We start from the raw sequence: 115,343 nt of genomic DNA, 5'->3' as shown, positions 1-115,343 counted from the left end.
TAAAGAAGGAAAAGAAAAAAATCCACGACTTTTCGATTTGACCGGACTTCAGGTAGAAGCCAATAAAAAATACGGTTATTCGGCGGAAAATACGTTGAATTATGTGCAAAGTCTGTATGAAAAGAAGCACGTAACTTATCCGCGTGTTGATACCACCTACTTATCAGACAGTTTATATCCGAAAATTGCAGGAATTCTTCAGAAAATGTATCCTTATCAGGATCTGATTGCCCCGTTGCTGGAAGCTCCGATTCCAAAATCAAAGGCAGTTTTTGACGATACAAAAGTAACGGATCACCACGCCATCATTCCTACGGAAATTCCACCTTCTCAGAATCTGAGCAGGGAAGAAAAACTGATTTATGATCTGATTGCAAAACGTTTTATAGCAGTATTCTATCCGGAATGTAAAATTTCCAATACTTTGGTAGAAGGAAAAGTAGGAACCATTCCTTTCAAAACCAGTGGAAGACAGGTTCTTGAAGCAGGATGGAGAGCCGTTTACGCCAAAGAACCGAAAGAGGAAACCACCGATAAGGAAAAAGAAAAAGAGGAAGAACAAACCATCCCTGAATTTACTGTAGGAGAAACCGGACCCCACGATCCGATGATTCACCAGGGAAAAACGACGCCTCCAAAACCTTACACCGAAGCAACACTGCTGAGAGCGATGGAAACTGCCGGAAAACAGGTAGAAGATGAAGAATTGCGTGAAATGCTGAAAAACAACGGGATCGGAAGACCATCCACGCGTGCCAATATCATAGAAACCCTTTTCAAAAGAAAATACATCGAGAAGAAAAGAAAAAATCTGATCGCTACCCAAACCGGAATCCAGCTGATCGATACCATCGAAGACGAACTGTTAAAAAGCCCGGAACTGACCGGAGAATGGGAATCCAAACTTCGTAAAATTGAAAAAGGAGAGTATGAAGCCAATCTTTTCAAAGAAGAACTGATTCAGATGGTGACAGAACTCACTGAAAAAGTGGTGTATGGAAAAGGGAAAGTAATTACCCTCCAGGAAGAAGAAAAGGAAGAAGTGAAAGAGAAGAAAAAAAGAGAACCTGCTCAGAAAAAAGAATTGCAGTCCTGGGAAGAAACGGAATGCCCGAAATGTAAAGAACACAATCTGATCAAAGGAAAAACCGCTGTAGGCTGCTCCGATTTCAAAAATTGTGGTTTTAAAATTACGTTCGAAATCTTCGGCAAGAAACTATCCGATAAACAACTTTTAGATTTGGTATTAAAAGGAAAAACCTCAAAATTAAAAGGCTTTTCCACGCATCCGGAAGCAATCACAGAAGGTGTTTTGACTTTAAGTGATGATTTCCAGGTACAATTGAGCTAATCAATAGTATACTTAATCTAAATTATCAACTACCATTTGGAAACAATAAACTAACTGGAATTATCAGGTGGAGAATACGGGATTCGAACCCGTGATTTTTCAATACCTGATTAAGCGTATCGGTTATTTTATATCGGGATTCCTAGGGCATGACTAGGTGTACGGATAAACTAAGCGTTGTATTTGTCGTTCTGAAAGAATCCAACCTTACCCTTTTTCTATCCAATCTGTGTACCAATACCCTAACTGAATACGTAAAAATTCCCATCTTCCCGAGCCTGGCAAAAATTCAAAGAATTTTTGCCAGGCTGGTTTTACAGTTTCTTGAATAACCTGTCATCATTAAATGCCAACATTCTCCCTTTTCTGTTTGATAAACTGAAAAACAGATCCAACAATAAAAAGCAGAAGAATAATAAGAAGAGTCTGCCCGATGATCGGATCTTTGATGTCTTTGGCCAAAGGATGTCCAATCGGAACCCGTGTAAATGTTTCATTAACAGTTGGGACAAGCGACAGGAAAAAGCTGAGTGACAACAGGAAATTCTCAAAATACCGGGCTTTCTTACTTTCTTTTTTATTGGCAAAAAGAAAATAGGCCACAGTGATCAAAACAAGGATAAATAATGAGAACACATGTCCTGCATTAAAACCTCCGTTTTTGGAGATACCTAATGCTGTAAGTGAAGTGACGGCCGTCGCATAAAAATAGACTTTTCCTGACGGCTGAGTCAGATTGATTTTACCATATCTGATAAATCCTATCACTGCGCCAACAAGAGCTGTTACGCCAATAATAGTGTGAAAAATTCCTAAACCTGATAGATTCATATTGATTGTATTTTAAATTGATACTTATAAGCTGCAGGTATATTACTGTTCCCTGTAACTGACAGTACAAATTTGCGATAGAAATACAGAAATGATTTTGTGATTTAGTTCAAGAATTTGGGATTTTGGTTCAAAAAAGAACTCCTTATCAAAACAGGAAATGCATTTATAATCTTTAAAAAGGTACGATTATCATCCTTTCCGTTCCTGGCGGTAATTGGAGGGCGTTATATGAAATTTATCGCTGAAGTTTTTGGTAAAAGTGGCCAGATCATTGAATCCGCATTCGAACGCGATATCGGTAATGCGTTCATCGGATATTAAAAGTAATTCGGCGGCTTTTTCCAGTTTTTTGTTTCTTATATAATTGGCAGGGGTATCGTTGTAAAGTTTTGCAAATTCTCTTTTGAAAGATGATACACTTAAATTGCTTTGCTCAGCAAGCTGTTCGATTGTTAGCTGTGAAAATAAATTCGCTTCAATGATTTGCTTAAAAGAATAAGTGGTGGGAGAGAAAAGCTGTGACAGGATCAGCTGAACGGCCTTAGCATTCTGTGACTGAGCCAACAGCAAAATGATTTCCTTGAGTTTTAGAACCAATATATCTTCATTAACGAGGGAAGGGTTTTCAAAATAAAAAAGCAGCCCTTCTACATACTTCTGAATCAGAAAGTCATTGTTTATTTTCTCATTGGATTTATTCGAAACGATATCGGAAGGTTTTTGCAGTAATAAAGGCAATTCTCTGTCATAGATTTTTTTCAGGATGTCAGGATAGAACGTAACGATCACAATCTCACAATGATCTTCTGACACTGAGTTCTGAATATGTTTTCCGGAGCTGATACAGTTCAGAAAAAGAGAATAATTTGCAGAAACATCAAACTCCTGTTCCTCTGTTTTGTACTGAAAATCACCTTTAAGCACATACAGAAAGCAGGCTTGCTCCGAAACCGGAAAATCATACCTGAAGGACCCTGATATATCAATTTTCTGTATCAGGGTTTTCCCAAACAATTCGTGTTTTTTGTAATCATTCAGCATAATGGAGTACGTGAGTTTTTGAATTCAACAATCAGGAAAAGTTAAATAAATTTTCATTGTAAATGTAAAGCAATAATTGACTTTATCGGAGATAAAATCTTTGCGCCTTAAGAACATATAGTTTGGTAACAATCTGCGACTTTGCGTTTTTCAGCCAAAATATGCAGAGATTCCTGTGGCATGACATTGTGATGAATAAGACTAAACTTTGTATTTGGCATTCAATAGGAATGCCACTTTACACTTTTTTTGACTGGTGATTTACCGGAACAACTTCTCGTACCAGGCGCCAACATCACTTTTAATCTCCTCATGATGCTTACATAAAATCACAGCCAGCTCCAGTTCAGACCTGTCAGACTGATAAGGATTCAAAGTAAGAAACCCGAAGAAATTTCCATCCTGATCAACAATCGACGGAGGATAAGAAGCATAAGCATTCCATGGTGAATAGGGGCCATATGTACTACCATAGTTTCCATACGTATTCCAGATAGATTTTGAGCTGAAAACATTTCCGTAATCACCAAACTTATTCCATATCGAATTTTTATCAAAATTATCACAGTTTAAGCATCCCAGATATTCTTTTTGATCTGTACCGCCATATAAATGCAGGGTTTGCGCATAAAAGATACAGCATAAGAGAAGACTTACAACAATAAACACTTTTTTACAGTACATAAGATGATTACTTTATTAAATAATGATAACTGCCAGAAACGAAAAGTCCAATATTAACCTCTATCTTCCTTTCTTCCATCTTCTGGCCCTTATCAATCTACCTTAAACTTCTTCGGAGACTTTCCGGTGATCTGGGTAAATTTTCTGTAAAAATACTCCAATGTATTAAAACCTGATTCAAAACATATATTTTTAATCCCGATTTCAGGATTGCTGATCAGCAATTGCTTGGCATGTTCTATTCTCAGTTGAATAATATATTCTACCGGAGTACAGCTGTAGGAATGCTTAAACTTTTTAAACAGATTGGCTTCGCTCATTCCTGCAAGCGCAGCAAGTCTCCTGATGGTAATTGGTTCTCTGTAATTGTTTTTGATGAAATGAACCACTTCCTGAAGTCCGTTCTGTATATTTTCTGCCTTTCCGGAATGGAGGAGGATATGCTTTGCATTGGTTTTCATCAGCTCATAAATCAGTTCTTTCAGACTTAAGCTTAAAAGAAAATCCGAGGTATTATGAAGATTTCCGTCAATTCTTCTGTTATAAAGATTGGTAAGGCTTCTCCATAAAGACTCATCCGAGCTGATGAACTTTTTCACAGTGTTTTCTTTCATCATAATTCCTGTTCTGTCCCAGTCCGGATGCCAGTTTTCAATCACTTCGGAGAATACACTGTCAATATATTCCTGCTCAATATTCAATACCAGACATTTCGTAGGTTCTTTAAAAATGGGATGAATATCGATACTCAGCTCTTTGTTACATGGCGGAATAAATACACTTCTCTCCTTGAACTCAAAAGTCTCATCATCACTGCGAATAATCTTATTGCCACTCAGCATAAGCGTGATAACAGGCTCTTCAAAAAAGAAAGGAAAATCATGACAAATTACATTCGTTTCAAATACATTCAATTCACCGAAAGGAATGCTGAAAACAGTTCTTTCTTCGATCTTTTCCATGATAGTTAGAGTTTAGGTTAAAAAATATAGAGAATAAGTAAATGATTTATGCCATGTTATTGCCATTTTCGGATTACGTAAAATACAAAATAATTTAAAACAATGGAAAATACATCAGCAGCCAAACAAACCCATACCCCAGATACTCAGTTTTTATCCGTAAATCCTTCTACCTTAGAGGTTATAGGTGAAGTTACCAATACTTCCAGAGAGGAGATTGATGCTAAAATTGAGAAAGCAAAAAAAGCCCGGAAACTATGGGCAGCAAGGCCGGATGCAGAAAGAAAACAGATTTTATTAAAAGTAGCGGAAGCGTTGCAGCAAAATTCAAAACACCTTGCAGAATGGATCACCCGCGAGCAGGGAAAACCGTTGAATGGTCCTGGAGCTAATTTCGAAATGCAGGCTTGTGTAGGCTGGACACAGGTTCCAGCATCACTGGATTTACCCGAAGAAATTGTTTTCGAAGACGACACCCGAAAAGATGTTGTATACAGAAACCCGATTGGAGTAGTAGCAGCCATTGCTCCCTGGAACTGGCCTCTGATGATTGCTATCTGGCAGATTATTCCTTCATTGAGAATGGGAAATGCTGTCATCATCAAACCTTCGGAATATACCACTTTCTGCAGTCTGGAAATAATAAAAGTGATCAACAGTGTCCTTCCTGAGGATATTTTGCAAGTAGTTACCGGTAGAGGTGAAGTGGGAAGTTACCTTACCTCACATCCGGAAATTGGGAAAATTATGTTCACAGGCTCTATCGCGACGGGGAAGAAAGTCATTGAAGCTTCTGCTAAAAATATGGCCAGATTAACCCTTGAATGTGGAGGAAATGATGCAGGAATTATTTTACCCGGACTTGATGTTTCTAAGTATATTGATGGAATTTTCTGGGGAGCGTTTCTGAATATGGGGCAAACCTGCGCCTGTTTAAAGAGGTTATACGTTCATGAAAACGATTACGAAAAAGTTGTTAAAGCATTGGCAGACTATTCTTCCAATATTCCGATGGGGAACGGAGCGGATGAAACCAGTGTTCTGGGACCTATCCAGAATAAAATGCAGTACGATAAGATTCAGGATCTGATTCATGATTCCGAAAACATCGGGGCGGACTTTATTTTCAAAGGAAAGAAGCCCGATCTGGAAGGATATTTTATTCCTGTAACACTTATCGGAAATGTAGATAACGGAGACAGAATTGTAGACGAAGAACAGTTTGGTCCTGTGCTTCCAATTATTAAGTATAAAACGTTGGAAGAAGCGATCAATAAAGCCAATGATTCAGAAAACGGACTGGGAGCTTCCGTTTGGAGTGATGATCTTGACGAAGCTCAGAAAGTAGCTGCACAACTGGAAGCAGGAACCGTATGGATCAATCAGCACGGTGCTATTCACCCGTTTGTTCCCTTCGGAGGGGCAAAACAATCCGGTTATGGAGTAGAGTTCGGAATTGAAGGATTAAAAGCAGTTACAGTTCCTAAAGTTATCAGCATTAAAAAATAAAGTTAGAACTCATGAAATACGATTTTATAATTGTCGGATCCGGTTCGGCAGGCGCTGTAATCGCTAACAGATTAAGTGAAAATGAAAATATAAATGTTCTTCTGCTGGAGGCAGGTCCTGATGATAAAGTTACTGAAGTGGAAGAACAGGCCGGCTGGCCCGCTATCTGGAATACCGAAAGAGACTGGGCTTATCATACCGTTGCGCAGGAATATGCAGGAGGAAATACAAGATACTGGCCTCGCGGTAAAACATTAGGTGGTTCAAGTTCCATCAATGGAATGATCTACATCAGAGGTCATCAGCAGGATTATGATAGTTGGGCTTATAAAGGATGTGTGGGCTGGGATTGGAAAAGTGTTTTACCTTACTTTAAAAAATCAGAAACCCATGAAGAAGGTGAAGATGACATTCATGGAGGGGAAGGACCGCTTTTTGTAAGCCGTATCAAGCGCCCGAATGCCATTTCAGTTAGTGCTGTTGAAGCATGTAAGGAACTTGGTTATCCTTTGACGGATGATTTTAACAAAGAAATCTGGGGTGCAGGTCTTAACCACCTCAGTGTAGGAAAAGACGGTAAAAGATGTTCTGCAGCGAAAGCATTCTTAGATCCTGTGAAATCGAGGCCCAATCTGCATATTCATACCAATGCACTGGCTCAGAAACTGATTTTTGAAGAAAACGAGTGCATGGGAGTTCAGTATTTGAAAGACGGTGAATTATTAGAAGTGGTGGCAGAAAAAGAAGTGATTGTATCTTGCGGAACTATAGAATCTGCCAAACTTCTGATGCTTTCCGGAATTGGTGATCAACATGAACTGGAGTCAGTAGGAATTCCAGTAGTAAAAGATTTGAAAGGAGTTGGAAAAAACCTTCAGGATCACCTTTTGACAAGTGTTATTTTTAAAGCTAAAAAAGAAATTCCTGCTCCGGAAGCCAATCTGCTGGAAGCCCAGTTATTCTGGAAGAGCAAAGAAGAAATGGCTTTCCCGGATCTTCAGCCTCTGTTTATGGGACTTCCTTACTACAGCCCCGGGTTTACCGGGCCGCAAAACGCATTTACATTCTGCGCCGGATTTATCAGACCTGCCAGTAAAGGGTATATTAAACTGACGTCTTCCGATCCTTCCGCTTCTCCGGAAATTAACCCGATGTATCTTTCTGAAGAATCCGATCTGGAAGCCCTTTATCAATGCGTTGAAATATGCCGCGAAATGGGAAAAACAGAAGCCATGAAAGAATGGAATGACGGTGAAATCTATCCCGGAGAAGGAAAAACAAAAGAGGAAGTGATAGATTATATCAAAAAATCATGTTCCACCTATCATCATATGACCGGAACCTGTAAAATGGGAATCGACAGCCATTCTGTAGTAGATCCGAGACTGAAAGTATATGGAATAAAAGGATTAAGGGTAGCAGATGCATCCATTATGCCGGATGTGGTTTCCGGAAATACCAATGCGCCTACCATTATGATTGGTGAAAAAGCAGCCGATATGATCAAAGAAGATCATCATCTGAAAGCGTCAGGTTCATCTGAAAAGTTATCGTTTGTTGTGTAAGAAGGGTTAAAATCCTTGAAAAGAAGCCGTTTCATATTTATGAAGCGGCTTTTTAATGAAAAATTGAAAGATCATTGAGATAAAAAAGCCTGTAGCACTTACCTTTGTTTAAAATAAAATTCATGACACCAGAAAAAAAGAAACTCATTACAGATAGCTTCAGCCGCTCGGAAACCTTGAAATTCTATAAAGCAGAACTGCTGGAAGTAGAAACTGATTTTATATCCATGAAGATCCCTAAGATGGAAATGATGACCCGAAAAGCAGGAATGTTCAATGGCGCAATGATCGCCTCTCTGGTGGATGTTTCTTCAGGATATGCCGCTGTGAGCCACTATCCGGAAGACTGTTATGTAGTGACCGTTGAGCTGAAAGTGAACTACCTTCGTCCGGCAATGGGTGATGCTTTGATTTCAAAATCCTATGTTATCAAAGGGGGAGGGAAAATTGTTGTGGTGAGAACGGAAATCTATGTCCAGACCGAAGGTTCTGAATCTGAAAGTCATGTAGCCACTTCATTAGTCACCATGATGAAAATAAAATAAAAGACAAAATATTCCTTCAATAAAGGGTTTTAAAGCATTTTTTTTCCCGGAATGGAATAGCTTTTGCTCAACAAACCCATAAACATTAAAAAATATCACAATGAACTTAATTATCCGACTTTTTATTACAGCAATTGTTGCTTATCTTTTAACTAAAATTTTACCGGGAGTGCAGTTTGAGGGATTTTCTTCAGCCATCATCTTTGCGATTGTGCTTGGGGTTCTTAACATATTTGTAAAGCCAATTTTAAGTCTGTTTGGCCTTCCGTTGACCATTCTTACCTTAGGATTCTTTGCCCTGGTAATTAATGCCGCAATTGTCCTGATTGCAGACTATTTCATCGACAGTATGGTCGTAGATGGGTTCTGGTGGGCATTTATCTTCAGTATCTTATTATCAATCGTAACTTCTCTAGCGAACTCTATGTTCTCAGATGGAGAATAGAATACCAATAATGATCTTATACAATAGGCTGCCCAAACGGACAGCCTATTCTTTTTTTTAACAGTTCTTTTTAATCCACTTAATACAGTCTTCATAAGTCAGTTTCTGGTTGTCTTTCTTCATGTAAGGGGCATTAATCGGTTCGTTTTCTGCAATATTTGCCATGATCTGTTCAAGAGTCCTTCCTGCAAAATTGACTCTCGTTTCCTTTATAGATCCATACTTGAAATGGCCTTCATGGACGTGCCAAAGATTGGGTGCGCCTGCGTCTACACGCGTTGCTTTAAAATCGCCTGTGTCTGGTGTACTCATAATGTAAAATTTTAATTAGGTTGTTATTGATGATATCGGACGTCTGATATTGTAAATTTCACTATTTGAGACAGGCAGAGTAACAGAGAAAATCCCCATATTTAAAAAGTAGGTGTTTTCCCCGAAAAGAGCTTATCTATGAAAAAAGAATTTTAATGTTAATTCTTTCGTCCATTTTTATTTTAAATATTAACTTTGGCAATCTTTGAATTTAATAAAAGGATGTAGGAAATCAGCTGATTTTGTACATCCGTTAAAAATGAATATCAACATATGAAACTTAAGTACAGTCTGCTGGCTTTGGCAGCTCCGCTTTTAATGAATGCACAACAAGTAATGACGCCTGAAATTCTTTGGACTTTGAAAAAAGTTGGAGTACAGGCAGTTTCACCGGATCAGGGCTCCCTTATCTATAAAGTAGGGCAGGTAGACCTGAAAACAGAGAAGACGAAAAATGAAAACTATTTTCTGAATGTTCTTAATCATCAGTCTTCCAAAATTGATTTCGGGAAAAAAGCCCTTATTCAGTGGGATAAAAACGGAATCTATGCTCAGGAAGGAGATAAAATCTATCTTTCTAAAGATGCCGGAAAAACCTGGACAGAATTTTATACCATTGGTGAAGCAGATAATATCGTAATTTCTCCTGACGGAAAGAAAATTGCTTTCAGTAAGCAGGTATTGGTGGAGAAAGTAATGGGGAAAGATAAATTCAGCGATACTCCTAAAACGACGGCACAGGTATACACAGACCTGAACCACAGACACTGGGATTATTTCAATGAAGGAAAATATAACCATGTATTTGTAGTGAATACTTCTGATAAGGTAGAAGGAGCTAAAGATCTTCTGGAAGGAAAAACCTGGGATTCTCCGCAAAGACCTTTCGGTGGAGCTGAAGATTTTATCTGGAGCCCGGATTCTGCCCAGCTTTTATATGTTACCAAACCTAAAAGTGGTAAAGAATATGTTACAAGTACCAATACCGATATCTTTGCTTACGATCTGGCATCTGGTACTACCAAAAACCTTACGGAATCCAACAAAGGATATGATGTAAACCCAAAATTCAGCCCGGACGGAAAATCTCTGATCTGGCAGAGTATGGCCAGAGATGGATATGAAGCAGATAAAAATGATGTGAAAATCCTGGATTGGAAGTCAGGGAAGACCACTAACCTTACCTCAGGCTGGGATGAAAGTGTTTCAGGAGACGTTCTTTGGGGAGCAGATTCAAAAACGATCTACTTCACAGCAGCATTCAGAGGTACAAAACAGCTTTTCTCGCTGGATTCAAAATCAGCAAAAGTACAGCAGATCACCAAAGGAGATTTTGACGTAAACGAAATCTTTACAGACAATAAAACTTCACTTTTAGTAGGAAGAACAGACGTAAACCATGCTACAGAATTATTCTCTGTAAACGTTAAAAACGGAGAAATGAAGCAGGTAACTGAAGCGAACAAGGAAACGTATGCTAAGCTGGCTCAGGGGAAATCTGAACTTAAAATGGTGAAAACTTCAGACGGTAAGGAAATGGGAGTTTGGTTCCATTATCCACCGAATTTTGATCCGAACAAAAAATACCCAACGCTGGTATACTGCCAGGGAGGGCCACAGTCTGCGCTTACTCAATATTTCAGTGTAAGATGGAACTTTGCTCTTATGACAGCCAACGATTATATCGTAGTGGCTCCAAACAGACGAGGGATGCCAGGCTGGGGAACAAAATGGAATGAAGACATTTCAAAAGACTGGGGCGGGCAGCCAATGAGAGATTATCTGGCAGCCACAGACTTTGCGAAAACTTTACCTTACGTGGATGGTGACAGAGTAGCAGCTGTAGGAGCTAGTTATGGAGGATACAGCGTATTTATGTTAGCTGGAATCCATGAGAACAGATTCAAAACTTTCATCGCTCACGATGGTTTATTTGATATGAAATCATGGTATCTGACTACCGAAGAACTATGGTTTGCCAACTGGGATCTTGGTTCTCCATGGGAAAAACCACTTCCAAAAGCATACACAGAATTTAATCCAAGCAACTTCGTAGAAAAATGGAACAAACCCATCATGATTGTTCAGGGAGGAATTGATTTCCGTGTTCCTTACGAGCAAGGTCAGGAAGCTTTCCAGGCTGCAAAATTAAGAGGATTAAAATCTAAACTGGTGTACTTCCCGAACGAAAACCACTGGGTACTTCATCCTCAAAACGGATTGGTATGGCAGAGAGAATTCTTCGACTGGCTGAAGGAAACTTTATAAGATAAACAATATAAGATATCAATAGAAACGGGCTTTAGCCCGTTTTTTTATAATTAAAAAATCCAATGGCTTTAGCCAAAACCTAAATAAACTACGTTGGGTTTAGCAAATTAAATTCAGGCTATTGGAAGCTGGAAGTTGCTGTTAATCTTAACATTTATAGAGGTTTTCATAAATTAATGATATCACTATTAAAAAGATGAAAATACAGATAACCAGTTTTTCATAACCTTCAATAGCTTCCTTCTTCAAGCTCCCGGCTTCCAGCCTAATTAAAAGTTAAAATAAATTAAATCTTTATATTTGAATATGCAAAGCCGTATTTCTTCATTTCCACCCATTATTAACGCTCAGTCTGAAATTCTGATTTTAGGATCAATTCCCGGAGTGAAATCACTGGAAAAACAGCAGTATTATGCCCATCCTCAAAACAAATTCTGGAAAATCATTTTTGAATTGCTGAACGAAGAATTTACTGATGATTACAAACAAAGAATTGAAACGATAAAGAAACATCATATTGCCCTTTGGGATGTTATCGATTCCTGCGAGAGAAAAGGAAGTCTGGATTCTGAAATCAGGAATGAAGAAGCCAATCAGATCGCAGCATTGTTAGAAAAACACCCAAATATCAAAGCCATTTTCTGCAACGGCGGAAAATCATACAAGAACTTACAGAAACTGCTCGGGAAAGATTATAAGCTGCCCGTTTTTTTATTGCCTTCTACCAGCCCGCTTCATACGGTTTCCTTTGAAAAGAAGCTGGAAGAGTGGAAGAGAATATTGGAATTTTTGGTTTGAGAGTTTGAGGGTTTATGAATCAGAGTACTTAAATTGTAAACGTATAGATTCCTGCGGAATGGACAACGGGGAAGCTTTATTTCCATATACTTTGTCATTCAGTAGGAATCTATATACTTTATAAACCAGCCCTTAAATCCTCAAACTCTCCGATCCTCCACCAGCTCCCAAGTATTCTCTCAATCCTTTCACAAGTTCCAATTGGTTTTTAGTTCTGTCCAGATTGTGTTCAGGATGCGCGATAGAATAATAGGTGCTCCCATTCAGATAATCGGTTAAGAAACGAAGTTCCTGAATATAAATGGCGACCTGTGCTGCATAATCGAGATTCTCAGCTTCCAGCGGTGTCAGTTTTTCTTTTAAATGAAATAAAAATCCTTCTTTTACGACTTTATACATTTCAGGGTTGAAATTGTCTATGGCGCTTCCATCATCTTCCTGGGTGGTATTGGTGTAAGACTGAATCATGGTTCCAAAATCATACAGGATAGTGGAAATCATCATGGTATCCAGATCAATCACCGCTAAAGGTTGATGATTCTGATCAAAGAGAATATTACTGATCTTTACATCTGCATGAATAATTCTTTTTGGGATCTGATTGTTTTTCTCCATTTCAATCCATCGGTCCGGCAAGGATAAAAGCTGGTTGGTGATTTCAATTTCAGCTTTAGCATTTTCTTTTAACTGAGGAGCCGCATCTTTGAGTGCATTTTTATAATCTATAATCCTCTTCTCAAAATTCAGGAAATTGGGAAGAGAATCTTCAATGGCAGGCAGTTTTTCAGTATTTACCGTATTGAGAAAATAACTGAAGGTTTTAGCAGCATCAAAAGCCGTCTGCAAAGTGGGAGCAGTAAGGAATGTTATACTGTTTTCTACAAAACTGAGCATACGCCATGGCTGACCATTTTTATCTTTTACCAGAATTTTACCGGTAAGAGAAGGAACAGGTTCTATAATTTCAAATTGATAATGATTTGACCTGAGAACTTCATTAATCATTAAATGGTTATTAACGACCACTTCCGGCTTTTTAAAAACATGATTGTTGATTTTCTGCAGAATAAACTTTTTCCCCTGGCCTTTATCCTCCAGAAGATAGGTGGTATTGATCAACCCGTCAGTAATAGGAGTAAGGTCATAACTATCCGTACCGATAAATTCAGCAACAATATCATTTAGCTCCATAAATTTTCCGGGTATCTGTTGTTTTTAATCTCTGAAATCAGAAAATCTTTAACTTCCTTTTTATCATCAGCATACGTAACTCCCATCCATGGGCAAGGAGATACTTTTACCTTTACCTTTACTCTGTTTTCATCCATCATTCTTTGTACTGCAGAAGGAATATAAAATTCCTGATCAGGCAGTGGATCAGATTCTATGAAATCATAAAAATAGGTGTCCAGATAACAGAAAATGTGTGGGTGGAAAATAAAAAAATTCATGGATACCAGGGTGTCAGGATCCAGTTGTATACTTTCTCCGTTCTCAATGTAAACAATTGAGTTATTTATTCTTTGAATGGATGTTTGTTCCACTACTTTGATCAGGTAGTTTTCAGCATCCAGCGTACATATTCCTCTGGCTACAGTACCATTTCCACTCAATGTTGTACCTACAGGATAAGCAATCATTCCTAATTGTGTATCTGATATATGATGATGGTTAATTTCATGTGCAGCAAGCTGATACACTTCTTTTCCGTAGAAATCATCCGCGTTGATCATCACAAAAGGTTCCTGTATTGAATATTTGGCGCACAGTACGGCATGAGCGGTTCCCCATGGCTTATTACGATCGGGATAATCAAAACCTTCCAGTGAAATAGGAATGCTGTCTATCTCCTGATATACCCAGATCAATTCAAAATTTTTAGCTTTTGAAATGCCGTTGAGCCTTTCAATATAACTTTCAGGAATCAGTTTGTTGACAATAATAACGACTTTTTGGAAACCGGCTTCCAGTGCATCAAAGATGGAATACTCAAGAATTGGCGAACCGTTATCGAGTATTCCGTCTACCTGTTTAAGCCCCTTGTATCTGCTTCCTAATCCGCCTGCCAGTATAAGTAATGTTTTCTTAGAACTCATCGGTCATTCCAAATACAGGTTTACGGGTTTTCCATTTTCCATTGGTGAAATCAGGAATATCAACTACCTGACCGCCTTTGGCAATAGACTCTTCGCTTAATGGTGTAATTGAATACCACAATGCAAGATCATACACATCCATCGGGAACTCTATATTCCGTTTGATACATTCAATAAAAGTATTCATCACAAAGAAATCCATTCCGCCATGTCCGGCACCTGCAGCAGTAGCTTCAAACTTTTTCCACATCGGATGATCGTGTTCTTTCATCCATTTTTCAGTATTGTCCCAACGGTGGGTATGGTTCATGGTCTTTTCAAAATAAATATGTCCCTGGTTGAAATCTCCCCATCCGAAATCCTGCCACAACCCTTCGGTTCCCTGAACTCTGAAACCAAGATCATAAGGTCTTTGTAAGCTTGTATCATGAGTAAGAAGAATGGTTTCTCCATTGGCACAGGCAATCTGAGTGGTTACAATATCTCCCTGGTTGAATTTTACTTTGGCATTAGGATGGTTTTCTCCCCCTTTGGGATGCTCAACAATATATTTATGAAGCCCTACAGATTTTGAAGAGAATGAAGAAAGCCTTGTTAAACGGTTCCCTCTGTTGATATCCATCATCATTGCAACTGGACCTAATCCATGAGTAGGATAAAGCTCGCCGTTACGCTTTACATAATGTTCAGTTCTCCATTTTGCCTCACTGAAGCCTTTTTCTCCAAACTCAGCACCGGAATTGTATGGAGTAACTCCGTCATTGAAAAGAACACCTCTCAGATCATGCTGATAACCGCCTCTTCCATGTACCAGTTCTCCGAACATTCCTTTACGGACCATATTCAGGATGGCCATAATATCTCTTCGATAGCATACGTTTTCCATCATAAAGATAGGAACTTTCGTCTCCTCATATACCTTTACAAATTCCCAGCAGTCCTGAAGCTTTATCGCCCCGGAAACTTCCATGCCTACAATTTTTTTAGCACGCATAGCTTCCACACCCTGGGTAAGATGCCATTCCCATGGAGTAGCGATCACAACAGCATCTATTGTTTTTAATTTCAACAGATTTCTATAATCGTATTCTCCGTTGGAAAACTCCTGAGCTGCCGGTTTATTGTTGTCTTTTAAGATTTTTTGAGACGCGGCAAGCATTCTTTTTTCCGGATCTGCAAATGCAACAATCTCTACATCATTACGTTTTGCCAGTAATTTCACATGTTCCTGACCACGAAGACCGACGCCGATAAAACCTACACGGACTTTTTTATCTGTTTTAAAATCATTGGAATAAGCAAATAAAGAATTGGGTAAAACCAATGCCCCAAAGCTTGCTAAAGCGGCAGTCTTAAGAAAGTTTCTGCGGGAGTTACTATTGTCCATCTATTTTTTTTTTTTTTAAATATATTAAAACTTTTGTAAATCCCGTGAAGGTGATAGATAATAAGAGAATGAAGTGATGAAGGTGGTTTGTAAGAATTTGAGGCTTATTGGATTTTAAAATTGAACAGTTTTGTAGTTATTAAAATATAGATTATTAATTTTCACTTTTTTATTGGTTTTGCTCATTTATATTTTTTTTAAAATATTTGTTATATGCGTGAAAATTTATTGATTGATCCAGGCTTTTCTTAATGCAATTTGTTTTGAATCAGGATAAGTCATTTTTGTAATCTCACCAAAAAGTTCATTATCATTAAAGTATGTACACTAAATCTCTTCAAAATTTGTCTCTTTTATTTTTCCATATAATATACCTCTTCATAAGGCTGAATCAGTACCCATCCGTGACCTGAGAATTTCATCTGAAACTCTTCGCCGCTTCCTCTGCCGATAAGGCTTTTGAAAGAAACATTGGTTTTCAGTTCCGGGCTGAGGTTTCCGGACCATGCCACAGTAGCATTCGGATCTGTAAATACAGGTGTATCAGGAGTTACAAGTAAAGTTAAAGGATCTCCGTGAGTCGTAATAGCAATATGTCCCGTTCCTGAAAGTTTGGCCTGGAAAAGACCTCCGGACATCATTCCAGCGATGCTTTTCAGCATAGTAATATCACTTTTTACACTTTGTTCATGGGCAAGAATATCATTTCCGTTTACACAAACAGATTCATTGTTCAGATAGAGAATACGGACTTTCTTCCCGGAATCAGCAACATATAATTTTCCGGTTCCTTCTGCTTTCATCAACCTTGCACCTTCACCGCTGATCGCTTTCTTCAAAAGATTTCCAAGTCCTCCGGAAAGCATTCCCTGCCTTTCAAAATTGATATTTCCCACATAACTTACCATACTTCCTCTTTTGGTCCATACCGCCTGATTATTAAGGTTGATTTCCAGAAGATGCTTTGTTTCCAGCTCAAAATAATCTCTTTGTTGTGGATTTTCTTTTGTTTCGTTGATAAATGCTTCTATTGAATATTTGCTCATAATGATAATTTTATCGGTTGATGTATAGTGTTATTATTTTAGTTTGTCGAGTTTATACTCCCTTTTGTTACTTTTAGGATTCAGATCCACAAATTCATACGCTTCAAAACCGGCAAGTCTGGCTTTGAACATCTCAGTTGCCTTTTCCAGTGACCAGGTTTTAGGATAATGAAAGCCTTCAAATTGCGCATTGAAAATTTCTGCTTTGAAATCATGTGAAAACTCATAATCGCCTGCGTAGGTCAATGCTATTTTGCCTGTCCATATAATATCATACCGGTGATTCTCTTTTTTTGAAAACCGGATCTGATGTCCGGCACAGCTGTCATGCCCCAGCAGGTAGATGTTGAAAGCAAGATCGTCATCATCAGAATGGTGTTCAGACGGAAGATCATTACTGAAAAGATCATTTTGAACAACAACATCGAAATCTAATTTTTCATCAAGATTATTAATTCTGATTCCTCTCTGTTCACCCCAATAGTTGGATGAGAGTGTACAGGCATGATAGTTTCTCCATACGATTTTGGAGTCCCAGTCGGACAGATCTTCGTCTTCTTCTTCATTGTTTTCATTGTCATTGGCATAATATTTTTCAGTTTTTAAATGAAAATCAAACCAGATAAATCCAGATTCATCAATTCTTCCACTCCAGCTGAAATTTTCAATTGTATGACCGTCAGGATACGGATTATCAATGAAGTATATTTTACTTACAGGTTCCATATTGAATTTTAATTTTTCCAAAAATACTCTTTTTATATCTTGAAACTCCCCGTAAAATCACGGTTTTATGTTTGATTGTAAATAATACTTGACAAAGGGGTGTTCAATGTCGTATATTTGCACTCCGAAAATTACACCTTGTAATTTCAATAATTTTTAAACCGTAATTTAAAAAATGAAAACATCAGATTTTAATTTTGATCTTCCTGCGGAATTATTAGCAGAACACCCATCAGAGCACAGAGACGAAGCGAGATTAATGGTACTTGATAGAAAAACACAGACTATCGAGCACAAATTATTCAAGGACGTTGTGGATTATTTTGATGAAGAAGATTTGTTCATCTTCAACAATACAAAAGTTTTCCCTGCACGTCTTTACGGAAATAAAGAAAAAACAGGTGCTAAAATTGAAGTTTTCTTATTAAGAGAGCTTGATAAAGAAACCAGAGTTTGGGATGTTTTGGTAGATCCTGCAAGAAAAATCAGAATTGGTAACAAATTATTCTTCACTGAAGATGAGTCTTTGGTAGCTGAGGTTATTGATAACACAACTTCAAGAGGAAGAACATTAAGATTCTTATTCGACGGATCTTACGACGAATTCAGAACAAAACTAAAAGAATTGGGAGAAACTCCACTTCCAAAATATATCAAAAGAGCTGTAGAACCTGAAGATGCAGAAAGATATCAGACAATCTATGCAAAAGTAGAAGGAGCAGTAGCTGCCCCTACAGCAGGTCTTCACTTCTCTAAGCATTTGATGAAGAGATTGGAGATCAAAGGGATCAATTTTGCTGAAGTTACCCTTCACGTGGGATTGGGAACATTCAACCCGATTGAGGTAGAAGATCTTTCCAAACATAAAATGGAGTCTGAAGAAATCATTATCGATGAGAAAAATGCTGCCATCATTAACAAAGCGGTAGAATCTCACAGAAGAGTATGTGCAGTAGGTACTACTACCATGAGAGCATTGGAAACTTCTGTTTCTTCAAACAAAAAAATCTCTGCTTTCAACGGATGGACAAACAAATTCATTTATCCTCCTCACGATTTCGGAGTAGCGAACTCAATGATTACGAACTTCCACACACCGAAGTCTACTTTAATCATGATGATTGCTGCATTTGCCGGAAGAGATTTTGTAATGCATGCTTATGAAGAAGCCGTAAAAGAAAAGTATAAATTCTATTCTTACGGTGATGCAATGTTAATTCTATAAAAAAGATAATAGGTAAAAGGTTGCAGGTAATAGTATCTGCAACCTGCCACCTAAAATCTACAACCTTACAATGAAAGATATCCGTACATTATCACTAGACCAGCTTAAAGACTACTTTGTGTCTTTAGGAGAAAAGCCGTTTCGTGCGAAACAGGTCTATGACTGGCTATGGAGTAAAAACCTCCATTCGATTGACGAAATGACGAATCTTTCAAAATCACTTCGTGAGAGAATTTCGGAAGAATATACCATTAATCCTGTTTCCGTAGACCTTCTTCAAAAAAGCTCTGACGGAACCATCAAAAACGGAGTGAAACTTCATGACGGGCTGATGGTGGAATCTGTTCTTATTCCTACAGAAACAAGAACAACAGCCTGTGTATCTTCGCAGGTAGGATGCTCATTAAACTGCGAATTCTGTGCTACAGCAAGACTGAAAAGGATGAGAAACCTTGAAGTTGCTGAAATTGTGGATCAGGTAGCCCTGATTGACAGCCAGAGCAGAATGTATTTCGACAGACCGCTTTCCAATATCGTATTTATGGGAATGGGAGAGCCGATGATGAATTACAAAAACGTAGTGGAAGCCATCAAAAAAATTACCCAGCCGGAAGGATTGGGAATGTCTCCAAGAAGAATTACCGTTTCTACATCCGGTATCCCTAAGATGATCAAAATGCTTGCAGATGATGAACTGCGCGTGAAACTGGCTTTATCCCTTCATTCTGCTATCGAATCCAAGCGCAATGAAATTATGCCTTTCTCTGATAAGTTCCCATTGACGGATATTATGGATGCTCTTCAGTATTGGTATCAAAAAACAGGTTCTGTGATTACTTTTGAATACTGCGTATGGAAAGGAATCAATGACGGTGATGAAGACATTAAAGCTTTAATCAAATACTGCAAACAGGTTCCTTCAAAAGTAAACCTGATTCAATACAATCCGATCGGGGACGGAAAATATGACCAGTGTAACAAGCAGGCAGAAGAAAATTACATCCGTCAGCTTGAAAATGCAGGGATTACTGTAATGGTAAGAAGAAGCCGTGGAGGTGATATTGATGCCGCTTGCGGACAGTTGGCCAACAAAACAACAGATTAAAATTTCCTTAAAAAAAGCCTAAAACTTTCTTAAAAAATAGCTTAAAACCCTACCTTTGCACAAATTATTTTGTGATGATGGATTTTCTTATGAGCGAGGACGGGCTGGAAAATGTGTATGCATGGGCTATCCCATTGCATGCCACTGTCATTTTAGCTGAAATGATTTACAGCCACGTTTCAGAAGTTAAGTTATATAGCGGGAAAGATCTTGCCACCAATGTTTATCTTGCATTGATGAACTTTGGTCTTGACCTTATCATGAAGGCATTTGCCATGGGCGTAATGTTTTTCTTTTATCATCACAGGATTTTCTCATGGGATCTTAGTATCTGGTATCTGCTGGCTTGTTTTATCATCACAGATTTTGCCTATTATGTGCTGCATTATGTGGACCACCGTTCCAGAGCATTCTGGGCAGTTCATATTACGCACCATAGCTCAGAATATTTTAATCTGACAACAGGATTCAGAAGTCCTGTATTACAGCCGCTTTACAGATATTTATATTTTTCACCGCTGGCGTTTTTAGGATTCAACCCGTGGCATATTATGGTGGCATACGCTATCGGACAGGTGTATGGGACATGGGTACACACGCAAACAGTGAAGAGTATGGGATTCCTGGAATATATTCTGGTAACACCGTCTCATCACCGTGTACACCATGCTTGTAACGTAAAATACCTGGATAAAAACATGGGAATGTGTCTCATTATCTGGGATAAAATATTTGGAACCTTCCAAAAAGAAGATCCGAATATACCTGTGAAATATGGAATCTATCCAAAAATGCCGGATAACAGACCGGATACGGTATTATTTTATGAATGGAGAAAAATCTGGAAAGATCTGAAGCAGCCTGGATTAAAATTTACAGACAGAATCAATTATATTTTCAATTCACCGGGATGGAGACATGATGGAACGGGAAAAACGGTAAGGCAATATCAGAAAGAGTATTTTGCAAAACAGGCACAAAAGAAAGAACAACAGCAAAATCAGAAAGAGCAGAAAACGGCTTAACTTCTGATTTAAATCAATAGAAATCTAAGGGAAAAGCGGACTATTTTAGTCCGTTTTTCTATTTTTAGAATGGGCATTTTCAAAGGCTATACAGTATTTATATTACACAGGAATCCACACTCTCCCCTCAAACCTGCATCCCGAAACCCGTATCTCGCATCACTTGCAAACGCTTTTAGCTCAAACCCTCCAACTCTCTAACTCACAATAAAACCTTATTTTTGTCTTATGAAAAAACTCCTTCTGATTGTTGCTCTTTTCGTTGGCCAATCTGCATTTTCCCAGCGGACTGATTTTCTGAAAATAAAAAAAAACAGAATAAACTACCTTGATGATAAAATTCAGGAAACTTCAGGACTGAATATTTTAAACGGAAGATTGTATACATTCAATGACAGTGGAAATCCTGCCGAACTTTTTGAATTGGATAAAAAAAGTGGGGAAATTATCAGGATACTGAAAACCAATTTAATCAATACAGATTGGGAAGCGTTAGCCAATGACGGAGAAAATTTTTATATCGGGGATTTCGGAAACAATACCGGAACAAGAAAGGATCTGACGATTTACAAAGTTCCATACGAACGTCTCGATGAGTCTAATGCCATTAAAATTCCAGGTTCGGAAAGGGCCTTAGATGGAACGAAAATTTTGTTTTATTATCCTGAACAGACCGAATTTATTGCTAAAAACACAAAGAACGATTTCGATGCAGAAGCTATGATTTATCTGAATGGAAAGCTGCATATATTTACCAAAGAGTGGGCTTCAAAAGCAACCTCACATTATATCGTAGATCCTGAACTATCAGAACTGCAAAAAGCAGAAAAAATAGAAACCTATAAAACAGGTTTTATAGTTACAGATGCCTCTTATTTTGATAAAAAGCTTTATTTGATAGGATATACCAAGAAAACAGAAGTCTTTTTAGATATTTTTACAGAAACAGAACACGGAATATTTTTTAAAGAAAAACCAAAGCACTATTACCTCGGGACTGCGCTTTCATTAGCACAGATTGAGGGAATAAGTGCAGATGAAACGGGAATTTATATTTCAGGGGAAAAGTTCAGATCTCCGTTGGGAACTACAAAACCTTCATTTTATTTTATCCCGAAAGAACAACTCAAAGATTAATTTGTCTTAAAATTGAGCGAAAAAAATTATCTTTGTGAGAATTAATAATTATTCACCCAGCATCGCAGATTGTGGCAAACATTGTAGAAGAGATTAAACGACCGATCAATGATGAAATGAAACTTTTTGAACAGAAGTTTTATGAGTCAATGCAGAGTAAAGTAGCTTTATTGGATAAAGTAACCCGTTTTATTGTTACCACCAAAGGAAAGCAGATGCGTCCTATGTTTGTGTTTCTTTGTGCCAAACTGGTGGGTGAGGTGACGGAAAAAACATACCGCGGTGCTTCTATGATCGAACTGATCCACACCGCTACTCTGGTACATGATGATGTGGTGGATGAAAGTTTTAAACGTCGTAATTTCTTTTCAATCAATGCATTGTGGAAAAATAAAATTGCGGTTTTGGTGGGGGATTACCTTTTATCAAAATCAGTTTTACTATCTACAGACCACAAAGATTATGATCTGCTTGGGGTTATTTCCAGAACCATCCGTGAAATGTCTGAAGGAGAACTTCTGCAGCTTGAAAAAGCAAGAAAACTGGATATCACAGAAGAGGTTTACTATGAAATTATCCGGCAGAAAACAGCTACTCTGATTGCAGCATGTTGTGAAATAGGAGTTCTTTCCAACAATGCTGATGAAGCTCTTGCCAAGAAGATGATGGATTTCGGTACTTTTACCGGTATGGCATTTCAGATTAAAGATGACCTTTTCGACTATTTGAGTTCAAACGTCATAGGAAAGCCTGTAGGAATTGATATTAAAGAACAGAAAATGACACTGCCTTTGATTCATACCTTAAAGATCGCCAGTGAAAAAGACAGAAAGTACTATTTCGATACCATAAAACGATATAATAACAATCCTAAGCGTGTAAAAGAGCTTATAGAATTTGTTAAAAGTTCAGGTGGATTGGATTATGCCATTACAGTGATGAAAGAATTTCAGCAGAAAGCAAAAGATATTCTGAATGAGTTTCCGGATTCTGAAGCAAGAAAATCGCTGCATATTATGCTGGATTATGTCATTGAAAGAAAATTCTGATAGTAACACTTTTTGGTCAGTTTTAATTTTTTTATTCTCCTTTTTCCTGTAATCCCGCATGGTGTAACGGATCCTCATTATTGAAAGAAAAATAATCGTATCTTCCAATAATTCAATGAGTTGTGATTAGTTTGCTTTTTTATAAGATTAAATTACTGTAAATTAATATTTTGCATTACTTAAGCAAAATAATTACTAATAATTCATTGATTTTCAATATAATTTTTGTTTATTTGTGGTTAGAAAAAAACAACAAATAATGAGAAAAATTCAAACAATGATGATAGCGTGTGCTATCAGTTCAAGCTTCATCGCGTACGCACAAGTGGGAATAGGTACTCAAAATCCCCAGACAACTTTTCATATTGACGGTTCTAAAGACAATCCTGCAACAGGAATTCCTTCTGTGGCTCAACAGGATAATGATTTCAGTGTAACTTCAGGTGCTAAAGTAGGGATTGGTACGGTTTCACCCACTGAAAAATTAGATGTTGCGTCTGGAAATGCCCGTATCCGTAATATTAATTCGAATATTGGTATCGGAGGAACCGACAGGGTAGTTGTAGCTGATGCTACCGGAATTCTGAAGACCATAGATTTTACTGCTTATTCACTGTTTCATGCGCGTTTAGCAGCGAATCAGAACATCAGTTCTTCTACGATCACGACTTTATTATTCGCAGCACCGATAGCGACTTCCCCTTTCTATTCTTATAATACCGGAACTGGGGTGATGACTTTTAACCAGCCTGGAAATTATCTGGTAACGCTGCAGGCAAGTTTTACCAATATGCCCGCAGGAACACAGCTGCTCATCGGTATCAGACCTGTACCGGATGCGAATTATCTGGGAAGAGGAAGCCATTATAACGCAGTTGCTGCTTCGGGAACTGTAGGTGAACTGATGAATTATACAACCGTGGTTGTTGCGCCTACAGCTGGGTATCAGATCCGTTTTACGGCAGCGCCGAATCAAAATTCTACGATTATTTCGACAGAAACCGGATCTACAGGAAGTGGAAATGTTACCAATGTAACTGTTCAGAAGATCTGATTCTATTTTTACTTTAATTAAACTAAAGTGCTGTATATAGATTTTCGGGAAACTGAAAATGTATATACAGCACTTTTCTTATTAGATTCAGAATCTGATAGTGATTCAGTGTAAAAAATAAGAAAAGAACTGCTTAATGAATTCTTGTATTTTCATATAATTATCCTTATTTATTACCTTCGATTGCTTAATTAAGCGAAAAATTTAAATTAAATAATTTTCAGGGTTACAATGATAACGGCTAGAACTATACAAAATAAAGCGATTAAAAATAAATAATCCGCAATGTTCTCAAACGTGTATTCCCGCTTACTATTTTTTGTTCTGATTGCCAGAAAGGAAAAGAAACAGCTGCAGGCAAAAAGAATACAGGCAAATCCTGCAAATTCGTCCAAATAGGTATGCTGACTGATTTTAGAGATTTTCAATGAGGTGATAATGAGTAGGGAAAATCCTAAAAGATTGCTGGAAGCATTCAATATATGTGGCGATTTTTTTTCCATCTTTTACATTTTTTTTCAAAATAAAGCACAATTTTTTTTATTATCAAATTTTTAAAAAAGATTATTAAAAATTAAAATTAATTTAAAAAGTGTATATTAGCAAAATACTTGAAGATTAAAAACTTTTTTACTTAGCTATGCAAACAACCTATATTGAAACACAGCAAATATCCTTTCAAGATTTTAAAAATCAGATACTTGAAGACTACAGGTTAGGAAGGATCTCTCGTGAAATGTCTTATCTCGGAAGGAGAGAAGTACTCACTGGAAAAGCTAAATTTGGAATTTTTGGGGATGGAAAAGAACTTCCTCAGCTTGCAATGGCGAAAGTTTTCAGAAATGGAGACTTCCGTTCAGGATATTACAGGGATCAGACTTTTGCATTGGCAATAGATGCCTTGACGGTAGAAAGTTTCTTTGCGCAGATGTATGCAGATACCAGCGTGGAAAGAGAACCTGCTTCAGCCGGAAGACAAATGAACGGGCATTTCGCAACAAGAAGTTTACATGAAGATGGAAGCTGGAAAGATCTGACAGCTCAGAAAAATATTTCTTCCGATATTTCTCCTACAGCAGGGCAGATGCCAAGATTATTGGGATTGGCTCAGGCTTCAACTATTTATAAAAGCGTAAAATTTGACGGTTCAGAAAAATTCTCAAGAGAAGGGAACGAAATTGCTTTCGGAACCATTGGGGATGCTTCTACAGCAGAAGGACACTTCTGGGAAACCTTGAATGCTGCATGTGCTCTTCAGGTTCCAATGATTGTTTCTATCTGGGATGATGGGTATGGTATTTCAGTTCCTACAAAAAACCAGAGAGCAAAAGCGGATATCAGTGAAATGCTAAGTGGTTTCCAGAGAAAAGAGGGAGAAAACCAGGGATGTGAAATTATCCAGGTGAGAGCCTGGGATTATCCTGCATTATTAGATGCATACGCTAAGGCAGAACATTTTGCAAGAACAGAAAGTGTACCGGTGGTAGTGCACGTGGTTGATGTTACTCAGCCACAGGGACATTCTACATCCGGATCTCACGAAAGATATAAAAACGAAGAGCGTCTTGCATGGGAAGCTGAGTATGACGGTCTGGCGAAATTCAAAGAATGGATCCTGAACTATTCTATCGAAATTGATGGGAAAGAAGAAGTGATTGCTACAGCTGAAGAACTGGAGGCTATTGATGAAGAAGCGAAAAAAGCAGCAAAAGCCGGACAGAAAGCAGCCTGGGAAAATTATCAGAAAGCCATTTCAGAACTTATTCAGTCTGTTTTACCTTTAGTAGAAAACCTTAAAGGGCAGAATGCTGAAGTTGAAAATTATATCGCTCATTTCAACAAATTGGTTTCAAAAGCTAAAAAAGACATCTTCCATCTGGTAAGACAGACTTTACTGGCGACAAGAGGAACAAATTCTGCTGAAAGAAATCAATTGATGCAGAAATACAATGAAGTATCTGCTGTTGAAAAAGATAACTATTCTTCTCACTTATATTCTCAGTCCCAATGGAAAGCTGAGAATGTTCAGGAAATCAAACCTGTATACTCTGACAGTTCCGAAGAGGTAGATGGAAGAGTAGTGATCAGAAACAATTTTGACAAAATTTTCGAAAAATATCCTGAAACTTTAATCTTTGGAGAAGATACCGGAAACATCGGTGACGTCAACCAGGGATTGGAAGGAATGCAGGAAAAATATGGTGCTTTACGTATCGCTGATACAGGAATCCGTGAAGCAACGATCCTTGGACAGGGAATTGGTATGGCGATGAGAGGTTTAAGACCCATTGCTGAAATCCAGTACTTAGACTATGTTCTTTACTGTTTACAGGGAATGAGTGATGATCTGGCAACGGTACATTACAGAACAAAAGGAGGCCAGAAAGCTCCGTTGATTATCAGAACAAGAGGTCACAGATTAGAAGGAATCTGGCACTCAGGTTCTCCAATGGCTGGTATTCTGAATCTTTCAAAAGGTATTTTGGTATTGGTTCCTAGAAACCTTACGAAAGCAGCAGGATTCTACAACACAATGCTTCAGGCTGACGAACCTGCAATCATCGTAGAATGTCTGAACGGATACAGATTAAAAGAAAAACAACCGGATAACCTGGGTGAATTTACTGTTCCTGTAGGGAAAATTGAAGTAACAAAAGAAGGAAAAGATGTTACTTTGGTCACTTACGGTTCTACATGGAGAATTGTAACGGAAGCTGCTAACGAATTGGAAAAATTAGGAATTTCTGCAGAAGTGATTGATATTCAGTCATTGATTCCTTTCGATTTATCTCACGAAATTGCTGAAAGTGTTAAGAAAACCAACAGATTAGTAGTGATTGACGAAGATGTGGAAGGGGGAACTACAGGATTCATCCTGCAGCAGATCCTTGAAAAGCAGAAAGCTTTCAGATATCTGGATTCAGATCCGTTGACGATCTCTGCCAATGATCACAGACCAGCATATGCAAGTGATGGTGACTACTTTAGCAAGCCATCTACAGACGATATGGTAGAAAAAATCTACGCCATGTTTAATGAAACAAATCCTCAGAAATATCCAGCGATATTCTAATTGGGATTTTAAATAAATATGAAACCGCTTCCTTTGGGGAGCGGTTTTTGTTGCTAATCCTCTTCCGCCAACGCAATCCTTAGTGTATTCAAAGTATTCATCAGCGTTACACTTGCCGTAAGTTCTACAATTTCCCGATCTGTGAATTGCTTTGCAAGTTTTGCTTTAATTTCCAGCCAGTCATCTTTACCATAAGTGAGAGCTTCAGCCCAGCTTAAAACAAGCTTTTGTTGATCATTGAAGCTATTGGTATGTTTCCAGCCCGGAAGTCTGTTGATGAGATCCTGTTCAAAGCCAAAATCAGAGAGTTCTTTAGCGTGATAACTGCAGCAATAGGCACATCCATTGATTTGAGAAACACGCAGTTCCACCAAGGCAATTAGTTTTTCATCAATTCCGGATTTTCTAATGCTGTTGTGGGCTCTGTAGAGATTTCCAATGGTTTCTTTTGCAATTTCTTTGTAATTCATAATGAACATTTTTCTGCAAATTTGCATCAGAAACACTTTAGAAACTATATACTTACACTTTGGTGATATACTTACCTTTTTGAAAGTGTTATCCAAGATAAAAGGCTATCAAACATTGACAGCCTTTTTATTTTTTACATCTTCATTCAGAAAAGCACAATCTTTATCTTCATGCTGTCCTTTCACCTGATATTTTGCTTCCCACTCTTCCAGCAAATATAAAATCGGCAGCAGAGCCAATCCTTTTTCTGTAAGAGAATATTCCACTCTTGGAGGAAGTTCTTTAAACTCTTCACGAATAACCAATCCATCGGTTTCCATTTCTCTAAGCTGATCAGTTAATACCTTCCTGGAAATGACATTAATGCGTACTGCCAGTTCTCCAAAACGTAATTTTCTGTCTTTAATCACCAGAACAATAATAGGCTTCCATTTGCTTCCCAAAGCGGCCATGGCCTTACCCAGAGGGCAGCTGTATTGCATTAATTCATTCTTTTTCATAGAGAGATCTTTATTTTAATATCATATGAAACTGCAGTTTCATATGTTACTTTGATGTTACTAATGTAAGTTACTGCGAAGTTACCACTATTTTTTTAATAAAAGATACAAAAATGAACTATTATTAGTTACTTTGTGTAACAATTATAAAGTATAAATTTAAATATGAGCACATCATCATTATTTAAACCGTTTCAATATAAGAATTTACAGCTTAAAAATAGGATTGTAATGGCTCCAATGACCAGAGCACAGTCTGACAATGGAGTTCCCACTCAGAATATTGCAGATTATTATGGAAGAAGAGCTGCTTCAGAAGTAGGATTGATTCTTTCCGAAGGAACTGTGATCAACAGACCTGGATCAAAAAATATGCAGAATATCCCGGATTTTTATGGAACAGAAGCTTTGAATGGCTGGAAAAACGTCATTGATACTGTACATCAGAATGGAGGTAAAATGGGTCCTCAGATCTGGCACGTTGGAGATACAAGAATGTCAGAGGACTATCCGTTAGTTCCAATGGAAAAAGCTTCTACGACGACTATTGAAGATATCCAGGATACGATTGCTCAGTTTGCAGCCTCTGCAAAATCAGCAAAAGATCTTGGTTTCGACTGTATTGAAATTCATGGCGCTCACGGATACCTTATCGACCAGTTTTTCTGGGAAGTAACCAATACCAGAACTGACGAATACGGGGGCAAAACATTGAAAGAAAGAAGCAGATTTGCTGTAGAAGTAGTAAAAGCAATCAGAGCAGCAGTAGGAGAGGACTTTACCATTATTATCCGCCTTTCCCAATGGAAACAGCAGGATTATAAAACCAGACTGGCATTTACTCCTAATGAAATGGAAGAATGGTTATTACCATTAAAAGAAGCAGGGGTGGATATTTTCCACTGTTCACAACGTCGTTTCTGGGAGCCTGAATTTGAAGGTTCTGACTTAAACTTTGCAGGCTGGGCTAAAAAAATTAACCGGACAGCCAACCATTACCGTAGGTTCTGTAGGTTTAAACGGAGACTTCCTGAATGCTTTTGCAGGACAGGGAACAGAAAAAAGAGACCTTACAGAATTGATCAGAAGACTTGACAATGAGGAATTTGACCTTGTTGCGGTAGGTAGAGCTATTCTTCAGGATTACCAGTGGGTACAGAAGATCAAAGACGGCAATACAGAAGCTCTTCTGGATTTTTCAGCAGAAAGCATGGGCGTTTTATTTTAATATCAACAAGGAATGGTGAATTCGTTTCGCAGTGTTTTTTTAACAGCATAATTTATTCATTTGTGAAAAGGAATTGACGATTCAATCTGGTATTAAATCAGCATAAATTCACTTTATTTTATATTTAATTTTCACCTATTTATTAAAGAACCGGCTTTCAGGATTTCCTGAAAGCCGGTTTTGTAAATTTATGGACACCCAACTGAATCCAGGACACATTTCCAGCGGGGAGGGATTCCATTGCTGCCAGGAATGTAGCAGGCTGTAGTCCCTTCCGGACAATCAGGAGCATTTCCACCATTGATTTTTTTTAGATCTGATTTTAATAATTTTCTTAGATTTTTCATAGGTAATAATTTGTTGATTTACACAAATATAATATTTTTTGAAAATGCAACAACATTTTGCGGATAATAATGTGAAATACATTATTTAAGATAAAATAAACCCACTCACAGAATTTTCATGAGCGGGTTTTAACAGATTTAAATATCTAAAACTGCCTTTAAATTGGCAGGAATGATTTCCTTATAAACCGATATTCTTGGTCGGTTTCAATTGTTTTAAGATGCTTTTCGGGATGGCATTTTTGTGAACAAGAATTGCTGTTGATTTGTATTCAACATAAGGTCTTGTTACATAAATATATCCGGCAAAATCATTGGTTACTCCCCATGAATTTTTTACCATATAATATTCTTTACCAGTCTGATCTTTTGCGAGTCCTACGATATGCATACCGTGGTCATCCGTTGTAGAAAGGTTATTAAGTGCTTTCTGACGCATGTCTTCAGTGATTGTTTTATCTTTTTTAGGCTCTGTAAACAAAGTCTGCTTGTTCTCTGCAGTAATTTGGTCAAGATCCATATCCGGAACATAAGCTACACCATTTTTGTAAGAAAAATAAGGCTCAGAAACGTCAGTTGCCCAACCCACAGAATATCCTTTATTTACAGCGTTATCAATAATTGCAGTAAGATCTTTCATCGGAACATTCCAGTCAGAATCGTGGCTCCAGTTATCAGGAATCGGAACTACAAATTTTTGAAAATATGGATAATCCTTATAAGAAGATAATTCTACATAATCTTCAGGATTGATTCCTACAACTTCTTTAGCAAATGTTTTCGGAGTATAGTTTTTTCCTTCATAAGTGAAGTTAGCAGGTACTTTGCCTAAATATTCATCAAGAATAGCATCTACAGAATCCATCCAGTTGTCTGTAAGCTTTCCTTTTGAAGAAGCCTGAACAAGGCTGTCAAGAACCGGTTTCAGTTTTCCCTGCATTTCCTTGAAGTTATTGGTAGTCTGTCCTGCTTTTAATCCTGTGTAAACATCCTGCGGAACTGCTCCGTACTTTTTGTACATATTGATTACGTCGTGAAGTTCTCCTCCGTCACCCCAGCTGATAGCGCCATTATTCAAAACATATAATTTGGCTTTATCGTGGTAAGAATTTCTTGCGGTAAAGATCTCAGCAAGATCTACAGGTTTTTTGCCCATTCTCTGCATTTCAGATTCAAGGAAAGAGTTTCCGGAGTAGCTCCAGCAAGTTCCTGATGAACCCTGGTTCTTTACAGAAGTCGCACCTACGTCCTTTAACGTTGTGAACTGAAAATTAGCATTTTGTGATTGGTTGTTTTTTAACTTGTTGATTAAGTCATCTTGGGCAAACATCATACTTCCTGCAGACAAAACAAAAAGTAATGATGCAATTTTGGCATTTTTCATTACTATAAAAAGATTATTTGTATTAATAGTCGTTGATATTAGAGATTTGTTACACAAGGAAAAGTTAAATTTGAAATTAAAAAAAGACTCAAAAGAAGTAAGAAGTTGCTTTATAATTTTATTTTTTAATTATTTTCTTAAAAAAGTTGATCATGTTTCCAACCCTTTCAAAAGTTTCCTCATCTATCATAGTATAACTCCTGACTATGGAACAAGAATTATTATTGGAATGCCAGCGTAACAACCGCAATGCCCAGCGGAAAGTTTACGAGAAAATGGTGGGCAGACTCTACGCAGTCTGCAGACGCTATTTGAAAAACGATGAAGATATAGAAGAAGTATTAGCGGATACATTCTACAAAATCTTCACGAAAATTACTCAGCTTCAGAATCCCGAAACTTTTGAAGCATGGGCAAGAAAAATAGCGGTAAACGAATGCCTGCAGAAACTAAGATCCAGCAAAGGACTGTTTATTTCCCTGGAAGAAAATTTCACCGATCATTCTGAAGGAATAACGGAAAACCTTTCCCTGGAAAAAGATATTCTGAGCTTACTGAATTTTCTCCCGGAAGGCTGCAGAGCTATCTTTAATCTTTTTGCTATTGAAGGATATCCTCATAAGGAAATAGCCACCATGCTTTCCATCAGCGAAGGAACATCAAAATCCCAGCTCAATTTTGCACGAAAAAAGCTGCAGGAACTTCTCGTAAATCAAAACATTTAAACTTTTACAACAATGGAAAATAATCATATAGATCAACAATTCAATGAAGCTTCCAGGCTTTCAGAAGAGCCAGCTGTTTTTCCTGGTTTTGAGAAGGTATGGGGGAAAATTGAAGAGAAATTAGATACAAAAGAAGATAAAAAGAAAACAAATCCACTTTGGCTGCCCTATGGTATTGCCGCAAGTTTGATGATTGGTCTTGGAGCTTTTTACTTTATGAATAAAAAAGAGACTGCAGAACCTTTACAACCTGTAATTGCAGAGAATACAAGTTCAAGGGGCCCGATTACCGAATCTGATATTGCAAAAATTGACCGTACCATCAAAGAAAATATAAGGAAAGAAGAATTGCCTGTAACTGTTCCTAATCCTGTAGCACATCAGTCTCCGCCTGTTGTAATAACAGATCCTTATAAGCCTTATCCTGCTTGCAGCTTACCAAGACCAATTGAAGCTCCGGATAGAATAGTTTCATCTGTACCCCAAATATATAAGGATACCTTACAGACAAAACAGATTGAAGAGGTTGTAGTGATGGGATATTCAAAAGGGATTAAAAGAAAAGAAGTATCAGCTTCCAATACAATTACAAGTACGGTCAGTAATGTACCACAGTCTGCAACGTATTCCTCATTGCAGGGATCTGTTGCGGGAGTTCGGATCAATGGATCGGGAAATCAGGGTATCAACATCGCTCCGGGATATATTAAAAATAATCAACTGATGATCAGAGGAGCTGCGTCTGTAAAATCGGAAAATAAAGCATTGTTTATTATTAATGGAGTCGTAAAATCAGAGGAGGAACTCAGAAAATTAGACCCTAATAAAATTGAAAGCATAAATGTCTTAAAAGGTTACTCTGCTATTGCTATCTATGGAAGTAAAGCAGCAAATGGAGTTATTGTTGTAACCACCAAAGATCTTTCAAGGAGAGAAAGGAAAAAATTGGAAAAACTGCAGGAGGAGATCAGTAAACAGCGGCAGATCAGTTCGGTTACTCAAAATAATGAAAGCTATGATGCTTTTGTTGAAAATCCTTTTGAACTGACCCGAAGCCAGCCGTTATCTACTTTCTCTATTGATGTTGATAACGCTTCTTATTCCAATGTCAGAAGGATGATCAATAATGGTCAGGCAGTCGATAAAAATGCTGTAAGAATTGAAGAAATGGTTAATTATTTTAAATATGATTACCCTCAGCCTAAAAATGGAGATCCTTTTTCAATCAATACAGAATATAGCGATTCCCCATGGAATCCTAAACATAAATTACTTAAAATAGGTCTTCAGGGAAAAAATATTCCAATAAACAAACTGCCTGCATCCAACCTTGTATTTCTTATTGACGTTTCAGGCTCAATGAATGAAGAAAATAAATTACCATTATTAAAATCTTCCTTTAAAATGCTGCTGAATCAGCTCAGACCAAAAGATAAAGTAGGAATTGTAGTCTATGCTGGAAGTGCAGGAATGGTTTTACCACCTACCTCAGCAGGAGAAAGAGATAAAATTATTGAGGCACTGGATCGTCTTCAGGCAGGAGGAAGCACTGCAGGAGGAGCAGGAATTGAGCTTGCTTATAAACTGGCGCAGGAAAGCTTTGTAAAAGAAGGAAATAATCGCATTATTATTGCAACTGACGGAGACTTCAATGTAGGGATGTCTTCCACCTCAGACCTTAAAACACTGATTGAAGATAAAAGAAAATCAGGAGTTTTCCTTACTTGTTTAGGATTTGGGATGGGCAATTATAAAGACAATACACTGGAAACCCTTGCTGATAAAGGAAATGGGAATTACGCTTATATTGATAATATACAGGAAGCGAATAAATTTCTGGGGAAAGAATTTGCAGGAAGTATGTATGCCATTGCCAAAGATGTAAAAATCCAGATTGAATTTAATCCTGAATATGTAAAATCATATCGCCTGATTGGTTACGAGAATAGAAAATTGAAAAATGAAGACTTTGCAAATGATAAAATCGATGCCGGAGAATTGGGAAGCGGACACACTGTTACTGCTTTGTATGAGGTGATTCCTGCAGATGTAAAATCGGATTTCGCTCCTAAAGAAAGTAGTATGAAATATACCCGGAATACTTCATCGAAAGAATTTGGAGAGGAACTTGCAACGATTAAATTCAGATATAAAAAGCCTGACGGAGATACCAGTCGTGAAATAAGTCAGATTGTTAAAAATACAGAGAACAGAATATCTTCTGCAAGTCCGGATTTTAAATTTGCATCTTCCGTAGCCTGGTTTGGGTTGGTATTAAGAAACTCGGAACTGATTACAAAAAAAGATCTTTCCGATATTGAAAACCTTGCTAAACAGGGAAAAAGTAAGGATGAAGAAGGCTATCGTTCAGAATTTATAAGGCTGATAGAGAGCTATAAAGCAATTCAAAAGTAATTCACGAAAAGAAATTTCTCCGGAAATTTCTTTTTTTATATTTTTAAGCATACTAATAACTGATGAAAAAGAATTATTTGTTGTTATTGCCATTTACAATTACCTTATTACAGGCACAAAATTCACAATTGTACTATTCTGGAAAATTTTTAACATCTAAGGATAAAGAACAGAACTTTTTAAAGGTTTGTAATAAAAACAGTGGTATTTATGAACTGACTGATGAAAAGGGATTTGCCATTATTGCAGCTAAGCCTTATGATACCCTAGTGTGGAACCAGGGGAAAAATACCCATGTTATTTCTTCTTATGAACTCAGGGAATTAAAAACGATTCTGGAAAATCAGACAGGAAATAAAAGTGTAGATAATATTTACAGTAAAGCCTATGACAGTCTTGTTTCAAAGGAGATTAAAGACGATTTCAGTATTGAAAAAACTAAAACCCAACTCAGTAAAAGATCACATTCTTATTTTGATAAAATAAGAAAATTAAAGCAAAAGAACGACAGTGTTTATGTTTTAAAAAGGATCAATAAGACAACATTGCTCTTTAACGGAAGCTTTACCACATCTTTTGATATTAAAAGCAGGAATGCTGTTCCGGGGACTCAAAATAAGTATGTCCAGGGAAGATCTGAAAATGGAAACCTTGTTTGGAAAGGCCCTGAAACGAATGAAATGTTTAGTTTTGGACCAGAGCTATCTACCCTTGGATTTAATGGATTACCTTATGAGTACGATCAGAATGGAAAACTGATTCCGTGGATTAATGGACTTCAGCGTGCAAAAGGATATGATAATAACCTCTTTAGAACAACGGTAGGTTATAATAACCGGTTGAATGTAAATGCTTTTATACAACAGGGTAACAATGAAAAACTCCGTCTTGCACTGAATCTGGGGCAGCAAAAGAACCAGATGTATTTTATTGATCAGTTTGATATTACCAATACCCTTAAAGCAAAGGTGAATGCAGATTTGGGTAGATATTCCATTAATCTTGCTTTTAACTACGAAGAAGATAAAGCTACGAATACCAATAGAATAGGGCTGTTCAACAGAGCTTACCAAAACTCATTGTTAACGCCGGTTTCTTTTTCAAATGAACAAAATACTTTCCTGAATAACGGTTCGCAGAGAAGCTACAGCAAATATGCAGACAATCCCTCTTTCCTTTTTGAGCAGGATAGCCAATACCGCTATAAGAATCGGGACAGACAGTTGAGTCTCAGCGTAGCGAAAGACTGGGATCAGTTTAAACTGAATATTACTCAGTCCTATGAAAGTATTACTACCTGGAATCAGGACCAATATAAACCTTCTACTTATGGTTTCATCAGCGGTGTATCGAATGAAAGGATTCAAAACAACAGCTCCTATCATTCCAATATACAGGGCTCTTATTCATTGGGAAACTATGACTTTAGAAATACTTTCAGCCTGAATTTTATTTTAAATGATAAAAAATCTGACATTTATAACAGCCTTACCCTTCAAAGATATCTCTATCAGAGAACTTCACAGGATCATATTTTTAATTATAATATGAACATCCGCGATTATGATTTCGAAGCAGGTCTTAATCTTGGAAATTCATTTTATATCTCTAATACTTCTATTAAAAATAATTATTGGCTTCCAAAGGCTAACTTTTATCTGAAGTTCAATGAGATCTTCAATTGGTATAATTACAATTTTAAATTGTTGGGAAGCTATACACAATTAAGCTCCGAGCCGGAAATTACAAGATCCTATGCTTCGTATTCTACTACTTTGCTTAATGCGGAAAATTACAATCAATACTTTCCGGTGCAGGAAGTAGAAAGCTTCCGGGGTTTATCTAATATTAATACTCAGGAATGGAAAATTGGAGCCAGGCTGAATCTTGGGTATAAAATAAGTGTAGATGGAGAATATTTTAATAAAAAGAATACTGACGATATTTTTCCTGTCTTTGAAAACAATCAGCTGAGGTTAAAGAATATAGCAGATCATACCTACAGCGGATATGAATTCAATTTTGCTTACGAACGATTACGTCTGGGATACGATATGTATACCACCCATAAAGTTTCCTTTTTCAAATATAAAGATATTGTAGACCGGATAGCTCCGGGATATCAGGATCTGGCGGTTTCAGGATTCAAAGATATTTATAAAACACTATCAGAAGGTCAGGTTTTGGGTGCTGTGATAGGCAGTTACTTTGAAAGAAATGCAGCCGGACAACTGATCATTGATGAGTTCGGTTTTCCTAAAAAAGCAGACGGAATGAAAATTATTGCAGATCCTACACCGGATTTTGTGATGAAATTCAATCACAGTTTTGCCTACAAAAACTGGTCTTTAGATATCAATTGGGAATGGAAAAAAGGAGGCCACCTTTGGAACGGGACACAGGCGGTTCTCGATTACTACGGTCGTTCTTACGGCTCAGGAGAAGAAAGGAACATCAAAAATTATATTTTCGAAGGTGTACAGGCCAATGGAACTGCCAACCAGATTCCTGTGGATTTCTATGATCCCAACCAGAATGTTATGGAAAACAGGTGGTCGAGGTATGGTTATTTAGGCGTGGCTGAAAATTATGTTCAAAAGGCAGATTATATAAGAATCAACAATATATCCGTTTCCTCAGATTTCCCGATTAACAACAGGAAACAGAATCTTAAACTGACTTTTTATGTAAACAATATCATGCTCTGGCAGGCTAATAATGGGGTAGATCCCAACCAGAATTTCTACGATATGAGCAATGGAAGAGGATTGGATTTTTTTAATCTTCCTTCCTTTAAAACATTTGGCTGTATTGTTTCACTTAAATTTTAACTCATGAATCTCAAGTTTATATCAACCTATATCATCCTGCTGTGCTTATTGTTTTCAGCCTTTTCTGTGAAAGGCCAGCAACCATTTCAGGACTTTGAAAAAGAAAAAACCTACATCCAGACCAATCATGTTTTTTATAAACCTTGGGAGCAAATGTATTTTAAAATATATGTGGTAAAAGGAAACAATAATTTACCGGTCGAAGAAAGCAGAGTCGTAAATTTCGAAATAACAGACCCTGCAGGAAGTGTTGTGAAAAAATTGAAATATGAAATTACCAATGGATACGCCCTGGGAGATTTCTATTTTGCTGAAGATATGAAGGGTGGTATCTATAAAATCAGAGCTTTTACCAACTGGATGCAGAATGAAGAAGGGAAAAATACCTTCGAAAAAGAAATTACCCTCCAGAAAATTGTATCACCAAGGATTTTAATGAAGCTTGATTTTCCTAAAAAAGGATATGGCCCGGGAGATGAGGTAAGTGCCGATTTTTCAATGAGAAGTCTTAGCAATCTTCCTATTCCTTTTTACGAAGCAGATTACACCGTAATGCACAACGGAGAAACCGTTTCAGAAGGAAAACTTATTACCGATAAAGAAGGTAGAAAACTGTTGACCTTTAAGCTTCCTGAAGTTTTGAAATCCTCTGATGCTCTTTTGAATATCAAGGTGAATTTTGACGGATTTACCGAATCCATCTCCAGAAATATTCCTGTTGTTCTGAATAATCTGGATGTGAAATTCTTACCAGAAGGCGGAACTTTTATCAATGGAATAGAACAGAATATCGCCTTTAAAATTCTGGATGAGTTTGAAAAGCCTGTAGATGCTGTTTTGGCTGTTTACAATCAGAATCATGAAAAAATAAAAGAAATTTCAGCCTATAATTTTGGAATGGGAAACTTCCGGGTTACGCCTAAAATAGGAGAAACTTATTATGCAAAAGTGCTGAAACCGGAAAATATTACCCAGACTTTTAATCTCCCGGCAGCAAAAAATGAAGGACTGGTTTTGAATATTCGGAATGAAAATAAAAACCTGAATGTTACCATCGTTTCTACCCAGGAAAAAACAATTACCCTGTTGGGAAGTTTCCGCGGAAAAGACGTTTACAGCAAAATCATTTCGCTGAAAAAAGGAATGAATTCTTTGGAAATTGCAGAAAAGAATTTCCCCACAGGAATCTGTAGGTTTACCATTCTGGAAAATAGTATGCCGCTTGCAGAAAGGATTGTTTTTACCAATAAAGTAAACCATCTGAATATAAAAGTTACCCCTGTAAAGCAGCATTATCTGCCGAGGGAAAAAGTAATGCTGAATATTGAAACTACCGATGAAAATAATAAACCTGTTCCCGCTAATCTTGGAATAAGTGTGGTAGATGATAAGCTATGGACTTATGCCGATGATAAACAAAATCATATTATTTCCTGGCTTTTGATGGATTCTGAGCTCAAAGGGAAAATTGAAAAACCTCAGTTTTATTTCGATAAAAAAGAAGAAAAAGCAGATAAAAGCTTAGATCTTGTGATGCTGACAAACGGTTACCGATATTTTGAGCCTATTCCGGAAATTGTGAAGAGCAATAAATACAAATACCTTCCTGAAAAGAAAAACACCATCTATGGCGTGGTAGAAGATGAAAACAAAAAGCCGGTGAAAGCAGATGTTTTTCTTTTGGATACCTATAATAAAAAGATCCTCAAACAGACTGTTGCTGAAAACGGGAAGTTCTATTTTTCGGATTTAAATGCAAATAATTCTTATAAAATTATTGCAAAGTCCTTTCAGCCTAAACATCAGCTGAAAATCAGAATTTTGTCTTATAATCTGGATATTAATCCTTTAGCAAAACAGAAACTTACCCATATAGACGTAGAAGAAATTGTAAAGGAAGCTGAAAGAAAAGAAGAAGTAAAAAAAGAAAACAGAAACAATACCAGTCAGCTGAATAATCCCGGCAGATCAAAAACCGATACCATCAGTAGAAATAAGAGTATTGAAGAAGTAATTGTTGTGGGGTACGGTGTAAAGAAAGATCAATTAACGGTTGCTTATACTACAGTATCTTCTTCTATGGAAATGCAGAATGCCAGCGTAACTTCTCTGTTGAGTGGAAAAGTTGCCGGATTAGTTATAACAGGTACCGGACAGTCAGGGACAGGAGAACAGATCAATATCAGAGGAACGGCCTCTATTACCAATAAGCACCCTCTATTCATTGTGGATGGTATTCCTGTCGAAAACTTTAATACGACGATTAATCCAAATGATATCAACAGTATTACCGTTTTGAAAGATGCTGCGGCTACCGCTATTTACGGAAGCAGAGCTGTGAATGGAGTAGTGATCGTCAACTCATCCAAAAATAGAAAATCAGAAATAAGTTTTGATATTACCCCGAAATCTTACCTTGCTATAGAAACCGTGCCTTATGGAAAACTAACAGCATATGAGGGGGCAAGAGAATTCGTTTATCCTGAGTATAAATCCACCAGTACCTCTTACCGTTTTGATTACAGAGAAGCGCTTTACTGGAATCCCGTAGTAGAAACCGATAAAAGCGGAAAAGCAAAAGTAGAGTTTTATAATTCAGATGCGAATTCCACTTTCAGAATTATGACAGAAGGAATTGCCGCATCAGGACTTTTGGGAAGAGATGAAACAACATATGCTGCCCAGAGTCTGATTTCGATAGATACTAAAATTCCTCAGTACCTGACGAGAACAGACCAGATGACAATTCCTGTGGTAATTAAAAATAATTCTTCTGAAACGCGTAAAATGACCATGGACGTTATTGTACCGAACCATGTGAAACTCATCAGTTCTGATAGTCTTATCACTCTGAAACCATTAGAATCAGGAAGATTATTTGTGAAAATACAGGCTGATGAGACTGTGAATTCTGATATTCAGTTTTCAGTGAGATCAGGAGATTTCAGAGAGACAATGATTCTTCCGTTTAAAGTAGAAGAAAAAGGATTTCTCCATCAGTTTTCCATCATTAATAATAAAACAGAAGATCTCAAAATCAATATTCCGGAGTATATCAACGGAAGTCTGTATTCATCCTATTATGTATTTGAAAATACGGCTTTGAAGATGTTTGGAGACATAGAGCAACTTAAAAAGGAACCTCATGGATGTTTTGAACAGCTTTCCTCAACAGTATATCCTAACATTTTTATTCTTGATTATTTAAAATCAAATAAAAAAATAGACACCGCGACTGAAAATCTGGTGATAAAAAACCTGAGAAAAGGCTTCCAGAAGTTGCTGAGTTATAAAAATAAAGACGGAGGTTTCGGATATTTCAGCTCCGGAGAATCAGATGTCGCCCTTTCAGCATTCGCATTACTGGAATTTACGGAGTTAAAGAAGTATGTGAACCCGGATACTAAGCTCATCCAGGGACTTTCCTCATTTATTTTGTCGAAAAAGAATGCAAACGGATTATTCGAAGTAAGAAAACCCTATGAATCCCAAAAAGACTTTTCTGAATTTTCCTGGTCGAGAAATATGTATGTTGTATATGCTTTATCCAAACTGGGCTTTAAAAATGAAATTGAAGATTCCTTTCAGATAATGCTGAAAAGAGCTTTGGCTACGAAAGATTCTTATCAATTGGCTTTACTTGCTAATGCAGCAGCATATCTGGGGAAACAAAAAGAATATGACGATATGATAGACATTCTGGACAAACAATATGAAACAAAGAAGGTAAAATCTGAAGTTACTTTTACGGGTTCATGGGGAATGTCTGCAGATGCAGAAACACTTTCGTTATATATAATGGCGCTTCAGAAAGATGAGAAACTCAATCAGTTGAAAATCGCTGAAGCAGTTGATCAGCTTATTGGTTTGAATGGCTATTTCGGATTCGGATCTACGCAGGCCACAACACTGGCAATCCAGGCATTATCTGATTTTTTCTCTAAAAATGATAAGTTGTATGGAACTGAAAAACCGCTGATTACCATTAATAAAGCACAAACCTTACCTATGATAAGTACTTCATCAGCTTTTAAAGCCGGAGAAAATACGATTAATATTCATTATCCAAATAAGAATGGACTGCCTTATAAGCTGGAATATCAATATTACACGCTTCAGGCTCCGGAAAGCAAGGATATTCCTCTTACCATGGAGACCAAATTAAAATCCGGAATGTCAAAAACAGGGGAGATCAGGAGAATGACCATTACTGTAAAAAACAAAATAAACGGTGAATTGCCGATGACCATAGCAAAGATTGGTATCCCGGCAGGACTGACGCTGCAAAATGCCTTATTGAAAGATATGGTTGATAAAAAACAGGTTTCTTACTATGAAATTTTCGATAACTATCTGGTTTTATACTGGGAACATTTCAATGCAGAGGAAACAAAGACTATTAATCTTGATCTCAAAGTAGAATTTGCCGGAACGTATACAGGAAAATCGAGTAACGTATATCTGTATTATATGCCGGAAGCAAAATATTGGAACCAAGGGATTACAATCAGTATTGAACCTTAATTTTGATAAACTGAAACAGACATCCATTGATCCTTGTCAGGGTTTTAAACCTTGACAAGGATCATTAAAAATCTTTTTAAAAGAAATAACCTTAAAGTAATTTTCAAAAATTATTGAAAATTCAAAAAATATAATTACATTTGTTACAGAAATTAAAAAAGGAAACAAGATGCAACTTTCAGAAGCCAAAGAAAAATACATTCAAACCTGGGGAACCTTTGCTACCAATTGGGGAATCAACCGTACGATGGCACAGGTGCATGCATTGCTTCTGGCGAGCGGAAAACCTCTTTCTACAGATGAAGTCATGGAACAGCTGGAGATTTCAAGAGGAAATGCCAATATGAATCTACGTGCTCTGATAGACTGGGGCATCGTAAAAAAGGAATTTGTAAAAGGCGACCGTAAAGAATATTTCGTAGCAGAAAAAGATGTCTGGTATCTGTTCAAGCAAATTACCAAAGAAAGAAGAAAAAGAGAGATTGAACCTGTCATTTCCTTTCTTGAAGAGTTAAAAAATATTGAGGATAAAGATTCGGAAGAAGCACAGGAATTTATCAAGCTGATGAATGATTTCAGTTCTGTCACTGGAAAAATCAACAATATCATGGATCTGGCGATAAAAAGTGATGACCACTGGCTGGTAGGGAAGATTACCAATCTGTTGAAATAAAAATAAAGAGGGTGAAAATCCTTTTTTATTTCAATGTGATTTTCAAAAATTACTGAAAATATAAAATTAATAATAATTATGAAAAATTTAATCATTCACTTATTCCTGATTATTTATTTCAGAAGAAAAGGATCACTTTAAAACCATTGCTGCCATGAAAACATTTGCAAAATATGATTATTACATTCAGTTATTCTTTATAATAATTGGACCTCAGGCTTTTATATTTGGTGGTTTGTCTGGATTTGTTCTGTTTTATTTTATAGTAGGAATTCCTCAATTGGTAAGTTTCCTGATCAAACTATTTTTCAAAACAAAAAAGTCAGCATTGTATATCGCGTATGGAATTGTAATAGTACCGGTCTGGATTATTGTAACCATCTTGTTTACAGAGAAACACATCAATGATTTTTTTGGATATGTTTTAATGGCTGCTCTTTTATATAGCCCTGTGATGGCAGCGGCGTATGTTTATGACTGTTACACTACTTATGAATCTTATCAATCACAATTATGAAAACGCTCAAAAACCACACATTAATCTACGACAATGAATGTCCTATGTGCAATCTCTACTCCAAAGGTTTTACTAAATGCGGAATGCTGGATGAAGATGGAAGAGAAGCCTTTACAGAAATCACATTGAGAAATAAAATCCTGATAGACTTCGACCGTGCGAAAAATGAAATTGCTCTGGTAGATCACAACAAAAATGAAGTCGTTTACGGATTAGACAGTCTGCTCCTCATCATTGGAAACTCTTTTCCATTGTTGGCAAAAATTGCACGGACAGAACCTCTGTATTGGTTTTTTCAAAAACTGTATTCTTTCGTTTCTTATAACAGGAAACAGATCATTCCTTCCTCAAAAGACTATACAGAACAATCCTGTGTTCCGGATTTTAATCTGAAATACAGAATGGCATACATCGGTTTTGTTGTTATTTTTTCAGCATATATCCTAAGTATATTTTCCGGTAAACTGAACTTGAATTTAGAGAGGAATTTCGTGAGAGAATTTGCCGTTTGCTTTGGCCAGATCCTTTGGCAGACTATCTTTTTAAAAGCTTATCTCAAAGATAAAATCTGGGATTATCTCGGAAATATGATGACTGTTTCTTTAATCGGAACTTTACTGTTAATTCCTGCGCTGATGACCAGTTTTACTCCTGTTTTTTATATGATATATTTTGGAATTGTAGTATTGATCATGTTTCTGGAACATATCAGAAGGTGCAGAATACTAAGGCTGAATTATCTTCCTACCATTTCCTGGATATTATTTAGAATAATAGCGCTAACAATCATTATTCTGACCACTTTTGGAATTAAAATATAACAAGCTAAAACGTTTTAAAAATGTCAACCATCTATTTAAATACAATCATCAAAGCAGATATTCAGTATGTTTTTGATCTGGCACGAAATATTGATCTTCATCAACAGTCAACCTCAAAGTCTCATGAAAAAGCCATTGCAGGACGTACCTCTGGATTGATTGAAGAAAACGAAACCGTAACCTGGCGGGCAAAACATCTGGGAGTTTATCAAAATCTCACCACGAAAATTATCAGCATGGAAAAACCGTTTCAGTTTATTGATGTCATGCAGAAAGGAGCCTTCAAATCCATGCGCCACCGACATATTTTTAAATCCGTAAATGGAAATACCCTGATGACAGATATTTTCGAATTTGAATCTCCGCTGGGTATTTTAGGGAAATTATTTAACTCAATTTTTCTTAAAGGATATCTAAGGAAATTTTTACTCAGAAGAAATGAAATGATCAAAACTATTGCAGAATCTTCTGTCCGTGATGGGATTGCGATTTTTTAACCTTAAAAACAGTGTTATGAACTTTTTAAAAGCAGAATGGCGAAAGCTGGCGATCATCAATTATGAAATCAATCCTGAAGTTTTGCTGCCCTATCTTCCAAAAGGAACAGAGCTCGATTTTTATAAAGGCAAATGCTATGTAAGCCTGGTGGGATTCATGTTTTTAAATACCAGACTGTTAGGCCTTCCTATCCCTTTTCACCGGAATTTTGAAGAAGTGAATCTAAGGTTTTATGTCAAGAAAAAAGAAAAAGGCATCTGGAAAAGAGGAGTGGTGTTTATCAAAGAAATTGTTCCCAAACCTGCATTAAGCATGGTCGCCAATGCTGTTTACAAGGAAAACTATCACACGATGAAGATGAAAAATCAAATGGAAAAAGGAGAGGATGAACTGCTGATCCGTTATTCATGGAAAGATAAAAACTGGCATTCTATTCAGATTAAGTCTGAAAATACAGCAAAACCAATGGAAGAGAACTCAGAATTTGAATTTATCACAGAACACTATTTTGGCTTTACAAAAAAGGAAAATACAACCTCCGAATACGAAGTATGTCATCCAAAATGGGACTGCTACACCGTAAAAGATCACCAGCTGAAAATCGATTTTCAAAAGATCTACGGAAATAATTTTGAATGCCTGAATCATCAGCTGCCTCTTTCCGTAATGCTGGCCGAAGGCTCCGAAATTCAGGTCAAAACCAGGAAATACATCAGCTGAAAAATGAAGAAATTAAAACATCTTGTTTATTCATAAACATCTGTGAAAATCTGTGTCATCTGTGGAAAAAAAACACTTTCCAATAATAGTTGCAACAATTTTAAACACAAATATCACCAATGTTTTCACAAATAAGCACAAGGAAAATACAACATAATCATCTGTGAAAATCTGCGAAATCTGTTGGAAAACCTTCAATATGAACTCAAAACTTTAAACTTCAAAACAATGAAAATAATCATAGCCGGAGGCACCGGATTTCTCGGTGAAAACTTAGAAAAATACTTTTCAGAAAAAGGATATCAGGTCTACATTTTGACCAGGAAGCCTCATCGTAAAAACGAAATCTATTGGGATGCCCGAACAATAGGAGAATGGAAAAACAGCCTTGAAAATGCCGATGTTCTGATCAATCTTACGGGGAAATCTGTTGATTGCCGGTATCATGAAAAAAATAAGCAGGAGATCTATTCTTCAAGAATCAACAGTACAAAAATATTACAGAAAGCAGTAGGTGAATGTTCTGAAAAACCAAAAATATGGCTGAATGCAAGTTCTGCAACCATTTATGTTCACTCTGAAAATAACTTAAATACAGAAGAAAACGGAATTATCGGAGACGATTTTTCTATGAATATCTGCAAAAGCTGGGAGAAAGAATTTTTTGCAGTTAAAAATGAAGAAATACGAAAAGTTGCCCTTCGTACTTCTATCGTCCTTGGAAATAATGGCGGTGCTTTCCCAAAACTGAAAATGATTACAAGGTTGGGCTTAGGAGGAAAACAGGGAAGAGGCAATCAAATGGTAAGCTGGATTCATATCGAAGATTTCTGTAAAGCAGTGGAATGGATTATTCAGCATGAAACTATCTCAGATGCAGTGAATATAACCGCTCCGGATCCTCTTTCCAATGAAAATATGATGAAAAAACTGAGAAATAAAATGAAAATACCTTTCGGACTTAACGCCCCGGTCTGGCAGCTGGAAATTGCTTCTGTATTCCTGAAAACAGAAACAGAACTGCTTTTAAAAAGCAGAAATGTATATCCTGAAAGGCTCACAGAATGCGGATTTCGATTTTCATATCCCACATTTGATGATGCCATTCGTAATTTGTTGGAATCCTAATGTTTGCGGGTTTCCCAAAGGATAATTAAATTAGCAGAAAACTATTCCTTATGCTGGTTATATCCAAAATAAAACCCTTTTTCCTTTCATCCCTTTTTGTAAGTTCAATTGCATTTTCACAGGCTCATAATGTATCAGAAGGTTATCAGAAGCCTACAGACCCATTGGTTGTCCAGAATCTTGAGCAGTGGCAGGATATGAAATTCGGATTGTTTATGCACTGGGGAACCTATAGCCAGTGGGGAATTGTTGAAAGCTGGAGCATATGCCCGGAAGACGAATCATGGACACAGAGAAAATCCGAACACGGGAAGTCATATTACGAATATGTAAAAAATTATGAAAATCTTCAGACTACCTTCAATCCAACCCGGTTCAATCCTCAGAAATGGGCAGACGCGGCGAAGAAGGCAGGAATGAAATATGTGGTTTTCACCACCAAGCATCACGATGGTTTTGCCATGTTTGATACCCGGCAGTCGGATTATAAAATTACTTCTCCCCAAACCCCTTTTTCAAAAAATCCAAAATCTGATGTGACGAAAGAAATTTTCAATACGTTCAGAAAAGCAGGATTTAAAATTGGTGCTTATTTTTCAAAACCTGATTGGCATTCCGATGATTATTGGTGGTCTTATTTTCCGCCCAAAGACAGAAATGTCAATTATGACCCAAAGAAATATCCGGAAAGATGGGAGAACTTTAAAAAGTTGACATTTAATCAGCTGAACGAAATTACTTCCAATTACGGGAAAGTTGATATTCTCTGGCTGGATGGAGGCTGGGTACGTCCTTTTCACACCATAGATCCAAAAGTAGAATGGCAGCGCACTATCAAAGTAGAGCAGGACATCGGTATGGACAAAATAGGCACGATGGCTAGAAAAAATCAGCCGGGAATCATTATTGTAGACCGCACCGTTCCCGGAAAATGGGAAAACTATGTTACTCCTGAGCAAGCTGTTCCGGAACACGCGCTTTCCATTCCCTGGGAAAGCTGCATAACTATTGGAGATTCCTTTTCTTATGTTCCCAATGACAACTATAAGACCTCCCAGAAGATCATTGAAACATTGGTTAAAATCATTTCAAGAGGAGGAAATTACCTTATGAATATTGCGCCCGGACCTAACGGAGATTATGATCCGATAGTTTATGAAAGATTACAGGAAATTTCAGGTTGGATGGATAAAAATCAGTCCGCTGTTTTTGCAACAAGAAGCATTGTGCCTTATCACGACGGAAATTTTTATTATACCCAAAGCAAAGATGGGAAAACAGTAAATATTTTTCACTTGGATGAAAAAACAAATTATGAGTCTCCATCAACATTAATTTTTACCATTCCGGAAAATTTTACACCAAAATCTTTGAAAATTTTAGGGCTTCCAAACAAAATTCAATGGAAAAAATCAGGGAATTCAATTGAAATTAATTTACCGAAAGAAAGAGCTCAGTTAAAATATTCGACTGTCATTCAAATACTGCAATAGTTGAATTTGTGACTCATTTTTATATTAAAGTGACATAGGAAATCGGAGCGTTAAGAGAATAAAGTCTGTGAACGTTAAGAAAATTCTACTGTTTGAGCGCGAGATAACTGTTGAAGAGAAAAACTAACATCAAATTCGCGCGAGTTTTAGAATTTTTAGAGAACAGATTTTATTTTTAGCGGAGAGTTCCAGGTCTTGAACTTTTGGTTCTTTTGCTTCAAGGTAAAAGAACAAATTTTAAACTAAATTATTCTTTAGATGTGTTTTAAACTTCGATTTGAAATTTTAGGAATTTTCTTGTTGAGCTCAGTATTTATCTCTGCTCAAAAACCTTTATATAAAGATCCCAAGCAGCCCGTTGAAGCCAGAGTTCAGGATCTGTTGAAAAGAATGACACCAGAAGAAAAATTCTGGCAGTGTTTCATGATTCCCGGAGATCTGGATAACGTTCCGAAAGGGCAGTATTCCCATGGAATTTTTGGATTGCAGGTAAGCGCAGGAAGTCAGGGAGGAGGAGAAGCAGGACAACTGCTGAAATACAATGCCAGTGAAGATGCAGAAATACTGGTGAAAAAGATCAATGCCATTCAGAAATATTTTGTGGAAGAATCACGATTGGGAATTCCAATCATCCCTTTTGATGAAGCTTTACACGGGCTGGTTCGGGAAGGTGCTACGGCTTTTCCTCAGGCTATTGGCCTGGCTTCTACTTTCAATCCTGAATTAATGACAAGGGTTTCAACAGCGATTGCAAAAGAATCAAAACTGAGAGGAATCCGCCAGATTCTGACACCTGTAGTAAATCTTGCCAATGACGTCAGATGGGGAAGAACAGAGGAAACCTATGGTGAAGATCCATTTTTGACATCCGTAATGGGCGTAAGTTTTGTCACTTCCTTTGAAAAGATGGGAATTATTACCACTCCCAAACACTTTTTGGCCAATGTAGGAGAAGGAGGAAGAGATTCATACCCGATTCACTGGAGCAAAAGATATTTGGAAGAAACCCATTTGATTCCTTTTAACAATGCTTTTACAAAAGGAAAAAGCCGTTCTGTGATGACTTCTTATAATTTGCTTGATGGAAGACCGTCAACAGCCAATCATTGGTTATTAAACGAAAAATTAAAAAAAGACTGGAATTTCAATGGCTTTGTCATCAGTGATGCCAGTGCAGTAGGAGGCGCCAATGTCCTGCATTTTACAGCAAAAGACTATGATGATGCTTCTGCACAGGCCATCAATGCAGGACTTGACGTGATTTTTCAAACCGACTATAAACATTATCAACTCTTTATGCCTCCGTTCCTGGATGGGAGGATTTCAAAAGACAGAATAGACGATGCTGTATCAAGAGTATTGAGAGCCAAATTTGAGCTTGGATTATTCGAAAATCCCTACGTTTCTGTTAAGGAAATTGAAGAATTAAAAAAACTCAATCACAAACCTTTGGCAGAAAAAGCAGCGGCAGAGTCTTTTGTTTTGCTTCAGAATAATAACCGGACGCTTCCTGTTCCGGCAAATGTTAAAAAGATTCTGGTGGTAGGAGCGGATGCTTTGGATGCAAGATTAGGCGGTTATTCAGGGCCCGGAAACAAAAAAATAAATATACTGGATGGCCTTAAAAACTATGTGAACAATACAGAGACTGAAATTATGTATTCAAAAGGAATTGACTGGAATGTAAAAGATTTTACCACAATTCCAAACAAATATCTGTCCTCTGAAAATAAAAAAGGATTAACAGGATACTATTTTGCCAATACTGATTTAAAAGGTAATCCGGCTTTTGGAAGGCAGGATGAAAACCTCAGTTTCAAATGGACTTTATATTCTCCTGATCCGGAAAAATTGAAGTCTGACAATTATAGTATCCGATGGACCGGAAAACTGGAAGCTCCCAATTCCGGAAAATATCAGATAGGCTTACGTGGGAATGATGGTTTCAGATTATACCTGGATGGAAAATTAGTGATTGATCAATGGGAAAAGCTGAGCTGTTCTACCAAAACAGTGGATGTAGATTTTGTAAAAGGGAGAAAATATGATATTAAGATCGAATTTCATGAAAATCGTGGCGAAGCCAATTTAGAATTGATCTGGAACTATGGTTTATATGATTATCAGAAAGATTTTAAGGAAGCTTTAGATCTTGCCCAAAAAGCAGACTATATTCTTGTTACGGCCGGAATTCATGAAGGTGAATTTCAGGACCGATCATCATTAAGTTTGCCTGGAAATCAGGAAGCGTTTATTCATGAGGTTTCAAAACTGAAGAAACCTGTAACAGTTCTTCTGGTAGGCGGCTCTGCCATAAAAACAACAGCGTGGAAAGATAAAGTAGGAGCCATCTTAGACATTTGGTATCCGGGAGAAGAAGGCGGAAATGCGGTGGCAAAAACACTTTTCGGAGCTGAAAATCCATCCGGAAAACTACCGGTCACATTTCCGGTTCATGAAGGGCAGTTACCTTTAACTTACAATCACCATCCAACAGGAAGAGGAAATGATTATTATGATCTGAGTGGAGAACCACTATATCCGTTTGGCTTCGGACTCAGTTATACCTCTTTTGAAATTTCTGACCTGCAATTGAGCAAAGCCCAATATTCAGAAAATGACACTGTGATTGCTAAAGTCAAAGTACAAAATACAGGTTCAAAAGCTGGGAGTGAAGTCGTTCAGCTATATGTAAGAGATGTATTGGCTTCAGTGTCAAGACCAATTATTGAACTCAAAGGCTTTCAGAAAGTCGAATTACAACCGGGAGAATCAAAAACGGTCACCATAGAAGTTCCGGTAAAACAACTACAGTTTTTAAATGAAAACATGGACTGGACTGTAGAAAAGGGAACGTACAGAATTATGATTGGTAATTCATCGAAGAACCTTCCTTTAAAACAAAATATTGAAGTTTTATAACCATAAAAAAGAGCAGAAAAGTCTGCTCTTTTTACATATTATATTGAAGATATTTAATACTTTCTTGCCAGCAGCACGTTCAGTAGGAATGTTCCTGCCCAGTTACTGTTATTGGTCGTGGCACCATTTGTACCGATAAAATCTACACGGGCTACAGATACAGTAAGTCTTGTTCTGCCGCCTGTACCGTTATTGGCAAGGCTTACAAATGATGCTGTAAATACGTCCGGGAAACTTGAGTTATTTCCTGCCGTAAGAATGGGATACATATTGGTGACATTGAAAGGGGTACCCTGATACTCATACACAAGGGTCATTCTGCTGGTATTGGAATAGGAAGCAGTATGGGCTCTGTCAACAGATGTTTTACTTACGATCCACCATCTGTCAGTCGTGGAACCTGAATCAAAGCTTGTATTAGTATGATTGGTCCAGTCAGCAAGGGCCGCTGTTCCAAGTGCATGAGGAGGAATGAAAAGCTGTGTACCATAAATTTCTACATTGCTTGGTTTTGGAAGAACTGTAAAAGATAAATCCCATGTTCCTCCGGAGGTATTGCTGTTGTTTACTACTTCGGCATATGCTCCTGTAGGGATTACAAAAGAAGCAACAGGCGTATTGTCAATTCTTAAAGTATTTCCACTGGAAGCCTGTAAAGTAATAGCGTTCGGAGAAATGTTCTTAATCTTATAAATTCTTCCTGTAAAACTGGTTGTCCCGGTTCCGATCACAGGAAGGGTAAAGGTGGCATCTGCAGTTCCGTTATAGGTAATATAATGATCAGTAGCCAGAATATTATACGTTGTAGCAGTAATCTGAGTATAGCCAGCCCTTAAAGAACCGTTTACAGCAAGTGTACTGTTAGGCGTTGTTGTATTAATGCCTACTTGTGCAGTTAATGGAACAGCAGCCAATAAAAGGATCGAAATGTATTTTCTCATATTGCATAATTTAATTAACACAAAAATATAAAAAAAAACATCTGAAAATTATTTGATAATGAATATTTTAAATGTTTTTTAAATAAATCATTAAGATTTTAATGTCAATAAATGTTCGGAAACAGACATTTCTCAATATACATTATTTTAAGCGGAATCATCTCCTGGAGATACATACTATGCTTTCTTAAAAAAAATCTTGGTATGATATATGTAAGATTTATCGTGAACCGGAATGAATTTCATTAAATGATATTGGTTTAATTGAAAACATTCAAAAATATGAACATTATGAAAAAGTTATTAATTTCAACAGTATTGTTATTAGGTTTATCCATGAATGTTGCTGCACAGAAACATCCGCCAGTACCTCCACACCCTTCAAAAAGTGAGTTGGTCAATATTAAAATGCAAGAGCTTACCAAAAAATACAATACTGAAAAAAAACTGATCCTTAATCACCCGCTTGCTACCAAAAAGATGAAGAGAGATCAGATGAAAGCTTTGAATGAAAGATATGCAGCTGAGAAACGATTACTTAGACAGGCAAAATAATACAGTATTTTTGCAGTTGTTAAAATAGTAAAACCAGTTTTTTATCCGTTAAGTTTTGAAAAGTTTTTAACATAAGGGAAGTTTATTGAAAGAGAATGCATCGTGTATTCTCTTTCTTTGTTGAAAATTCAATGAAAACAGCTTTATTGGTGCATTTTAAGATCAGTTTGAACAAACATAAAACATCCAATATTTTTCCTTAAATTCGCATAAAAATTTTTAAAGTAATGAATTACGATATTATTGTCATTGGAAGTGGTCCTGGTGGATATGTTACTGCGATCAGAGCAGCGCAATTAGGTTTCAAAACCGCAATTATCGAGAAAGAAAATTTAGGAGGAATCTGCCTTAACTGGGGATGTATTCCAACTAAAGCTTTATTGAAATCTGCTCAGGTTTTTCATTATATCAACCATGCTGAAGATTATGGTTTGAATAAAGTGGAGGCAAGCTTTGAATTCCCGAATGTAATTCAGAGAAGCCGTGGTGTTGCCAGCAAAATGAGCAAAGGAATCGAATTCTTGATGAAAAAGAATAAGATTGACGTAATTCTTGGTACTGCAAAAGTACAGAAAGGTAAAAAAGTTTCTGTTACAGATAAAGAAGGAAAAGTAACTGAATATACAGGAACTCATATCATTATCGCTACAGGAGCCCGTTCAAGAGAATTACCAAACTTACCACAGGATGGTAAAAAAGTAATCGGATACAGACAGGCATTATCTCTTCCTGAGCAGCCGAAATCTATGATCGTTGTAGGTTCCGGAGCTATCGGGGTAGAATTTGCTGATTTCTATAACACAATGGGAACTAAAGTAACCATTGTTGAATTTATGCCAAACATCGTACCGGTAGAGGATGAAGAAATCTCTAAACACTTGGAGAAATCTCTGAAGAAGACAGGAATCGAAATCATGACAAACGCTTCAGTGGAAAGTGTTGATACAAGTGGTGAAGGTGTAAAAGCTACCGTAAAAACAGCTAACGGAAACATCACCCTTGAAGCTGATATCTTATTATCTGCTGTAGGTATTGCTGCTAATATCGAGAACATTGGGCTGGAAGAAGTAGGAATCCAGACAGATAAAGGAAGAGTATTGGTAAATGAGTGGTATGAAACTTCAGTACCTGGTTACTATGCGATCGGAGATATTATCCCAACTCAGGCATTGGCTCACGTAGCTTCTGCAGAAGGAATTACTTGTGTGGAAAAAATCAAAGGAATGCATGTTGAGAAAATCGACTATGGTAATATCCCTGGATGTACTTACTGCCACCCTGAAGTAGCTTCTGTAGGTCTTACTGAAAAGCAGGCTAAAGAAAAAGGATACGAAATCAAAGTTGGTAAATTCCCTCTTTCTGCAAGTGGTAAAGCTACTGCAAACGGAAACACAGACGGATTTATCAAAGTAATTTTTGATGCTAAGTATGGTGAGTGGTTAGGATGCCACATGATCGGTGAAGGGGTAACTGATATGGTTGCTGAAGCGGTTGTAGCCAGAAAGCTGGAAACTACAGGTCATGAGATCATCAAGTCTATTCACCCGCACCCAACAGTTTCTGAAGCTATTATGGAAGCCGCTGCTGCTGCTTACGGTGAAGTGATTCACATTTAATCTGAAATACAGAATCTTATATATAATTAAAACCCGGATTTTCCGGGTTTTTTTAGTGAAAGTAATAATAACTTTGTAAATCTCTATTGCACATTAATAGCTTCGGACTGCATTTCTTCATTAAGTTTATAGCTATCCTCCAGAAAATGATATTTCACAATTTTACCATTCACTACTTTAAAAATCACAACAAATTCAGTAGTAAATATCTTGTTGAATTTTAAAATTTTTGAAGACAGATGTCCGGTAGCAGTGGCATTTTCACCATTAACAGCTATAAAGTCAATTTCAAATTTTTCCGGTTTGACATTTGAGTATAATTCTTTAAAAAACTCTTCTATTTCCTTCTTGGTTTGCCTTTTACCTGTCCACGGAAATTTTTGTTTATTTCCGGGTAAGTTCCAGTCTAAATGATCAGAAAATAAATCTAAAATATTTCCTTCCTTTTTTCCGGATTGTAAAGCGAAGAATTCATCTATCACCTCTTTTGTTGTTTTTAGAGATTCTTTGTTGATAGGCAACGATGGATTTTTAAAGATATTTACTCTATCTGCATCTTCTGAAGCAAAATCAGGATCCACATACACATGTACACGTTTGATAAATTCATCTTCGAATTCAAAAACATTGCAGAATTTACCATAAGAAATCTTATGATCAGGCCACTCCTTTCCGGATCTTGTAATTCCCCTTTCTGTCCCTTCTACCACAATACTATGGTCAGAAATTACATATTTAAAATTATCAATATCATGGCTGAGGCTTTGAAGATGAGCACCCATTACTTTTCCAAAATTTGTGATTCCATTTTTTCCCTTTTCAAACCCGAATTTAGGATAATATATTTCTACATCATCTGTATAGAGATTAAAATATTCTTCGTCAAATCGCCCTTCATCCACTTTTTTGAAATACGTTTTCACTTTGTTTTTGCGAAGTGTCGCAAGATCTGTATTGTTCATATTTTTTTGTTGTTGTATTGCTGGCCTGTCCTGAGCTTTCATATTGGTAATGTATATGAATATCAGAAGAGTAGCTGTTATTATGATATTGTTCTTCATTTTTTTATTTAAACCGATCGTTCCAGAATTTGATAAAAAAAATTATTTCTTAATTTGATCTATTAAAAAATCAACCATTTCCATTACTTCCTTTTTATTTTGGGTCAGGTTATAATGGCTCCAGAAACTGCTGAAAGAAGATAATATATAGCGGGCAATAATCTGAGCTGAAGTTGTACTTTTGATATTTCCACCTTCCTGAGCCTGTAATATTGCTTTTTCTAAAATAGCCAGTAAAGATTTGCCACTTTTTAAAATAAGCTGCCTGGCTTCCTGATCTTCCGGAACAATTTCGAAAATGGTTTTCACCGTAAGGCATGCTTTATTATCAGTTACAGTTTGTTCAACAACATCACGGATAATGTTTTCAAGCGCGGTTATACCTTCATTTTTTGCTTGTAATGACTGGTAATATTGATTTTCTTTGAAATCAGAATAATTGGATAAGCATTTTAAGAACAAATCATGTTTATTACCATAGGTATCATAAATACTGCTTCTGTTCAGATTCATAGCATCTACAATATCGTGCATTGAGGTAGCGTGATATCCCTTTTCCCAAAAGAGATTACGGGCTAGTTCCAGTTTTTCCGTATAGTCGAATTCTTTATTTCTTGGCATACTGCAAATATACAATTTAAACCAATCGTTCCAAATTGAATTTATTATTATTTAGATTCTTCAATAGCGTGTAAGGCTGGCAATTGATTCTTTAAAAGGTAAAAATAACCTGACAGGTTTCAAAAACCGGTTAAGTTTAACACACATACAACCAAAGATTTTTATCTGTGAAAGTATACTCATTAGTATTTTTCAGGATAAAAAGCTTAGTAAAAAACCTAGTAGTGCTCCTCCGATAACAACAAAAGCACTGTTTATTTTTTTAAATCCGAATACAACAGCTATACTTATACAGGCGATAAGAGTTGTTTTCCAGTCGGTAATGCTGTCAATTCCCATAGTGATGCATACAGACAGAATGAGAGCTACAGAAGCCATATTTACACCGTTAAGAAAAGAAGAAAATGTTGCAGAATTTCTCATTTTATTTATGAAAGGACCGGACAAAGCAACAAATATAAAAGAAGGAAGGAATATGGCTAAAGTAGATACCAAAGCCCCCGGAAGTCCATTGATCTGATATCCGATAAATGTCACTGAAGAAAACACTGGCCCCGGAGTAAACTGGCCTACGGCGACAGCATCTATAAGTTCCTGACGGGTAATAATCCCTCTGGAAACTAGCTCTGTATCCAGAAAGGCGAATAAAACATATCCGCTGCCGTATAATATGGCTCCGACTTTCAGAAAGATCCAGAATAATTTTAAATTGAGCAGGGAAGAAGTGTTGGATAGTAAAAACTGAAGTGGACTGATAAAAATAAAATTGTTCAGTTTTTTATTTCTTTGATACTCTATTAACAATATTAAAAATCCCGCTCCGAACATTAATACTATTTCATTGATTTGTAACAAAGAGCATAGGAGAACAATTCCTCCCACAGCCGCTAATGGGAAAGTTTTTACTGATTTTTTTGCCAGTGGGAATACAGCACCTATTATAATCGCTATAATGGCAGGTTTTATTCCATAAATAAAGGGAGATACTTCGGGAAGCCGGCCATATTCTTTGTATAGCCATGCAAAGATACCTGTAATAATAACCGCAGGAAATATAAAACAAAGCCCGGCAACTATCAGTCCTTTCCAACCTGCTCTTTCACGTCCTATATGGATTGCCATTTCAGTACTGTTAGGACCAGGAATAAGATTGGCAGCTCCAACAAGATCCAGAAATTCCTGATCTGTCAGCCACTTTTTTTCAGCCACTACTTCTTTTTGCATCATTGCGATATGGGCAGCAGGGCCTCCAAATCCAATGATTCCGAGCTTCAGAAATAATTTGGCAAGGTCTTTTAAGTCATTATTATTGTTCACTTTAAACGATGGATTTTACAAGGACCATTTTTAAAAAATAATTTGATAAAAGTAAAAAACTATAGGATATATTTTAATATCTGCATGATCATTTTTACATTAATTTTGAAAAGTATGGGTTTTAATATCAGATTATAACGTCAGGCCGCTTAAGGATTTAAAGCTGTTTGATTGAATTTTGATGTGATTACAGTAGTTTTTCTTAAAATAATTTTAAAATTAACATATTTATAAAAATTAACTTAATTATTTCAGACTGTTTTCTTACATTTATTCAATGAATTTTGAGAGAGTAGGACTTGTTTTATCAGGAGGCGGTACCAAAGGAATCGCTCATGCAGGAGTATTAAAATTCTTACAGGAAAAAGGTATTGAGATAGATATTCTTTCCTGCTGCAGCGCAGGATCTATTGTAGGATGTCTCCATGCTGTCGGAAAAACTCCGGAAGAAATCCTGGAATTCTTCAATTCTGTCTATTTTTTCAATTGGAAACACTTTACGTTCAATCAGCCGGGACTGGTTTCTTCAGTGATCTTCAGAAACTACCTGAAACCTATTTTCCACGAAATGAAATTAGGTGATCTTGATATTGAAGTGAAAATCGTAGCTACAGAGTTGGTTGCAGGTACCCAGAAAATTTTTGATAAAGATTTTGAAATTGTTGATGCCATTATTGCCTCTTGCTCCATTCCGGGAATCACAACTCCTTATATCATCGGTGATGAAATGTATTGTGATGGAGGAGTACTGAATAACTTTCCGGCAGATATCATCAGAGAAGACTGTGATAAGCTGATCGGTGTATTTGTATCTCCACCCAATGAAGCAAAGATTAAGGATCTAAACTCTATTAAAGCTATTGTTTCCCGCTCTTACGACCTTCTGTCCTACAGAATCGAAAAAATAAAATTTGATTACTGTGACTGGTTCATTTCTTCCCAAAAATTATCTTCCTACGGAACTTTCGAACGGAGAAAAGACAGGTTGGAAGAGATTTTCAATATCGGTTACAAAGCAGCAAAAGAAAGCTATGAAGAAAGTAGTTTTTTTACGGAATTAAGACAATCCGGAACATAAAAAAATCCTGTATCATACAGGATTTTTATTTTATAAAAGCTTAAAACGGTTTTGAGTTCTTAAAGAGAAGTTATAGAAAGACGATAACAACTTCCAGCTTCTCACCTCCATCTTCATCTTTAATTCTTCACTACATAGCCATCCTGGCGAACAATTTCACGATCATTCGCATCATTTACAACCAGCGTGTAAGGTGCTTTTTTTGGAGAATCTGTAAGGTAATTTCTCCAGATCTGATAGCTGTGTCCTTCATTGCTGAATTCGATATAATAATTTCCTCCTGTACCGTCAGGAATCAGTTCACCATCGCTGATGATCATGCTTGGCTTAGCGGTGATCTTTGCATTGGCATTCCAGGACTGGTAAAGGTATTTTCCATTCGGTTGTTTGTCGATTCTGATCTTGAACTTTTTGGTTTTAATAATAACAGTCTTCGGTACCTGCTGAAGGGCAGAAGAAGTTATAAAACCGTCTGTTTTCGGAGCGGGAACTTCTTTAGCCTGAACAAAAGAAAACTGGGCTAAACAGAAAGTCCCTAATAAAATATGCTTTATCATATTAAGTGGTTATTGGTTAACATTTCAGATTCTATCAAATATAGAGCCATTTTTCAGCTGAATGTTCTTTTTAGGAACAAGTGCGTAAAGTTTATTACAATGATTTTTTAATTATAATAAATTTGTATGAGCTAAAAATAGATTAAAAATAATTATTTAAATATTTCTATGAACTCATCTGTGTAAGATAACTTTTCATAACCTAAGTGCTTAAAATTTCCTTGAATGTAATTTTTTATCTGAAAATAATTTTTATGATAAAATTGTGATATTTTTACAACTTTATTTCCTTCTTTATACAAGTAAAGATATTCGTAAGTTCCTCCTTTACCTGCCAAATGGCTAAACTTCCAACCTTCAATTTCATGAGTTTTATAAGTTTTAGTTAGAAGTCCAAAAAATCTTCTCACAACAATAGTATCTTTATCGATTGTTATCTTGATACATTTTGTTCTTACTTCTCCAAAGAGTACTACAAACGAAAAAATAAGTATACTTGGGAGAAATATTCTTGGAAATACTGGAGTATTATAATTTTTTGTAATAAATATCCTGGGGATAATTGATATAATAATATATAAACAGGCAATCAACAATAAAGCTGGTAAAAAAGCTTTAAAAGTAAATTTTGTATTCATAATTACAAAATAGACCTCCTAATTTAATATTCAGGTTTAATCTCAAAATTCTGTGTATAACTTGCAAAAGCATCTTCCAGGCTTTCAAATTTCCCTTTGAATTCATCAATAGGGCAGTCCTGAAGAATATTTCCTTTATGGATCAGAATGACTCTTGAACACAGTGCTTCCACTTCCTGCATGATGTGAGTAGATAGTAAAACAGTCTTTTGCTGTCCGATCTGTTTCACCACATGACGGATTTCAATGATTTGGTTAGGATCCAGACCATTGGTAGGTTCATCCAGAATCAGCAGATCCGGCTGATGAATGATCGCTTGTGCCAATCCTACACGTTGCTTGTACCCCTTAGACAACTGTCCGATTTTTTTTGATTTTTCCGGAGTAATTCCTACGAGTTCAATCACTTCATCTACTCTGGATTCTGAAATTTTGTGGATATTGGCTACAAACTGAAGGTATTCTTTCACGTACATCTCCAGATAAAGCGGATTATTCTCCGGAAGAAAACCTATTTTCTTTTTGCTTTCAATCTCATGATCTGAGATATTCATTCCATTAAAAATAATTTCTCCCTGATCAATTTTCAGAGCCCCGACAATAGACTTCATCAGCGTAGATTTTCCGGCACCGTTTGGGCCAAGAAGACCGATGATTTCATTTTTATCAATAGAAATGTTGATGTTGTCAAGAGCAGTCTGTTCACCAAATTTTTTGGTTAAATTGATTATCTGAAGCGGCATAAATTGTAATGTCTTTCTGCAAAAATAAAATAAAAAAACTCATCCGATAGAATGAGTTTAGCAATATTTATAAAATATAATTATTTTCTTGATTTTTTCTTGGCTCCGCCAGATGCCGGAGTTGCTGTAGAAGCAGTGTTGGTGGCTCCTTTTACTGCTGAAGGGTTTATACCGGAAGGTTTGTCATACATGGCATACTTTCCATTCGTTCTTCCAAAAATTTTCTCCACCTGTTTTTGGGTTAAAAACTGTGATTTTCCAATGTATTTCCGGTTCTTGTTGATCACCTGAATAAACTGCATGGTCTGCTGCCCATAGTTTTTTTCATAATGAAGCTCTATGATATCATTAGGCAGTTCCAATATAATATTTTCTTCTGGAGTGGAAATAAAACCATCCATAATCAGTTTATAGAGCCCGGCAACATCTCCATTAAGGTTCTGGAATGAAAAAGACCGGATTGTATTCAGGTTGCTGGTGTTCAGATCCTGGTAGTTCACTGTAAATTTATCTTCCTTTTTATAGAGACCAACGGAATTATCTTTACCAATTTCCACCAAACTTTCATTTTTCAACACTTTGATCTGTGAGAAAACTGAAATACCGAACATACATGTAATAAGTAGAATTATTTTTCTCATGGAATGAATTTTAATGTTTTATAACTTGGTGCACATAAATTTACTCATAAAAAAGCTAAAAAGCAATTTTAATTCGTTAAAGCAAAAGTAACATTTTTTTTTAATATTTATAAGAGATCATCTGCTGATGCTATGGGCTTCATTGTTTATATAAACGATTGTAAATCATGAAGTTTTATTCTCTTTTGTGAAAGTGCTGTTATTTTTGTTACATCAGGTATATAATTCTGAATATAATGTAATGTGTTGAAAAACAGATTGAAAATCCTTATGTAAAATTAAATTAAAAATTTATTAAAAATAAATGTTAAAAATGAGGTTTTGTGAATTAATCAATAAAAAATATCAATGAGAAGCTATAGCTGTAAGAATTACATTCTTTATTGCAGCCTCTTTGAAACTCCAGTATTCGCTGTTTTCAGGCATCTGATTCTCAAGAATAATCAGGGTGGTATCAGTGGAAGGAAAATAAGTGTTAAGGCAAGTGAAACCATCACCAAGGCCCGTGACTGCAAAATAATCCAGTCCTGCCTCTCTGATAAATCTTACATTATACCCGAATCCCATGCTTTCTTTTCCGAACACATTATGCTGAGAAGTGGTAGAAGGTGTCAGCATCAGCTTTTGAAATTCAGGAGAGAGAAGTTTTCCTTTAAATAAAGCCTGATCCCATTTTGCAAGATCCTGCGCCGTAGAAATAATGCCTGCAGCAGGTGCTATCTTATCATTCAGTAAGGTTTCTTTTACTTTTTTAAACTGATTATTTTCATTCATATAACCTGCAACCAGAGATTGATTATTCTTTGTATTGTAAACAAAAGTTTGATCCATTCTTAGTTTTTTGAAAAGAGAATTGGCTAATTCAGCAAAACTTTTTCCAGTTGTATTTTTAAGGATTTCACCAAGCATTATATAGGAAAGATTACCATATTTAAACTGGGTGCCCGCTTTGAAAGCAGCAGGTTTTTCAAGATTGCTAATCCCGTGGGTATGGTTCAGAAGATGATGTGCGGTAACTGTGTCGGCCCAGGTTTGAGTAAGAGAAGGAAGGTATTTTCTGATAGGAGTATGAAGGTTCAGCTTTCCCTGTTCGGCGGCCTGTAAAACCAATACTGCGGTAACCTGCTTAGAATTGGACATGATTTCAAACTGATCTCCTGTTTTCAAAAGAATTTTCTTATCAAAATCTTTGTAGCCATTGGATTTCAGATAGTGTACTTTTCCTTTCTGAGCCACCAAAACGACGCCATTGAAAGCTATCGGGTTGGGAGACGTTATAATACTGTCGATTTTATGAGTGTAAGCGTCTAGTTTCTGAGCTGTTGCGGCAACAGATAACAACGTAGAAAATACACCTGTGAAAAATAATTTTGTTTTGGTCATTACTTATTTTTTTGCTAAAAACTGAGATATAAGAAAATTCTCATTGAATCTTTTGTAAATGGTTGTTTTTGAAGATTTGAACTTCCAAATATATCTTTTTCCTTGGATTGTACGAGTAAATATTTTTGTCAATTAATATGAGTGAAAACATAAATCAGTAAGATAAAAGTCTGTATTTTTAAAGGTGGTTTGAATTTATATGAGGAGTAATACTTCAAAAATGCTGATGGTACCTTATTCAGAAATGTCAATAATCAATTAAATTTCTTTTTTATGGAAAATACAGAGCATAAGCATGGAGCACCTTCTTCCATGGAAGTTGAAAAGCATTCAAAACGTCCTTCCTCTGCAATGTACGGACAATTTGTGTTGATGGCTGTGGTGATGTTTTGCGCGATGTATATCATTATGTATGCTATGATAGACAACCTGAAGAATCTTATTTCGAACATTAATAATCTATATATGGCTTTGTTGATGACTTCAGCGATGCTTCTCATTGAATTGTGGGTGATGCGAAAGATGTATACTAACAAAACAATAAATTGGACTATAGTAATCATTGCCGTAACATCAGGTATTTTTTCCTGGTTCGGAATCAGAGAACAGATGAATGTTGATGACAGGCAGTTTGTCAAAAGTATGATTCCTCATCATGCAGCAGCTATTTTAATGTCTCAAAAGGCTCATCTTACCGATCCGCAGCTGATTACCCTGCAGAAAAATATTCTTAAAACCGAATCCGAAGAAATCAAGCTGATGAAAAGAAAACTTAAGGAGTTGGGAAGAAGGTAGAGGAGGAGACAGAAAATAACAAGAATGGTGATCTACTGTTATTTTATTCAGAATATTTTAATAATTTAGTTTCCATGAAAATTAAAACTATTAGCCTTTCTATCATTTTTTTCACTATTATTTCCTGTAAAAAAGATAAAGAATACCCTAAATATGTTGAATTGGAATCGGGAAATGGAAGCTATTCACTTTTTATAAAGGATGGAAATTTTGAGTTTTTAAAAACAGAACTTGTAAGCTATGATCACATGGTAACAGCACCTTTTTCAGAAGGTAAATATAAGATATCAGGTGATGAACTGATTTTGAATAGTGATAAAGGGAAAAAATATATTTTCAAAATCGGGAATGACTCAGAACTGATCCCTGAAGAAGTGGATTCCCTGAAAGGGTTATATCCCGTTCAGATTCTTCATAACAACAAAATGCCGAAAGAAATGGGACGTCTGGATTCTTTAGGAAGAAAAAATGCGTTGTGGCTTTATTTTAATGAAAAGGGAAAAGTGGTTAACCAGAGATTGTATAAAAATGGTGAACTCGTAAAAGATCATTACAAGTCTGATATTATTATAAAATAAAGAATCTGCAAGAGACTTGGAAATAAACAGTATGCAATTTTATCACAGATAAAATCCTTGCGCCTTATAGCAGTCTTCTTAATAGAATTTTGCGTCTTTGCGTTTTTCAATTATACCTTTCTTATTTGTGTTTTTTGAAAACGCGAAGACGCAAAGCTTTTTAATTCTATGCATAATTTTAAGGCGCGAAAAAATCAAAGATTTTTAGCAAGTGAAAGTCAAAAATATATCAGCACCTTACCTTATTCAATAAAAAAAGGCGCCACTTACAAGTAAATGGCACCTCGTTACTGAATATATTTGAATGTAAAATTGTTTTTGGTTTATCTACTCATTCTGCTTGATTTGTGGGTTATTATTAATCTCTTTATTAGGAATCTGGAATCTGAATTTATCAGGAGTCAGGTTGAATCTTCCAAAAGTATGATTCGTTCCTGTGTATACCCTTTCTAAAGGGGTGTTTAATCTTTTCATATCAAACCAGGCGTAGCCTTCACCCCAAAGTTCTATTCTCTTTTGCAGGACAATTTCATTAATCAGCTCGCTGCCTGATTTCGTAGATAATGTGTAAGCCTGATCTCTTTTGGAGGTAATGTCAAATAATACCTGTCTTGCTTCGGCTTCTCTTCCTTGTCTGGCAAGAGCTTCCGCTTGTATATAATATAGTGAAGATGCTCTTATGTAAATATAATCTCCTTCAAAAAGCGTGAGATCTTTAAACTTCCAGCTTACGTAAGGCGGATAATTCTTCGTTTTTCCGTTGAATGTATATGCAGCATTCTGGTTTCCATTGAATACTTTTTTACGGTAATCCGTTGCCGGAATGGCATCATAAAGACGCTTGTCAATCAGCTTACGGATCTGTGCGGCTCCGGCATATCCTTCATTCGTATTGTCAAACATGGAGAAGAAAGAAGCATAATAATTTCCGATGCTCATTGTGGAAATGGTATTATGAAAACCCCATATTACCTCAGGATTATTGATGTTGGAAAAACCGGTGTTGGTATAATCTTCTTCGGTCATAAGGGCAATTCCCTGTTTACTTTCCTGAGCATATTGGGCTGCCTTGATATAATCCTGTGTCTCAAGAAATACTTCGGATGCAATAGCTTTAGCAGTTCTTTGGTCTATCTGGGCTCTGGAAGGTCGGGCATACGTATCCAGAAGCGTAATAGATTCTTCAATATCTTTTTTGATTTGTGAATAAACCTCAGCAACCGTTGATCTCGGAAGTCCCTGATTCGGATTGCTTGCCGTAAGAACCAATGGAAGCCCCGGTTCAGATTGATGTCCGTTATAATCATGGGCATAGAAACGAACCAGATAAAAGTAGGAGTAGGCTCTCAGAGCAAGTAACTGCCCTGCAATCGCTCTGTTTTTTGCATTGGCATTTTTATCCAGACCATCCAGCAGCTTGTTGATTACGAATATTCTTGCATAAAAAGTTGTCCATACAATCTCAGAAGCAATATTACTGGCATTGGTGGCTTCATAATTATAAAACATTCCTAAATGCTGGTTGGTAGACTGGATCACATCATTAGACATCAGATCAGCACCTGCTTTAATTCCCATGATTCCGAAATCTGAGTGAACGGTGGTACCGCCTGCGCCATTGCTTCGAAGATCAAGATAGATTCCACCCAGAATTTTTTCCGGACTGTTTGCATCGTTATTGAGCTGCTCCCCGGAAATATCCCCTTCCGGTAACGTATTGAGGTCATTGGCACAGCTGGTAGCCAAAAAACTTATAGCTGCAGCTGTAATAAAGTATTGTATTGTGTTCATTCCTGTTCTTTTTAAAAATTAAGTTTAAAGCCTAATGAGACACTGGACAGCAGAGAATAACGGTACGGATCAGAAACTCCCGTCAGCGAAGCTCTCGGATCATAGCCTTTTCTCTTGGACCATAGGTACAGGTTGTTTCCTGTCACATAGATTTTCAGACCTGATAAGCCTGCCTGTTGTGCAAAACCATCGGGAAGCTGATAGGAGAGGGTTACGTCCTGAAGGCTGATATAATCCGATTTGATCAGATACAGTGTTGAATTTCCGTTCTGGTTCGTAGCCGTAAGATCTACTCTAGGTAAGGCAGCCGTTGGATTTTCCGGAGTCCAGGTTTTATCCAGATCTGTTGAATAGTTGGAACCATAGCTGTCAGAATGGAATAAGCTTCTGTAAATATCATCATATCCATACCCTCCGAACTGGTAAGCGAAATTCACTGCAAGATTAAATCTTTTAAAGCTGAAATCTGTTCCGAATCCTCCATATACCTTTGGAATAGCAGACTTTCCGGTGTTATAATCGGTGGCTTCCTTATAATTACTGGTCACCGTTCTTTCTTCCTTTTGGGTAGTTGGATTGATGGTTGTGCGATACCATAAAGCATCGCCATTCTCAGGATTTACTCCTGCAAATTCTTTCAGGAAATAAGTATAACGGTCACCGCCTTCTGTCAGAATAAATAAGCCCGAAACAAGCCCCGTATTTCTTTGCTCTGCCGGTAATCTGGTAATCTTATTTTTGTAATGAGTGGCATTGGCATAAAAACTCCACTGAAATTCATCACCGCGAAGAATATCTACATTGACATTCGCCTGAACACCTCTGTTGGTCATATCTCCGATATTTCCGTATTTCACATATGAACCCGCATTGGATGGAGGAAGAGGAAGAGCGTAAATCATATCCGAAACTTTTCTTTCAAAATAATCGGCATTCAGACTGATTCTGTTTTTTAAAAGTGAAATTTCAAAACCGGCATTCAGGTTTTTGGAGGTTTCCCATTTTAAATCCTTATTTCCTTGTTTTTTAAGCGACAGAACAGGTTTGTCGTCCCCGAAGTTGTTGATTCCGTAGATATCCTGATAAGCATAATAATCTCTGCTGGAACCACTTAAAAGAATGTTGTCATTTCCCTGCTGCCCATAAGAAGCTTTTAATTTTAAAGCATTGATAATACGATTGTCTTTAAGAAAATCTTCCTTTGCGATATTCCATGCAAGTCCTAATCCATAGAAATTTCCCCATCTGCTTTCCGGAGAAAATACGGAAGAACCGTCTCTACGGATATTGGCATTAAAGAAATATTTTCCGTCATAATTATACAATAACCTCGTGAAATACCCTTCTACGGCATATTCATAACCGCTTCCGGATAAGTCGGTAATTTTTACGGCATTGTCAAATGACTGAGAGTTGGGTAGTAAAAGCTGCTGTTTTGATCCTGAGAATCCATCATCTTTTATTTTATTCAGTTCATGCCCTGCAAGGAGGTTGAAGCTGTGATTTCCCAGCTTTTTCTGGTAAGTAAGCAATTGCTGATGGTTCAGGGTATATTTAAAATTAGAACCTTGAGAAATGGTTCCTCCCACAGAAGATGAAGTTCCTCCTTCCGTATTTCCGAACTGCAGGTTTCTGGTATTTTCGAGATAAGCTCCGAAATTATAAGTGAAATCAAGTCCTTTGATGATTTCATAGTTTAAACCCAGGTTCAGGTTGGTAATATTACTGACAGTCTGTGACTTATCTTTCTGAAGGTTTCCTACAGGATTTTCAAACACCGCATAAGATCTTGTGGCACCGTTAGGTCCCTGGCCGTCTCCGTAGTCATATAGAGCATTTCCATAACTATCATAAAGCCTCTGGTAATTGTTATCTCTCAGGAAAACAGGATAGAAAGGAGCAATATTTCTGGCAAACTGGAAAGGGTTGGAAAAACCTCCGGTCTCTCCGAAATCCTGTTTGCTGTAAGTGTAGGATAAAGCACTGGTCAGCTTCAGTTTAGAGGTGATAGAGTAGTCTACATTAGATCTGATCCCGAATCTTTCGAAACCTGAAGAAATCAGATATCCTTTATCATCCAGATAATTAAGGGAAGTGTACGATTTTACCTGATCACCATTGGCATTGATTCCCACTGTTGCTTCCCTTCTCAAAGCCGGTCTGAAAAGCAGTTTTTTCCAGTCGTCCTGGTAGAGCAGCTTTGCGTCGGGATTGAAAAAACCGTCCTTTGAAATCAGTTGATTAAAAGGAACGTTATATACATTATATCCCAGTTTGGTAAGAGCAGCAAGTCCCACATCATGGGGAGAAGGGCCTGAAGGAACAGCTCCCGGCTGTTTCAGTCTTGCAATTTCGCCAATTCTTGCTCTGTTATAATAAGCGGTGTAATAATCCTGAGGAGAAGTAAAGACAGAATAATCCTCAATAGACCTGAAGTTAACCCCTGTTTTTACATCGGCCTCAATACTTACACCTTTACTTTTTCCTCTTTTGGTGTTCACAATAATAACACCATTAGCCCCTCTGGAACCGTATAAAGCATTCGAAGAAGCATCTTCAAGAAAAGAGATACTTTCAATATCCGATGCGGCAATACTGTTCAGGTTTCCGCTGTATGGAATGCCATCGAGTACAATTAACGGATCACTGGACGCGTTGATAGAGCCTATTCCTCTCATTCTGATGGTGGGCTGGGAGCCTGGCTGCCCGGAAGAAATCACCTGTACTCCCGCTACTTTTCCTCCAATTCCCTGAAGAATATTTCCGTTTTGAAGATTTGAAAGATCTTTAGCCTTCAATGACTGTACAGAACCTGTAATTTCTTCTTTTTTCTGCTTCCCAAAAGCTACCACCACCACTTCTTTGATGGAAGTTTCTTTGGAAAGACTGTCTTTGCTTTGTGCAAAACCATATTCCGCGAACAGGAGTAAGGCCAATACACCAAGCTTACATTGTTTCTTTTTCATTATATTAATCTAGGTTTAAAACTGAATTGTGTATTACTGCTGATCTCCCGTTAAAAAATGTGATTTTCCGCCTCCTTTTTCAGGGAGGTTATAAAACGAATAGTAAAATTACAGGAGAGGTACCCGGATGAAAGAAGCCTTGAACTCTTTGGCTTTAATTCCTACAGTAATGAATGTATCTTTTAAAAAGTTAGCACATCATCATCATGTACATCATATCAAAGCACATGTCTTGAGAAATGCAGTTGTGCTGTGAAAGGGCAGACATTCCACAACAATTTTGCTGTGCAGAAGCTGCCACCGTAATGGTGCATAGGTAAGAATTAAAGGTATTCTTATTCATGAGAATAAAGTTTATGATTTTTTTAACTGGGTCAAAATTATCTAATAAATGACGAACCCAGATAAAACAAGAGCATGAGATAAATCATATTAGTCTACTAAATTAGTAGGTTAATTGATTTGAATTAAATTTATGAATCGTAAATATTTGATTTTTAATTAATTAATTCCATGTTTGAAAATGTTAAAAAATAATAAAAAAGTTAATTTTCATGTGTGAATTAAATTTAAAATCATAAGTCTATTTATTTTGTAGACTTTTTATTTATTTTATAGCTGTATTTTCATGAGAATAAGGATCAGGAGCTTCATCCTGCTATCCGCTCATACTCCCTCGCACCTCGCTGAATCCACCTTCTGCTGCGGGGTAACCGCTGCTATCAGGGCTAAGGACGGTTTGAATCATCATATAAAATTATCCCAAACCTCTGTGTCAATCTGTGAGATCTGCGGTGATAACAAAAAAAGAAGTCCATCTTTCGATAGACTTCTTATGAAAACAAGATTAAAATATGGATTTATTCTTTCTTAATATCCGGAACTGCCAACGGAGCCTGATCCCAACCACCGCCAAGCGCTCTGTAAACAGCAACACTCGCTTTAAGTTGGTTCACTTTCTTCTCTACCAGCTCAAACCTGGATTCCAGAGCATCCCTTTGAGTCAGTAAAACTTCCATGTAATCAGCACGGGCATATTTGAACAGGTCGTTGGAAATATCTATAGACTTTGTTAAAGCATCCACTTCCTTCGTTTTGATATTCACACTGCTTTCCAGATTATGAATCTTAGACAACTGATTCGCTACCTCAATATAAGCTCCCAAAACAGTCTGCTCATAACGATATACTGCCTGAATCTGTTTGGCATTGGCATTATTATAAGCCGCTTTAATCGCTCTTCTGTTGATCAGAGGTGCTGTAAGTTCTCCCGCAAGAGAAAACAGAAACGACTGAGGTTTAATGATATACAGTGGATTAAAAGCCTGTAACCCGACTCCTGCAGAAAGATCAAGAGAAGGGTAGAACCTTGCTTTGGCCACTTTAAGGTCAAGCTTGGCAGCAGCCAGTTCATATTCAGCCTGTTTGATATCCGGACGGTTTTCCAATAGTTCAGAAGGCATTCCTCCATACACAGCTTGCGGAATAACAGAATCAAAAGAATCCTGACTTCTTTCCACGGGTTGTGGAAATCTTCCCACCAGATAATTAATCCTGTTCTCCGTTTCAACTATCTTCTGCTGAATGTCATACTGCATTCCCTGAGTCTTCAGAACCTGGGCTTCAAATCTCTGTACTGCCAGTTCATTGGATCGCGCATTCTTTTTTAACTCTTTGATAATATCCAGCGCATCATTCTGAATTTTAATATTCTGATTCAAAATAACCAGCTCATTATCCAGTGCCAACAGTTCATAGTAAGAATCTGCAATTTCAGAAATAAGATGAGTTGTCATGAAATTCTTTCCTTCAATGCTGGCAAGATATCGCTGTACCTGTGCTTTTGTTGCATTATGCAGCTTTCCCCAGATATCCGTTTCCCACTGTGCCTGAGCTCCTACCCCAAAATCAAACAAAGGTTCCGGCATTTCTCTGCCGGGTTCTATTTCGGTATTGGCTTCCATTGCTCCGATATTGGTGTACCGGCTTACTTTGTCTACGCCAGCTCCGGCTTTTAAACCTACAGAAGGAAGATATTCCCCTTTTTTGGCTTTGATTTCATTTTTAGACATTTCAATTTCCTGAAGAACAATATTCAGTTCCTGATTATTCTGCAGGGCCTGACTGATCAGCTCCTGAAGATGCGGATCACTGAAATATTCATTCCACTTCATTTTTCCCGTATTGATAGTGTCATTTTCTGCTGAGCCGTATTTTTCAGGAACAGTTTTGTTCTCAGTACGTTGTGCTATTTCTATAGGTTTACAGGCAGTAAGGCTTAATAAGACGACTGCCAGACCTGCATATTGATATATTTTTCTTTTATTCATAATGGATCATGTCTTCGCTTAATGGAGATTCATCTTCGTCTTTGATCATTTTTTTACCATCAGACCACTTGGCAAATATGTAGTAGAGCCCTGGAATGACAATCACTCCGAATAGCGTTCCTATCAGCATTCCTCCCAGTGAAGATGCCCCAATGGTATGGTTTCCGATCGCTCCCGCACCTCTTGCAAAAACAAGCGGAACCAATCCTGCAATAAAGGCAAAAGAAGTCATCAGGATCGGTCTGAAACGGGCTTTAGAACCTTCTACAGCGGCTTCGAGAATAGAATCTCCTGCCTGACGTCTTTTCACGGCAAATTCTACAATAAGTACTGCGTTTTTACCCAGTAATCCGATAATCATGATCAATCCAACCTGTGCGTAGATGTCATTTTCCAGTCCCATTGCTTTTAATAATAAGAAAGATCCGAAAACTCCCACCGGTAAAGAGCAAAGTACCGCAAACGGAATCAGGAAACTTTCATACTGAGCCGCCAGAACAAGATACACGAATACCAAAACAACAAGGAAGACATAGATCGCTTCATTACCACGTTGTGCCTCATCATAAGACAATCCTTCCCACGCTACTTTGTATCCGTGAGGAAGTGTTTTGGCCGCGGTTTCATTGATGGCCTGGATAGCATCTGCCGTTGTATAGCCTGCAGCCGGAAGACCACGGATTGCTGCGGAATTGTACATGTTGTAACGGGTAATTTCGTTCGGTCCCTGTGTCTTTTTCATCGTCATAAATGCTGAATAAGGAACCATTTCATCACGGTCATTCTTCACATACAGGTTCATAATATCCGTAGGAAGCCTTCTGAATTCCGGAGACGACTGCACATATACTTTGAAGAACTGCCCGAAACGGATAAAGCCCTGTTCATAGGTACTACCGATCAGAATGTTGAGGTTGTCCATCGCTTTTCCGATAGAAACTCCTTTCTGCATCGCTGCATTATTATCAAAAACCAGCTCGTACTGAGGATAATTAGCCGCAAAAAAGGTGAAGACTCCTGAAAGCTCCTTACGCTTTTTAAGCTGTGCGATGAAATCTTTATTGGCTTTGTCAAATTCCTGATAATCGGTCGTTCTGTTCAGGTCAAGCAATCTCATGGAGAAACCTCCCGAAGATCCGAATCCTGGTACAGCTGGTGGTTCAAAGAACTCAATGGTAGCACCAAGATCTTTTGATTTTTCTTCCAGCTCTTCCATGATCTCCTTCACAGAATGATCACGGTCGTTCCAGCTTTTAAGGTTGATCAGACATGTTCCTGCATTCGAACCACGGCCTTCAGTCATGATTTCATATCCTGCCAGTGATGATACAGATTCCACACCGTTTACTCGCATACAGATTTTCTGTAATGTTCTGGAAACCTTATTCGTCTGCTCAAGGGTAGAACCCGGAGGAGTCTGGATGATGGCATAGATTGTTCCCTGGTCTTCATTCGGGATAAACCCTCCCGGAAGAACCTTATTGATCATCACAATTCCGGCACAGAAAGCAATCAGAATTCCCCACGTTACTACTTTTCGGCTTACGATTTTTCTAAGGAATGAAGCATATTTTCCGGTTACTTTATCAAAACCACTATTGAATGAGTCTAAAGCTTTGGTGAAAATATTGGCTTTTTTAGGCTTTCCATGGTGGTTTTTCAATAACATTGCGGCCAAAACAGGAGTCAGCGTAAGGGCTACTACCGCTGAAATCACAATAGAACTCGCCATAGTAATCGAAAACTGACGATAGAAAGTTCCCACCGGACCCGTCATAAATGAAATAGGAATGAATACAGCTACCATCACGGCTGTAATGGCAATAATAGCCCCGGCAATTTCACCCATTACTTCTTTTACCGCTTTATAAGGCGAAATATTACTGTCTTCCATTTTGGCGTGAACGGCCTCAATTACTACAATCGCGTTGTCAACCACAATACCGATCGCCAATACCAATGCGAAAAGAGTAACAAGGTTGATGGTTAACCCAAAGAATTGGATCACGAAGAATGTTCCGATCAAAGAAACCGGCACGGCAATAATAGGAATCAAAGTAGAACGCCAGTCACCAAGGAAAATGAAAACCACGATGGCCACAAGGATAAACGCATCTCTCAACGTATGCATTACCTGTTCAATAGAAGCATCAAGGAATTGGGAAACGTCATAACTGATTTTATAATCAACACCCGGAGGAAAGTTCCCTTTCATTTCTGCCAGTTTTGCTTTCACATCTCTGATTACGTCATTGGCATTACTTCCGTAATTCTGTTTTAAAACGATAGATGCGGAAGGATGCCCGTCAAGATTGGAATAAATATCAAAGAACTCACTTCCCAATTCTACTTTGGCAATATCTTTCAGCTTTACATTTTCACCTTCAGCATTGGAACGGACAATGATATTTTCATACTCTTCCGGCTTGTTGTACTGTCCTTTATAGGTCAATACATATTCCAGCGACTGTGCTGCAATACCGGAACTTTGCCCGATTCTTCCCGGACGTCCGATGATACTCTGTTCGCCGATAGCTTTCATCACCTCATCTACAGAGATGTCATAAGCACGCATACGGTCAGGGTTCAGCCAGATACGCATGGCATATCTTCGGCTTCCCAGAATCTGTGATTTTGCAATCCCATGGATACGGTTGATCTCAGGGATGATATTTACCATAGAGTAGTTGTACAGGAATTTTTCATCCATACTTTTATTCGTACTGTAAAGGTTTACGTACATCAGCATACTTGGCTGAATCGGGTTTACCACAACTCCTTCTTTCTGTACAAGTTCGGGTAATAAAGGCATTACCTGATCCACTCTGGTTTTTACCAGAACTACTGCCTCATTGGGATCGGTTCCGGGATCAAAGACAACGTTTACGGTAGCTTCTCCGGCACTGGTGGCATCGGTAGTGATGTAACGCATTCCCTGAACACCATTGATGGCATTTTCAATCGTAATCAAAGATGATTTTACCAATACATCTGCACTTGCTCCGGGATAGGCAATAGAAACCGCTACGGTGGTAGGGGCAATTTTTGGAAACTGCTCCGTAGGAAGCTGCTTCATCGCAATCCCTCCCAAAAACAGGATGACAACCGATATCACAATAGCGAAAACCGGTCGGTGTATTACTTTTTTAAACATAATGCTGTTGTTGGGTTACTCGGCGTACAGATCCAGGTTCGACATTACTTTTTCAGGCTTTTGGTATTTTGAGCTGATCTTCTGGTTTTCCTGAACCATTCTAAGACCTTCCAAAAGGATTCTGTCATCCTTTCCAAGTCCTGACGCCACTACATAAATATGCGGTAATTCGGCAGCCACTTTTATTTCTCTTGCATGTACTTTACCATCTTTACCGATCACATAAACATATTTCTTTTCCAGTTCCTCGAAAGTCGCTTTCTGTGGAATCATCATTGCATTGGCATAAGGTGAGGTGATAACGATGTTTCCGGTTTCACCATATCTCAACAGTCCCTTCGGGTTCGGAAAAGTAGCCCTGTAAGCAATATTTCCTGTTTCATTATCAAAATCAGACTCTATGGTTTGTACGATACCGTCTTGTGTAAACTCTTTGCCATTGGCCATTCTTAAACGTACATGCATTGGATTATTATCCTTTTTGGCATCCATCTGATTAAGATATTCAGCTTCCGGTACATTGAAATATACCCACATTTTGCTGTTGTCGGAAAGTTCAGTTACAAGCTCGCCTTCATCTACAAGGCTTCCTTTACGTACGTGTAGCTTTCCTACAATTCCATTGAAAGGAGCACGGATTTCGGTAAATTTTAAATGGGTATTCATTGAAGCAAGTTCGGCCAGTGCTTTTTCATACCTTGCTTTAGCCATAGCCATTTCCTGAGGGGCAACAATGTTTTTGTCAGAAAGGTTTTTGGTATTCTGATATTCGATTTGCGCGTATTTGGATTCCGCTTTGGCACGGTTTACATCAGATTCATAAAGATTAGGCATGATTTTGAACAGCAGCTGCCCTTTTTGTACAAACTGCCCTTCATCTACATAAATAGACTGGATGTATCCTTTTTCCTGGGCACGAAGCTCAATATGATTAATAGAACGGATTTGCGCAACATAATCTTTGTTCACCAAAGTATCTTTGATAAGCGGGCTTGTTACGTTGAATGACGCTGCTTCTGTTTTTTCCTTTTTTTCAGATTGACAGCTTACAAACAAGAGAATAAGGCACAAGTTGATATACATGAGACTTTTCTTGACCATGATAATATATTGTTTTATGATAATTTATAATTGAAAAAATAGTGTCATCGGCTCTCATAACAGAGTATGAAAGCGGATAAGGTTTTCGAAAAAATTAGTATAAAATCACAGTCGGATGACCCTGTACTGGAGGTACAGATCATCATGTAAGGTCTTTAAATGTTCTGATTGGGCAAGTGAAACAGCGATTTGTCTGTTGTGAAATGTAGTAACGAAACCTGAAATCAGATGCCAGAAACCATCTTTGAAAAGGGCAAGAAGCTCGGTAGAACCGGAGGTCTCTACGTTGTCGTCATTTTCATTGTCGTTTTCAGAAAGATTAGCTCTGATTTTGTTGTACAGGGGATGGCTGACACTGTAAGTATCATGAGCTTCATTATTTTTAAGAAAGGCAAAAGAGTCTTTGAAGCTCTTTTTTTCGTGAACAAGAAGATCGGTGGTAAAATGAAGATCGGAAGAAATATCTGTTGAAATATACTGCTGAATTTGCCCATAATACCATCCTAAAACGGTAAGCATCGCAAATAACAAGCTGTACAAATATTGAAAAAATCTTTTCCGCATCCCAGAGACAAAGGTAATTAAACTTAAAAATAGGTGCAACGGCTAAAGATTAAAAAAGTGTTAAAAATTAGGCTGTTTCATTGAAAAAATAAATGAAATTGCGATGAACTAGGTTTTGAGCATCCATAATCCTTCACCAAACTGTTTAAAAATAATACCAGTCTTTCTCATCTGCATTTCAGAACCTCTTTCCCGTAAAGGAGGATAAATAATCTTTGATCAATATAAGTCTGCAGCATTGATGTTGCAGACTTTTTATTTCATTATAATTACCTGAAGATTTTTAAAATTTTAATATTATTTTTGAATTAGCTTTATTTTGCACAATTTTTGCTGTAAAAAGCTACTTTTAACGGTTAAAGCATAGCCGATAGTACAAAAAATTCCTCCAATATTTATTATGATGAAAAAATTCCTTATATATATATCACTTTTTGGAGCATCCTTATTTTGGGGGCAAGGTAAAGTGACCGAAAAATCTGCATACCAACAGAAACTGGCATTATCAGAGACAGAAAATGCATTAATGGCATTTGATGCTGATATAAAATTGTCCGATGAAGAAATCGCTTTGGATAAAAAACTATTCCAGATTCGTAAACAGTTTCTAAGTGATTCGGAAGCAAAGAAAATATCTTTATATAACAGCTCTTTTAATGAATTAAAACCATTAATAGAAAGCAGCAAGCTGTTTGAAATTCTTCAGACAATGCCGAAAGGAGGTTTGCTGCATACCCACAGCGGTGGAATAACAGATGTGAAATGGATCATTTCAGCTGCAAGGAAATATGAGGAATGTTATGTTTACGATCAGAAAGACAACAATCAGTTCATTTTCGGACAGCTGGCCTTTTTTGAAAAAGGAAAAGTCCCGGCCGGATTTGTAAACCTTGATAAAAAGCTTACTTCGAACCCTGGTTTTGAAAAAGAACTGCAGGATCTTCTTACGCTGAAACGTGATAGCCTTTGCTCTTATACAGATTATTGGATTGAATTTGAAAAACGTTTTAAACGTATCAGTTTACTGCTTCCGTATCGTCCTTTCTTTAAAGCATATTATCTGAAAGGATTTCAGGATTTGATAAAAGACAAAGTTCAGCACATAGAAATCAGATATATCTTTGATGAGCTTTACGATTTTAAGCATGGAAAATATCCTTTGAAAACTTCTGTCACAGATCTGCAGGACATTCTTAAAGAAGTACACCAGTCAGATCCGCAGTTTACCCTGAAACTGATCTATTCAAGTTTTAAATTTCTGGATAATGAAAGCATCGGAAAACAGCTGGAAACAGCATTTGAAATGAAGAAAGAATTTCCGGATATGATCTCAGGCTTTGACCTTGTAGCGGATGAAGCAGCAGGTCATCATATCAGTTTTTTTGAAAAAAGCTGGGCAAAAATGAATGAACTGAGTACAAAGTATAAGGTAGAGCTGCCTCTTTTCCTTCATGCCGGAGAAAGCAATTCTATGTTGAATACAAATGTTCTGGATGTAGCACCGCTCAATAATAAAAGAATCGGTCATGGACTGAATCTCATCTATTTTCCAAAAACCATGGATCAGATCAGAAAACAGGATAAATTGGTGGAAGTGAGCCCGATCAGTAATCAGATCTTAGGATATGTAAGTGATCTGAGGAATCATCCGGCAAGAGTTTTATTAAGTAACGGAGTACAGTGTTCCATCAGCAGTGATGACCCTTCTGTCTATGGATATACCGGTCTCAGCTATGATTTCTGGGCAACACAGGTGTATTGGGAGCTGGATGTTAAAGCCCTGAAAAAACTGGTTTTCAATTCTATTAATTATTCTTCTATGAATGATGGTGAAAAAAAGAAAGCAATAACTTATTTGAACCAGCAATGGAATGATTTTGTTAAGAAAACAAATCAGACGTTAAACTAAACAGATTTTCCTGAATAAACAAGATCGCATTATTGACCTTCAATAATGCGATTTATCATTTTAACAGATACATCTGTTACTTTTTAAACTTTGCTCTTGATAATTCTTTTTTTACAGATGTACTCAACTTTGACGGACTTACTTGAGTCAGAGCCAAAGATTCACAGCCATTGAAAACAGCAAAACGTTTTACGGTTTCTACGAAAGGTTTTAGCCATAACCCTATGTCTACAGTATTGTTTTCAATATGCAGATGAATAAGCTCCAGTTTTTTTTCCTTTCTGTGCGCTTTACAGTCAACCCTTCCGATAAACTGATCCCCAAACAGGATGGGCAGACAGAAATAGCCGTATTGTCTTTTTTCTTTTGGAGTATAGCATTCCAGGCGGAAATCAAAATCAAAGATCTGTTTGATTCTGTCCCGATGGATAATAGCGTTATCAAACGGAGACAAAAGCCAGATATTGGAATTTCCGGGATCAAATGTCTTTTCAAGAACATGGTTCAGCATAAAGACAGAAGATAATCCTTCTGTTTTCACCTGAGATATCAATCCTTCTTCAAGCATTGTCTGCAAGACCTTCTTGACATCTTTCTTTACATCATTTCCCTTCCGAAGGTGAGTGATCTGCTTTAATGTAGTAAATCCATAAGCTCTCAGATTGGTTTTTACCAGATATTCTGCAAACTCAAGTGGAGTAGGTTCTGTAGTATCAATAGAAGAAGGTAAAACCCTCTCGGTGAGATCATATGTTTTCTGCATTCCCACACGTCCGCTTATCATCAGGTCTCCCTGCATGAAAAGTCTCTCAAGAGCCAGCTTGGCAGGTTTCCAGTTCCACCAGCTTCCTGCTTTATGGCTTTCATTCTCAAAATCTCTTGCTCTTTTAGGGCCTTCGTTACGAATGATGTCTCTCACATATTCCATTACCCTGTGATCAGCATTGTAGTAACGGGATTCTCCTCTTTTAATCATCAGCATCTGAGGCAAAACATTCCGGAAATCTTTCATAGGAAGATAAGACGCAGCATGAAACCAGTACTCAAATACCTTACGTTCTTCTACCAGTTCCTCCAGATAATCTGCATGAAAATCAGGGATTCTTGTCCAGAGAGTATGATGATGAGCACGCTCCACCATAGATAAAGTATCGATCTGTATATATCCAAGGTGCTCCAAAGCATTAAGAACCGCATCTTTTCCGGTTCCGAACGGCGTGTGTTGCGTTAATCCCTGGCTATCCAGTGTTGCAAGTTTCAATTGTCCTGATGCCAACTTCTTTTCCATATTTGAAATTCGGAGAAACAGCTTTTATGATGTTTCTATCAAATATAGTGATTTAAGGGAAAAGCACTGAACAGGATCTGTTAATACTCAGGGTGGGCAGGTTAAAAATCAGTTGTTTTGACGGTTATCTCTTTTCAGCTCCCTTTCAATTTCATTCACATAGGGAAGGGGAGTAAGGTAACTCTCTTCAATGTATTGTCTGATACTTTCATCCGTTTTTTTGTTAACCTTCCTGATGAAAAGCTGATTACCGGATTTTAATGATTGAATATAATTGAATGTATTCTGTGTATTTTGAAAAAAGGAGGTCTCCAGTACTGCTCTTTTATCATCATTGACGATAATATCATTGAATGATGTGTTCATAAGAACAGTCTGAAAAAATGAATCTGCCGGTAAAAAAGTATGAAGATAATAGTCTTCAAAATCCATTACCATTTTGTTGTTGGTTAAAAATAAGCAGGTTTCTCTTGTAAATATAAACCATTTACCACCTATATAAGGAATCACATCTTTCATAAAAGATCGTTTGTAGATGAAAGACGAGATCATGTAAGCCAATTCCGTAAAGTGATTTTGTATTCTTTTCAGCGTGTCGGGTCTGTAAAACTTCTGATCATAATAAAAAAGATAATTCCTGCCTTTATTGATGGTAAGAAATTTACGGATAATATTTTGTGATTTCAGTGGATAATCTTCACCGCTCAGATTGATAAAATAATCCCATTCTTTACTTGCATTCAGGAGAAATTCCATAGCGTTCAATTCTGCCTGAACGATGTTGAAACCTCCCGAAACTATATTTATACTGTCCAGAATATAGACATTGGGAAAATGAACGATATAAAGTTGTATTTCTTCAATGAACTCTTGTTTCGCTTTTTTATCAATATGGATAAGATAAAACTGATCTCTTGTATAGATCTTCTCAAACATGCTTTTAAATACTTCAGGTTTATGATGTATCATAATGAAATAAGCAATTCTTACATGTGGGCCTGAATGGGATTCTAATATTCTGGGAGAAGGTTGGGGGATGGGGGAAGAAGCTTGCATATTCCGGAGTTTAAAATCATCCGCGTCAGCAAACAATTTGGTTAATTGGCAGAAGGTACGAATAAATTTTTGATAATCAGTTAATTAAATAAAGTGATAATCATTTTTTTTTATTGTAAGTTTGCAGGACATTTATAAAAACAGGTCACTGCCTTTGCTATTCTGTCATAGTTTAAAATCACTTTTTTCTTTCAGTTTTGCTTTTTCAGCTACCAATTTATAGTCTTTATTTTCATTACAGAAAATAAAAGATTATAAAGTTCTATTGTAGATAAGAGCGACACGTTATTGCCGGTTAAGCCATAATATATTCAAGGATATTATGATAGCTGAAGCAAGAAAAAGATGAGCAGAAAAGAATTCTCTTTTGTGTATCATTATAATACTCCAATTCAAATTCTGTTCAGCAGGTTTGTTTGTAAAATACCGGAATCCGGAATTATAATGAATTTTAAAAATTTAAATCTGATCAATCCTATTATCCGTGCGGTGACAGAAGCAGGATATTCCAGGCCTACTGAGATACAGTATACTGTGATTCCGCATATTTTAGCAGGAAGAGACATTATAGGGTCTGCACAAAAAGGTGCCGGGAAAACAGGTGCTTTTGCTATGCCTATTCTGCAGCTGCTGAAAAGACAAACTCCGGATCATAAAGAAATACGGACTTTAATCCTTACTCCAACAAGAGAATTGGCAATACAGATAGAAGAAAATTTAAAAATTTACAGTAAGTATCTGCCATTATCCCAGCTTTCTATTTATGAAGGCGTTTCCATTGGCAGCCGGCTTGCAGCACTCCGAAAAAGGGTAGATATTCTTGTAGCAACACCCGGAGGACTGCTTGATGTAGAAAATCAGAGACATATTGATCTTTCTAAAATTGAGTTGTTTGTTTTGGATGATGCAGATAGGATGCTTGAAATGGGATTCATTAATCATATAAAAAAAATATTGAATCTGGTTTCCCATAAAAGACAAAACATGTTTTTTTCTGCAACAATGCCGGGAAGTTTAAAATATTTTGCCAAAACAATTCTGGATAATCCCTTAGAGATTATTGCAGATCCGGCTTCTTCAATACCCCAGATGGTGAAGCGCCCGGACCTTAAAAATATTCAACCAATGATGGGAAATACAATACCTGTCAGAATATCATAAATAAAATCTGTAGCGTTTACAGATCATAATACACAATTTTTAATAACAATTACAATGCAAGAAGGCACCGTAAAATTTTTCAATGAAGCAAAGGGCTTCGGTTTTATTACTCCGGCAGACGGAAGTAAAGATATATTTGTACATTCTTCAGGATTAAACACAAGAATGATTTGCGAAAACGATAAAGTAGTTTTTGATGTACAAAAAAGCGATAAAGGTTTAAATGCTGTTAACGTAAAGTTAGCATAGTAAAAATCTTGCTTGCAGATGGGTTAGAATAACATTCTTTGCCATATCAGGGTTCGTATTTTACATTTTTTCTCATTCAAAATTCATGAAACTTCAGGATCTGGATATTGTTTGAAAGAACATTGATGTAATTTAGATTATTTTTATTTTCATTATGTTCATTTGCCTCTTGCTTATATGTGAGAGGTTTTTCTGGGATTTAAGAAAATAAGGGCGCAATTGGTCTGAATATTGACACATTAAAACCGGATGCCCGGAAAATAAATAGGCAGACTTGATTTACACTTACCAAAGTAATAATAGATGAGCTGTACATATTTAATCCCTCAAAAGGTTCAGAAAAGATATGATTATTATTAATAATTTTAATGAGTATAAGTCCCTTGAAGGGCAGATGTTAGGTGATTCTGACTGGCATACAATAAGTCAGGATCAGATCAATAGATTTGCCGATGCAACACAGGATCACCAGTGGATTCATACGGATCAGGAAAAGGCAGAAAAAGAAGGCCCTTTTCAATCAACCATTGCTCACGGGTATTTAACATTATCCCTGATTCCCTATCTCTGGAAACAGATTGCAGATGTGAGAAATGTAAAAATGGAAATCAATTACGGAATAGAAAACCTTAAGTTTGGAGAAGCTGTCCCTGTAAATAGTGAAGTAAAACTGCAGGCAACCGTAAAATCTGTGGTTAACCTCAGGGGAACTGTGAAAGCAATTGTGGAGGCCAGACTCCTGATCAAAGATCACGTAAAACCTGCTTATACAGGGGATGTTATTTTTCTTTATCACTTTAAGGATTGATTTGTTTTTGAGTGTGTAAAAGTTTGGTATTTAATGTTTTCTTAGTTAATGAGCTACCATCTGGTCGAGTCTGTAAATAAATTCTTCAATTTCTATTTGCCTGGCATTGGCAAAACCTTTATCGGTACCGATTTTTATAAACCCACATTTTTCCAGAACTTTTTGTGAACCTAGATTATCAAAAGCAACACGGCCAAAAACAGGTCTTGTGGTTTCCGTGCTTGATGGTCACTATTATGTCGTACGTACAAATGCCTATAGGCTACAGTAAAAATACCCGGCTTCAAAATCGGAAATTTATACCCTAAAATCCGTTCTTTTTTCACCGTTACTTTGGTATGTTCAAAAGAAGCTTCGAAACCCTGAACAACGGCAGTATCCGAAAAGCCAGCAAAAGAGTAGGAACCATACCCAATATTATTATCATGAAAAATCCAGAAAATGTTGCTCCCTTTGTAGAAGCATCACAAATTATTACAGAACTGAAAGACAGAGCCAATGATATTCTTGCCAGTGTTTTAAGTACAGAACTGTCTGCGATCACCATCAATGGAAAAGGAAATTTCCCTTACTACTGGCAGGATCCGTCTAACCTGAAGTTTAATAAAAAAACTTACGACTGGATATCTTCCAATCTCAGAGCCAATACTGAGCCGGTACAGCTGGATCAGGTATTTACCAATTACTTTATTGATGCTTTCTCAAAAGTCAACTATTCTCTATCTGTAGAAGATACAGCTGTACTGAATGATGCCCATACAAGAGCTACAGATCAGCAAATGGCATTGCTTAACGCCTGGGTAGCTGCTTATAATACGCTTCCTCCTGCCACCGATACCATGCAGCCTATTGATATCATTATGGATAAAATTGCTACAGAATGGGCAAATCCCGCTACTACTTTGTACCAGATTCAGAAAAGCGATAACCTCGATGCCTTACTGAATAAGACACCGGCAAGCGGAAAACCTATTATCCCGGTATTAGCCAGTTATCTGGATGCGCTGGGTGCCACCATATCTTTGCAGAACAATGTGACAATGAATAATGGATACTTATCCAAAGCCTTAAAGAATGTACAGAATCCAAAAAAGGAAAATGGCGGACTGCTGCTGAATGACGACAGTATCTTACCGGCTTTTGAGGTGACCACTCCGCTTGACCAGATTTTAAATGGTCTTAAAAATACGTCTCAGACCGCTCAGATCGATATGGAAGTAAGCCGTGAATCTGATAGCCGTTTCCGTGTTTCCGTAGAGGGAAAAACGGGTTTTTCTATTCCTATCTTTGATTTCTTTACCTTAGGAATTGGAGGCAATGCGAACTATTTCAGTGAAAATATTGCGACAAGCAAAAACTCCATCAAAATATCAATGATGTTTACAGGAGTTACCCTGGTAAACTTTGGACCAAAAGATTTTAATATTGCCGGCAATATGTACTGGGCATGGTTTGACCCTATCCGTAAAGCACAGATCAACAGCAGAGACAAAGAGGAAGAAAAACATATCTCGGGATACAAATTTTCTCCGGATCCGGGAATGAAATTCGGACCTGAAGGACCTTTCGGTTTACTGAACGGGGTGGCAATTTCCAATTATCCTACGGTAGAAATCACCGTAACAGGTGAAGATTACAAAAGCATTCAGAAAACCTTTGAACAGTCTTCTTCTGCTACGCTTTCTTTCTTAGGAATTCCTCTGGCAAGTGTTAAAGAATCTACTTATTCTTCTTCCTTCTCTGTGGATCAGTCAAAATCTACAATCAAGATTACACTCAGCCCTCCGCCAAGTCTGGTAGCCGGTAATAATAGAGATTCCATAGCGTGGGTTCTTGGTGCTATTGTGGATTATCCTGCGGAAGTGAGTGATGATGTTGAGCTTCTTAATAATGAAGAGTTAGTAGCTAAAGGTGCGTATCCTAACTACCAGCTGTATAAAGATAACTTCGGAACGACCTATTGTTCTGTGAAAAAAGTAAAATCACATGCGGTAGGTGCTACATGGGTAAGTGAATGTCTTGCCGCCCATCCGGGTACAAGTCCTGCAGGAAAACCATGGACAAGCCCTAAACAATCCGGGGTGATCTGGCCATAATCAACAAAAAATAAATAATAAAAACAGACTGTCTCAACAAGACAGTCTGTTTTGTTAGATTTTATACTAAGGTCTTCTTACTCTGTCAATTTTCAAAATTTTTGCTGTTCGGAGCCGGGGAGAATTTAAAGAATAGGGAAATTAAAAACTATTTGACCAGAAGATAGATTCCAACACCAATAGCGGCATAAGCCGTAACGGTAAGAATATCAGCAATAGGCTGTGAAAAGCGTTTTTCTGCAATTCTTTCGCTGTTGATCTGATTCTTATGGAACTTCAGACTTTTTTTAGCGTTACGAACCGGGTGTACTACCAGACTGTCTCCTTCCCATCGGTCAACAATTACCTTATAGCTTTTGTTGTCAACTTCAATTTTAACATTTTTACCGGCGGCCAGTTTCTCCTGAATATTCACAGGTGCAGGTTGGGCAATCAGACTTTGCGATGCAGGGTTTGAACCTGTCATTTCTGCAGAAGTATTATTCGCTGCAGCGGTATTTTTTTTAGGAGCCTGATTATTGTCAGCAGCCGGAACCGCTGGTTTTTTTACCTGATAGGTATAGCAGCTGGTAAGAGTACATAATATAAGGATGAAATAAAAATTCTTTCGCATAAGCCAAATTTAAGAATTAAACGGAATATTTGGGAGTTTCTTTTGAAAGATGATGTTTTTTTTGAAGATTCCTATTGTTTACTATGCAAAAGGCTTCTTCATAGTAGCAAGCTCAGGTAAAAAAGACAAAGTACAGTTTTTCCTGTGCAGTATAATTCCGACACAAAAGGCACAAAAGTTTAAATACTTTAGCTTTTTCAAAACCAACCTTATTTGTGATAAGTACACCTGAGTTTTGTGAAAATCTTTGGTTTTCATCTTATGTAGGCTTTTCTGCGGTATTATTTTAAACTAACTTAAGTGAATATAAGTGTTTTAAATAAAACCTTTTTGTGACTTTTTTTGTTTGTTTTTAGAATGTTGGCTTTTTACTACTAAAACCAGATCAAGGTAATGAGAAAAAACTCAATAAGAAAACAAAAACATATCTGTCACTTTTTAGATCAATAGTTAGAACAATTTTAAAACAGACGAAAAATATATCCCATTTATATCGCATATATACTAGATAAATGCATAATTGATGTATGTAAAATTTGTTGAAAGTGTATCATTGATGTATATAGATATTGTTGGTGTACCCTCTTATCTCATTACTTTTGCGCCAACAAAATGATCAAATAATGAAAAAAAAACTTCTAGTACTTGGAGGCTTAATAATTAGCCTTCAGGTGTTCTCTCAAGTAGGTATTAACACGCCAGACCCTCAGGCCAGCCTGGATGTAGTAGGTAAGCCCACATCTACAAATGTATTCGACGGTATTATCGCGCCCAGAATTACCGGAGCACAACTCAGAGCAAAGACATATACTCAAAAACAACAGGGAGCATTGGTTTATGTAACAGCTGCTGATACAGCTCCCGGCGGGCAGACAGCAGAAGTAACCAGCACCGGGTATTTCTATTTTGACAGCAAACTGAACCGCTGGCAAAAACTGAACTCGGGAAATATCGCCGTAGGGGATCCTACAACCGATGCTTTCATAGATGACCCCGCCAATACAATGGTGAAATTAGGAGCATCTTCTACCGGAACTGCCAGATCTTCAAACACCGATTTCGTTATTAAAGACAACGGAAAAGTGGGAATAGGGACGCAATTACCTGAGGCAGGCCTGCATATAAAAGAAAACGGCAATACTGACAGTAACCAGTTGAAAGTTCAGTCAACCAATAGCTCTCCATTAATTAATCTGGAAAGAACAGGAACTAATAACTTATCTGCCGGAGCAGAACTTGGAAAATTATCCTTTAATGGAAAGATTTCAGGAACTAACTTCCCATTAGCAGGGATAAAAGCCAATTACTGGGGTAATGGGGCAACCAATTCTTCATCTCTTACATTTTCTACCAGCGACCGACCAGCTGTCTTAATTAATGAGAACGGAAGTATGGGAATAGGACGTATTGATACCAATTATGCAATGTCTCCTACACAAAAACTGGATGTAGACGGAAATGTAAGATTCAGAGATGTTCCATCATCCACAATGAACAGCACAGACATGTTGATGGCATTGGATGCTAATGGAGTTGCTAAAAAAGTAGACCTCAAAGTACCGGCCAGTGTTTTGGTTGCTACAAGAACCGGACCGTCAGCTAAACCGGGAGATGGCTCCGCAGCCATCATGTGGTTTGAAAATACCCACCTTTCTGATAATACCTATCTGACAAGAGTTGATAACGGTACTTTTAAGGCAGTCAAAACAGGATTATACACAATAAGTATCACAGCCCACTTTGACCAGGTTCCTGAAGGAACGGAAGCAGAAAGCCCCTACAGAGGAGTAACCGTTGGAGTAAAGACCACAACAAATAAGCTTACCCAGCATTATGGATCCAATTATATGGGAAATGGATACACCAATATTACTGCTGTTTTTATACTAAATGCAGGTGAACAATTTTATGCATACAGTCAATGTAATAAAGGTGGGACATACAGGCAGATGGAAGCTACAATGTCCGTTGTTTGTACACCTTTGTAATAAGTATCTTAATGATATTGCAGTTATAAACACTACTTTTAATAAAGATAAGCAGCTGTTCTGGTCAACTTTATAATAGCCTTCCAGCTTCAAAACCAGAAAACCCTTTGCAGAAAAACAGAAAAGGTTTTTTGTTATTATTTTAAAATTTTGTTTCTGGCATACACTTATGCTGGCATCCTTGTCAAGGTTTTAAACCTTGACAAGGATGCTTTATTGTTTTTAGAATATTTGATTTATGATGCCCAACACGAAAGTATTCGCGAGGCTGCGGGGAGAACCTTGTAGAGTACGGATACGGTTTCCCGTAATTGAGGTTTTATAATCTCATTTATTTTTGCGAATAAAAGCTAATATGATACTAACCATAATTAATATATCATTTGGTATTGGTGAATTTTTTTTCAACAACATTCTTAATCCTGATTATCTTGTCATCCTGTGCATATCTCTATAGGATTTCTAAAAAGTACCAGAAATCTAAATATGCAATTTCATCTCTTGCAGTCATGGTGATATTACATTTAGTCGCTTTTCCTTTCTTATATACTTTAATGCTTAAAAGTAACCCAAATAGCTTTGAATTTAAAACGGCGATTCATGATAATCGAAAACAGATAGTGTTGAATGAGTGGATTGATGATTATAAATATATTCCCTCTCAGATTAAAGCTCTTGAAAATATCAAACTGGCAAATTATACAATCTTAAACAAATCGTTAAAAGAATTAGAGCAATTAACTTTTACAGAGAATCATATATTACATTCAGATTTTGATTTTAATATTCCTGGAAGGAATTTTATGGCAACAATTTATATATTTGATAAAAAGGGGGTTTTAAAAAGGAAATTTACAAAGACTGGTGGTCAAAACGAATTGGATTCTATGAAATTTGGTAGCGTAATCACTCATGATATTAGTTATTTAAAAGATAAACTCCACTACTACAAAGTTAAAAAAGTTGAGTTAGACAAAAATAATTTTTGGACTTATGCAACATTACTTCCCTATAGCGCATCTTCTTTATTCACAGGAAATATGTCTCCATTAACACCTATAGCCAATATATTTTATACAATTCATTATATCATAATTTATTGTATTGGTATTGGCGTTTTCCTTCATTTTCTGATTAGAAATCTGGAATTAATTATTAGAAACCGAAAATCTTAACTTAAACTATATGTCGAATGGCTTTGCTTGAGGGATTAGGCAAAAATAGGTTTCTCCTTATCCATCTGGGCAAAGCCTCCTGACTCTAAGCTTACCAATAAATACTTTAAAGAACTTTCGTTGAACTATTACAAGGCGGTAGTCTGTGGTAGATTAGCATAAAAATGAGAAAAGTAGCGGTATCTTTATGAATACTATGATTTAGGGCTTTCTTCTTCAAAATAAAATAGAGAGACTATCTCAGTCTCTCTACTTTATCATTTTAAAACCTGCTGATCATACAGGATATTATCATCTTCATCAAAGCTTATGATCAGAACTTTATATTGCTTGGCGCTGTCGTTGTTAAAGAATTTAATTCTTGGAGGAACGTAGTCGCTGTCAAATAAATCAGGGTTCCAGTACAGGGTTTCGCGGGTATCATTTTCAATTTTTTCCGGAGCATCGTCATCGATCATTTCAATAGGAAATTCTGAAGGTTTATCATATCCTTTGATGATTGATACATTGTTCTTCTTCAATTCTTTTTCATTACTTTTAGATTTCATATTCCCCTTCATGGTATAGATGGCTACGGCATCGCCTATTAATCCGGATCCTTTGATGATCTTTACCATCGCAATAGTATTAACCGGAAGACTGGTAATCATGGTAGGATCGGTCTGTATTTCATCCAAATAGAGCTTAGCCTGCTGCCCGCGGATATAAGGAACGCTTGCTCCTGAGTTGTTTTTCTGAAATGTCAGGCCGGCAGCTCTTCCCTGCAGCCAGTCTAAAATATTGCTTGATCCTGAAATATGCTGGTCTTCATTAACGAAATCAAATACTGTAGAATTGACAGAACTGAACATGCCGCTGGACAGTTGTTTATCCAGCTCTGCTTTCGGATCTTTCTTTTTTCCTACCAAAGCTACTGCCTGGATTTGTATATCATTACTCTCTTTCTTTTTAGTATTTTTCTGAGTGTTGATCGCTCTGGAAATGGTTGGAGGCAGGCTTTTATTTTTGTCGGTTTTTACCAATGTGTATGGGGTTGCCGGGAAATTACCTGTAAATGGGGAGGGAGTTACTAACGGTTCTATGGTAACAAATAAATCATCATTTCCTGATTCTTTATTTTCTGAATTCACAAAGGCCGAGATCTCCAGCGGTTCATCATTATTGAGGTTGTTTAAATAGATATACCCATTCTGATCTGTTTTGAACTGACCGAATACAGGCTGATTTTCACCCGATTTTGATAGTAAATTGACCGCCGCATTAATCATCAGGGCATTATTTTTAATAGGTTTTACCCTGTAAGAAAGATATTGCTGAGACTGTGTTTTAATGGTGGGTGCCGCGCCGCTGAGTACAGAATTCCAGTCGAATCTTTTCCAGTTTTCTGAAATAAGCAGGGCGTCCAGAGCTTCAGTGTTGGCATTTTTAGAAAAATATTGCGCCGGGCTGTCTATTCTTGTTGTAAAATCTCCCGTCAGCCAAAGTCCACTCAGAATATTTTCCTCTTCAGGAGTCTGGCTACCGTCATCTTCACTCACCAAAACTGTGTAATGTTTAAAATAAGACTCGGGGGAAAGATCAATACTATTGAATACTCTTGGTGTTGGTTTTAGGCTTTGGCCTATTATTTCTGCTTTCTCAATTTTTAAATCAGCAGGTTTTATAAAGCAAAGCCTTTTTGCTACGATATTATCCTGTTCATCAAAAATCACCAATTGTAAAATACCGTTGGCACCATTGCTTATTTTGGTAGGAATAAGACTGGATACTTCATTGGCGAGATGGTTGATATTGGCTCTGTAAGCAAGATGGTTGTTGATGAGCCCGACAATTTTATAACCCTGAAGCTGTTGTTTCAGATTAATTCCTTTTAAGTTGTATTTTATCCCTTCTTTGGAACTTGCAACCTCTATACTCAGACCGCTGTCTGCAGCTTGCGGCAGATCAATGGTCTGGCTTTTTCCTTTATTATCCTGGATGATGGCCTGATATTTTTTTCCTGATACCGGAGTAATCTTAAAAGAAGCCACATTTTTATCAAAAGATTTGAAGGTAGTAACAGGAGTATTGGGAGCTTGAATATCAATTATTTTTCCGGACCAGCTCTCCGGGAGGGAAGAATTACCCGATAACCTTACAGCAAATTTGGTAGAGGTACCATTAATGAAAGTTCCGCCTTCCGGAAATACTTTGGCAGACCAGTCGGAATTTTTTGCAATAACCAATGATTCCGCAGAGTTCGGATTGTAAACCGGAATGGTTTTGACGATCTGGAAGTCTTCATTGAAATTGGTCATATAAGGAGTGTAGGCTCTCACAAAGTAAACCTGTTCCGGAAGATCTTCTTTCAGTTGAAAATCCCCGCTGCCTTCCCCGTTCGTAAGAAGTACAGTTTTCCAGTCGATTAATTTTTTATCAACATTGTAAAGCTCTACAAATAGGGTAGTAGAGAGTGGCGATCGGTTGTAACCGTTAAATACAAAACTTTTAAACCAGATTTTATCGCCCGCTGCATATTGTGATTTGTCGGTAAGTATATATACTTTCTCCTGCTCGTAATGATCCTCAAGATTGGTAATTGCTTTTTCCAGTCTGGTTTGTGCCAGTATAGGCTGTACCATTGAAAGAAGCATTACACAGAATATATTTTTCATAGAAATCTCAGCACATTTTAATTCTTTGCTAATGTAATCATTTAAAGACTTCCGGAAAGGTTAAAAACTTATAATTATCCAATGTACAGGCTATTTTTTACTTGCAGAACTACCGGTGTTTTTTAACAATATGATGTTTTATAAAACAATACAGTCTAATAAAATCACCCGACAAAATTGATAATTTTCTCAATAAGGTGAGATGTGGTACCTTAAAACCGCAAATAAAGCTTATCTTTAATTAGATGAATTGGAGAAGCTTACAGATATGCGGAAAGTAATTCCGGTGTCGGCAAGATAGTTGTACTCAATGAACGACCAAACAGAATATAAACTATGAATGTACAGTTAAAACAGAATTGTCATTTTAAAAATGACGGTGCCGATAATTTCGGTTCGGACATTTTAAAAGGATTGTCCGCTCATCCGAAAAAATTATCTTCAAAATATTTTTACGACAAAACAGGCGACCATCTCTTCCAGCAGATTATGGCGATGCCGGAATATTATCTTACCAATTGTGAACTGGATATATTTCAAAATAAAACAGAGGAACTTGTAAAAGCAATTTCCAATATCAATGAATCTTTTGATCTTATAGAACTGGGAGCTGGCGATGCGATGAAATCATCATACCTTCTCAGAAATTTAGTAGAGAAAGGAACAAATTTTACCTATATGCCTATTGATATTTCAGGAAATATTCTTTCTGTTTTGCAGGAAAACCTGAAAAAAAGCCTGCCAAAACTGGAAGTTTTACCGTTGGAAGGAGAGTATTTTGATATGCTTGATAAAGCCACCGGAATTTCGAAAAGGAAAAAGGTAGTTCTTTTCTTAGGTGGAAATATAGGGAATATGGAAAGCGAAGAAGCCGCCCATTTCTGCAGTGAAGTGAAAAGAAAACTGAATTCGGGGGATCTGTTTCTTGTAGGATTTGACCTAAAGAAAAATCCGCACACCATTCTTTCTGCTTACAATGATCCTGCGGGAATTACCGCTTCATTCAATCTAAATCTTCTTACAAGAATCAACCGCGAACTGCAAGGAGATTTCAAGGTGGAAAATTTCCAGCATTATCAAAATTATGACCCTGTTTCAGGAGATTGCAGAAGTTTCCTGGTAAGTCTTTGTGATCAGGAAGTTCATATAGGAAACTGTTTGTTTTCCTTTAAAAAAGATGAACTCATTGATATGGAGATCTCCCGGAAATTTTCTGAACAGGATATCAGAAAACTTGCCGGAGACTCGGGTTTTCATATTCTTGCTGAGATTAAAGATTCTAAAAACTGGTTTGTAGATTCTATCTGGATGGTATAATTTAAAAATGATTTTTTTATGAAAAAAGATGTATTGTCTGTAAAAGCGAATACTCATAAAAACTGGACAAAAAAGTACTTTGAAGTTAGAAATCGTTCCGTTGAGATTTGCGGCCCTCTGGAAATTGAAGACTATGTAGTTCAGCCCGTCGTAGATGTGAGCCCTCCGAAATGGCATATGGGCCATACCACCTGGTTTTTTGAAACCTTTATTTTACAGTCCAATTTTCCAGGATATGAAGTTTTTGATCCTCAGTATAATTTTGTGTTCAACAGTTATTACGAAACCATCGGAGCCCGCGTTATCCGCACCGACAGGGGAAACCTGAGCCGTCCATCTGTTTCTGATGTCTTTAAATACCGGGAATACGTGGATCAAAAGATGGATGAATTTCTTCAAAGCGGATATCTTACACAGCCATTGGAATCTCTGCTGGAATTAGGGTTAAACCACGAACAGCAGCATCAGGAATTGTTACTTACAGATATCAAATACATTTTAGGACACAATCCTTTATTTCCTGCTTATAAAAAAGAAAATATTTCAAAAAAAGAATCTGCCGGAAACTCAGAAATGATCAGTTTTTCAGAAGGAATTTATGAAATCGGTTTTAAAGGTGAAGGGTTCTGTTTTGATAATGAGCTGGGAAGGCATAGGGTATATCTGAATGATTTTAAAATTAGCAGTCAATTGGTGACCAATAAAGAATATGTAGAATTTATGGAAGCCGGAGGCTATGAAGATTTCAGACACTGGCACGCCGAGGGTTGGGACTGGGTAAAGCAAAATAATGTAAAATCCCCTTTATACTGGCATTTCATTGATGGGAAGTGGATGAACTATACTTTAAACGGCTTACAGGAAATCGACTTAGAGGAAGCGGTCTGCCATATCAGTTTTTTCGAAGCCTCTGCTTTTGCTTCATGGAAAGGAAAACGCCTGCCAACCGAAGCTGAATGGGAAGCTGCATCAGCCTGTTTCAACTGGGGAAACCGCTGGGAGTGGACTAATTCCGCTTATCTTCCGTATCCTGGATATACAAAAGAAGCTGGAGCAGTGGGAGAATATAATGGAAAATTCATGGTGAACCAGATGGTGCTTCGTGGTGCTTCGGTGGCCACTCCGCCGGGACACAGCAGAAATACCTACCGGAACTTTTTCCCGACTCATTTACAGTGGCAGTTCACCGGAATCAGACTTGCACAATAATTTTGCCTATGATTACAGTTCAATCGGTTTCAAAAAGTTTTAACGGAAAAAAAGCAGTTGATGATATTTCCTTTCAGGCCAATGATAAGGAAATTCTGGTGCTTCTGGGAACAAGCGGCTGCGGAAAAACCACCATGCTGAAAATGATAAACCGCCTCATCGAAGTAGATTCCGGAACTATTTTGATTGATGGCAAGAATATTCAGTTACAAAAAGCGGAAGAGCTGCGCATGGGAATTGGATTTGTCATGCAGCATTCCGGGTTGTTCCCCCATTACACCATACAACAGAATATAGCAGTTATTCCCGATTTGCTGAAATGGGATAAAAAAAAGACAGCCGCAAGAACTCTTGAACTCTTAGATAAACTCCATCTCTCTGAAGACGTGCTTACACGGTTTCCCAATGAATTAAGCGGCGGACAGCAGCAAAGAGTGGGAATTGCCAGGGCTTTGATTGCCGATGCTCCTGTCTTGCTGATGGACGAGCCGTTCGGAGCGCTGGACAATATCACCAAAAGTGATATTCATTCAGAATTCAAATCCCTGGAAGAACTTAAAAGTAAAACCATTATTCTGGTGACTCACGATGTTCAGGAAGCCTTCGATTTAGGTCATAAAATCTGCCTGATGGATCAGGGGAAAATTATTCAGACAGGAACTCCGGGAGAAATGTTGTATCAGCCCAAAAATGATTTTGTTAAGAATTTTTTTGCTAAAAACCGGCTTTTACTGGAATACAAAGTAGCCAGATTGAAAGATCTGAGCTCTCTGATTGAAGGCAGCCGTTTCTATGAAGAACTTCAGTTTTCAGATAATACCAATGTTTGGGACGCTTTGCAACATCTGAGTACAGATACTTTCCTTTCCGAAGATTACGAAAATCTGGTTAAAGCATTTAATGAATACCGAAAATTCCAGACTGTATGAGCGAGCAAAGTTTTTGGCAGTTTATCACGGAGCAGCATGAGAAACTGCTTACTCAGGTTGTACAGCATCTGGGACTCACTTTTTTATCTCTGTTTCTGGCGATCATGATCGGGGTGCCTTTAGGAATTCTCATTGCCCGAAAAAGAGAATTATCAGGTTCTGTTTTAGGAATGGCAGGGATTTTACAGACTATTCCCAGTATTGCGCTGCTTGGTTTTATGATTCCTGTTTTCGGGATTGGAGCAGCTCCGGCCATTGTTGCATTGCTGATCTATGCTCTTTTACCGATCATCAGGAATACATACACCGGAATAACGGAAGTAGATCCGGCGGTAACAGAAGCTGCAAAAGCAATGGGAATGAATGGAAAACAGCTGCTTTTCAAAGTTCAGCTTCCTTTGGCGATGCCTGTTATTATTGCAGGAATCAGGACGGCAGCGGTGATCAATGTGGGGGTGGCAACTTTAGCTTCATTTGTGGCGGCAGGCGGTTTGGGTGAATTTATTTTTGGTGGAATTTCCCTTAATAACACCCATATGATTCTGGCCGGTGCAATTCCCGCAGCTTTACTGGCTGTTCTCTTAGATCAGACCATTACCGTTTTACAGAAATTAAGCTATCAGTCTGTAAAGAAATTAAAATATATTATTCCGGCTGTTATCGGGATTGTTTATCTTTTAACTTCTGTTTCAAACCATAAGATTAAGGCAGGTTTTACCCCTGAATTTATGGGCCGGCAGGACGGAAATCTTGGACTTCGCTCGGTATATGGGCTTGATGCACATCCACTGGTTGTAAGCGATGCCATTATGTACAAAGCAGCCTACGAAAAAGAGCTGGACCTCATCAGCGGATATTCAACAGACGGCAGGATCAAAGCTTTTGATTTGTATGTTCTGGAAGATGACAGGAAGATTTTTCCTCCTTATTTTGCGGCTCCGGTGATCAAAACAAAAACATTGGAAAAGTTTCCCGGACTGGAAAAAACACTGAACCTTTTGGCAGGTAAATTCAATGATTCTATCATGACTGAACTGAATTACAAAGCCGATTATCTTAAACAGACTCCCGAAAAAATTGCTAAAGATTTTTTAATGAAAACAAATTTATATAAAGATCCACGCAAAGGAAATTCCCAAACCATAAAAATCGGATCCAAAATTTTTGGTGAGCAATATATTCTGGCCGAAATGTACAAAATGCTCATTGAAGGCTACACAGATTATAAAGTAGAAACAAAAACAGGGCTCGGCGGAACGAAAATCTGCTTTGATGCTCTGATGAATGATGCCATTGATGTATATCCTGAATACACAGGAACCGGACTGTTGGTTTTGCTGAAACCTTCGGCAAAAATGATAGAAGAAGTGTCTAAGAGTCCGGAAAAAACATTGGAGTATGTCAACCGGGAATTTCAGAAACAATACGGAATTGAATGGCTGCAGCCACTTGGTTTTAACAATGCATATGCTTTGATGATGCGGAGGAAACAGGCTGATGAACTTAAAATTAAAACTATTTCAGACCTGAAAAAATATATGGATTCCCAATGATGACGGACAGTTTTCAACAAAAAGAATTCTAACCTTATCTTATATAGCTTATTAAAATTAATCAGAGTAGATGGTTTTTCTACTCTGATTTTTTTTGTTTTTAATTAAGAGGTTTTCTGCCGGTAAAAATATTGATCAGAACGACAATAATGGCAACCACCAGAAGGGTGTGGATTAAACTTCCAGTGTCCATACCGGGAATGATTCCAAGCATTCCGAGTAGCCAGACTGCGATGCAGATGACTGCAACAAGCCATAATAAATTTCTCATACTATTATTTTTTTGTGGTTAGTGTTGTGGTGTAGTGTATAGCTGCGGCCTCGTTTTATCGATGCCTTATACCTTTGTGGTGATATTGGGTGCTTTTATGATCGGTTTTATAGTTGGAATAAACAGTATCAGTAACCGTACTGTAATTTTTATTGAAAGACTGATCATCCTCTAACTGTGGCATGGAATAATGAAACTCCTTGCCGTTCTTATAAAGCTTATTATCGTAAGTACGGTAAATCTGGTTTTCTTTATAAGTATTTCCGTCAGGGGCAAGATATACTTTGCTTTTCTTGCTTTTTTTTCGCAGGCCCAGATAAAGCAAAGAACTTCCTGCTGCAAGAGCCAATGTAATTTTTACTATATTGTTCATACGATTGTGATTTGGATTTAAATAGGTACAAATTTTTTGCCATAGGAGAGAAATGTGGTACTTTTTAAGTATTTACATAGCTCTTATCAAATTTGGAGAGAAGAAAAAAGTCTGGCAGAACCAGACTTTTTAGCTTCAGAGCGTTTGTTCCTTATGTTTTCCTTCCCTGATCTCTTCTACCATTTTGGCATTAAAGGCAGGAAGATCTTTTGGTGTTCTGCTCGTAACAAGTCCCTCATCTACTACCACCTCGCTGTCTTCCCAGCGTGCGCCTGCATTTTTTAAATCCTGGCTGATGGAGTTGACGGAAGTCAGATTCCTTCCTTCTACCACACCCGCGTTGATCAGTACCTGCGGTCCGTGGCAAATGGCTGCTACAGGTTTATGCTGGGCAAAAAAATCTTTTACAAAGGTGAGTGCTTTTTCATTGGTTCTCAGCTGATCGGGATTAATAACGCCTCCCGGTAATACCAGCGCATCATAATCTGAAGCCGCTGCATTGTCGAGCGTTTGATCTACCGGATATTCCTTACCCCAGTCTTTTTCTGCCCATGCCTTAATACTTCCGGATTCAGGACTTACGATATGGGCGGTCCATCCCTGTTGTTCAAGATATTCTTTAGGTGAACTTAATTCACTCTCTTCAAAGCCATGTGTGGCCAGTATTGCGATTTTCTTTGACATAGTACTGTTTTTTGTGTTAAGTATCGGAAGGTCTGTGACCTCCGATTACAACGTTCGATTGTTGTGTGATGATTAAATAAAAACTTACCTCATGAGAAAGAGGATATCTATTTTTTTAAATCTTCAAGAACTTCAAATTTATCATGAGAAGCCTTAAGCTGATGAAGCTGATCCAGTACCACTCTCGAACTTTCCGGGCAAAGATCACCGCTGTCTAAAGCATCCTGATAAGCATCTATAGCAGCATTTTCACCATATACAACATTTCCTAACGTAGAGCCGGCTGTATCTGTGGCAAAAGAATTTTTAACATCAATCCATGCTCTGTGGATGGCTCCTGCAGTAGATCCGGATTGATCCGGTGTGCCTCCTCTTTCTGTAATCAGATTGCTCAATTCGTTTTTCATTTTGTGAGACTGGGCTACCATGGTATCATAGTCTGCTCTCAGTTGTGGATACTCATCCCATACTTTGTCTTCCACCTTTGAAAATCCCTGAATTCTGTCGTTGGTAATGTTCAGTAAATCATTCAATACTGAAACTGTTTTCTCGTTGTTCATATTTTTATATTTTAAATTGGTACTATGAACTTTGCAAGTGCTGTGCCTCAAACGGGATATCTGCAAAGATGTGGTATTTAAAAAAAACTTAAAATTTTGAAAACAAATCTTAATTAAAATACCTGAAGAACTGCAAAGAACTCCATAATCAAAAGCGCCACAGAGGTTTATTGGTTTTGTGCTACGAATAAATATTTCCCTAAAAAGCGTTTGCCAGCAGCTATTTGATCAGCAAAAAGAATTGATAACAGTTTCAGGGTTGGCTTCTTTTGATGGAGTAGGAGGTCAGTTGCAATAAAATATAATTTGGGCACGTAGATAGATGATGCCATAATTTTTTCTATATTTAGAAGAAGTAAGTGTATGATTTACTCATGTTTAGAAAAAAATGGCTTGTGTTTGTATTTCACATCTTAAAACAGGCCTGTCCATATAATAAAAAAAGACAATGCCGATAAACCCGATACCTCCGGATGGAGGCCTGTTATATAAAGAAACAGATATGACTCAGTTGTTCCCTGAGCCCTTCAATGCAGTAACAGCTCTATTATTTTTAGCCATCGCTATTTTCTGGACCTTTAAAATGAAAGGTAATTTTAAAAAACATCCTTTTTTAACCTACTGCCTGGTATTATTATATATTGGTGCCATAGGGGGAACGGTTTACCATTCTTTCAGGCAATGGCCGGTATTTATCATGATGGATTGGCTGCCTATTATGCTGCTCTGTCTGTCTGCCGGGTTTTATTTTGTAGCGCAGAGCACCCGATGGTACTATGCTGCTGTAATGGTTCTGGGATATGTCATTCTGATGTTTGCTTTAAGAAACTGGATTCTGATCGATAATCCTTCTCTTTTTATCAACGTCAATTATGCTATCATGGCCTCATTTGTAGTTTTCTCGGTACTCAGGTATCTGATGTATACCCAATGGAAGGCTGGCAAATGGGTAGGCTTTGCTGTATTGTCATTTGTTTTTGCACTGACCTTCCGTATTGCTGATAAGTGGGAATGGTTCAGTTTCGGGACCCACTTTTTGTGGCATACTTTCGGGGCGGTGGCGACGTTTTGTATGTTTAATTATATTTATCTTACCCGCGATATCATCAGGAAGGCGTAAGTTTTTAGATCTTTCATCAGATCAAGACTGGAATTCTTTTTTAACGCAAAGTTCATTGATCATTTCGTTGTATTGTAAGTGAGCTAAGTGCTTCGGCTTCGTCGCTCATGAAGCGGTGTGCTTATCCATGCGTTTCGGGGAATCAGCAAAATTGATTCTACATTTTTGCTATCTTAAAAATCATCAGTTTCAAAAGTAAAAATCTCCGTCAAATATCATCAGTATATTATCTTTTTATTTACTAAATTCCTTAAAATTAGGGATTTCCTATCCTTATTTTTATTTGTAAGTTAGTGCAGCAAAAATAGTACGGGATAAAATATACAGAACAATTCTGATGAAGAAGGATTCGTATTGTTTTATCGTTCACTGTTTTAAAAAAATTATACACCCAAAAACTAAATGTATTACAATGAAGAAGACACTGATTATTCTATCAATAGGCGCTTTGCTTGCTGCCTGCAACAAAAAGACTGAAGAGAAAACAAAGGCCGCTAAGGATACTGTCGCCATAGGAAATAGTACAGCCGGAGAAAAATCTCCGGGAGAAACTCATCAATTTGACATCAACTCTGTGCCGGTTTCCACCGCTGAGGTAGGAGATTTTCCCTTTTTCAGTTTTCCCAAAGGACTGGACTTTCAAAATAAACCCGTACAAAGAAGCTTTGACAGGCTGTATTTTCCACTTAACGGCGTAATGACGCCCATAGAAGGAAAAGTATGGAAAACATATGTAGTCAATGGGAAAGGTAATACGGAAGAATGGTCATTACCGTATTTTTTGAAAAGTTATGATGATGCTATTACAAAAGTTGGCGGTGTGAAAATATTTGATGGTAAAGTTTCTCAGCCAGAGCTTGACAGAATAAAAAAAGATGCCAAATACTTTGGTGAGGAAGGCTCTATAGATTATTGGAATGAACCCGTAAAAGTGTATGTCATCAGAAGGTCAAATGGCGATGATATTTATATTCAGCTTTATGGAAATACTTCTACCGGAGCCATACAGATTCTACAGAAAGCGCCGGTTGAGAAAGGTACCTAGTGTAGAGTGATGCAAAAATAAGGTAAAGATATTAGATATCTTTTGCTTAAAAATCCCAACGATAGCTGGGATTATTTATTTTCAGCTATGAAAATACTCCTGATTTTAGGCTGGTGAAATAAGGTTATTTCCTTTAAACTTGCTCCACAGCTAGAAGACTTTTGAGAACTAGGTATTGATACTAAATTATGATAATGGTTTTAAATGATGAATTTGTTCTTTTTTGATTTATTTTACTAATTATTTGTTGATTCTAATACAATTTGTTGAATGTTTTTAATATCGGTATTCATATTAAACTTATCGAATTTATATTTTATATATCTTGAGGTAAAGTCATCATGTGTAGATAATAGAATTTGGTAGTCTATAAAATCATTTCTTACAAGTTCAATGAAAGTATGAATATTTAAATCATCCATTGTTTGAACCGGATCGTCAATAGATAAAAATTTAAAATTATCATTAGTATTGTACACTTTATTTAGTGATAAACAAAATGCTAATGATACTACTGCCATTTGGCCAGAACTGAGATGATATACTATGTCATGATCTGAATAATTTCCTGTCTTAAATCTAACATTGTTACTTTGACCAGTTGAATGTATCTCGACAAATATACCTAGCCCCTGTTGGTAACTCTGAAGAATTTTTCCAGAATAAATATAGAAAGGAACTTTTATTCTTTCAATCATTTCAGCTTTATGGTCTTGGATGGTTTTATGTACTTTATTAAAAATACGATTAATTTTTTCCAACAGACCTGATAATTTATCTAACCTTGTTTGTAGGAAAATAAGTCTTTTATTTGCCATTAAAGCATAGGCTCCAGATATGTATATTGCTTTATCGAGAATCATTTCATTTGTTACAATTGAGAATTTTTCTTTATCTGCATCAAAATATTGAATATATAAATGTTTATTTTCTATTAATGCTTCATTATATACTAAGTCTGCTAAAAGATTTTGTTCTAAAAAATTTTTAAGTAAAGCTTGTTTTTCGACAATTTCAGCTAAAGTCGTTGGTGGTTGGAGAAAGTTTATTTCATTCAGTAACGCACTATTCAAAATAGGGTAGTTTTCAAGAATTTGATCCGTTAAATTCCTTAAATTAGTGAATCCTCTGAAGAGAGAAATAACAGCTTGTTCGGTAAATTTGTTTGTAGACATAAATAATTTAGCAGATTCTGCTATCTTAGCATGTACCAATTTCAAACCTTCTTCTAATTCTTTTTTTTGTTGTAATTTTTGAGAATTATATAACTCTAATATAATAGTTTTAGATTGTATAGCAGATTCTAAGGACTCAAACGAATCGAAAATTGAATCACATAGAGGACAGTTTGTTTCAATAATGTGATCAGTATGTTTTATTTTTTTAAACTCTTCAATAATTTTATTTCGGTTAGAATTTATTTCTGAAATAATTCTACCGATATCTCCTAAATCTTTGTCTATGTCTTTTATACTATCCTCAAAAATAAGATAATCGGAATATTCTTGTTTGCCAGGTAAAAACAAGTCAAAATATTCTTTTTTGATAAATGTACTATTATTAGTATCTAAAAATTCTCTAGCCTTTACTAATTTTGAATTGATTGTTTCTACGATTTCCACCAATTCAGTACTGTAAATAGGCTTTATTAATATCGCTTTTAATACTTGCTCATTAGCCAGTACATCGTTATTCAGTTTATGATATCTTATTGACTTTTCGTACTCGTCTGTAGAAAAATTATTTCGAAGAAGTGATATTTTAGAAAGTAAATCCTGGTAAGAAATAAGTTGTTCCTTAGCTGAGTCTAAATTTCTAAATGGTAGTTCCAAATCAAAATCAAAATCTTTTCCCTGAAGTAATTTTTTATACTCTCTTGTTTCCGAATCTGGTAAGGATTCTCTTAATTGGTTTAATTGTTCAGTAATTCTTATTTGTTGTTTCACCAAAGCATCTTTCAACTCCTGCAGTTTTTGTTTTTCACCTTCTTCCTTTTCGATGTTAAAAAGAAAACCTAATGAAGCGCCTTTGTCATCTTCATTTTTACGAAGAAAATAAATGCTGTCTTCTTGTTGAATATAATTAAACAGATAATATACTGATGATAAATCAACTTTGGAATCTCCGCCATAAATTATAGCATTAATTTGAGTCTGTTGAGTTGGTGAAAGTTCTGAAAAATCATCTTCTAAAAAATGAATTGGGTTGTTAGACAGAAATGTCGTAAAAATATTTCCCGCATCTCCCGGGATAAAATCTCTTCCAAAAACTTTTCTTGTGGGTGATTCATCATCGTCATAAAATTTTATAATAATATATTCGGTATTTGATGTTGAGTCATGAAGCCACAACTTAAGAATAACATCCTCGTTATCTGTGTTTTGGAAAAACGGTTTATTCTTATTATTAGTTTTCTTTTGAACATTCTCAAACAAATTTATTCTCTTAAATTCACCTGTAAGACAGATTTCTATAACATCAAAAATAGTCGTTTTTCCAAACCCATTTGGACCTGAAAGAATATTTACTTGTACGTTTGCATCATTAAAATCAAAAATTGTTTTGTACTTAATTCCTTTAAAATTCTGGAGGGATATTTTTTTTAATTTAATCATTAGGAAAAAAACTTAAAAGTTCATTTATTTCAGCTTCATCCTCAGACCTACTAAAATCAAGCTGTTGTATTTCATTTGTTTTACTAAGTAAAGTTGTATAACCATGCATATCATCATCAAGGGTATTTGTGATTTTCTCACTGAGTGATGTAAATCCTTCTCTATCTTCAGTAAGACTTAAAAATGGAAGTTTTATAAATAGCTCTATGATGACAACATATTCTGCTATATTGGTTTTATAACCAATTGAAGCAAAAACATTAAAAAGTTCAATATTGCCAACTTTCTCTCTTAACGAAGGGACCAATGGATTATCAGTAAGTTGAATGATTGATTCGTCAGTATAAAGTATTACATACTTTTTAAAAAAATATTCATCCTCCTCAAATAGAAGAATCTGTTGTTGTAATCCTTCAATAGATTCTATATTATTACATTTAACTAGTACAATTAGGGATGAATTTTTTTCTATTGTAATTTGTTCGCCACTATTTACAATTGCAGTGAAGCTATCTAAAACTCTTTTATACTGTTCATTCTCCTTAATTAGTTCTTTACTCTTTAAACTAGTGAAGTGTGCTTCTGAGATATTTACTATAAAAAAGTATGATTTTTCTTCTCTTGTATAATATTGAAGTGTTGCATTTTCTACTTTAGTATAGCCTGACTCATTTAAAATTTTGCTAATTATTTCCTCCATTATTTAGTTTTGTTAACGCATTTTCTCTGTTAATAAGTTTGCTATTAGTAAATGACATAAATTTTTTCTTGTCATCAAGTTGCTGTTCTGCACTAGGAATATTATTGATATTAGGATTTCTTGAAACAAGATCAACCTCAATATATTTATTAATTAAAGAATGATTTTCCCATAATAGATTCTGGGAATCGATATTAGTCAATATATTTTCGATGACTTCAAGCTGGTCTTCTTCTTCTGAGATAATTGCAGTTAAAATGTATCTGCTTGGTTCATTCTCTAGATGATATTTCACCACATTCTCTATTAGCAAAGGATCTGAGTGAATAATCTTTATAATCATTTTGAAAAATACCTGTTTTAATCCGTCTTTATTATAATAGATCTGAGAATGTCTTAATCTTTCTGGAGTTTCATGTAAGTTTAACCTTTGAAGAAAGGATAAATAATTACTATCATTTAATGAGTATATTTGTTTGAAAATATTTTCTTCAAGAAATTCAATTCGTGCTTGTTCTAAATCTTCAGATTTTAATATTTGTGCATAGGTATCATAGAATAATCTTCTACACTCAAAAATCTCTTTTTTTGCAAATGTTTCCCTACTTCTAATTAGATCGTTAACTTCGGATAAACAAAATTTAATATCAAACAAATGTTTATGTTTTTTTTGATGCTCGTGCCTAATACGATGATCTAGCTCAAACGTTAACCTGCAATAAGCTTCAGAGATTACGGCATCATTTTCGTTAAGAATATTATTTAATTCTACCTTTATAAAATTCTCAATTTCAGTAGTTCCACAGTGGAACTGTGTTGTTGTATATTCGTACCTTCGAACATTATTAATATTCGTCGTAGTAGAGGTATCCCAATCTCTTATTTCTACTGCTGTATGTAGAAACTTATCATTTCCAGCTTCAAAAGCCTCATTTAATACAGTATTATACTTACTTTTATTTTGGTTTCCTTCAGAATAATACGCTTTAACCTGATGAACTGTTTTATAAATAGGATTAGTCCCAGGAATATCTTCATAAATCGCAACATCTTCATGTGTTTCAAATTGGACAAAATGTGTATTTAAATTGATTCCCGGCTCTTGCATAGTGCGTAGAGCAACTAATAGTCCTACCTGACCTTGATGCGAGTAGCCACTCCAACTGGCTGTAGCGTTTCTGTCACACATTACATTTTAATAATTTACATGATTATAAAAAGTCTTTTAATTCTATTTTTTTTGTAGTGAATTAACAATATTCTGATCATTTTCAAATCTACTCATCTACTTCTGGTTTACGTTACGGCTTCCCGTAAATAACAAAAATAAAAATCGTCTAAATATTTTGTATCCGTATTTTCACGGAAATTATTCGAAATTTCATCAAAAAAAATCCCAACTTTCGTCAGGATTTTCTCTTATTTTGGTTTTTAAATTCTTTTTGTAGCTGATCGATTTCAATTTCAACCTTCTTTAATTCTTTTTCATTGAGTTTTGTGAATAAATATAATAGATCAATTTCAAGAAAATTACAGAATGTGACAAGACTTTCAATGGTTGGGTTTGTTTCAGACCTTTCAATCCTACCAACATGGTTACTTGAGATATTAAGTTCATTTCCAAGCTGAAACTGTGAAAGTCCCTTTTTAAGCCTATATAACTGAATAAGCTTTCCAATTTGAAATTTTAATTCTTCTATTTGCCATTTATACATTTAGTAAAGTTTGAGCTTTCTAAAATTTTTCATCAACACATATATGTGTTTTGTTGTTTTTTTCCTTACATTTATAAAAAAATAAGCCATAAGGAAATTGAAGAAGAATAAAACGGTTCGCTTAAAAAATAGCTTCAGCTATAGCTTAACGATTCTTCACCCCTTAAAAGCTCTTAATGGTTAAGAAAAATTTCAACACTAAAAAACACAAACAATGAAAAAAAGCAGAACAAACTTTGGTCCCCGGTTTCGGGCAGAAAAGAAGAACTCCGGCTTGCAGCTGATAGAAACTTTCTTTCAGTTCAATGAGCTGGATGTTTCCAAAGAAAGGCTCAGCAACATTATGAATTATGCGGTAAAGAGAAATAGCTGGATCCATGAAGATCCGGCGGTGATCTTCCAGTTTCATCAGTCGATGAGGTCATTGATCCGGGCAGGCTATCTCATGATGCTGAAGGACAGAAAATGGACGGTAGATACACAACCGGAAAAGATTTCCCCATGGGTTCTTGGTCTGCTTTCGGAGAAAGAATACCGGAATCCTCTTCTGGTTTTCAAAAAAGCATTCAGTGCCTACAGCATCAAGGAATTTGATTACTTTATGTCCGGAATCGTCTATTTTTCAATGGGTGTTTATGAAAATCTACCGGAAAGAAATATCGTTATGCCCTATATTCATACGGTGAAAATGCTGGATGCTGCACACCTTATTCTTCAGAGAAGAAGAGAAAAGAAGATAGCTGAAACCCATTAAAAATAAAAAATGCCCCTTTTTCAGGGGCATTATATTATTGAGCTTTTACTTGCTCTATCTTTATGTAAATTTTAGAAAGGTTGGGTTGGGCACTCCCTGAGGTGGGGGCTCCTGCCATAATGGTTGCGGTATAAGCAGTTTTTGAAGAAGCGTTGCTGTCTATCCAGGTATATCTTCTATGCTCAGGTCCGCCACTGGAACCATCTATAATCCCTACGTTCCCCCAGTAAGCGCTTCCTACTGCTCCGGTGCCTTGAGGAAACCAGGTAGCTGTTGCATCTCCCATACCGCCCCATACTCCTGAAGTAATATTGTTGGTAGTTTGAGCTGCTCCAATATAACCGCCATATTCGGTATTGTAATTCCAATATAGATTTACGGTAGAACCTGTATTGTTAAATAATTGTACATTAGGAATGGCAGCGGTTGTACCACTGGTGGTGTCAAATATTACTCTGATAGAATACTTACCATCCGGGGTAGCAAGAGGGAAGGTATAAGCTTGTTTCCCATTGGAATCAGTTGTCAGAGTAGGATATCCCATTGCTGCAACAGGTGCAATGTCTGCACGGCTGCTATTTCCCACTGTAGCGGTACAGTTTTGCGCTGCTGTTAGGAAAGAAACCGTACTGTTGGTCATCGGAATAGTCATGTCATTAGCAGTGGTGGGAGTTCCGCTTACTGAGAATACCAGTTCGCCATCACCAAACTCTAAAGTTCCCGGTCTTAACTGGAAAGTTAATCCGTTGATGGTAAAAGGAGTTCCTGAATTATATGCTCCGCCGTTTCCTCCGCTATAAGTAACTCTCAGGTTTCCGGTGTAAGGAGTACCGGGAGTATAATTAGAAGGACTTAAGTAAGCTGTAGTACATTGTAATGCAGAAATCGCCGGAGCTACGGCATTGGTTGCCTGTGTCAGTCTTTGCCATACTGTTCCGTCAAAATAATAATAGCCCATAGCAGTAACATTGATACGTTGCCCTGTGGCATCTCCGCCGGTGACGTCCGTAATATAAATTAATGCGCCGGTCTGATTGGTACCATAGGTAGCGGTATTGGCTGTAAGCTCAGCTCTGGTGAGTCTTGGGGCCTGTAATCCGAATGTTTGTGTGTTATTCGTAATCAGCCCTGAAGCGTCCCTTGTGGCAGATACATCCAATGTTGTTTTAGGTGAGGCGGTATTAATCCCTACTTGGGCGAAGGAAACTCCTGAAATAAGAATAGTAGCGAGGAGTGTAAATTTTGTTTTCATATGAGGGTGTTATTTTGTGTGTACCAAATATAATTCTTTTTTTTGTGAAAAATGAAAAAAAACCCTTTGTGGTTGATAAAAATTAACTAATTGGTAATATTCAGTTTCATTATGATATGTTTTTAAGATAAAAATTTCATTTTTTTTACCGTTTAATTTTTGTTTTGTTACGAGCAATATAAGGCACAAAAGCTTTTTAAGAACTTTAGTTATGTAAGCTATTTACTTTAAAAATAAGAAGTGCCCTAAAGTATTGTAGAGGATCGAAAATTTTCATCTTTGAACTTCAGATTTTTCTGCCTTTGTGATTAATTTTGAAAACTTTTCTGTAAAATTCACAGCCTGATTCTTTTAATGTTGAAAGAAAGATGATTTACTTATATTTGCCTGCAAAGCAAATTCAAATGTTCAAAAAAGTAAGCACTGTATTTATTCTTGGCTTTTATACGGTATTTTGTTCGGCCCAGCAGGTCCGGCCATCAAAATCATCTGAAATTTACCGCGAAATCAAAACCCTTAAAAACCTGCCTAAAGTTTTATATCTTGCGGCGCATCCCGATGATGAAAATACAGGATTGCTTTCCTGGTTAATCAACAGTCAAAATGTAGAAACGGGGTATTTATCTTTAACCAGAGGTGATGGCGGTCAGAATTTATTAGGCACGGAACAGGGTGCTGCATTGGGTTTAATCAGAACGCATGAGCTTTTGGAAGCAAGAAAGTTAGACGGTGCCCAACAGTTTTTTACCCGTGCGATTGATTTCGGATTTTCTAAAAATACGACCGACACTTTTAAACAATGGAATGCAGACAGTATTACAGCAGATGTAGTCTGGATAATCCGTAAATTCCGTCCGGATATTATCATTTGTCGTTTTCCTCCTACTGCTGCGGCAGGGCACGGACAACATGCAGCTTCGGCGGTAGTTGCGGAAAAAGCTTTTAAGCTGGCAGGTGATAAAAATGCTTTCCCGGATCAGCTGAAATATGTGAATACATGGCAGCCAAAACGTGTATTGTGGAATACTTTCCGGTTTGGTGGAGTTAATACTACAGCTGAAAATCAACTGAAAGTTACCGTTGGGCAATATGATGCGCAACTGGGAATGGGCTATGGGGAGCTGGCAGGATTAAGCAGAAGTTTACATAAAAGCCAGGGTGCAGGAACCCAGTCTGTAGCCGGCATCAGAACAGAATATTTTGCCCACGTTGCCGGTGAGCCTGCAAAAGCAAGCCTTTTTGACGGAGTTACTAAAACGTGGACCTCACAGGGAAATGCTGATATTGACCAGTCATTAGATCAGATTATTTCCGCTTTCAATTTCAATAACCCTGATCAGAGCCTGCCTGCTTTGCTTGCATTAAGAAAAAAGGTCATGGCGCTGCGGGATTCGGACCAGAAAAAGGATAAAATTAAATCTCTTGACAACATTATTTTAAGCTGTGCCGGGTTTATGGGCGAGGTGGTTACCAATCAGGCTGAAGCGGTTGCCGGAGATCATTATAATTTCAGGTTAAATCTGATTTCAAGAACTGTAAATCCTGTCATTTTAGAAAATGTTAAATGGTTAAGTCAATCAGAAAGTTTCAACAGGGAACTGTCAAAAGATTCTTTAATTACCATTCAGCATGATATTCAGATTCCTGCAGATGCAGCAATTACAGAACCTTACTGGCTGGCAAAACCACCTGTGAACGCAGCAACTTTCGCTGTTCCGGATGAAACTTTAGTTGGTCTGCCTGAAGCAGAATCACCATTGAATGTTTTGGTTGGTTTAAAAATCGGTTCGGAAAAGTTTCAGGTTAAACTTCCTTTATCTTTCAAGAAATTGGACCCTGTGCGTGGTGATGTGGTGGAAGCCTTGCGTATTGTTCCGGCTGTGGAGCTGAAATTTATCCAACCACTTTATCTGGTCAAAGAAAATGAAGATCTACGATTGAGTATAAATTTTAAGGTTAATTCCAACAAACCGTTCAATAAAGGAATTCTGAATCTGATGTATAACGGAGAAAGATTAGGAAGTGCTGAAGTAAATTCTGTAAAAGAGAAAGATTTTACTTTCGATTACATTATTCCAAAAGCTAAACTTGCCTCCATAAACTCAAACCGTTTGCAGCTGGACGCTGATTATGTTGCAGATGGGGCTACCTATCATAAAAAACAAATATTAATTCAGTATCCGCATTTGCCTTCCCTGCAATATTTTGCGCCTGCCACTGTGACAGTGATGAAAGGCGATATTCAGTCGAAAGTAAAAAAAGTAGGTTATATACAAGGTGCGGGTGATTTTATTCCAGAGTTTCTGCGCATTGCAGGTGTTCAGGTAGATATCCTGAAAGACGGAGATTTTTATGGTAACTTAGATGAATCCGGTGGAAACGACAGTCAAAACAAGCTGTCGCAATATGATGCCATCGTGCTTGGTGTCCGTGCCAACAACACGGAGAAAAAGCTGGGGCGCTGGATGCCTTTTTTATGGTCTTATGCCAAAGCCGGAGGTAATCTGGTGATGCAGTATAATACCAACCAGGATACCACCGTTGATCAATTGGGAATGTACAATTTCAGTATTGCCAATAAGCGTGTTACTGAAGAAAATGCTGCGGTAAAGTTTTTAAATCCCAATCATAAACTACTGAACTTTCCGAATAAAATCACTGCGGATGACTTTAAGGGCTGGGTACAGGAGCGTGGTGCCTATTTCCCCGCTCAATGGGATGCAGCGTATGAACCGCTTTTTGAAATGCACGATGCAGATGAAGAGCCTCTTCAGGGTTCAACTTTATACGCGAAATACGGTAAAGGTAATTTTATTTATACGCCACTGGCATTTTTCAGACAGCTGCCTGCAGGAAATGCCGGGGCGGCACGTTTATTTTTAAACTTTTTATCTGCACAGAAAAACTGATGAACAAAAAACTTAAAAATTGGAATACCTGGTATCTGTTATTAACAGCTGCATTAATCTTGCAGATTGCATTTTATTATTGGTTTACTAAATTCTGGGCATGAGTACTATAGATTGGACCGTTCTCGTTATTACACTTGTTGCAGTGGTGGTTTACGGCGTATTCATCGGCCGTGGCCAGAAAAGTAACGAATCCTACCTGAAAGCAGATAATAAAATGCCCTGGTATATTGTGCTTATTGGTATTATGGCAACCCAGGCGAGTGCTATTACATTTCTTTCAGCTCCGGGACAGGCTTATACAGACGGTATGCGCTTTGTGCAGTATTATTTTGGTTTGCCTCTGGCGATGATTGTGATCTGTATTACTTTCATCCCGATATTTCAGCGCTTAAATGTTTACACCGCCTACGAATATTTAGAAAACCGTTTTGATAAAAAAACAAGGGTACTCACTTCATTGCTTTTCCTTTTTTCCAGAGGGTTATCAACGGGAATCAGTATTTATGCTCCGAGTATCATCTTGTCAAGTGTTTTAAACTGGAATATTTATTTAACTAATGTTTTGACAGGTGGCATTTTGTTGATTTATACCTATGTTGGCGGGGCAAAAGCTATTGCTCATACCCAGAAATTACAGTTTCTTATTATTCTGGGAACCATGGCTTTTGCAGGGTATCTCCTTATTCAGAATATGCCGGATGGAATTGGTTTTAGTGATGCGCTGTATCTGACGGGAAAATCCGGGAAACTCAATGTCATCACCACCGAATTCGACTGGAAAGATAAATACAATATCTGGAGTGGCTTGATTGGCGGTTTTTTTCTTGCGCTTTCTTACTTCGGTACGGACCAGAGCCAGGTCGGTAGATATATCACTGCGAAAGATAATACCAATGCAAAAATGGGCTTGCTGTTGAACGGACTGGTTAAAATTCCGATGCAGTTTGCTATTCTCCTGATTGGTGCTTTGCTTTTCGCATTCTTTTCTCTGAAACCGGCTCCGATTTATTTTAACGAACGCTCCTATGAGTATTTAAAGGAAAAACAACCTGAGCAGGCTGCAGTTTTTGAAAAAGAGCATCAGGATTTACAAATAAAATTTAATGCAGAATCGAAAGAAATTTTAAAGCTTAAAGAACAAAATTCTCCTCAGCTTGCCAAAACGATTCAGGATTTTAAAGATACGCAATCGCAAGTAAAAGCACTGCACGGAAGGGTAGAGGAAGCTATTAATAATTCAAATTATAATGCGGAGAAAACGGACACGAATTATATTTTCCTGTATTTCGTGAAAAATACACTGCCTGCAGGAATGATCGGGCTGCTTTTTGCCGTCATTTTTCTGGCCAGCTGGGGTTCCATTTCGGCAGCACTGAATTCCCTTGCCGCCTGCTCATTAAAAGATGTTCATTTACTATACAGTAAAGAAATTCCTGATGATAAAACCGAATTGAAATACAGCCGCCTGCACACCTTAGCCTGGGGTATTTTTTCAATTGGTGTAGCTATGTTTGCCACTCAGATGGGTTCACTTATTGAAGCGGTTAACGTATTAGGCTCTCTTTTCTACGGACCTATATTGGGGATTTTCCTTGTTGCATTTTACTATAAAAAGATCAACGGTCCGAATGTATTTATTGCTGCCATTTTATCGGAAATTACGGTTATTGCCGTGTATCAGTTCGATATCGTTTCTTTCCTCTGGCTTAATGTAATCGGGGCAGCAGCAGTCATTATATTTTCTGCAATCGGTTTGCTGTTTTATAAGCAGAAAACAGTAAATTCGTAAACGAACAATATTAAAAACAAACAAATAAAAATATTATGAAAACGATTCTTAAATCTGCAACTGTACTTGTTGCTACGATGACGATCTCAATGAATGCCTTTGCACAGGAGGCTAAAAAACCTGCCAGCCCTCCTGCTACGGCTACAGGAAAAATTAAAGATGCCAACATTACAATAAACTATAGCAGCCCTTCTGTGAAAGGACGTACAATTTGGGGCGGTCTGGAAGCTTATGATAAAGTTTGGCGGGCGGGAGCCAATGAAGCCACTACTTTTGAAACGGATAAAGATATTACCGTTCAGGGTAAAAAACTGCCTGCAGGTAAATACAGCTTTTTCTTAATCCCTAAACAAAGCGGAACCTGGACAGCCATTTTTAACAAAGAACCAAAACAATGGGGTGCTTATAAATATGAACAAGCTAAAGATGCTTTACGTGTTGACGTAAAAACAAAGGCTTTGCCAGCAACACAGGAAACTTTAGTTTATAAAATAAACAGTAACGGATTCACAATGGATTGGGACAAAATCTCAGTTCCTGTAGAGATAAAATAATTTGAATTACAAATTAAAATCCCGGTTTATCCGGGATTTTTTGTTTACAATTTTGATATTGTATAAGGCTGCTGTTGCAGTTCTAATCATTTCCTGTTTAAGTTTTAAAATGTAGAACAGTCTCAATTACATTATAATACAGCCTCTGACCATTCCTCAGCCATCTTTTCAACATAATCTACAAAATTGTCAACATCTTGTATTGTGTAAAAAGTGTATTCAGGCTGATCTTCAAGGGGATCAACATTCTCAAACCAATGATCATGTGCAAATAAAAGTACCTTCCCTGAATTCTTTTCATACATTGTCATATTGCCATTAGCTTCCAGGGCAAAGCAAATGAAGTCATTATATTGTATCGGTTGTTTGTGTTCTTCTTCACAAAGATTTTCATAATATTCTTCCCATTCGCCGATTCCCGTTATGCAGGCAGATTTTAAGAATAAATAGTCCTGATTATTAGTCAGGGCCGGTTCGGGCTGATGATAAGATTCTGAAATCCCGCCTATCTCTTTAAGTAATAATTCATGTTCTTTTGCTAACACAATGTTATCCGTATCTTCTAACTCAATTTTGGTTAACCAGCCACAGCTTTTATTGTACTTATTGGTCCATGAGAACAATCGGTAGGGATTATTGTTTACACTAAATTCCAGCTTTCTGGCCCTTTGAATAAGTTGAGATAATTTAGGGAATGTTGATGTAAAATTATCGGAAAGATTCAGAACTGATTCTGTATCATACAATGTAACAAGATCATTTGGCCTGATAAACCAATTGATGTCTTTTTTAAATGTTTCAAAGTCTAAATTCATTTGATTTTGATTGAATAAACAATAAATATAGGGAAGAAAATAATAATTGAGTTACCTACATCGAAATTAGAGTATATCAACTGTAAACGAAACGGTCAAAAGTAGATTTTAATGAAAGCTGTGCTTACGTTTCAAAGGGACTCTAGTAATCATCTGTAAATTATTGAAATATAGAACTTTAGAACATAATCCAGTACATTTAGGCTTATTGAAATATTAACCCGTTATTTTCAGAGCTTGAATGAGTCCATCAGACAATTGAAAATGATATTTTAAAACAATTGGGCTGCCCGGAAATGTTCCCGAAGCTTCCGCCGATAAGATGTTTTCACTTTCGTTATAATCTAATGGTTTCATACTGGCTTTGTATTCTTTGTTGGCTTTGTCAATCCAGCTTTCAATTTCTGCTTTTCCGTTGTAGGTTTTGCCTTCATCAAATACCTCCGCATTTTCAGCAAAACAATTTGCGTAGGCTGCACTGTTAAATTCGTTTTGGGCTTTCACCAATTCTGAAATAATGTTTGGTAAATTCATTGTATAGTATTTTAAGATGATTAAATGGTTGGCACTGTACCGCCATCGATTATAAATTCAGTTCCGGTTAAATAACTGGCTCTTGGTGAAACAAGAAAACCAACTAATTCAGCTACTTCTTTCGGTTCGGCAGGTCTTCCGAAAGGTATTCCGCCCAATGCATCCATAACGCTGTTTTGCGCTTCTTCTATAGTACTGTTTGCGTTTCTCGCAATTTCACCCAGCCAGGCTTCCGAAGCTGTTGTATTGATCCACCCTGGTGAAACAGCCAGTACCCGAACACCTTTTGGGGTAACTTCGTTCGATAAACTTTTACTATAGTTTCTCAGTCCTGCTTTTGAAGCTGCATAAGGTAAGGTTGAATCATAAAGGGGTAATTTACCCTGGATGGAAGCGATGTGAATAATTACACCATTTTTTCGCTCTATCATTTGTGGTAAAAACCCTCTGTCTAAACGAACCGGAGCAAGCAAATTAGCTTGTAAGGTTGATTCCCAATCTTCATCGGTTAATGCTGCAAATCCACCAGCGGGTGTTGATGAAGAACCAAGGTTGTTCACAAGAATGTCCAGTCTCCCATAAGCCGACAGCACTTCGCTGATGACTTTTTGTGTTCCTTCTGCTTTACTCAAATCGGCAGGAATGAAATGCAGGTTGCTGTTTTCTTTTTCAGGCGCGTTTCTCGCAGTTATTATAACCGTTGCACCAGCTTGCAGCAGTCTTTCTGCGATTGCTTTGCCGGTACCTTTTGTTCCGCCTGTTACTAAGGCAATTTTACCTTGAAGTTCGTTGTTGTAATTAAATAGATTTTCCATTGTTAAATTCTTTGATACAAATTTCCGAAGTATCACTTTTTCAGGCAATAACGGAAAACCGAATTGCATAGGGATAATTTTTTCCCCTATTGTGCAATTTGGGACATTGGATTAAATTTGTGTATGCATGAAAGAAAAATACCCTTGAATTTAAACTGCGGTCTTGACCTTATCGGTGAAGTCCTTTACGGTAAATGGAAAATCCGTCTGCTGTGGTTTATCAATGAAGGTCATCTGCGCCCAAGTGAACTACAGCGTAAAATTCCGGATGCTTCGAGACGCGTTTTAAATATCCAGTTAAAAGAACTTGAAGAGCACGAACTTGTTACAAAGAAAATTTATGCCCAGGTTCCACCAAAAGTTGAATATTCCCTTACCGATTTTGGTAAGACTTTAATTCCTGTAATTTCTGCATTAGGATATTGGGCTGATGAAAATGAAAACCGGCTGAGAACGGTAATTTTAAAAAGAATGGCAGGGAATGGCCAATAGTTCATCAGATTTAGAAATCAATTATCAAAACTTTTATACTTCAGCATAAACAGATATAATTAAAAGATAGTTTTTCATTGATTTTTTCAGCCGTTACCAGCTGTTTACTCCATCCTGAAGAGCCTTTTCATAATTTTCTTGATTAAATGAATAGACATCCTGTGCTTTATGGGCTCCACCTTTTCTTTGTTCATCCAGTTTGGTCAGAATCCCCAGGTTTTTTATTTTTCTATAGAAGTTACCTCTGTTCAGGTTTCTGCCTAATATTGTTTCATATAACCGCTGCAATTCTGTCATCGTAAATTTTTCCGGCAGTAAATTGTAGCCGATAGGTTTGTAGGTTATTCGTTCCCTGAGTGTCAGTAGAGCTCTTAAAATAATCTGTTTATGATCCATAGTGATCTGATAATGATCAAGATTGTTAACATCGAGCCATTCAAATTCTTCACTCAGTTCATCAGCTTTGGGAGAAACGTCATGGTAGTTTACCAGTGCATAATAGCCGATAGAAATAAACCTTTGTTTATGCCATAAAGTATCATCGTAATCACTAAAAACTTCCTCACTTCGGCCATTCTTGCCAAAAACGGAAAATTCTTCCAGGAATATATCCTTTACACCAGCGCGCTCATGCAGAATTCTTACTGCTGCATCATCAATGTTTTCTTCTTTTTTAAGATAACCTCCCGGTAAAAACCATTGTTTGTTAAACTTCATCTTAATAGCCAGGACCTTGAGCTCATTTTCACTGAATCCAAAAATAACAGTGTCAATAGAAATATGCGGAATATATAACTGATAGGCTTCAGCTGATTTTTGTAAGATCTGTTGATGGGGATTCATGTGTATATTAATTGTTCGTGCCGAACAAAGTTAAGGTGATATTCAGGAAGAAGCAAACATTCGGGCTTTTGGCTTTGTTTTTTGGTAATATATAGTTTACAATTCCGGTTAAATAAATGATCTTTTTACTGGTTTATTTTAATTTGATAAAATGTAACTATTTGTATTTCATGGTATTGAATGTGTGTTAATAATTTTTTAACATTCATTTGGCTGTATCAAAAAAAGAATGTAATATTGAGTTGCTTCATAATGAAGCAACTGGAATTTATTAAGCGATATCAAAAATTACGTGAACAATTTCCGTTAACTATTTGTTTAATCTTAAACCAGTTACCTGTCTGAAATCTAAGATTTCATTATACAATCCAAGCAAAAAACAGATTAATTGATAATTATGAAAAACTCAAGACTCCAAATTTCTACTTTGTTGCTGATGTTTTCTTGTGGAGCAGCATTTGGTCAGCAAACTGACAGCTTAGCGTCGAAGAAAAAAGAGATAGCTTCTTCCAAAGAGGATAACAATAGGAATGTGATGCTCAATGCTGCCAATAATACCAGTCCCCGTGATGTCAATATCGGACTTCCTTCTACAGTCGGAGGAATCACGATTCTTGAAAATGATCTT

Annotated in this window: 99 protein-coding genes and 1 pseudogene (2 of these 100 cut by a window edge); 52 read left to right on the top strand and 48 right to left on the bottom strand. The window is 37.0% G+C overall.

Annotated elements, in window-relative coordinates:
• Nucleotides 1–1,351: the 3' portion of a type IA DNA topoisomerase gene (locus tag FFS26_RS07410; RefSeq protein ID WP_137904705.1), read on the top strand. 776 nt of this gene lie to the left of the window's left edge; 1,351 of the gene's 2,127 nt are visible here — the last part of the coding sequence; the start codon falls outside the window, past its left edge; the stop codon is at nt 1,349–1,351.
• Nucleotides 1,352–1,500: 149 nt separating this feature from the next.
• Entirely contained in the window at nt 1,501–1,683 is a 183-nt protein-coding gene (locus tag FFS26_RS07405; RefSeq protein ID WP_110010616.1) for a hypothetical protein, read from the top strand.
• Between the two features lie 10 nt (nt 1,684–1,693).
• Here the strand turns inward: FFS26_RS07405 and FFS26_RS07400 are convergent, their stop codons facing one another.
• The 4 genes from FFS26_RS07400 to FFS26_RS07385 all read right to left on the bottom strand — a co-directional run bounded on the left by FFS26_RS07400 (nt 1,694) and on the right by FFS26_RS07385 (nt 4,872).
• Nucleotides 1,694–2,182, bottom strand: a complete 489-nt coding sequence (locus tag FFS26_RS07400; RefSeq protein ID WP_110010617.1) for a hypothetical protein — start codon at nt 2,180–2,182, stop codon at nt 1,694–1,696.
• A 192-nt stretch (nt 2,183–2,374) separates the two neighbouring features.
• On the bottom strand, nt 2,375–3,226 hold the full coding sequence (locus tag FFS26_RS07395; protein ID WP_110010618.1) for a helix-turn-helix domain-containing protein: 852 nt from the start codon (nt 3,224–3,226) through the stop codon (nt 2,375–2,377).
• A gap of 261 nt (nt 3,227–3,487) precedes the next feature.
• Complete coding sequence (locus FFS26_RS07390) at nt 3,488–3,910, bottom strand: hypothetical protein (RefSeq protein ID WP_110010619.1); 423 nt, start codon at nt 3,908–3,910, stop codon at nt 3,488–3,490.
• A gap of 92 nt (nt 3,911–4,002) precedes the next feature.
• Nucleotides 4,003–4,872: a helix-turn-helix domain-containing protein gene (locus tag FFS26_RS07385; protein ID WP_137904704.1), complete on the bottom strand. Its 870-nt coding sequence runs from the start codon at nt 4,870–4,872 to the stop codon at nt 4,003–4,005.
• Nucleotides 4,873–4,974: 102 nt separating this feature from the next.
• On the opposite strand from FFS26_RS07385, the gene FFS26_RS07380 reads away from it, so the two are divergent.
• The 4 genes from FFS26_RS07380 (at nt 4,975) to FFS26_RS07365 (ending at nt 8,936) form a co-directional block, all read left to right on the top strand.
• On the top strand, nt 4,975–6,381 hold the full coding sequence (locus FFS26_RS07380; RefSeq protein WP_137904703.1) for an aldehyde dehydrogenase family protein: 1,407 nt from the start codon (nt 4,975–4,977) through the stop codon (nt 6,379–6,381).
• Nucleotides 6,382–6,392: 11 nt separating this feature from the next.
• Nucleotides 6,393–7,946 carry a GMC family oxidoreductase gene (locus tag FFS26_RS07375; RefSeq protein WP_110010622.1) on the top strand — a complete coding sequence of 518 codons (1,554 nt, stop codon included), beginning with the start codon at nt 6,393–6,395 and terminating at the stop codon, nt 7,944–7,946.
• Between the two features lie 122 nt (nt 7,947–8,068).
• A complete protein-coding gene (locus tag FFS26_RS07370) occupies nt 8,069–8,491 on the top strand; it encodes a PaaI family thioesterase (RefSeq protein WP_137904702.1) in 423 nt (140 codons plus the stop codon).
• 100 nt (nt 8,492–8,591) lie between these two features.
• Entirely contained in the window at nt 8,592–8,936 is a 345-nt protein-coding gene (locus FFS26_RS07365) for a phage holin family protein (protein ID WP_062672072.1), read from the top strand.
• A 57-nt stretch (nt 8,937–8,993) separates the two neighbouring features.
• On the opposite strand, the gene FFS26_RS07360 is transcribed toward FFS26_RS07365, so the two are convergent.
• On the bottom strand, nt 8,994–9,248 hold the full coding sequence (locus FFS26_RS07360) for a hypothetical protein (RefSeq protein ID WP_062672070.1): 255 nt from the start codon (nt 9,246–9,248) through the stop codon (nt 8,994–8,996).
• 273 nt (nt 9,249–9,521) lie between these two features.
• On the opposite strand from FFS26_RS07360, the gene FFS26_RS07355 reads away from it, so the two are divergent.
• Both FFS26_RS07355 and FFS26_RS07350 read left to right on the top strand, forming a co-directional pair.
• Nucleotides 9,522–11,516, top strand: coding sequence for a S9 family peptidase (locus FFS26_RS07355; RefSeq protein ID WP_137904701.1), 1,995 nt, complete (start codon nt 9,522–9,524; stop codon nt 11,514–11,516).
• A 309-nt stretch (nt 11,517–11,825) separates the two neighbouring features.
• Nucleotides 11,826–12,317: a DNA-deoxyinosine glycosylase gene (locus tag FFS26_RS07350; protein WP_137904700.1), complete on the top strand. Its 492-nt coding sequence runs from the start codon at nt 11,826–11,828 to the stop codon at nt 12,315–12,317.
• Nucleotides 12,318–12,449: 132 nt separating this feature from the next.
• On the opposite strand, the gene FFS26_RS07345 is transcribed toward FFS26_RS07350, so the two are convergent.
• The 5 genes from FFS26_RS07345 to FFS26_RS07325 form a co-directional block, all read right to left on the bottom strand.
• Nucleotides 12,450–13,508: a phosphotransferase enzyme family protein gene (locus tag FFS26_RS07345; RefSeq protein WP_137904699.1), complete on the bottom strand. Its 1,059-nt coding sequence runs from the start codon at nt 13,506–13,508 to the stop codon at nt 12,450–12,452.
• Nucleotides 13,499–14,413: an NDP-sugar synthase gene (locus FFS26_RS07340; RefSeq protein WP_110010433.1), complete on the bottom strand. Its 915-nt coding sequence runs from the start codon at nt 14,411–14,413 to the stop codon at nt 13,499–13,501. The genes FFS26_RS07345 and FFS26_RS07340 overlap by 10 nt, the downstream gene beginning before the upstream one ends.
• Nucleotides 14,403–15,800 (bottom strand): Gfo/Idh/MocA family protein, encoded by a 1,398-nt coding sequence (locus tag FFS26_RS07335; protein ID WP_110010434.1) that lies wholly within the window; start codon nt 15,798–15,800, stop codon nt 14,403–14,405. Before FFS26_RS07335 ends, FFS26_RS07340 begins: the two co-directional genes overlap by 11 nt.
• A 353-nt stretch (nt 15,801–16,153) precedes the next feature.
• Nucleotides 16,154–16,846: an AIM24 family protein gene (locus FFS26_RS07330; protein WP_047433734.1), complete on the bottom strand. Its 693-nt coding sequence runs from the start codon at nt 16,844–16,846 to the stop codon at nt 16,154–16,156.
• A 33-nt stretch (nt 16,847–16,879) separates the two neighbouring features.
• Nucleotides 16,880–17,593, bottom strand: a complete 714-nt coding sequence (locus tag FFS26_RS07325) for a hypothetical protein (protein WP_228449405.1) — start codon at nt 17,591–17,593, stop codon at nt 16,880–16,882.
• Between the two features lie 154 nt (nt 17,594–17,747).
• On the opposite strand from FFS26_RS07325, the gene queA reads away from it, so the two are divergent.
• The 6 genes from queA (at nt 17,748) to FFS26_RS07295 (ending at nt 24,167) form a co-directional block, all read left to right on the top strand.
• Nucleotides 17,748–18,797: a tRNA preQ1(34) S-adenosylmethionine ribosyltransferase-isomerase QueA gene (gene queA, locus FFS26_RS07320; RefSeq protein WP_034696367.1), complete on the top strand. Its 1,050-nt coding sequence runs from the start codon at nt 17,748–17,750 to the stop codon at nt 18,795–18,797.
• A 70-nt stretch (nt 18,798–18,867) separates the two neighbouring features.
• Nucleotides 18,868–19,902, top strand: coding sequence for a 23S rRNA (adenine(2503)-C(2))-methyltransferase RlmN (gene rlmN / locus FFS26_RS07315; RefSeq protein ID WP_110010436.1), 1,035 nt, complete (start codon nt 18,868–18,870; stop codon nt 19,900–19,902).
• A gap of 74 nt (nt 19,903–19,976) precedes the next feature.
• On the top strand, nt 19,977–20,927 hold the full coding sequence (locus tag FFS26_RS07310) for a sterol desaturase family protein (protein WP_137904698.1): 951 nt from the start codon (nt 19,977–19,979) through the stop codon (nt 20,925–20,927).
• A 228-nt stretch (nt 20,928–21,155) separates the two neighbouring features.
• Entirely contained in the window at nt 21,156–22,064 is a 909-nt protein-coding gene (locus FFS26_RS07305; RefSeq protein WP_137904697.1) for a hypothetical protein, read from the top strand.
• A gap of 71 nt (nt 22,065–22,135) precedes the next feature.
• Nucleotides 22,136–23,113, top strand: coding sequence for a polyprenyl synthetase family protein (locus FFS26_RS07300; protein ID WP_110010439.1), 978 nt, complete (start codon nt 22,136–22,138; stop codon nt 23,111–23,113).
• Between the two features lie 259 nt (nt 23,114–23,372).
• Nucleotides 23,373–24,167 (top strand): hypothetical protein, encoded by a 795-nt coding sequence (locus tag FFS26_RS07295; RefSeq protein ID WP_137904696.1) that lies wholly within the window; start codon nt 23,373–23,375, stop codon nt 24,165–24,167.
• A 209-nt stretch (nt 24,168–24,376) separates the two neighbouring features.
• Here the strand turns inward: FFS26_RS07295 and FFS26_RS07290 are convergent, their stop codons facing one another.
• Nucleotides 24,377–24,670 (bottom strand): hypothetical protein, encoded by a 294-nt coding sequence (locus FFS26_RS07290; RefSeq protein WP_110010441.1) that lies wholly within the window; start codon nt 24,668–24,670, stop codon nt 24,377–24,379.
• Between the two features lie 137 nt (nt 24,671–24,807).
• Here FFS26_RS07290 and FFS26_RS07285 point away from each other — a divergent pair, with 137 nt between their 5' ends.
• Nucleotides 24,808–27,240: a thiamine pyrophosphate-dependent enzyme gene (locus FFS26_RS07285; RefSeq protein WP_137904695.1), complete on the top strand. Its 2,433-nt coding sequence runs from the start codon at nt 24,808–24,810 to the stop codon at nt 27,238–27,240.
• Between the two features lie 53 nt (nt 27,241–27,293).
• On the opposite strand, the gene FFS26_RS07280 is transcribed toward FFS26_RS07285, so the two are convergent.
• Together FFS26_RS07280 and FFS26_RS07275 are read right to left on the bottom strand one after the other, a co-directional pair.
• Nucleotides 27,294–27,710, bottom strand: a complete 417-nt coding sequence (locus tag FFS26_RS07280; protein ID WP_110010524.1) for a carboxymuconolactone decarboxylase family protein — start codon at nt 27,708–27,710, stop codon at nt 27,294–27,296.
• Between the two features lie 108 nt (nt 27,711–27,818).
• Nucleotides 27,819–28,211: a winged helix-turn-helix transcriptional regulator gene (locus tag FFS26_RS07275; protein ID WP_047388122.1), complete on the bottom strand. Its 393-nt coding sequence runs from the start codon at nt 28,209–28,211 to the stop codon at nt 27,819–27,821.
• Nucleotides 28,212–28,376: 165 nt separating this feature from the next.
• Here FFS26_RS07275 and FFS26_RS07270 point away from each other — a divergent pair.
• Nucleotides 28,377–29,439: pseudogene (locus FFS26_RS07270) on the top strand (NADH:flavin oxidoreductase).
• Nucleotides 29,440–29,627: 188 nt separating this feature from the next.
• Here FFS26_RS07270 and FFS26_RS22440 read toward each other — a convergent pair.
• Entirely contained in the window at nt 29,628–29,786 is a 159-nt protein-coding gene (locus FFS26_RS22440) for a hypothetical protein (protein ID WP_171006259.1), read from the bottom strand.
• Nucleotides 29,787–29,967: 181 nt separating this feature from the next.
• The gene (locus FFS26_RS07265; RefSeq protein ID WP_137904694.1) at nt 29,968–31,170 is read right to left on the bottom strand and encodes an aminopeptidase C; all 1,203 of its coding nucleotides are present in this window, start codon (nt 31,168–31,170) and stop codon (nt 29,968–29,970) included.
• 206 nt (nt 31,171–31,376) lie between these two features.
• On the opposite strand from FFS26_RS07265, the gene FFS26_RS07260 reads away from it, so the two are divergent.
• From FFS26_RS07260 to FFS26_RS07205, 12 genes are all read left to right on the top strand, one after another.
• On the top strand, nt 31,377–31,895 hold the full coding sequence (locus FFS26_RS07260) for an RNA polymerase sigma factor (RefSeq protein WP_137904693.1): 519 nt from the start codon (nt 31,377–31,379) through the stop codon (nt 31,893–31,895).
• A gap of 12 nt (nt 31,896–31,907) precedes the next feature.
• A complete protein-coding gene (locus tag FFS26_RS07255; RefSeq protein ID WP_137904692.1) occupies nt 31,908–34,310 on the top strand; it encodes a vWA domain-containing protein in 2,403 nt (800 codons plus the stop codon).
• A 62-nt stretch (nt 34,311–34,372) separates the two neighbouring features.
• On the top strand, nt 34,373–37,141 hold the full coding sequence (locus FFS26_RS07250) for a hypothetical protein (RefSeq protein WP_137904691.1): 2,769 nt from the start codon (nt 34,373–34,375) through the stop codon (nt 37,139–37,141).
• Between the two features lie 3 nt (nt 37,142–37,144).
• Nucleotides 37,145–41,665, top strand: a complete 4,521-nt coding sequence (locus FFS26_RS07245) for a TonB-dependent receptor plug domain-containing protein (RefSeq protein ID WP_137904690.1) — start codon at nt 37,145–37,147, stop codon at nt 41,663–41,665.
• Nucleotides 41,666–41,834: 169 nt separating this feature from the next.
• Nucleotides 41,835–42,338, top strand: coding sequence for a GbsR/MarR family transcriptional regulator (locus FFS26_RS07240; RefSeq protein ID WP_034696386.1), 504 nt, complete (start codon nt 41,835–41,837; stop codon nt 42,336–42,338).
• Nucleotides 42,339–42,492: 154 nt separating this feature from the next.
• Nucleotides 42,493–42,855 (top strand): hypothetical protein, encoded by a 363-nt coding sequence (locus tag FFS26_RS07235; protein WP_137904689.1) that lies wholly within the window; start codon nt 42,493–42,495, stop codon nt 42,853–42,855.
• Nucleotides 42,852–43,676 carry a DCC1-like thiol-disulfide oxidoreductase family protein gene (locus tag FFS26_RS07230; protein ID WP_137904688.1) on the top strand — a complete coding sequence of 275 codons (825 nt, stop codon included), beginning with the start codon at nt 42,852–42,854 and terminating at the stop codon, nt 43,674–43,676. The genes FFS26_RS07235 and FFS26_RS07230 overlap by 4 nt, the downstream gene beginning before the upstream one ends.
• Before the next feature lie 20 nt (nt 43,677–43,696).
• Nucleotides 43,697–44,173, top strand: a complete 477-nt coding sequence (locus tag FFS26_RS07225) for an SRPBCC family protein (protein WP_110010451.1) — start codon at nt 43,697–43,699, stop codon at nt 44,171–44,173.
• A gap of 16 nt (nt 44,174–44,189) precedes the next feature.
• A complete protein-coding gene (locus FFS26_RS07220) occupies nt 44,190–44,894 on the top strand; it encodes a YqjF family protein (protein ID WP_110010525.1) in 705 nt (234 codons plus the stop codon).
• A 228-nt stretch (nt 44,895–45,122) separates the two neighbouring features.
• Nucleotides 45,123–46,022 carry a TIGR01777 family oxidoreductase gene (locus FFS26_RS07215; RefSeq protein WP_171006258.1) on the top strand — a complete coding sequence of 300 codons (900 nt, stop codon included), beginning with the start codon at nt 45,123–45,125 and terminating at the stop codon, nt 46,020–46,022.
• A 50-nt stretch (nt 46,023–46,072) separates the two neighbouring features.
• Complete coding sequence (locus FFS26_RS07210; RefSeq protein WP_137904686.1) at nt 46,073–47,515, top strand: alpha-L-fucosidase; 1,443 nt, start codon at nt 46,073–46,075, stop codon at nt 47,513–47,515.
• Between the two features lie 258 nt (nt 47,516–47,773).
• Nucleotides 47,774–50,437: a beta-glucosidase gene (locus tag FFS26_RS07205; protein ID WP_137904685.1), complete on the top strand. Its 2,664-nt coding sequence runs from the start codon at nt 47,774–47,776 to the stop codon at nt 50,435–50,437.
• Nucleotides 50,438–50,490: 53 nt separating this feature from the next.
• On the opposite strand, the gene FFS26_RS07200 is transcribed toward FFS26_RS07205, so the two are convergent.
• Nucleotides 50,491–51,378, bottom strand: a complete 888-nt coding sequence (locus FFS26_RS07200; RefSeq protein WP_137904684.1) for a hypothetical protein — start codon at nt 51,376–51,378, stop codon at nt 50,491–50,493.
• A 291-nt stretch (nt 51,379–51,669) separates the two neighbouring features.
• On the opposite strand from FFS26_RS07200, the gene FFS26_RS07195 reads away from it, so the two are divergent.
• Both FFS26_RS07195 and lpdA read left to right on the top strand, forming a co-directional pair.
• Entirely contained in the window at nt 51,670–51,933 is a 264-nt protein-coding gene (locus FFS26_RS07195; RefSeq protein WP_228406523.1) for a hypothetical protein, read from the top strand.
• A gap of 227 nt (nt 51,934–52,160) precedes the next feature.
• Nucleotides 52,161–53,549 (top strand): dihydrolipoyl dehydrogenase, encoded by a 1,389-nt coding sequence (gene lpdA, locus FFS26_RS07190; protein WP_137904683.1) that lies wholly within the window; start codon nt 52,161–52,163, stop codon nt 53,547–53,549.
• A gap of 83 nt (nt 53,550–53,632) precedes the next feature.
• On the opposite strand, the gene FFS26_RS07185 is transcribed toward lpdA, so the two are convergent.
• The 3 genes from FFS26_RS07185 to chrA all read right to left on the bottom strand — a co-directional run bounded on the left by FFS26_RS07185 (nt 53,633) and on the right by chrA (nt 56,548).
• The gene (locus FFS26_RS07185) at nt 53,633–54,610 is read right to left on the bottom strand and encodes a nuclear transport factor 2 family protein (RefSeq protein ID WP_137904682.1); all 978 of its coding nucleotides are present in this window, start codon (nt 54,608–54,610) and stop codon (nt 53,633–53,635) included.
• 42 nt (nt 54,611–54,652) lie between these two features.
• Nucleotides 54,653–55,231 carry a TetR/AcrR family transcriptional regulator gene (locus FFS26_RS07180; RefSeq protein WP_137904681.1) on the bottom strand — a complete coding sequence of 193 codons (579 nt, stop codon included), beginning with the start codon at nt 55,229–55,231 and terminating at the stop codon, nt 54,653–54,655.
• Between the two features lie 192 nt (nt 55,232–55,423).
• On the bottom strand, nt 55,424–56,548 hold the full coding sequence (gene chrA, locus FFS26_RS07175; RefSeq protein WP_137904680.1) for a chromate efflux transporter: 1,125 nt from the start codon (nt 56,546–56,548) through the stop codon (nt 55,424–55,426).
• A gap of 277 nt (nt 56,549–56,825) precedes the next feature.
• Here chrA and FFS26_RS07170 point away from each other — a divergent pair, with 277 nt between their 5' ends.
• Nucleotides 56,826–57,626 carry a patatin-like phospholipase family protein gene (locus tag FFS26_RS07170; RefSeq protein WP_137904679.1) on the top strand — a complete coding sequence of 267 codons (801 nt, stop codon included), beginning with the start codon at nt 56,826–56,828 and terminating at the stop codon, nt 57,624–57,626.
• Nucleotides 57,627–57,745: 119 nt separating this feature from the next.
• Here the strand turns inward: FFS26_RS07170 and FFS26_RS07165 are convergent, their stop codons facing one another.
• The 5 genes from FFS26_RS07165 to FFS26_RS07145 form a co-directional block, all read right to left on the bottom strand.
• Nucleotides 57,746–58,183 (bottom strand): hypothetical protein, encoded by a 438-nt coding sequence (locus tag FFS26_RS07165; RefSeq protein WP_110010462.1) that lies wholly within the window; start codon nt 58,181–58,183, stop codon nt 57,746–57,748.
• Nucleotides 58,184–58,335: 152 nt separating this feature from the next.
• A complete protein-coding gene (locus tag FFS26_RS07160; RefSeq protein WP_137904678.1) occupies nt 58,336–58,821 on the bottom strand; it encodes a hypothetical protein in 486 nt (161 codons plus the stop codon).
• 23 nt (nt 58,822–58,844) lie between these two features.
• Nucleotides 58,845–59,564 carry an ABC transporter ATP-binding protein gene (locus tag FFS26_RS07155; protein ID WP_137904677.1) on the bottom strand — a complete coding sequence of 240 codons (720 nt, stop codon included), beginning with the start codon at nt 59,562–59,564 and terminating at the stop codon, nt 58,845–58,847.
• 80 nt (nt 59,565–59,644) lie between these two features.
• Entirely contained in the window at nt 59,645–60,205 is a 561-nt protein-coding gene (locus FFS26_RS07150) for a hypothetical protein (RefSeq protein ID WP_110010465.1), read from the bottom strand.
• Between the two features lie 345 nt (nt 60,206–60,550).
• Nucleotides 60,551–61,588, bottom strand: a complete 1,038-nt coding sequence (locus FFS26_RS07145) for a serine hydrolase domain-containing protein (RefSeq protein WP_137904676.1) — start codon at nt 61,586–61,588, stop codon at nt 60,551–60,553.
• Between the two features lie 273 nt (nt 61,589–61,861).
• Here FFS26_RS07145 and FFS26_RS07140 point away from each other — a divergent pair, with 273 nt between their 5' ends.
• Together FFS26_RS07140 and FFS26_RS07135 are read left to right on the top strand one after the other, a co-directional pair.
• Nucleotides 61,862–62,383, top strand: coding sequence for a DUF305 domain-containing protein (locus tag FFS26_RS07140; protein WP_137904675.1), 522 nt, complete (start codon nt 61,862–61,864; stop codon nt 62,381–62,383).
• A 74-nt stretch (nt 62,384–62,457) separates the two neighbouring features.
• Complete coding sequence (locus FFS26_RS07135) at nt 62,458–62,961, top strand: hypothetical protein (RefSeq protein WP_137904674.1); 504 nt, start codon at nt 62,458–62,460, stop codon at nt 62,959–62,961.
• Nucleotides 62,962–63,288: 327 nt separating this feature from the next.
• Here FFS26_RS07135 and FFS26_RS07130 read toward each other — a convergent pair whose 3' ends face one another.
• From FFS26_RS07130 to FFS26_RS07105, 7 genes are all read right to left on the bottom strand, one after another.
• Entirely contained in the window at nt 63,289–64,752 is a 1,464-nt protein-coding gene (locus tag FFS26_RS07130; RefSeq protein ID WP_137904673.1) for a RagB/SusD family nutrient uptake outer membrane protein, read from the bottom strand.
• A gap of 11 nt (nt 64,753–64,763) precedes the next feature.
• Complete coding sequence (locus FFS26_RS07125) at nt 64,764–67,718, bottom strand: SusC/RagA family TonB-linked outer membrane protein (protein ID WP_137904672.1); 2,955 nt, start codon at nt 67,716–67,718, stop codon at nt 64,764–64,766.
• Nucleotides 67,719–67,908: 190 nt separating this feature from the next.
• Nucleotides 67,909–68,061 (bottom strand): hypothetical protein, encoded by a 153-nt coding sequence (locus FFS26_RS22435; protein WP_171006257.1) that lies wholly within the window; start codon nt 68,059–68,061, stop codon nt 67,909–67,911.
• Nucleotides 68,062–68,578: 517 nt separating this feature from the next.
• The gene (locus tag FFS26_RS07120) at nt 68,579–70,048 is read right to left on the bottom strand and encodes a TolC family protein (protein ID WP_137904671.1); all 1,470 of its coding nucleotides are present in this window, start codon (nt 70,046–70,048) and stop codon (nt 68,579–68,581) included.
• On the bottom strand, nt 70,041–73,202 hold the full coding sequence (locus FFS26_RS07115; protein WP_137904670.1) for an efflux RND transporter permease subunit: 3,162 nt from the start codon (nt 73,200–73,202) through the stop codon (nt 70,041–70,043). Before FFS26_RS07115 ends, FFS26_RS07120 begins: the two co-directional genes overlap by 8 nt.
• Before the next feature lie 15 nt (nt 73,203–73,217).
• The gene (locus FFS26_RS07110) at nt 73,218–74,303 is read right to left on the bottom strand and encodes an efflux RND transporter periplasmic adaptor subunit (RefSeq protein ID WP_110010473.1); all 1,086 of its coding nucleotides are present in this window, start codon (nt 74,301–74,303) and stop codon (nt 73,218–73,220) included.
• Nucleotides 74,304–74,408: 105 nt separating this feature from the next.
• Nucleotides 74,409–74,843 carry a hypothetical protein gene (locus FFS26_RS07105; RefSeq protein ID WP_137904669.1) on the bottom strand — a complete coding sequence of 145 codons (435 nt, stop codon included), beginning with the start codon at nt 74,841–74,843 and terminating at the stop codon, nt 74,409–74,411.
• 424 nt (nt 74,844–75,267) lie between these two features.
• On the opposite strand from FFS26_RS07105, the gene FFS26_RS07100 reads away from it, so the two are divergent.
• Nucleotides 75,268–76,776 carry an adenosine kinase gene (locus FFS26_RS07100; RefSeq protein WP_137904668.1) on the top strand — a complete coding sequence of 503 codons (1,509 nt, stop codon included), beginning with the start codon at nt 75,268–75,270 and terminating at the stop codon, nt 76,774–76,776.
• Nucleotides 76,777–76,852: 76 nt separating this feature from the next.
• Here FFS26_RS07100 and FFS26_RS07095 read toward each other — a convergent pair whose 3' ends face one another.
• Together FFS26_RS07095 and FFS26_RS07090 are read right to left on the bottom strand one after the other, a co-directional pair.
• Entirely contained in the window at nt 76,853–78,064 is a 1,212-nt protein-coding gene (locus FFS26_RS07095) for a winged helix-turn-helix domain-containing protein (RefSeq protein ID WP_137904667.1), read from the bottom strand.
• A gap of 108 nt (nt 78,065–78,172) precedes the next feature.
• Nucleotides 78,173–79,120 (bottom strand): beta-1,6-N-acetylglucosaminyltransferase, encoded by a 948-nt coding sequence (locus tag FFS26_RS07090; protein WP_137904666.1) that lies wholly within the window; start codon nt 79,118–79,120, stop codon nt 78,173–78,175.
• Between the two features lie 345 nt (nt 79,121–79,465).
• Between FFS26_RS07090 and FFS26_RS07085 the strand changes: the two genes are divergently transcribed.
• The 4 genes from FFS26_RS07085 to FFS26_RS07065 all read left to right on the top strand — a co-directional run bounded on the left by FFS26_RS07085 (nt 79,466) and on the right by FFS26_RS07065 (nt 83,434).
• Nucleotides 79,466–80,281, top strand: coding sequence for a DEAD/DEAH box helicase (locus FFS26_RS07085; protein WP_137904665.1), 816 nt, complete (start codon nt 79,466–79,468; stop codon nt 80,279–80,281).
• Nucleotides 80,282–80,335: 54 nt separating this feature from the next.
• The gene (locus FFS26_RS07080; RefSeq protein ID WP_110010479.1) at nt 80,336–80,530 is read left to right on the top strand and encodes a cold-shock protein; all 195 of its coding nucleotides are present in this window, start codon (nt 80,336–80,338) and stop codon (nt 80,528–80,530) included.
• A gap of 346 nt (nt 80,531–80,876) precedes the next feature.
• Nucleotides 80,877–81,338, top strand: a complete 462-nt coding sequence (locus tag FFS26_RS07075; RefSeq protein ID WP_137904664.1) for a MaoC family dehydratase — start codon at nt 80,877–80,879, stop codon at nt 81,336–81,338.
• Between the two features lie 338 nt (nt 81,339–81,676).
• Nucleotides 81,677–83,434 (top strand): lamin tail domain-containing protein, encoded by a 1,758-nt coding sequence (locus FFS26_RS07065; RefSeq protein ID WP_228406524.1) that lies wholly within the window; start codon nt 81,677–81,679, stop codon nt 83,432–83,434.
• A gap of 148 nt (nt 83,435–83,582) precedes the next feature.
• On the opposite strand, the gene FFS26_RS07060 is transcribed toward FFS26_RS07065, so the two are convergent.
• Nucleotides 83,583–84,047 (bottom strand): hypothetical protein, encoded by a 465-nt coding sequence (locus tag FFS26_RS07060; RefSeq protein ID WP_110010481.1) that lies wholly within the window; start codon nt 84,045–84,047, stop codon nt 83,583–83,585.
• Nucleotides 84,048–84,670: 623 nt separating this feature from the next.
• On the opposite strand from FFS26_RS07060, the gene FFS26_RS07055 reads away from it, so the two are divergent.
• Together FFS26_RS07055 and FFS26_RS07050 are read left to right on the top strand one after the other, a co-directional pair.
• Nucleotides 84,671–86,035 (top strand): hypothetical protein, encoded by a 1,365-nt coding sequence (locus tag FFS26_RS07055; protein ID WP_137904663.1) that lies wholly within the window; start codon nt 84,671–84,673, stop codon nt 86,033–86,035.
• Nucleotides 86,036–86,589: 554 nt separating this feature from the next.
• Nucleotides 86,590–87,210, top strand: a complete 621-nt coding sequence (locus FFS26_RS07050) for a hypothetical protein (protein ID WP_137904662.1) — start codon at nt 86,590–86,592, stop codon at nt 87,208–87,210.
• Between the two features lie 257 nt (nt 87,211–87,467).
• Here FFS26_RS07050 and FFS26_RS07045 read toward each other — a convergent pair whose 3' ends face one another.
• Nucleotides 87,468–89,864 (bottom strand): hypothetical protein, encoded by a 2,397-nt coding sequence (locus tag FFS26_RS07045; RefSeq protein WP_137904661.1) that lies wholly within the window; start codon nt 89,862–89,864, stop codon nt 87,468–87,470.
• 336 nt (nt 89,865–90,200) lie between these two features.
• On the opposite strand from FFS26_RS07045, the gene egtD reads away from it, so the two are divergent.
• The 4 genes from egtD to FFS26_RS07025 are packed head-to-tail and all read left to right on the top strand — an operon-like array spanning nt 90,201 to nt 94,872.
• The gene (gene egtD, locus FFS26_RS07040; protein WP_137904660.1) at nt 90,201–91,181 is read left to right on the top strand and encodes an L-histidine N(alpha)-methyltransferase; all 981 of its coding nucleotides are present in this window, start codon (nt 90,201–90,203) and stop codon (nt 91,179–91,181) included.
• An 18-nt stretch (nt 91,182–91,199) separates the two neighbouring features.
• Nucleotides 91,200–92,390 carry an ergothioneine biosynthesis protein EgtB gene (gene egtB, locus FFS26_RS07035; RefSeq protein ID WP_110010487.1) on the top strand — a complete coding sequence of 397 codons (1,191 nt, stop codon included), beginning with the start codon at nt 91,200–91,202 and terminating at the stop codon, nt 92,388–92,390.
• 8 nt (nt 92,391–92,398) lie between these two features.
• Nucleotides 92,399–93,319 carry an ABC transporter ATP-binding protein gene (locus FFS26_RS07030; protein WP_137904659.1) on the top strand — a complete coding sequence of 307 codons (921 nt, stop codon included), beginning with the start codon at nt 92,399–92,401 and terminating at the stop codon, nt 93,317–93,319.
• Nucleotides 93,316–94,872 (top strand): ABC transporter permease/substrate-binding protein, encoded by a 1,557-nt coding sequence (locus tag FFS26_RS07025; protein WP_137904658.1) that lies wholly within the window; start codon nt 93,316–93,318, stop codon nt 94,870–94,872. Before FFS26_RS07030 ends, FFS26_RS07025 begins: the two co-directional genes overlap by 4 nt.
• Before the next feature lie 100 nt (nt 94,873–94,972).
• Here the strand turns inward: FFS26_RS07025 and FFS26_RS07020 are convergent, their stop codons facing one another.
• The 4 genes from FFS26_RS07020 to FFS26_RS07005 form a co-directional block, all read right to left on the bottom strand.
• The gene (locus FFS26_RS07020; RefSeq protein ID WP_047433678.1) at nt 94,973–95,143 is read right to left on the bottom strand and encodes a lmo0937 family membrane protein; all 171 of its coding nucleotides are present in this window, start codon (nt 95,141–95,143) and stop codon (nt 94,973–94,975) included.
• 55 nt (nt 95,144–95,198) lie between these two features.
• Nucleotides 95,199–95,516: a hypothetical protein gene (locus FFS26_RS07015; RefSeq protein WP_137904657.1), complete on the bottom strand. Its 318-nt coding sequence runs from the start codon at nt 95,514–95,516 to the stop codon at nt 95,199–95,201.
• 135 nt (nt 95,517–95,651) lie between these two features.
• On the bottom strand, nt 95,652–96,200 hold the full coding sequence (locus FFS26_RS07010) for a type 1 glutamine amidotransferase domain-containing protein (protein ID WP_137904656.1): 549 nt from the start codon (nt 96,198–96,200) through the stop codon (nt 95,652–95,654).
• A 107-nt stretch (nt 96,201–96,307) separates the two neighbouring features.
• Nucleotides 96,308–96,760 (bottom strand): PA2169 family four-helix-bundle protein, encoded by a 453-nt coding sequence (locus FFS26_RS07005; protein ID WP_137904655.1) that lies wholly within the window; start codon nt 96,758–96,760, stop codon nt 96,308–96,310.
• Between the two features lie 448 nt (nt 96,761–97,208).
• Between FFS26_RS07005 and FFS26_RS07000 the strand changes: the two genes are divergently transcribed.
• A complete protein-coding gene (locus FFS26_RS07000; protein ID WP_137904654.1) occupies nt 97,209–97,880 on the top strand; it encodes a hypothetical protein in 672 nt (223 codons plus the stop codon).
• Nucleotides 97,881–98,292: 412 nt separating this feature from the next.
• Nucleotides 98,293–98,925, top strand: a complete 633-nt coding sequence (locus FFS26_RS06995) for a hypothetical protein (RefSeq protein ID WP_137904653.1) — start codon at nt 98,293–98,295, stop codon at nt 98,923–98,925.
• A 236-nt stretch (nt 98,926–99,161) separates the two neighbouring features.
• On the opposite strand, the gene FFS26_RS06990 is transcribed toward FFS26_RS06995, so the two are convergent.
• From FFS26_RS06990 to FFS26_RS06975, 4 genes are all read right to left on the bottom strand, one after another.
• A complete protein-coding gene (locus FFS26_RS06990; protein WP_137904652.1) occupies nt 99,162–101,540 on the bottom strand; it encodes an AAA family ATPase in 2,379 nt (792 codons plus the stop codon).
• Nucleotides 101,533–102,240, bottom strand: a complete 708-nt coding sequence (locus tag FFS26_RS06985; RefSeq protein ID WP_137904651.1) for an ABC-three component system middle component 1 — start codon at nt 102,238–102,240, stop codon at nt 101,533–101,535. The genes FFS26_RS06990 and FFS26_RS06985 overlap by 8 nt, the downstream gene beginning before the upstream one ends.
• Nucleotides 102,224–103,429, bottom strand: coding sequence for an ABC-three component system protein (locus tag FFS26_RS06980; protein ID WP_137904650.1), 1,206 nt, complete (start codon nt 103,427–103,429; stop codon nt 102,224–102,226). Before FFS26_RS06980 ends, FFS26_RS06985 begins: the two co-directional genes overlap by 17 nt.
• A gap of 217 nt (nt 103,430–103,646) precedes the next feature.
• The gene (locus FFS26_RS06975) at nt 103,647–103,955 is read right to left on the bottom strand and encodes a helix-turn-helix domain-containing protein (RefSeq protein ID WP_137904649.1); all 309 of its coding nucleotides are present in this window, start codon (nt 103,953–103,955) and stop codon (nt 103,647–103,649) included.
• 214 nt (nt 103,956–104,169) lie between these two features.
• On the opposite strand from FFS26_RS06975, the gene FFS26_RS06970 reads away from it, so the two are divergent.
• Nucleotides 104,170–104,709, top strand: coding sequence for a hypothetical protein (locus tag FFS26_RS06970; RefSeq protein ID WP_137904648.1), 540 nt, complete (start codon nt 104,170–104,172; stop codon nt 104,707–104,709).
• Between the two features lie 34 nt (nt 104,710–104,743).
• Here the strand turns inward: FFS26_RS06970 and FFS26_RS06965 are convergent, their stop codons facing one another.
• A complete protein-coding gene (locus tag FFS26_RS06965; protein WP_137904647.1) occupies nt 104,744–105,961 on the bottom strand; it encodes a hypothetical protein in 1,218 nt (405 codons plus the stop codon).
• Nucleotides 105,962–106,365: 404 nt separating this feature from the next.
• Between FFS26_RS06965 and FFS26_RS06960 the strand changes: the two genes are divergently transcribed.
• The 3 genes from FFS26_RS06960 to FFS26_RS06950 all read left to right on the top strand — a co-directional run bounded on the left by FFS26_RS06960 (nt 106,366) and on the right by FFS26_RS06950 (nt 111,216).
• Nucleotides 106,366–108,870: a PIG-L family deacetylase gene (locus FFS26_RS06960; protein ID WP_137904646.1), complete on the top strand. Its 2,505-nt coding sequence runs from the start codon at nt 106,366–106,368 to the stop codon at nt 108,868–108,870.
• 100 nt (nt 108,871–108,970) lie between these two features.
• The gene (locus FFS26_RS06955) at nt 108,971–110,662 is read left to right on the top strand and encodes a sodium:solute symporter (RefSeq protein ID WP_137904645.1); all 1,692 of its coding nucleotides are present in this window, start codon (nt 108,971–108,973) and stop codon (nt 110,660–110,662) included.
• A 35-nt stretch (nt 110,663–110,697) separates the two neighbouring features.
• Nucleotides 110,698–111,216: a DUF2911 domain-containing protein gene (locus tag FFS26_RS06950; RefSeq protein ID WP_110010501.1), complete on the top strand. Its 519-nt coding sequence runs from the start codon at nt 110,698–110,700 to the stop codon at nt 111,214–111,216.
• Nucleotides 111,217–111,347: 131 nt separating this feature from the next.
• On the opposite strand, the gene FFS26_RS06945 is transcribed toward FFS26_RS06950, so the two are convergent.
• From FFS26_RS06945 to FFS26_RS06935, 3 genes are all read right to left on the bottom strand, one after another.
• Nucleotides 111,348–112,031 (bottom strand): hypothetical protein, encoded by a 684-nt coding sequence (locus FFS26_RS06945; protein ID WP_110010502.1) that lies wholly within the window; start codon nt 112,029–112,031, stop codon nt 111,348–111,350.
• A gap of 216 nt (nt 112,032–112,247) precedes the next feature.
• The gene (locus FFS26_RS06940) at nt 112,248–112,565 is read right to left on the bottom strand and encodes a nuclear transport factor 2 family protein (protein ID WP_137904644.1); all 318 of its coding nucleotides are present in this window, start codon (nt 112,563–112,565) and stop codon (nt 112,248–112,250) included.
• Between the two features lie 20 nt (nt 112,566–112,585).
• Nucleotides 112,586–113,449, bottom strand: a complete 864-nt coding sequence (locus FFS26_RS06935) for an SDR family oxidoreductase (RefSeq protein ID WP_228449403.1) — start codon at nt 113,447–113,449, stop codon at nt 112,586–112,588.
• Nucleotides 113,450–113,503: 54 nt separating this feature from the next.
• On the opposite strand from FFS26_RS06935, the gene FFS26_RS06930 reads away from it, so the two are divergent.
• Nucleotides 113,504–113,872 carry a winged helix-turn-helix transcriptional regulator gene (locus FFS26_RS06930; RefSeq protein WP_137904643.1) on the top strand — a complete coding sequence of 123 codons (369 nt, stop codon included), beginning with the start codon at nt 113,504–113,506 and terminating at the stop codon, nt 113,870–113,872.
• 93 nt (nt 113,873–113,965) lie between these two features.
• On the opposite strand, the gene FFS26_RS06925 is transcribed toward FFS26_RS06930, so the two are convergent.
• Nucleotides 113,966–114,715: an NUDIX hydrolase gene (locus FFS26_RS06925; protein ID WP_137904642.1), complete on the bottom strand. Its 750-nt coding sequence runs from the start codon at nt 114,713–114,715 to the stop codon at nt 113,966–113,968.
• Nucleotides 114,716–115,112: 397 nt separating this feature from the next.
• Here FFS26_RS06925 and FFS26_RS06920 point away from each other — a divergent pair, with 397 nt between their 5' ends.
• A protein-coding gene (locus FFS26_RS06920) for a TonB-dependent receptor (RefSeq protein ID WP_228449402.1) crosses the window boundary here: on the top strand, nt 115,113–115,343 show its start. The gene runs 1,992 nt beyond the window's last position; only the first 231 of its 2,223 coding nucleotides appear in the window; it begins with the start codon at nt 115,113–115,115; the stop codon falls past the right edge of the window.

The organism is Chryseobacterium sp. 2VB, from assembly GCF_005503635.1.
Classification (GTDB): Bacteria; Bacteroidota; Bacteroidia; order Flavobacteriales; family Weeksellaceae; genus Chryseobacterium; species Chryseobacterium cupriresistens.
This window is presented reverse-complemented; position numbering and strand designations above follow the sequence as displayed.

Bases quoted from the DNA above. Each gene is read 5' to 3' on its own strand.
- FFS26_RS07280 (WP_110010524.1), bottom strand. From the start codon at position 27,710: ATGAATTACAAAGAAATTGCAAAAGAAACCATTGGAAATCTCTACAGA.
- egtB (WP_110010487.1), top strand. From the start codon at position 91,200: ATGAAAAAAGATGTATTGTCTGTAAAAGCGAATACTCATAAAAACTGG.
- FFS26_RS07195 (WP_228406523.1), top strand. From the start codon at position 51,670: ATGAAAAAGTTATTAATTTCAACAGTATTGTTATTAGGTTTATCCATG.
- FFS26_RS07235 (WP_137904689.1), top strand. From the start codon at position 42,493: ATGAAAACATTTGCAAAATATGATTATTACATTCAGTTATTCTTTATA.
- FFS26_RS07370 (WP_137904702.1), top strand. From the start codon at position 8,069: ATGACACCAGAAAAAAAGAAACTCATTACAGATAGCTTCAGCCGCTCG.
- FFS26_RS07330 (WP_047433734.1), bottom strand. From the start codon at position 16,846: ATGAGCAAATATTCAATAGAAGCATTTATCAACGAAACAAAAGAAAAT.
- FFS26_RS07185 (WP_137904682.1), bottom strand. From the start codon at position 54,610: ATGAAGAACAATATCATAATAACAGCTACTCTTCTGATATTCATATAC.
- FFS26_RS07010 (WP_137904656.1), bottom strand. From the start codon at position 96,200: ATGTCAAAGAAAATCGCAATACTGGCCACACATGGCTTTGAAGAGAGT.
- FFS26_RS07340 (WP_110010433.1), bottom strand. From the start codon at position 14,413: ATGAGTTCTAAGAAAACATTACTTATACTGGCAGGCGGATTAGGAAGC.
- FFS26_RS07360 (WP_062672070.1), bottom strand. From the start codon at position 9,248: ATGAGTACACCAGACACAGGCGATTTTAAAGCAACGCGTGTAGACGCA.
- FFS26_RS07165 (WP_110010462.1), bottom strand. From the start codon at position 58,183: ATGATAAAGCATATTTTATTAGGGACTTTCTGTTTAGCCCAGTTTTCT.
- FFS26_RS07110 (WP_110010473.1), bottom strand. From the start codon at position 74,303: ATGGTCAAGAAAAGTCTCATGTATATCAACTTGTGCCTTATTCTCTTG.
- FFS26_RS07260 (WP_137904693.1), top strand. From the start codon at position 31,377: ATGGAACAAGAATTATTATTGGAATGCCAGCGTAACAACCGCAATGCC.
- FFS26_RS07135 (WP_137904674.1), top strand. From the start codon at position 62,458: ATGAAAATTAAAACTATTAGCCTTTCTATCATTTTTTTCACTATTATT.
- FFS26_RS07355 (WP_137904701.1), top strand. From the start codon at position 9,522: ATGAAACTTAAGTACAGTCTGCTGGCTTTGGCAGCTCCGCTTTTAATG.
- FFS26_RS07350 (WP_137904700.1), top strand. From the start codon at position 11,826: ATGCAAAGCCGTATTTCTTCATTTCCACCCATTATTAACGCTCAGTCT.
- FFS26_RS07380 (WP_137904703.1), top strand. From the start codon at position 4,975: ATGGAAAATACATCAGCAGCCAAACAAACCCATACCCCAGATACTCAG.
- FFS26_RS07215 (WP_171006258.1), top strand. From the start codon at position 45,123: ATGAAAATAATCATAGCCGGAGGCACCGGATTTCTCGGTGAAAACTTA.
- FFS26_RS06945 (WP_110010502.1), bottom strand. From the start codon at position 112,031: ATGAATTTAGACTTTGAAACATTTAAAAAAGACATCAATTGGTTTATC.
- FFS26_RS07255 (WP_137904692.1), top strand. From the start codon at position 31,908: ATGGAAAATAATCATATAGATCAACAATTCAATGAAGCTTCCAGGCTT.
- FFS26_RS07100 (WP_137904668.1), top strand. From the start codon at position 75,268: ATGATGAAAAAATTCCTTATATATATATCACTTTTTGGAGCATCCTTA.
- FFS26_RS07060 (WP_110010481.1), bottom strand. From the start codon at position 84,047: ATGCGAAAGAATTTTTATTTCATCCTTATATTATGTACTCTTACCAGC.
- FFS26_RS06995 (WP_137904653.1), top strand. From the start codon at position 98,293: ATGAAGAAGACACTGATTATTCTATCAATAGGCGCTTTGCTTGCTGCC.
- FFS26_RS07140 (WP_137904675.1), top strand. From the start codon at position 61,862: ATGGAAAATACAGAGCATAAGCATGGAGCACCTTCTTCCATGGAAGTT.
- FFS26_RS07160 (WP_137904678.1), bottom strand. From the start codon at position 58,821: ATGAATACAAAATTTACTTTTAAAGCTTTTTTACCAGCTTTATTGTTG.
- FFS26_RS07240 (WP_034696386.1), top strand. From the start codon at position 41,835: ATGCAACTTTCAGAAGCCAAAGAAAAATACATTCAAACCTGGGGAACC.
- FFS26_RS06960 (WP_137904646.1), top strand. From the start codon at position 106,366: ATGTTCAAAAAAGTAAGCACTGTATTTATTCTTGGCTTTTATACGGTA.
- FFS26_RS06940 (WP_137904644.1), bottom strand. From the start codon at position 112,565: ATGAATTTACCAAACATTATTTCAGAATTGGTGAAAGCCCAAAACGAA.
- FFS26_RS07065 (WP_228406524.1), top strand. From the start codon at position 81,677: ATGTTCAAAAGAAGCTTCGAAACCCTGAACAACGGCAGTATCCGAAAA.
- FFS26_RS07205 (WP_137904685.1), top strand. From the start codon at position 47,774: ATGTGTTTTAAACTTCGATTTGAAATTTTAGGAATTTTCTTGTTGAGC.
- FFS26_RS07085 (WP_137904665.1), top strand. From the start codon at position 79,466: ATGAGCAGAAAAGAATTCTCTTTTGTGTATCATTATAATACTCCAATT.
- FFS26_RS22435 (WP_171006257.1), bottom strand. From the start codon at position 68,061: ATGAATAAGAATACCTTTAATTCTTACCTATGCACCATTACGGTGGCA.
- FFS26_RS22440 (WP_171006259.1), bottom strand. From the start codon at position 29,786: ATGAAAAATCTAAGAAAATTATTAAAATCAGATCTAAAAAAAATCAAT.
- FFS26_RS07090 (WP_137904666.1), bottom strand. From the start codon at position 79,120: ATGCAAGCTTCTTCCCCCATCCCCCAACCTTCTCCCAGAATATTAGAA.
- FFS26_RS07265 (WP_137904694.1), bottom strand. From the start codon at position 31,170: ATGAAAAATGCCAAAATTGCATCATTACTTTTTGTTTTGTCTGCAGGA.
- FFS26_RS07305 (WP_137904697.1), top strand. From the start codon at position 21,156: ATGAAAAAACTCCTTCTGATTGTTGCTCTTTTCGTTGGCCAATCTGCA.
- FFS26_RS07250 (WP_137904691.1), top strand. From the start codon at position 34,373: ATGAAAAAGAATTATTTGTTGTTATTGCCATTTACAATTACCTTATTA.
- FFS26_RS07395 (WP_110010618.1), bottom strand. From the start codon at position 3,226: ATGCTGAATGATTACAAAAAACACGAATTGTTTGGGAAAACCCTGATA.
- FFS26_RS07005 (WP_137904655.1), bottom strand. From the start codon at position 96,760: ATGAACAACGAGAAAACAGTTTCAGTATTGAATGATTTACTGAACATT.
- FFS26_RS07125 (WP_137904672.1), bottom strand. From the start codon at position 67,718: ATGAAAAAGAAACAATGTAAGCTTGGTGTATTGGCCTTACTCCTGTTC.
- FFS26_RS07290 (WP_110010441.1), bottom strand. From the start codon at position 24,670: ATGGAAAAAAAATCGCCACATATATTGAATGCTTCCAGCAATCTTTTA.
- FFS26_RS07075 (WP_137904664.1), top strand. From the start codon at position 80,877: ATGATTATTATTAATAATTTTAATGAGTATAAGTCCCTTGAAGGGCAG.
- FFS26_RS06990 (WP_137904652.1), bottom strand. From the start codon at position 101,540: ATGATTAAATTAAAAAAAATATCCCTCCAGAATTTTAAAGGAATTAAG.
- FFS26_RS07055 (WP_137904663.1), top strand. From the start codon at position 84,671: ATGAAAAAAAAACTTCTAGTACTTGGAGGCTTAATAATTAGCCTTCAG.
- FFS26_RS07115 (WP_137904670.1), bottom strand. From the start codon at position 73,202: ATGTTTAAAAAAGTAATACACCGACCGGTTTTCGCTATTGTGATATCG.
- FFS26_RS06985 (WP_137904651.1), bottom strand. From the start codon at position 102,240: ATGGAGGAAATAATTAGCAAAATTTTAAATGAGTCAGGCTATACTAAA.
- FFS26_RS06980 (WP_137904650.1), bottom strand. From the start codon at position 103,429: ATGTGTGACAGAAACGCTACAGCCAGTTGGAGTGGCTACTCGCATCAA.
- FFS26_RS07285 (WP_137904695.1), top strand. From the start codon at position 24,808: ATGCAAACAACCTATATTGAAACACAGCAAATATCCTTTCAAGATTTT.
- FFS26_RS07390 (WP_110010619.1), bottom strand. From the start codon at position 3,910: ATGTACTGTAAAAAAGTGTTTATTGTTGTAAGTCTTCTCTTATGCTGT.
- egtD (WP_137904660.1), top strand. From the start codon at position 90,201: ATGAATGTACAGTTAAAACAGAATTGTCATTTTAAAAATGACGGTGCC.
- FFS26_RS07170 (WP_137904679.1), top strand. From the start codon at position 56,826: ATGAATTTTGAGAGAGTAGGACTTGTTTTATCAGGAGGCGGTACCAAA.
- FFS26_RS06965 (WP_137904647.1), bottom strand. From the start codon at position 105,961: ATGAAAACAAAATTTACACTCCTCGCTACTATTCTTATTTCAGGAGTT.
- FFS26_RS07405 (WP_110010616.1), top strand. From the start codon at position 1,501: ATGACTAGGTGTACGGATAAACTAAGCGTTGTATTTGTCGTTCTGAAA.
- FFS26_RS07095 (WP_137904667.1), bottom strand. From the start codon at position 78,064: ATGGAAAAGAAGTTGGCATCAGGACAATTGAAACTTGCAACACTGGAT.
- FFS26_RS07375 (WP_110010622.1), top strand. From the start codon at position 6,393: ATGAAATACGATTTTATAATTGTCGGATCCGGTTCGGCAGGCGCTGTA.
- FFS26_RS07050 (WP_137904662.1), top strand. From the start codon at position 86,590: ATGCTTAAAAGTAACCCAAATAGCTTTGAATTTAAAACGGCGATTCAT.
- FFS26_RS06925 (WP_137904642.1), bottom strand. From the start codon at position 114,715: ATGAATCCCCATCAACAGATCTTACAAAAATCAGCTGAAGCCTATCAG.
- FFS26_RS07080 (WP_110010479.1), top strand. From the start codon at position 80,336: ATGCAAGAAGGCACCGTAAAATTTTTCAATGAAGCAAAGGGCTTCGGT.
- FFS26_RS06975 (WP_137904649.1), bottom strand. From the start codon at position 103,955: ATGTATAAATGGCAAATAGAAGAATTAAAATTTCAAATTGGAAAGCTT.
- rlmN (WP_110010436.1), top strand. From the start codon at position 18,868: ATGAAAGATATCCGTACATTATCACTAGACCAGCTTAAAGACTACTTT.
- FFS26_RS06930 (WP_137904643.1), top strand. From the start codon at position 113,504: ATGCATGAAAGAAAAATACCCTTGAATTTAAACTGCGGTCTTGACCTT.
- FFS26_RS07345 (WP_137904699.1), bottom strand. From the start codon at position 13,508: ATGGAGCTAAATGATATTGTTGCTGAATTTATCGGTACGGATAGTTAT.
- FFS26_RS06955 (WP_137904645.1), top strand. From the start codon at position 108,971: ATGAGTACTATAGATTGGACCGTTCTCGTTATTACACTTGTTGCAGTG.
- FFS26_RS07145 (WP_137904676.1), bottom strand. From the start codon at position 61,588: ATGACCAAAACAAAATTATTTTTCACAGGTGTATTTTCTACGTTGTTA.
- FFS26_RS07295 (WP_137904696.1), top strand. From the start codon at position 23,373: ATGAGAAAAATTCAAACAATGATGATAGCGTGTGCTATCAGTTCAAGC.
- FFS26_RS07335 (WP_110010434.1), bottom strand. From the start codon at position 15,800: ATGGACAATAGTAACTCCCGCAGAAACTTTCTTAAGACTGCCGCTTTA.
- FFS26_RS07225 (WP_110010451.1), top strand. From the start codon at position 43,697: ATGTCAACCATCTATTTAAATACAATCATCAAAGCAGATATTCAGTAT.
- FFS26_RS06935 (WP_228449403.1), bottom strand. From the start codon at position 113,449: ATGCAATTCGGTTTTCCGTTATTGCCTGAAAAAGTGATACTTCGGAAA.
- FFS26_RS07365 (WP_062672072.1), top strand. From the start codon at position 8,592: ATGAACTTAATTATCCGACTTTTTATTACAGCAATTGTTGCTTATCTT.
- FFS26_RS07230 (WP_137904688.1), top strand. From the start codon at position 42,852: ATGAAAACGCTCAAAAACCACACATTAATCTACGACAATGAATGTCCT.
- FFS26_RS07015 (WP_137904657.1), bottom strand. From the start codon at position 95,516: ATGAACAATATAGTAAAAATTACATTGGCTCTTGCAGCAGGAAGTTCT.
- FFS26_RS07155 (WP_137904677.1), bottom strand. From the start codon at position 59,564: ATGCCGCTTCAGATAATCAATTTAACCAAAAAATTTGGTGAACAGACT.
- FFS26_RS07220 (WP_110010525.1), top strand. From the start codon at position 44,190: ATGAACTTTTTAAAAGCAGAATGGCGAAAGCTGGCGATCATCAATTAT.
- FFS26_RS06970 (WP_137904648.1), top strand. From the start codon at position 104,170: ATGAAAAAAAGCAGAACAAACTTTGGTCCCCGGTTTCGGGCAGAAAAG.
- FFS26_RS07045 (WP_137904661.1), bottom strand. From the start codon at position 89,864: ATGAAAAATATATTCTGTGTAATGCTTCTTTCAATGGTACAGCCTATA.
- lpdA (WP_137904683.1), top strand. From the start codon at position 52,161: ATGAATTACGATATTATTGTCATTGGAAGTGGTCCTGGTGGATATGTT.
- FFS26_RS07385 (WP_137904704.1), bottom strand. From the start codon at position 4,872: ATGGAAAAGATCGAAGAAAGAACTGTTTTCAGCATTCCTTTCGGTGAA.
- FFS26_RS07120 (WP_137904671.1), bottom strand. From the start codon at position 70,048: ATGAATAAAAGAAAAATATATCAATATGCAGGTCTGGCAGTCGTCTTA.
- FFS26_RS07030 (WP_137904659.1), top strand. From the start codon at position 92,399: ATGATTACAGTTCAATCGGTTTCAAAAAGTTTTAACGGAAAAAAAGCA.
- FFS26_RS07310 (WP_137904698.1), top strand. From the start codon at position 19,977: ATGATGGATTTTCTTATGAGCGAGGACGGGCTGGAAAATGTGTATGCA.
- FFS26_RS07400 (WP_110010617.1), bottom strand. From the start codon at position 2,182: ATGAATCTATCAGGTTTAGGAATTTTTCACACTATTATTGGCGTAACA.
- FFS26_RS07020 (WP_047433678.1), bottom strand. From the start codon at position 95,143: ATGAGAAATTTATTATGGCTTGTTGCAGTCATCTGCATCGCAGTCTGG.
- FFS26_RS07150 (WP_110010465.1), bottom strand. From the start codon at position 60,205: ATGAGAAAAATAATTCTACTTATTACATGTATGTTCGGTATTTCAGTT.
- FFS26_RS07210 (WP_137904686.1), top strand. From the start codon at position 46,073: ATGCTGGTTATATCCAAAATAAAACCCTTTTTCCTTTCATCCCTTTTT.
- FFS26_RS07275 (WP_047388122.1), bottom strand. From the start codon at position 28,211: ATGAAAAAGAATGAATTAATGCAATACAGCTGCCCTCTGGGTAAGGCC.
- FFS26_RS07130 (WP_137904673.1), bottom strand. From the start codon at position 64,752: ATGAACACAATACAATACTTTATTACAGCTGCAGCTATAAGTTTTTTG.
- FFS26_RS07025 (WP_137904658.1), top strand. From the start codon at position 93,316: ATGAGCGAGCAAAGTTTTTGGCAGTTTATCACGGAGCAGCATGAGAAA.
- queA (WP_034696367.1), top strand. From the start codon at position 17,748: ATGAAAACATCAGATTTTAATTTTGATCTTCCTGCGGAATTATTAGCA.
- FFS26_RS07200 (WP_137904684.1), bottom strand. From the start codon at position 51,378: ATGAGAAAATACATTTCGATCCTTTTATTGGCTGCTGTTCCATTAACT.
- FFS26_RS06950 (WP_110010501.1), top strand. From the start codon at position 110,698: ATGAAAACGATTCTTAAATCTGCAACTGTACTTGTTGCTACGATGACG.
- FFS26_RS07245 (WP_137904690.1), top strand. From the start codon at position 37,145: ATGAATCTCAAGTTTATATCAACCTATATCATCCTGCTGTGCTTATTG.
- FFS26_RS07180 (WP_137904681.1), bottom strand. From the start codon at position 55,231: ATGCCAAGAAATAAAGAATTCGACTATACGGAAAAACTGGAACTAGCC.
- FFS26_RS07000 (WP_137904654.1), top strand. From the start codon at position 97,209: ATGCCGATAAACCCGATACCTCCGGATGGAGGCCTGTTATATAAAGAA.